Origin of the sequence: Marinobacter sp. EVN1 (genome assembly GCF_000475375.1) — a bacterium.
In the GTDB taxonomy this organism is placed as follows: Bacteria; Pseudomonadota; Gammaproteobacteria; order Pseudomonadales; family Oleiphilaceae; genus Marinobacter; species Marinobacter nauticus.
Map to the genome: position 1 here is coordinate 1 of NZ_AXCB01000070.1, position 111079 is coordinate 111079.

Below are 111079 nucleotides of genomic sequence, written 5' to 3' on the forward strand. Positions count from 1 at the left end.
CCCCAACGATAGTGAGGCGGTCGCTGCCTGATATTTGGTCATCCCACAGGGAATTCCGTTTTCGCGTAACGGAGGCGGGATTTGCGACGGACCGTCAGGGTATAGCCCAGGGTGAGAGGCCCCAGACGGCCGATCAGCATGGTCGCCATAATAATCAGCTGGCCGGCTGTGCCCAGTTCGCCCGTTGTTCCGCGCGAAAGGCCAACCGTACCGAATGCGGAAACCACCTCGAAGGCGATGTCGAGGAACTCATCCTCAACCAGGATGCTCAATGAGAACACACCAAGGAAAACCACTGCCATCCCGATGGTGGCTGTGGCGAGAGCCTTGAGCACTGTTTCGCTACTCAGGGAGCGTTTGAAAAAGCTCACGTCCAGGTTGCCCCTTAAAAACGAGCGGGTTGCAGCGATCATGATAACGAATGAGGAGATTTTAATGCCACTGGCGGTGGAGTTCGGGGCACCACCGATGAACATCAGAAGCAACATCAGCACAATGCTGCCGGCGGTTAAAGAGCCAATATCAAGGGTATTAAAGCCAGCTGTTCTGGGTGTCACACCTTGAAACCAGGCGGCCAAGAGCTTGTCCCAGAAGCTGTTCAGTGCTCCAAGAGTGGCCGGATTGCCAAATTCCAGAATGAGGATGGCGCCGGTGGCGAACAGGTTCAGAAGCAAGGTGGCCAGCAGTATGACTTTGACGTAAACCGACAACCGCGACCAGCAGCGCTTATCCAAGAGCTCCATGATGACGATGTAGCCTAGACCGCCTGTGATAAACAGGGCCGTCACGGACAGACTGATACCAGGATGGTCAACGTAGGCAGAAAGGCTATCTGGTGACAGAGCGAACCCGGCATTGTTAAACGCTGAAATCGTGTAGAACAAGGCCTGGTAGAGACCCTCGGACCACCCCAGCTCCGGGACAAAAAACGCGCCGAGCAATACAATGCCCACAGCTTCTGCCGTCAAGGCAAATACGGCTATCGACCCGCTTGCCCGTCTGGCCGTCTGAAGGGAAATCTCGTTGAAAGCTTCCTGTGCAACCATTTGGTGCTGAAGGCTTAGCTTGAAGCCCAGGGCGAGGGCCGTGAGTACCGCGAAAGTCATCAATCCCAGTCCGCCCAGTTGAATCAAGGTTAGAATCACCAACTGTCCAAACAGGGTGTACTGACTCCCAGTATCGACTACAACCAGACCCGTCACGGTGACTGCCGAGGTCGCCGTGAAGGCCGCTTCCATCCAGGTCACTGGCTCAACGGTCGCAAAGGGCAACTTCAGCAGGCAAGCGCCAAGAGCGATGAGAACCAGAAACGACTCGAGTAGGAGTCTCGGTGGGTTCATGCTTCCTTTTGAGGAAGGCTCGCCTCTAGCACCGTAGGAAACCAGATCCAGAAAATGGATTTTCATAGACGGTTAACCAGGTCCCTCAAGTCTTCGAGTTGGCCACCGAGGATTATCCTGTCGCCTTTTCGGATTTTCCAGGTATGGTCCGGGTGGGGATGCGCTTCCTTCATGCGCTTAACCACCAGAGCTTCAACCGGTTCGCCGTTGATCACCTCTCCGATGGTCTTATCGACGAGGTCTTCTGTGGTGTGAAAATCCACGATGAAATAGTCGTCGTCCAGGCCCAGGTAATCATGCACCATCGGGTAGTTCAGTTCCTGAGAGATCCGGACACCCATTTCGAACTCCGGTGCAATGATTCGGGTCGCTCCCAGCCTTTCCAGAATGCGGTGGTGCTGGTTTGTCAGTGCCTTGGCCCAGACTTTCTTGACTCCCAGTTCCCGCAGTTGCAGCGTGGCGAGCATAGTTGCTTCGACGTTCCTGCCGATGGCCACGACAGCGGCATCGTAGCTGCCGGCGTTCAGTTCAATGAGCGAGTTTTCGTCCGTGACGTCCGCGATCACTGCATGAGTAATTTCATCGGCCAGTCGGTCAACTCGCTGTTCGTCCGAATCAATACCCAGGACTTCGTGGCCGAGGCGTGTTAGTTCGCGCGCAATTGTGGCCCCGAACACGCCAAGGCCAATGATAATGAACTGTTGTTTTCCGATCATGGGTGCGGTTCCACTATCAATGAATACCTTGCTGACGAAATCTTCTCACACACCCTGGTGTCTGTGCTCTCAGCGCCGTAAAAATACCGTAAAAATTCACTTTGTACCGTCCTAATTCCACCCCGGATGTGATTTCCTTACGCCGTCTGAAGCAAACTTGGTCGAGAGCAGGGCTTGTCGGCGATGGGAGTCTATCGATTAAAACCGGGCTTTTGGGGCCATTTGGTGATTGCGCTGGCTTGGCTCGGCTTTCTGGCTGTGGCGAACAGGCAGGCTTCTCAGCCTGTGACGTCCATATTTCCCTATCTGGCACCCGTCGTCTTTTTTGCATGGGTATACAATGCAAAGTGGGGATTCTTCTTTGCAGGCATTGCCACTCTCGCTGCGCTTCCGGGTGATTACGTTGAGACTCACACGAGAGCTCAACTGCTCCACGCGGGGTTTTCAACCTATGCGCAACTGACGGGAGCCGTGATTGGCTGTGTGTTGGCGAAAATCGTAATTGAACGGTCTGGGCGATCCTGATGGTGGCTCTGTTTAATATCCTTCCTGTCATCCAAATACTTGGCTTTTTGCTGATTCTTCTCAGTTTTTTGATGACCTTGCCCGTGAATCTGCTGATGCTCGGCGACACGCCAGATTGGCTCGCGTTTGTAAAGTCCGCAAGTATCTGTTTTGGAGTTGGACTGGTCTGCTTTTTCAGTGCTGGTCGAAAGCGCCATGCGTTGAAACAGAGGCAAATGTTCATCCTCACAGTCTCGGCCTGGGTGTTCATTCCGTTATTTTCCAGCCTGCCGTTACTGCTGAGTGATCTCAAACTGAGCGTCACCGACGCTTTTTTCGAGAGTATCTCCGGCGTTACAACCACCGGCTCCACGGTTATGAGTGGTCTCGATAACCTCCCGGGGGACATATTGCTGTGGCGGTCGATCATGCAATGGATGGGTGGCATTGGAATCATTGGTATGGCAGTGGCGATCCTGCCGTTCCTCAGGATCGGTGGTATGCGTCTGTTTGCCACCGAATCGTCCGAGTGGACGGAGAAGGCTGTACCGCGCACCAACCGTTTAGCCCGTGGACTGGTGTTCAGCTACCTCGCGCTGACGTTTGGTTGCATCCTGACCTACTGGGCATTGGGAATGGACCTTTTCAACGCGGTAAATCATGCCCTCACTACCGTCTCTACGGGAGGCTACTCGACGTCAGACAGCTCCATGGGGCAGTTTGACCAGCTCTCCATACTTTTTGCATCAAGCCTGTTTATGATGCTGGGCGGTATCCCGTTCTTTCTCTTTGTCAGGCTACTGAATGGCCAGGTGCAGCCCCTCCTGAGAGACCAACAGATCCACTTTTTTCTTAAGTTCCTTCTGTTGATTGCATGCCTGATTACCATTTATCGAGTAGTGAATGAGGGGACTTTCCCGGTCGATGCTTTCGTTCATGCCTTATTTAACGTGACATCGGTGGTTACCACGACCGGTTATGCCTCCCAGGATTATTCGCTCTGGGGCCCCTTCGTGGTGGTGCTGTTCTTTTTTCTTACATTTGTGGGAGGGTGTTCTGGCTCAACCAGTGGCGGCATGAAGATCTTCCGTTTTCAGTTATCCATGCTGCTACTTCGGGAGCAGGTACTGAGACTGCTCCACCCGAATGCAGTGATCGCAAGACACTACAACGGACGAATCATCAGCGACGAAATTGTAGCGTCCAGTGTTGCCTTTTCATTCATATTTCTCGCTACACTGGCTGTCGTCGCGGCTATCCTCGCCGCACTGGGGCTTGACCTTGTGACGAGTTTGACTGGAGCTGCTACAGCTTTGGCGAACGTTGGGCCAGGTCTTGGGGACACTATTGGCCCGGCTGGTAATTTTCAGACCCTGCCGGACGCGGCCAAATGGGTTCTGATGATAGCCATGTTGCTCGGAAGATTGGAGCTACTCAGCGTGTTTGTCATGTTCTCGCCTCATTTTTGGCGTAGCTAATGAAAAGGCTGATGAACAAGAAGATACAGCGCACGTGGCTTGAGAAATGTCCAATGTTCTTGTTTTGACGATGCCTGGTGCAGAACGCTCAGCAAATCATCAAAATTCGACCGGCGGACTCGAATCTGAATGTTCGCTTTGCGACCAGGTTGGCCAGGCCTGCGGGTCAGAGCAGGCAAGTCACACTCTCCGAGCTCAACTAAACAAAAGCGAACATTCGCACAGGATTCAATACGTGCCCTTTTTCTCTTCCCAGATTAGAGAAACTCTTTTCCTCTGAGGGTTTTGAAATGTGTTTCGAATCCGGATCTCTAAAGTAAAACTGGTCGTAAGAATTCTTGTGGGAGTATTAGGCATATAAGTGCAAATGCGCTAAAACAGCATGATTTGTGCGTTGTATTTTGCACAGCGCCGCACACTTTTCAGAGAGCACCATCTGTAGTGGTCAACAAATGCCGGACAGTATTGAATGCCAGAGTGAGCGGGTAGGGCTGTGGGCACAACTCTAAGGAAGTGATTCTACCTTCAGCTCAGGCGCCCGGTAAGGGAATGATTCAGTGGTAGAGGCGGTATCCATCCAGAACGGCGGCCATATCATCACCAAGATCTCTTATGGTTTGCGGGTCCAGATTGCGTTCACCCATGGATCTCAGACCCATGATCTGAGCCTGAAGGAGCCGTGCAAGTCGCCGGCTGTCTACGGACTGTACCAGTTCGCCTTTCATCTTTGCCTGCTCAACCAGGCTGGCAATGGATTCCTCAATCGCAGCAAGGATGCTGTTGGCCTGGTGAGCCAGGGCCGAATGGGTGTTGCTGGATTCCAGCAGCGTTTTCACGATCATGCAGGCACGTGAGGGTGCCGCGCTTCCGTCGCCGCAACTGCAGGCGATGCCGCGCAGATAGTCCTGAAGACCGTCAACAATTGAATCAAAACCCTTAAGGTGAACGGCCAACTCCCGGCCGCCCTGTTCCGCATAGGCAGCCAGTGCTTCAAAAAACAGGCCGTCTTTGCTGCCGAAGGTGGCATAAATGCTGCCCGGGCGCATGTCGAGGGCCTGCTCGATCTGTTTCATGGAGCTGCCGTGATAGCCCTTCTCCCAGAACAGGCCTACGGCTTTTTCCAGGGCGGTTTTTCGGTCATAGCGTGCGTGTCTGGCCATAACAACGTTTCACCATTGTCGCGATTTGAATGACCACTCAATTATATCTTGAATGATCACTCAATAACAGTTAGCCTGAACTTGGTATTGAGCAATCGTTCAAGTAAGGAGATCGTTATGACTGACTTTCCAATGCATGATGTCGAATCCGCTCCGGAAAAATCCAAACCGCTTCTTGAGAATTCCCTCAAGGGCTTTGGCATGATTCCTGGCCTTCACGCCGTGATGGCCGAATCGCCAGGAGCGCTTGAGGCCTATCAGAAGCTGCATCAGCTGGTGTTGGACAGCAGCTTTGATAAAGACGAAAAAACCGTCGTCTGGCAGACAATCAACGTGGAAAACGCTTGCCACTACTGTGTTCCGGCGCATACCGGCATTGCCAAGATGATGGAAGTCTCCGATGACATAATCGATGCTTTGCGGAATGAAACACCGTTGCCGAGCGACAAGCTGGAGGCTCTCCGGACCTTCACTCTCGCCGTGATGCGCAAGGACGGCAATGTCAGCAAGGAGGATCTGAACGCGTTCTACAAGGCGGGTTACAACCATCGCCAGGTGCTGGAGGTGATTCTTGTGCTGTCCCAGAAAACCCTGAGCAACTACATCAACCACATTGCCGAAACGCCGGTTGATGAGCCGTTCAAGAAATTTGAGTGGCATAAAAAGTAGTAATTTCAGCTCTCGCTGGCGAGCGGATGCGGCTTAGTCCGCATTCGTGCCAGCCTGTTTGCCTGCCTTGACAGTTTTTTGAGCCTTGTGCCCACGCACCGGGGTCATCGGGGTGTAAAGCTTGGAAGTGTTGTTTGCTTTTGCTTTGGAAGCCTAGAAGCTCGTTAACGTGCCTCTCAAACCGATGAAAATAGGGTCCTCCAGCATCCGGTGTGCGCGGGCAGTTCAGTACCCGCGCGCACTCATCCTCAAAGAGCTTCTTAGTCTGTGCAGGACTCGTCCGTTCAGTTTTGTGGAGCAAGTCAAGCGGCTAGCCAGTTGACCCTCCGTTTCCTTCCTCCAGATTGGGGATGCAGGTCGCATTGTTCCCACATTCGATGTCTTCGGCGCTTACGCCCTCGGCATGTGCTGCCGAACCCATTGCGAAAGCGAACAGTACACCTATCAAAGCAAGAGTTCTCATGATTTATCCTCCGTGTTGCTGATGTCCGTCCACTTATCTTGCCGCTGGGACAGGTATCAGTGAACGGTGCTCGCTACATAGACACCGAGTACCTGGTAGCGTTACAGACGTGCTGATTGAAATTCTTCGGCGTGGAGTTCCCCTGCCGGCGCCGCTCCTTCCTCGTGTTTTTGAATTCATCTCTCTGTGTAACAGAACCGCTCTGGGTTGGTCTGAAGCACGGATCATCAACCCTTTATCAAATCCACCTACTGGAGAGGAATGATGCGTAGTTATCCATTTTTGTCTTTAATTGTTGTGCTTGCCCTACTCCCGGGCAGAGCCATGTCTGATCCCAATCGCGATAATTTCCAGCACTATAAGGAGCTGCTTGATCGGCACCTGATTGAACACACACTGCCGGGAAACGGACTGGTTTCCGCCTTTGATTATCGTTCTGCCCTGGCCAGCGACAGCCTGGAAAAGACACTGACCAAGCAGCGCGAAACCCTGAAGGCGTTTGACCCCGGTGCCCTTGAAGAGAAAGCGGAATCTGTTGCCTTCTGGATTAACGCCTACAACTTTTTCATGCTTGATCAGATTCTTACCGAACGGCCAGACGGCGAACTTGTGTCTTCTGTGTGGGACTATGGCGGCCGGGTTAACCCGTTTGTCGACAGCGTATTTGAGCGGAAGAACTTTGTTATTGGCGGTCGCAATTACAGCCTCAACGATATGGAGAAGGAAATTCTGTTGGGCGAGGAATATGCCAGCAAGGGCTGGAAAGATGCCCGGGTTCATTTTGCCGTGAACTGCGCATCGGTCGGATGCCCACCGCTGCGGAACGCCATTTACACCGCCGATAACCTGGAGCGTCTGCTTGCGGAGAATACCCGGCGGGCATTCAATACGGCGCGTCATCTGCAGGTAAAAGGCGATACCTTGTATGTGACCGAGCTGTTCAAATGGTATGAAGAGGATTTCGAAGAAGCGTCGGGTTCTTCGAAGGCATTCGTTGAGGCGTGGGCTGCTCCCCAGGTAGCTAAAAAGGTGGCTGCCACGTCGTCCCTGGAGTTCATCGATTACAACTGGGCACTTAATACCCCGAACAATTTTCCGCCCCTGAATCAGCCAGTTGATTGAAATTTGGGCACAAAAAAGGCCGCTATTCCGAAGAGTAGCGGCCTTTCTCGTCGCGGGTTATCTCGCGGATACTTTTACATCAGCAACCTGCTCGACGGTCTTGGTCGGGTAGCTCTGCGCCTCATGGTACCTGTCGGCCTGACCATTCATGGCCAGGACAGTAGTCGCAGAGAAGGACAGTGCGATAGCGGCGAAAATCAGTGTCAGTTTCTTCATGGTCTGTACCTCGTTCGGTTCGATGACATGCGGGGTCTGCACCGTATGGGAACAGGCCTCGCTTACGGGGTATAGACACCGCAGTGTTGGGTTGCGTTACAGATTAGCAGTCGCGGTGAGCGGAAAATTCCGGGATTTCGATATAACAAAATACGATCAGGGCGGGCCTATGCATTCCTCTCCCTTGGATTCATAATGATCGTTCAAGAATTCGCAACGAAGGAGAAGCACCATGAGTCGACTTCTGGCCCTTGTATTGATCGTTGCAAGCTCTTTGGCAATGGCGAGCGGGGATAAAACGACTCCGCTTGTGGATGCCGACTGGCTTGATGCAAACCTGAATCGTAGCGACCTCGTTGTACTGGATGTTCGCTCCGGTATTGATAACGGTGGGGATCGCAGTAGCTTTCAGAAAGCACACATCCCCGGGAGCGTCTACAGTAGCTACACCGGTGATGGTTGGCGCGAAAGCCGTAACGGGGTCGCCGGCCTCTTGCCCCCGGCGGCCAGCCTGGAACGGCTCATTGGCAGCCTGGGCATAGGTAATGACGATACCGTAGTTATCGTACCGGCTGGCACCGGCGTGACCGACTTCGGTAGCGCTGCGCGTGTGTACTGGACCTTCCGAGTACTGGGCCACGATGCGGTCACCATACTTAACGGCGGATTTGCCGGCTGGCAGGCAGCCGGATTCGAGGTTGCCAGTGGCGAGGGTGAGCGCCGCGATGCGGTGCAGTTTGACGGCACCCTGCAGCAGGAGCTGATTGCATCGCTTGAGGAAGTCCAGGCCGCTCGAAACAGCCAGGCGCAGCTTGTGGATGCCCGTCCGAGTGACTATTTCACCGGTGAAACCCAGTCGCCGGCCGCCAAGGCGCCGGGCACGATTCCCGGTTCCCGAAGCCTGCCTCACGCCGATTTTCTGGCTCAGCAGGATCAGGCCTGGTACCTGAATGCAGGCGTCATCAGTTCCAAGGTGAACCAGGCCGAGCTGGACCCTTCGGCCCGGACCATTGCCTTCTGCAACACCGGACATTGGGCAGCCACGGACTGGTTCGTGCTCAGCGAATTGGCCGGATTCGAGGAAGTTGCTCTTTACGACGGTTCGATGGCTGAGTGGTCCCAAGACAGTGATCGGCCACTGCAGGTTGCGAAGAGAGGTCTTGGCAAGATTCTGGATTTTTTCAACTGATCTGAAAAAGTGAAAAGTCATGTCTGATTCCGTAGTCCTCCAGCCCGGGCTGCAACAGCCCGGCTGGCAGGTGGACCGATTCATCGTATCGACGGCCCTGGTAGGTCTTGCCCTGCTGGGCGGACTGATCTGGCTGGAAACCGCCCCGTTCATGGTGGCACTGTTTATTGTTGGAACTTTGCTGGGAATGGCGCTTTACCACGGCGCCTTCGGCTTTACGGCCGGTTGGCGCAATTTGGTGACCAAGAAACGCGGCGCTGGTATGCGCGCTCAGCTGCTGCTATTCGGACTTAGTTCCCTGATCATGGTTCCGATGCTGCACAGCGGCCAGGCTGGCCTGGTTGGTGCCGTGGCGCCGGTGGGCACTTCCCTGGTGGTGGGCTCGTTCATTTTTGGTATTGGCATGCAGCTTGGTGGAGGCTGCGGTTCGGGTACCCTGTTCACTGTGGGAGCCGGCAATATCCGCATGGTGGTGACACTGGTGTTCTTTATCGCCGGTGCCGTGCTTGGATCTATACACCTGCCCTGGTGGCTGGGCCAACCGGGTTTTGATCCTGTTCCTTTGGTCAGCAGCTTTGGCGTCAGCGGTGCCATTATGGTGCAGTTCGTGGGTCTCGGTTTGATTGCCTGGTGGGTCAATCGAATTGAGCGTAAGGCCCATGGAACCATCGAGCGCGATGAACTTCTGTGGAGGGGCCAGAGCCACGGTGTACTCAGAACATTGCTCAGTGGTCGCTGGCCTTTTACCTGGGCCATCCTGATCCTCGCGGCCGGCAATGCCCTGACCCTTGCGATCGGCGGCGCGCCCTGGAGCATCACCTTTGCCTTTAACGTCTGGGGCGCCAAGGCCCTGGAGGTGGTGGGCGTTAACATGTCCCAGTTCGAGTTCTGGACCTGGGATTACCCCGCCATGGCCCTGAAGGATTCGGTGCTCACCAATATCCCGTCGGTAATGAATTTCGGGCTCCTGCTGGGCGCCATGCTGGCGGCGGGCCTTGCGAACCGATTCAACGAGGCCAGCCGAAACCGCCCGGAGGGCCGCCAATTCCTGGCTGCCGTGGTCGGTGGTTTGCTGCTCGGCTACGGCGCCCGTCTGGGCTTCGGCTGCAATATCGGTGCGCTGTTCTCCGGCATTGCGTCGGCCAGCCTGCACGCCTGGGTCTGGTTTGCCTGCGCCTTTGCCGGCTCACTGATCGGGATCCGGCTGCGGCCGTGGTTCCGGCTTTCTAACTGAGCGTGGAGTCGGTCTTATGGAAAGAGCCTACAGTCGAACCCGCATTGTCGTTGTGCTCAGCATCATCCTGGTCCTGATCCTTGTGGATCATCTGAACAGCCCTACGTTTGCTTTCAATTCTGGCCAGGGCAACGTAGAAACGGCGCTGTCGCAGCGAGATGAGACCGCCTGTGCGCCGTGCGGGGCGCCGTGTCCCTCGACCAGAGACTGAGCTAATGATGGGATGCTATGGGGCGCGCAGGTCTTGGGACGTTGGTTGAGTGGGCAGGCATGGTCTGATTGTTGGCGAAAAGGAGCCAGCAATAGCTCAGTTTCAGTATCTCGCAGGATCGTTTGTTTGATTGCACGCGGATCGAATCTCGCACAAAGTTGATCCTCCGCTCGCTCTGTTTCCGGGTCATTACAAGCCCGGCATTACGCAGCCCCTCAGGTGCTTTCTGATGTTGTCCTGGCCAGTGCCGGGGCCCTCGCTAAATCGGTGACGTTCACTTCATGGATGAGAAGAACAGCGACAATTCAGATCCGGTGCTGATCCGAGAGAAATTGTATCTTTGGTAACCAGCACTCGTTGGTGTAAGCGGAATTTGATCGCATGAAGTCTGGTTTGCGGGCAAAAGGGGCTCTAAAGCTCTGAGCCACAGCTACCGATGAGCTCTTCCGATTTAAATCACGTACCGGATGTAACAAGGCCTCGATCCATGGGTCTGGTAATCGAGACTTTCGATGCATATCAAGGTCTTTCACCAATGACCTACAGTGTCACCTATTCGACGTACGGGAAATCAAGGAGCTTTACAGCATGAGAAAAGTTTTAAACGGAATGATCGGCGGGCTGGTTGCAACGATCGTATTGTCACTCATCATGGCCATGAAGAGCCAGATGGGCGTAATGCCTGACTTGAATGTTATCAAAATGCTCGCCTCTCAGATGGAGTCTGGTCTTGCCATGGGCTGGGCTGCTCATTTTATGATTGGCGTAGTGGTCTATGGCGTTGGTATGGCAGTTATCAGCAACATAATGCCCGGTAAATCAAGCCTCGTTGGCGGCATCATCCTCGGCATCGCTGGCTGGCTGATCATGATGGTTATGCTAATGCCGATGATGGGCGCCGGCTTTTTTGCGATGGCCATGGGTCCGATGGCAATGGTTGCCACGTTGGTACTGCATCTTATTTTCGGTTCCGTATTGGGATTGGTCTACGGGAAACTGCCGACCTGAATCATTCTCCTGGAAACTCGCAACCCTCACCGCCGTTTGCCTCAAATCTTGTGCAGGGAGTTCGGTGGTGAGTGAACGCAAAGCGAGTCATCATAAACTCATAGAAAGGATTAAACGTGAACTTCTGCAGAGCAATCATATGCTTCTGATCGCTGAGCGCCGGTTTTCCTTTGTCGGCTCAGGGTCTCGCTGATACTTTTAGGATGAACCACCAGATGTCCGCGACGGTGGTTGGCTCTGCAGTAGATCGTTGGTTTGTGAAGGAAGTGGCAGAGCGCACTGACGGCGAGGTGAACGTCGAGATCTTCTGATCCGAAGGCCTCGGCTAGACCACTGAAACTCTGTGATTGCTGAAGAACCAAGCCATTCACATGGCGGGACTGTCGCCGGGATACTTTCCCGGCCAGTTGCCGTTGTCCACGGCGCCCAATTCTTTCCCAATGGCTATCGACAATGTGTCAGGCCAATCGGCTGATCGACCGGCTGGCGGGACCGCCGTTACCCTGGGCCTGTCGGAAATCTATGAGGGCTTCTCACGTGGTGTGATCGATGCGGCGCCCCTCTCGGTGGACCTGGTGGAAACCTATAAGATCCACGAAGTGGCCAGTCATCTGACCGAAGTAACCCTCTGGGACGGTCCAACCTGGGGAGTGTGGATGACCCAGTCAGCCTGGAACAGCTTGACCCCGGAAAATCAGGCCGTGGTGATGGACGTGGCCGAAGAAGCCCAGGCCCGTGACCTGGAAGCGGTTCGAGAAGCGGCGGTGGATGCGCGCGAGACGCTGAAGGAGCAGGGCGTAACCTTCCATCATTTTGATGCTGGGGATCCTCAGACCTGGCAGAGTCGGCTTCCGGATTTCTTCGCCGAATGGATCGAACAGATGGAAGGTAAAGGCAAGGGCGATGCGGCCCGTCAGGCTGTGGATATCTGGCGTGAGGTGGTTAACACCGTTGAATGCCCGGCCTGATCATGCCACGAGCTGATCGGCCAACATTCAGGCAGTGGCACCGCCGATTGAACGGCCTGGGGGTACTGCTGATGGCCCTGGAAAGCCTGGTTCAACTGATGAGCCCGCCGGAACCGCAGGGCGAGTCGTCGTCCGAATCCGGCGGTTCGATCTGATGGAGCCTTTATCCATCGGCCTGTTGGCCATCACCGCGTTCACCTTTGCCGAAGTGGACGACCTTTCAAACCGGATGGCCGCAACGCTTCGCCGGCATGGCGTGAAAAAGGGCGATCGCGTCGCCGTGCATACCGGGCTCGGGCCGGAAACAGCCCTGAGTCATCTGGCCTGCCATAAGCTGGGAGCCATTGTCGTGACGCTGTCCCATTTGTACGGTCCGCGAATGATTGATCATGTGCTGACGGATTCCGGCGCCTCGGTACTGATCACAGACGGCGATGTATGGCAGGGGCTCCGGCCTGCGCTGACCCTGCCGGATTCGCTCAGCCTCACGGTGGTGACGGGGCCGGTCGGCCCGGGCGGCGCTGGTTCTTGGTGTTGAACATGCGGCCAGCCACATGCGCGGCCGGGATGTGGCGGCGTTGTATGGGCTGTCTTTCGACGCTGACCTCGAGGGCTTCGCCGGGTTTCTGCCGATCCATCACTACGCGCTGTCGATGCAGCTGTTCATGGCCGAGTTCGGCGTTACCGGTGCTGACCTGGACCGGGTTGCAGCACGAAATCAATGCAATGCCATGGGCAACCCCTGGGCGCAGCGACCGGCGCCAACCGGGCCGATTTCTGGCCAAGCGGGCGGCTTTTGATCGGGCCTGCGTCATGGCAGGCATCCGGAACGGCGCCGGAAGTATTCAGGCCATTGAAATCTACGATGCCTTTGCCGGGGCTCAGTTGCAGGCGCGCATGATCGCCGGCGAGGCCCCGGGTGCCCGTTACGGACTACCCTGGCCAGACCGGACCCTGGCGGATACACACGGCGGCGTGGGCACTGTGTGCTTCAGCCACATTCTGGAAGGAGAGTAACAATGCGCGGAGCAACACCACTCTCGGTCTGCCATGAATACCGCCATCAGTACGGGTATCTCGCTCCTTTCTTCGCGGCTTTGGCTCACGGGAAGGCCCTGGGCACCGAATGTACCCAATGCAATCTACGCTGGTTTCCGCCGCGACCGGTCTGCGAAGTTTGCGGCTCGGACACCCGCCAGGCGCCTATGCCACCCTCTGGCACAGTTTGGGCTGTTACCTTTACTCCGACGCGTGGTCCAGCGGTCAGTCAGGGCTTCGCACTGGTGCGGTTTGGTGACGCGCAGAATCGACTGATGGTGCATGTTAACGCGGGCCCTGCGCCGGAAATCGGTGGTCAGGTTACGCTCGCTCCGGTGGACAACCGCGATGACCACGCGGCTGTCCAGTTGCGGGTCTCGGCTGAGAACGGATCGCTAGTACAGAGATTTCTCAACTTTTGGCCGTACGTGGTGTAACAGAAAACGACGATGTGTGTCTAAGGCCCCCGGTACACCACTTGCGTGCAGACCACAACGTCCACTCTGAACGGAGACGACAATGCTGAAAAAATTGATTTTGATGCCTTTGCTCCTGATTATCACCGCGGTCCCGGCTTGGGCCAATGAACAGACTGGCTTTACTAATCAGCGATTCCAGCAGTTGCAGGCAAAGGGCGCACTGGTTCTTGTGGACGTTCACGCCACCTGGTGCCCCACCTGCGCGAAACAGAGCGAGATTCTGAATAGCTATTTGGAGCAGCGGCCCGAAGCGGACCTGCACATACTGAAAGTGAATTTCGATGAGCAAAAACAGTGGGTTCGCCATTTCCGGGCGCCGCGACAATCCACTCTGCTGCTGTACCGGGGGAAGGAGCAGATCTGGTTTAGCGTGGCGGAAACTGACCCCAAGGTGATTTTCAACACTCTGGATGACGCTGTCGCCCGCTAATGACTATTGATCTGATGTCGTACCCGCTGGGTTTCCTGGCGGGCCTGCTGAGTATTCTTTCGCCCTGTGTTTGGCCTCTGGTGCCGGTGGTGATGTCCTCTGCTGCAACTGCAGGTCGGCACGGGCCGCTGTTTCTGGCCCTGGGTTTGAGCTTGTCGTTTGCCTTTGCCGGTACGGTTCTGAGTTATCTGCTGCTCAATCTGGGCTTGGGGTTGGATGTAATTCGTCCCTTCGCTGCGTTAATGCTGATTCTTGTGGCCTTGCCCCTGTTGTTTGAGCCGCTCGGCTATCGGGTCAACGCTTGGCTTGCGCGCCTGAATCCGGCCGTGAATGCTGGCCAGGCGTCCGCAACGTCCGGTCTCGGACAGTTTGGCGTTGGTGCGCTTCTGGGCGTGGTATGGCTGCCCTGCGTCGGCCCTACCCTGGGGGCCGCCATTGCTCTGGCATCAATGGGGCAGGACATGGTCGCCGCCTTTGGCGTCATGTTCGTGTTCGGGGTGGGCACGGTCAGCGCCCTGCTGTTTGCAGGGCTGGTATCGGCGAAACTGCTGAAGAGAACCCGCCCAGGAGTCATGAACAATGCCAACCGGGGTAAGAAAATTCTGGGTGCTATGTTGCTAATGCTGGGCATTCTGGTGCTCACTGGTTGGGACAAAGCACTGGAAGCCTGGGCTTTGACCTGGCTGCCGGACTGGGCGGTGACACTCTGAACTACGGGGCTCAGGCAGGAATCGCCATTCCGGTTTTCGTGTCGTTTTGAACCGAAAAGGGTGTGCCGACAGAAACAGATCTCAAAACAGACGACAGGATGCGCTCTTATGGAATCCATCTACTACGTTCTCTGCTGGCACTGCCACCGGCGCTGCAAGCACTGTTATGAAACCCGCTTCCGGCCTTATGTGCGCGACGAGCTCGAAGAGGTGCTGCTGGAAGCCGAGCAGAATATGCCGAGGATCGTGGATCACCTGCCGCCGGTGATGTCCTACGAGGACTGGCGCAACCCCATGCCGGACGGCTCCATCCCACAACGGCGCAGCCGCATCATCCTCTCCGGTGGCGACGTACTCACCGACCCGGTTCGGGAGCGCCTGTTGTATCCGGCGCTGGAACGCATCACTGAGCGATACCGCGACAAGGGCGGGGTGAATATCGTTGTCCAGACCACCGGTGACCTGCTGACACCAACCATAATCGGGGAATTACTGGACCGGGGTGTGTGGATGATTTCCGTGTCCGGCCTGGATGATTACCACGTGGGCATGGCAGGCGACCGCAAGCAAACCCTGCTGGACAAGCTGATTGGTGAATTCGAGGCTGCCGGTATGCACCGTTCGGGCCTGAAAGCCGACCACCGGGAATGGATGGATGAGGAAGGTCCGGTCTACAGTGCCTTTGGGGCCACGGATGACGCCTGGATCGGCAAGCTCTGGCCCCGCGGACGGGCCTGGGAAAACAGCCTTTCCAAAGCCAGTCTCACCGATAACTTCTGCAACGCGTGGTCCGGCGGGCTCAACTTTCTGGAATATGGCCGGTCCGGATCCGAGGTTTCCATTGACCCAACCGGCGATGTCTATCCCTGCTGCCTGAAAACCCAGAGTCCGATCGGCAACCTGGTGGAAGAGCCTCTGTATGAGATTCTTGACAGCCTGAAGGGCCACCCTGCGATGGAAGCGATCAATGCCGGCAAGCCAGAGCGGATGGGTATTACCGAGGGCTGGAGTGTCCGGCAGTTCGAAGAGGCTTCCCGCACGACCATGCCCGACGGCAGTGATTACCAGAATCTCTGCATTGGTTGCGACCGTTATTTTGCCCGGGTACTCGGGCCAATGCTCGACGATCTTCGAAACCAGCGGCGTGCCAGGCGACATGGAATGGTGGCGTCGTCATGATGGAGGGTTCCGAACCCGGTACCGGCGCACTTTTCACAGCGCTCGGGATTTCCCGGGAGGGCCTTGAGCAGGCTCTGGCAAGCACGCCATGGCATAATCAGCCGCTGAATCCGCTGCAGGATACCGGGCTGGCCCATGCCCATATCGGTCTGGGTAGTAGCGGCCAGCTTCTGCGCATTCCCAAGCAAAGCCAGGTTGGCCTCGACCCTGGCAGCCATCTGACCCATGAGGCCGCCTGCTTTGACGCAGCCAGGCCATCACGGGTCACCCCGGTGCTTCACCGGGTGTTGCCTGTCAGTGCGTCCCTTCCCCGCGGAGGCCTGATACTGGACTTTGTGCCAGGGCAATCCCTGCAGCTTCCAGGAGACCTGAACCCGATGATGCGGTCACTGGGGGCTATTCATGGGGTCCGGGTGCCGCACTCCCTGCACCGGCAGCTGCGTTTGCCGGAAGACCCCATGACCAGCATGCTGCAGGAGGTGAAAGCGCAGGCGGAATTTCTTGCCCGGGCAGGCATACCGGAAGATGTCCAGTCCCGCCTACAGTCAGAACTGCAAAAGGCGACGCAGGGCGCAGCCGTTGGCGACCGGCCGGCGGAAGCGCTGATCACCTTCGACGCCCACCCGGGCAACTTTCTGGTCGACAAACAGGAAACTGCCTGGATGGTGGATCTTGAGAAATGCCGGATCAGTTATCCTGGCTTTGATCTTGCCCATGGGACCCTCTACACCTCAACAACCTGGGACCTGAATTCCCAGGCTGTTCTGGAGCTGGATGATATTGTCAGGGCCTATCGCACCTGGGAGCAGGCTTTTGGCCCCGGGGGCGTGGAGCACCGCAAGTGGCATGTGCCGCTGCGCCGGCTGATGTGGCTGTGGTCAACCACCTGGTGTGCGAAATGGCTGGCACTTTCCGGAGGGCCCGGAGCCGGCGGTGGCGGGCAGAACTGGTCGGAATCCAACAATGAGCAGGCGCTTAACGACCACGTGAGAGACCGGGCCCGCCATTACCTGGAGGCCCGTGTTGTCGACGCTATAGTATCCGAATTCCGTGAACTGGAGCAGATCCTGGTTTAACGGCCGTCTGAAAACCCTGAAATCAACCGCTCAATCATGACTATGACAATTGGAGATTGCTCATGAACAAACTCTTTCTGGCGTTGGCGCTGGGCCTTACACTGCCGTTGGGCGCTCAGGCCGAGGTTCCCGACGAATGGTCCGGGGTGCTGGATCAGGCCCGCGGACAGACCGTGTATTTCAATGCCTGGGGTGGGGAGTCCAACATCAACAATTATATTCGCTGGGCCGCAGAGCAGGTTGAGGCGCGTTACGATATTGATCTGGTCCACGTGAAACTGGGGGACACGGCGGAAGCGGTATCTCGAGTCGTTGCCGAAAAACAGGGCGGTAATACCGAAGAAGGGGCGGTAGACCTGATCTGGATCAACGGCGAAAACTTCGCGACTCTCAAGCAGGCGGGCCTGCTGTTTGGCCCCTGGGTGGAGCGGTTACCGAATTTCCCTCTGACCGATCCGGAGAACAACTCGGCCGTCACCACCGACTTCACGGTGCCCGTTGAGGGTCTGGAAGCGCCCTGGGGCAAGGCCCAGGTGGTTTTCTATTACGATCAGTCACTGACCGACAATCCCCCGGGTTCCATGTCGGAGCTTCTGTCCTGGGCAAAGAAAAACCCTGGAGAGTTTTCCTACCCAAAACCCCCACAGTTTCTTGGCACGACCTTTCTCAAGCAGGCTCTGATCGAGCTCACCAATGACCGGAAGGCCCTTTACGGCCCGGTCAGTGATGCCGATTTCGAGACCGTGACTGCACCACTCTGGGCCTTTCTGGATCAGCTCCATCCCCACCTCTGGCGTTCCGGTCGCAACTTTCCGGATAACGGGCCGGCACTGCGTCGTCTGATGGGTGATGGCGCCCTGAGCCTGGCGTTTTCTTTCAGTCCGGCCGAGGTACCAGCCGCCATTGCCAATAACGAGTTACCGCCCACCGTCGAGAGCTATGTTCTGGATGGCGGCACCATAGGCAACGTCAGCTTCCTGGCCATTCCTTTCAATGCCCAGCACAAGGCCGGAGCCATGGTGATGGCCAATTTCCTGCTGTCTCCGGAAGCGCAGGCCCACAAGCAGAACCCGGAAAATTGGGGCAGCCTGACCGTGCTTGACATGGACCAGCTCAGCGCGCAGCAACGGGCGGCCTTTGAGGCTTTACCCAGCCCCAAGGGCGGTGTCACCGCAGCGGAGCTTCAAAGAGTTGTTGAAGAACCCCATGCCAGCTGGGTAGAGGCTCTGGAGTCGGCCTGGTTGAAACGGTATTCCGGAAGCTGATGGGTGTGCATCGCTTTGAAGTACAGAACTGATCCATGCTGAGGCTCGGCCCCTGGCTTATCATCTTCAGTCTGGTGGTCCCTGTGGTTGGCGGGACGTTGCTGACCCTGCCCCCGGCGTTCGGCTACCTGCCGGTACTCGGGGGCGAACACTGGTCGGTCCGACCGTGGCTTGAGCTGGGGTCAACGCCCGGAATCCTGCGCTCGGTGGCAGTGAGCTTCGGCACTGGCCTGCTTGCCACCGGCACGTCGCTGGTGGTGGTCTTTCTGTTCCTGTCCACCGTTGCCAACAGCCGGTTCGACCGCTGGATTCAGCGCCTGATCTCTCCGCTGCTGTCTATTCCCCACGCCGCCGCGGCCTTCGGTTTCGCGTTTCTCGTGGCGCCTTCGGGCCTGCTACTGAGATGGGTCTCGCCCTCTCTCACAGGGCTTGAGCGGCCACCGGACCTGCTCCTGCTCAACGATCCGATGGGGCTGTCCCTGATCAGTGGTCTGGTACTCAAGGAGATCCCCTTTCTGCTGTTGGTCAGCCTGGCCGCGCTGCCCCAGATGAACGCAGGCCAGCGGGTGATGCTGGCGCGCTCCCTGGGGTACCGGCCCCGGATCGCCTGGTTCAAGGTGGTGGCTCCTGCGCTCTACCCGCTGATCCGCCTTCCCGTGTATGCGGTGCTGGCATTTGCCACATCCACCGTCGATGTGGCCATGATCCTGGGACCCAATCTGCCGGCCACGCTCAGCGTCCAGGTGGTGCAGTGGTTCAACGACCCGGATCTGTCCCTGAGGTTCCTGGCCTCGGCGGGAGCACTCCTGCAACTTGTGGTCACGGCGTCTGCGCTCGGGGCATGGTGGTGTCTGGAAAGACTGGTGGGCAAGGCTTTCTGGGCCTGGGTGGGTGGCGGTAACCGGCAAACCGGTGATCGGACGCTCCAGATCACTGGCCGGGGCACCATGATTGTGGCAACGGCCCTGCCGGTTCTGGGCCTGTTCGCCCTGGCGCTGAACTCAGTGGCAGGTTTCTGGCGCTTTCCGGCCAGCTGGCCCCTGTCGCTTACCCTCGATCATTGGTCAGGCGCGCTTCCGGATCTGACTGGCCCCTTCATTACAACGCTTGTTATTGCCTTGGCCGCATCGTTGCTGGCGGTGGTGATGGTGCTTGCTGCGCTGGAAAATGAACAGCGCCGCAACCGGCCGGCAACCCGGGCCTTGTGGCTGCTTTACCTGCCACTTCTGGTACCACAGGTGGGTTTTCTGTCCGGTATTACGGTGCTCAGCCAGATGCTGGGACAGGCACCGACACTTTGGGTGGTCGTCTGGGCACACCTGCTGTTCGTGCTGCCCTATGTCTATCTGACGCTGGTGGAGCCCTACCGGCGTTTTGATTCGCGGTGGGTTGTGCTGGGGCGATCTCTGGGCCTCTCCGTGAACCAGGCTTTCTGGCGTATCCGACTTCCGATGATGCTGCGCCCGGTGCTCACGGCCATGGCACTGGGTGTGGCGATCAGCGTCAGTCAGTACCTGCCGACGCAGATGCTGGGCGGCGGGCGTATTGTCACGGTCACGACCGAAGCGGTTGCGCTGTCTTCAGGCGGGGATCGTCGTCTGATTGGCGTCTGGGCCATGGTGCAGGCGCTGACGCCCTTTATCGGCTTTTTGCTGGCCTTACTGATTCCGAGGTTACTATGGAAAAAACGCCGGGGCATGCAGGCCCTTTAGCGGACGACGGCTGTCTGCACCTGCAGAATGTCTCTCTGGAACTGCACGGACATCACCTTCTGGCACTGAACGAGACCATCAGGCCCGGTGAGGTGCTCACCATCATGGGCCCTTCGGGTTCCGGCAAGTCCACACTGCTGGCCTGGATTGCGGGGTTTATGTCCTCCAGCTTTCGCGCCACCGGCCGCGCCATACTGGACGGTGACGACATTACCGGCAGACCGGCGGAACAGACCGGCGTGGGGCTGCTGTTCCAGGACCCGCTGCTTTTCCCCCATCTGTCGGTGGCGGGCAATGTGCGGTTCGGAGCCCGGGGCGCAAAGGCGGATATGGCCGAGCGCGTCGAGAGCGCCCTGGCCAGCGTGGGCCTGGAAGGGCTGGGTCAGCGTGATCCGGATACGCTCTCCGGAGGCCAGCGGGCGCGGGCGGCGCTGGTACGGCTTATCCTGTCCCGGCCCAGGGCCATTCTACTGGACGAACCCTTCTCAAAACTGGATGCGCCTTTGCGCCGTGAGCTTAGGGCGACGGTGTTCGGGCATCTCCGGCAACAGAATGTGCCTGCTATGCTGGTAACACACGATCAGGAAGATGCCGAAGCAGCCGGTGGACGTACTGTTACAATTGATTGACTGGCTGTTCTTTCATGCAACGAACGAGATTTACAGAGAGGTAGGTAAGTCATGAACAGGGTCTGTGTGGTGATGGGTGTCGGCCCCGGCAACGGCGAGGCATTCGTACGGCGATTCTGCCGCGAGGGATACAAGGTGGCCATGCTGGCCCGCAGCGAGGACTACCTGAAGCAGCTTGAGAGCTCCGTGGACGGCGCCCATGCGTTTACCTGCGACATGATGGAACCGGAGCAGATTGCTGCAGTGCTGTCTGACATCAAGAGCGCGCTGGGGCCGGTGTCGGTGTTACTGTATAACGCTGGTGGAGGCGCCTTCAAAAACGTGGAGGACGCCACACTGGAGGAATTTGAAGCCAACTGGCGCCTCAATGTTGGCGGCCTTGTGGCGGCCACCAAAGCCGCATTGCCGCAATTGCGCCAGCAGGACAGCGCCAGCATCATCGTTACCAGTGCCTCGGCGGCAACCCGGGGCCGGGCAAACACCGCGCCTTTTGCCTCGGCCAAGGCGGCCCAACGCAGTCTGGCCCAGTCCCTGGCCCGGCAATTGGGGCCGGAGAGAATCCATGTGGCCAATGTGGTGATCGACGGCGTAGTGGATCTGCCCCGCACCCGCCAGATGCTGCCAGACAAACCGGATGAGTTTTTCGTGCAGCCCTGCGCGGTGGCAGATGCCGTGTGGAACCTTTGCCAGCAGGATGCCTCCGCCTGGACCCATGAGCTGGATATCCGGCCGTTCGGGGAAACCTGGTGACCTCGTTATAGCACCAGGTGGCCGTCGCCCCTGGTGGCAATAACGGCAAATTGGCGGATTTCCTCTGCCAGGTCGTCGTGGTTTTTCAGCCCGGTTTTCCAGTGTTCCGGCACATCATCCATGGCCGCTGCGAGCAGCAGGCCCAAGACCATGCCCCGGTGCACGCTGTCGCCACCGGCCTCGGCGTTGGCCCGGAGTGTTGCGATCAGACCGGCGTTTTGTTGCTGGCCCAGTGCTGCCATAAGCGGTAAGGCCTGTTCGACATAGCAGGCGGTAGCGAAGTAGTCCGGGTTTCTGGCGGCGGCGTTCCCCTCCAGAAAGCGCATGTGCAGGCGCCAGGTTTCGTCTTTCGGGATATTGCCCGGTCCGTCATGGTCACGGTAGGTCTGGAACAGGGACTGGCCGGACACGGCTGGCACCGGAAGCTGATGTCGCAATTCCCTGAAAATCGGTTCCGGCGCTTCACCGTTCACGAGTCTGAGCAATACCGGCACCAGCAGGCCAAGACCGCTGCTGACCAACTCCGAGCGGTGGGTCAGTTGCTGGTGGCCCAGCGCCATCCCGGTGGCCAGGTAGGGGTTGCCTGGATTTAGCAGTGCCAGCACCAATGGCCGCATCAGCCCGCCAACGCTGCCAATAGACCATACCCGGCGTTGCTGCTCGGCACAGTTTTCCCGTGCAACGCCCCGACTGTAATTTTCGAACCAGCGCCGCAGGTAGATTTCGGTGTAGGGATCGTCGGTGTCACGGGGTTGGGTCATATAGTGAATGAAATCGTCGAGGAATCCGTCCTGGCTGTACCCGTCGCGCGCAATCACCGAGCGCATCAACACCCGGACCAGACTTGCCCCCAGGGTCGACTCGCCGGCCTTCAGGCCATGATGATAATGCATTCGCTCATCCAGGGCGGCGGTGGCGTTGCCGTGCTCTTCGTCCTGCTCGTCGAGGGAAAAGCCGAATTGAGTGTAGCTGGTGCGATAAAAGCGGGCGTTTTGATGGAGGATATCGTAGGGCCGCCCCAGGGACTCGGCCTTTGCCACGTCCGGTTGATAGGTCATGCCCAGCATGAAGGCATCCGGGTGGGGATGCGGCGCGGGGTAATACTGGTCAATGCCTCCTGGAAACTGCTCGCGAATACGCTCGCGGGAATAGAACCAATGTGCCGGCATGGCCAGTGCATCGCCAATGAACGCGCCCCAGAGGGCGTTTTCTATTCGCCGGATAACGGACTTGCTCATAGGTTCAAACCCCCTGTCTCTGGAGCCATCTTAAACCGGGTTGGTAGCCAGGATCTTCTTCAGGAAGTCTTTGGTACGGGGGTCTTGCGGATGGTGGAAAATCTCACTGGGCGGCCCCTGCTCCACAATGCGCCCGCCGTCGATAAAGATCACCCGGTCGGCCACATCCCGGGCGAACGACATTTCATGGGTCACCACCATCATGGTCTGGCGCTCTGCGGCCAGCTGCTTCATCAGACCGAGCACTTCCTCCACCCACTCGGGGTCCAGGGATGAGGTCGGCTCATCAAACAGGATGACTTCAGCACCGGTGGCCATGGCACGGCCAATCCCGACACGCTGCTGCTGCCCCCCGGACATGGCGGCGGGGTACGCATCCGCCTTGTCGGCCAGCCCGATCTGCTGCAGGATCTCGCGGGCTCGCTTATAGGCCTTTTCCTTTGGCCATTTGTCCACCACCAATAGCCGCTCGGCGATGTTCTGCAGCGCGGTCTTGTTGGCAAACAGGGCGTAGTTCTGGAACACGAAGGCCGTGCGCCGCCGCATGGACAGAATCTCCGCGCGGCTGGCGCGGTTCACGTCCACGGTCAGATCACCCACGGTCATTGTGCCGGCGGTGGGCTGTTCCAGGAAATTGATACAACGCAACAGGGTGGATTTTCCGGTGCCCGAGGGCCCGATAATGACCACGATCTCGCCTTTCTCGATCGCCAGATCGATGCCGTCGAGGACGACGGTGTTGCCAAATTGCTTGCTCAGTGACTCCAGTTTGATCATCGGCTATAGGCCTTGTTCAGGCGGATTTCCAGGTAGTGCTGAAGCTTGGACAGCATCTCCACCACGATCCAGTAGATAACCGCGGCCACGATGAAGGCTTCAAAATACAGGAAGCTGCCGGCTGCCTCTTTCTGGGTGGCTCCCATCAGTTCGGTCACCCCCAGGGTAAAAGCAAGGGAGGTGGCCTTGATCATGTCGATGAAGTAGTTCATCAGCGTGGGCAGCGCCACCCGCGTGGCCTGGGGCAGGACGATCCGGCGCATCATCTGGCCGTTGGTCATGCCAATGGACAGGGCCGCTTCGGTCTGGCTTCGGTCGACGCCCACGATGGCGGCGCGGATTGATTCCGCCATGTAGGCCGAAAAATGCATGGTCAGGCCCATGATCGTTGCCGTAATGCCGTCGATAACCGTCAGTGCGCTGACCAGCTGAGGCAGCCCGTAATAAAACAGAAAAAGCTGCACCAGCAGTGGCGTACCCCTGAAAAAGGAGATGAACACGATGGTCAGCTGGTTGAGCACCGGGATGCGCAGCACCCGGACCACGGCAAACAGGCAGGCAAGGATCAGTGCAAGCACCATCCCTGTTCCTGCCAGCTGAAGAGTCAGGGGCAGATATCCGAGCAGCACGGGTACCAGCCCCAGCATATAGTCGACGTTTAATATGCCCATGGGCAATCAGCCTCTGCCTGCGCCCTCAGGGCCGTGTAATGTCGGTTCCGAACCACTTCTCGGAGATGGCTTTAAGCTTGCCTTTCTCTCGCAGGGCGGCCAGCGCCTTGTTCACCTGGTCCCGAAGTGCGCGGCCTGCCTCAGTATCCCGGAACGGGTAGGCATTGGTGATCTGTGAGAAGGGGGGGCCGGCCAGCTCAAGGGGCAAAGGCTTTTCCTTGATAATCTGGCTGGCGCTGACCCGGTCCATCACAAAAGCATCGACGCGGCCCAGGGCGGTGTCACGCTCCAGATTGCTCTCGTAGGTTTTGATGTTGATCTGATCCGAGTAGGGAAGCTCCCGCAGCAGGTCGGCGAAATTGGAACCGAGGTTTACCGCGACGGTTTTACCCTTCAGATCTTCCACGCCCTGTATCTCGGTGTTGCCTTTTTTGGTCACCACCTGGGCGCCGTCATAAACGTAAGGCTCGCTAAAGATATAGGCTTTCTTGCGTTCTTCGGTGATGGTGATCTGGTTGGCCACGGTGTCGATCCGGCCCGATTCGAGCATGCCCATCAGGCCGGAGAAGTTGGCGGTTTCAAATTGAATCTCACGGCCCATCTCCTTGCCGATGGCCTTCATGACATCCACCTCGAAACCCTTGAGCTGGTCCTGCTCCACGAAGGTAAAGGGATAATACTGGCCGGACATTCCGACTTTCAGCGGACCTTCCTGGGCAAGCAGAGATGTACTGGCAACCAGTGAAATCATCAGTAACGTATTGATCAGTAGTGTTTTCATAAACCCTCCTTTCAGACGCATCCTACCTCAAGCATAGACGGTGGTGAAAACCGCGCATTGATTCACATTATCTGCTGTAAATCAGTCTTTCGATATCCAGGAGAATGGAAGACGAATCGGTCACTCGCGCCAGCCAGCTTAGTGGAATCCCGTGTTCACCGCCGACACCGTGGATTGCGGCCATGGCCGGCCCGATGATCCAGGCCCGGCCACAGGAATCGCCACCGCAATGAATATTGGCGCGAACCGCCTCTGTAAAACTCCTGGCGTGGCTCAGTATGTGGAAGATCACCGGCATTGCCTCGTGAAGATAGCAGGTTCGGCCGAAGGTATTGCCGGCGTCCACGGCATCCAGACTGGGAAGGTTCCGTGCCTTGTTGAGGCTGTCAGGGTCGGGTGAGTTAGGGGTGGCGACATCCAGCGCGGCTGACAGACTCTCGCCGCGGAACAAGTGATCCAGCAGTGTTGCTGCGCATTTTGCCCAGGCCACGGCTTCGTCATTGTGATTGGTGACCCGCACGGCGGCTTCCGTCACCACCATCAAGTCATCGTTGCCGCAATAGCAGGCGACCAGTGGCGATAGTTTCGAAACTGCGGGCAGCTGCATATCGTCGGCGCCGCTGGTCGGCCACAGCCCGCGGTCAATGGTTTCGGCCAGATGAACGCCGGCTTCCTGTATTTCCGGTTCCTGCCAGGTAAGACTGATCGCCTTGCGAACCGGTTCCGCCAGTTGATCGCCGCTCAGGCGCCGGGTGTAGGGCAGCACCTTTTGCACCAGTACCCGTTTCTGTTGGTCGGTCAATTCGACGGTGGTGGTCGACTGCGCCTGGGCAATCGCCTCCTGTTCGATGCGGCTCAGGTTGTCCAGGGTCACCCGGGTGGGATTGTCGATATAACCCTGCCATTGGCCACCTGGGCCGAAGAACGCCCGGAATCGGCGCTGGTAATCACGGATGCTCAGGGTTCCGTTATTGGCCAGCAGGCTGTCAATCAGAACGCCCATGGCGGCGCCGTAATGGCTGACATCCCCGGCTTGCTTGTCTTCGTGTGCAAAGTAGCCGAAGCCTCCGGCAAAGTACTCGGCTTTCGGGGCAAGAAATTCTGGAGACTGGCCACCAACCTCAAGAATGCGCTTGCTGTCGTAAAGCCAGTGCAATCCCAGGCTGGCGGCGTCTGCAACCCAGCCTCCGGCAAGGGCAGCGACGATGATGGATCTTTGGTCGCAGGGTATGGTGCTGGTCATCGGGAATCCTCGTTTTTCAGTCTCAGAACTCGAGATTGATGAAATTGCTCCGTGCCCGGCGAAGCAACTCTTTCTCTGTTACTCCGGTCTTCTCAACACTTTTTTCCATTCCTTCCGCCCATCTTGCGCCGGAGAGCGATGGAATAGCAAAAGCTGACCAGTAACGTTTCGGGTGCTTGGGTGTCGTTTAACAGATGCCGGCAACTAATCGAGAAGATTGGTTTGGCCCACCTGAACCGATTGGAGGACGCACTTTTGCTTAACGCCCAGCGGATGATTTTCGTTCTGGTTCTGTCAGTCGGGGTTTTTCCCGCGAGTTCCCTGGCGACCATAAGGCTCGAACTTACCAATGACATTATTCTGAGTTCAGACAACCAGTTCACCAACGGCACTTCGGTTGTGGTTTCCTCGCCCGTGGCTGACTCCTTGAATGAAACGCCGTCTGAAATCGAACGGTCGGAGCTCATCGTGAATGACGTGCCTTACGTCGGTTTTCTTGGTTGGGGAAACAGTTTCTACGGATTCAACGATGACACCTTTTACGGTGCCCATCTGAGTCTCTGGCTGTCTACGGACACAGTGGATGAGGACAATCTTCCTGCCAGTGAGGACCCCCGGAACAGTTTTGGTTCATTCATGGCCGAGTATCGGTTTTAGTCTCCCAGTTGGTTAACTGGGCAACACTGTCAAGGAATTGCTGGTAAGCTTCCGATTGTTCCAAAAGCTCTCCCCCCAGAGCCGTCAGGGCATCAACTTCCTGGCTTTGAAGGGCGGCCGTCGGCAGGGCGTTGTACTTTGCTCGTCTGGCGGAATCATCGACCTGATTGAAGGTCAGGGTTGCAAAGTGAACGCTGACTTCGGGTCGGTCCGGTGGGCGCTTCTGGGTAATATTCGCGCCCCAGGCCAGGAATTCTCTACGTGCCTGGGCAATGTTCTCAGTGGTGAGCGTGTTTAACGCGGCATCAAAAGAGGCTTCAAGGGTTTCGAGATTCCCGGGTTCATCACCAGAAACTGCCCACGGATAGGGTGGGTAGACCTGGGCATTCACCAGAACGACCAACACATGCTCAACCTTGCCCAGAGCCTCCGGGCCAAAGGCTCCTGCCATCTTCTCAACATCGCCCCGGTGGGCGACGGGGCTCATCATTGAGCCGCGAACTCCGATGTTGTCGGTAATGCCGCCGTCTGCGAGATTAAGGAACGGCATCTCTTCATGATCAAGGTACCGGGATAGCCCCTGGGCAACCGCAAACTTCCGAGACAGCAGCTCACGGTCTTGCAGGGCCTGGTTGATCCATGGTTTGGTTTTGTCATGACATTCCGGATAATTTCGAAGCCGCAGAGGCGCAAACGCCGGAGGCACCATGGATGATGCCATGACGGCGCGGCTGACGGGGTAGCTGTTGAGGTCGGAACAGAGCAGGTCAAACTGTTGCTGTATAAAGCTGAAGGTCAGCGAATTATTGATGTCCGTGGCATTGATAATGACGAAAGGAAGGGCCCCAAGGGAGAGCTCTGCAAAGGTTTTACCATCGAAGATCCGATCATCGAGAAACCTGGCCATAAGATCGGAGCGATTGAAGTCGGGTGATGCCAACTTTGCCATATTGACTGGGTTTGCCAGCACCCAGCCGTAGGTGCGAGGCCAGTTGCGGAGCAGAAAGCGTTCGCGGAAATCCTCGAACAGCCGATCGCCGAACAGGCCATAGTAGGCGGCGGTGTAACTGCCGCCGGAAACTGCGGAAATCACATCAACCTGGTCCAGTAACCTGTGGTCCTTGCCATCAATGGTGATCTCTTCCTGACGCAGGGCGTTCAGTACGCCATAGGACAGCGCCGAGGCGCGGGTGCCGCCTCCCGAAAACGCCAGAACGATAAACAACCTGTCATCGTTGTCGGGCAACCGGGATTCAAAGTCGTAGGCGGGTTCCAGGGAAGTCTCGCCCAGTTGAGTATTAAGCGTTGTCATTGAGCAACCGCTGATTGCAAGAGCCATTAGTGCCAGCGCACAGAGGCCTGCTGGTATGCTCCTGGTGTTCGGGTGACTACGATAGGTCATTCTGTTGCCTTCGGTGTAACAATCCCGGCCCTGGATGAGTCAATGAACAATAGATCAATTTCATGGCCAGGGAAAAACGTAATGACAAGATCCAGAGTCGAGTTCACGAATGACCAAGGCGAAAGACTTGCCGGCTTGCTGGAGTTACCAAGTCAGTCGAAGACACGGGCAATGGCGCTATTCGCCCACTGCTTTACCTGCGGAAAGGACATTGCCGCGGCGTCCCGCATTGGCCGGGCTCTGGCAAAACACGGCATTGGCGTATTACGGTTTGACTTTACCGGGCTGGGCAACAGTGACGGCGATTTCGGCAATACCAGTTTTTCATCCAATATCGAGGATTTGCTGGCTGCCGGCCAATTTCTCGAAGAGCACAATGAAGCACCCCGAATGATTATCGGCCATAGCCTTGGAGGTGCCGCAGTATTGGCGGCCGCCCAGCGCATGCCGTTCGTGGAAGCCGTTGCCACTATAGGTGCGCCGGCCACGGCCAATCACGTTCAGCACCTGTTTGACAGCAAGGCCGGTGAGATTCGTGAACGTGGTGAAGCTGAAGTCTCACTGGCTGGCCGCAAGTTCAATGTGAAGTCGCAGATGCTGGATGATCTGGTGAAGTGGAATAGCCCGGACCACATCGGTAACCTGCGAAAAGCACTGATTATTTTCCATTCGCCGGTCGATCAGGTGGTGGAAATCAGTCAAGCTGCCACCATCTATCAGGCCGCGAAACACCCCAAGAGTTTTATCTCTCTGGATAAGGCGGATCATTTGCTGACCAGTGCAGTGGACGCCGAGTATGTGGCGGATACACTGGTGGCCTGGTCGAGTCGGTATCTATAACGGCGCGGCTAGTCAGGTATCTGCCGAGCCAGAGCGCTGGCAAGCTCTTGCAGTGCGCGCGAGCGTTCCAGTCCCCCCAGGAATCGCTGCGGGATGCCGTCAAGGCCCACCTGGGCACCCACCAGCGCTCCGACCAGCATGGCCCTTGACTGGTTCTGGCCACCGCCATTGATGGCATGCAGGACCGCCTGTTCAAAATCATCGTTGAATGTCGCCGCCAGATAATAGGCCGCCGGTAGCTGGTGATAGAAGGCGCAGGGCATGCCAAAGAGGCGGGAGACCTTCCAGGCGGGTTCTATGCGGGTGTCCGGATCGGCGGCCATGCCGGCAATATCGGAGGCAACATACAGGGCGTCTCTCACAATATGGCGCCTGGCTCTCAGCGGCAACTCCGGGTGATCCGGCGCCGGCTTTCGGGTGGTGACCGGCGCAAACGCCAACGCATCGTCTGCAAGCCACTGAAGAGGTTGCTGTGAGATACTCTCATCCAGAGGGTTTCCCTCGACCAGCCTGGCCAGAATGCAACCAAAACCAACGCCCACCGAGAGCATGGTCTCGCTGCTTTGGGTCAGAGCGGTGTTATTGGCTATGGCCTGGGACATCCTGGCAGGCTCTGCTGCGTAGCGTACGGCAATGGCCAGGGTTCGTTCCATGGCTTCGGTGGTATCGGCAGCACCTCCGATATCGTACCAGGGCCGTTTTTCAGCGACACGGCGCTTCCAGGCATGGCGGATGGACTCACTGGTGTAATGGCCCGGTCCGCTGTGGGGCTGTCCGTCCAGCAGGGGGAAAAGCTCCCGATCCATACGCTGGCAGAAATCCGCTTCATCATAACCTTGGCGTTCAACCAGCGAGCGCAGCATAAGCTCCAGTATGAAGCCTGACTGGCTGTTCTGGCCTGCCTCCAGGCCGTGATGGAACCGTCCCGGTTGCGGTGTGGTGTAGTCATCAATCCAGTTGCCGTAGGTGCGGTGAAGCTGTTTCAGGTCGTAATACCAGTGGGGGCCGACGCCGAGGGCTTCGCCAATGAATGCGCCCATGAGGGCGCCCACGGCTCTGTCATTTGGTGTCCCGGTCATTGTCAGACCTCCGTCATCGGTGAGGCAGAATCTCCTTGCAGCGAGCGAATAATCGGGCACTGCTGTCGATCATCACTGCACCGACACCGCTCAACCAAAGTATCGAGAGCGGATTCCATTTGCCTCAAGCTGGCGATTTTTCGGCGCACGTCGTCCAACTTGTGCTCCGCCAGAGCCCGGGCTTCATCGCAACGGGTGCCGTCTTCCAGTTTCAGCAGCTCGGAAATCTCATCCAGGCTGAACCCCAGCCACTGGGCCGAGCGGATAAAGTGTAGCCGGGCCAGCGCGTTCTGATCGTATCGACGAATGCCCCCGTAGGGCTTTTCCGGAACCGCCACTAACCCACGCCGCTGGTAATAGCGAATGGTCTCGACATTCATGTCCGCGGCGCCTGCCAAGCCACCGATGGTCATTGTCTGTTTATCTGCGAGGGTCATGGCTCTTGACTCCGTAGTCGACTACGGAATTAACCTTCTCACAGGTAAGAATGAAATCACAGAGGCCGGGAGGTGAGATCTTGAGGAACCCCAGAATGCTGCTGCGAACCAGCCTGATCGGCACCGTGGTTGTTGCGCTGTGTTGCTTTACACCCATTTTGGTGGTGCTGCTCGGTGCCCTCGGCCTGGCGGCGCTCACCGGTTACCTGGATTACGTGCTTTTGCCGGCTCTGGTGTTCTTTATCGGGCTGACGGTCTACGCCTTCTGGAGAAAAAAGAAATATGAGGCCTGCTGCAAGAGTCCTTCCAATAAGGAGTCAATATTGTGAATCAGCCCAATACTCCGCACATTGCAGTGATCGGGAGCGGTGGCGCGGCTATGGCGGCGGCCCTGAAAGCGGCTGAAAACGGCGCTCGTGTCACCCTGATTGAGCGCGGCACCCTTGGTGGTACCTGCGTGAACATCGGCTGTGTGCCGTCAAAAATCATGATTCGGGCTGCCCACATAGCTCATCAACGCCGCCAGAGCCCGTTTGATGAGGGGTTAAGCGCTCTGGAGCTGGTGGTTGACCGGCCGGCTCTGGTTGTACAACAACAAGCCCGCGTAGCGGAGCTGCGTAACGCCAAATACGAGAGCATTCTGCAGGACAACCCGGCCGTCACCGTGCTGCACGGCGAGGCCCGCTTCGTCGATGCCAACCATCTGACTGTGGTCCTGAACGATGGCGGTGAGCAGACCGTCCACTTTGACCGTGCCTTCATCGGCACGGGTGCCCATCCTTCGCAGCCGCCGATACCGGGGCTGGTAGACACTCCGTACCTCACCTCGACCAGCGCACTGGTTCTGGATAGCGTGCCCGACCGGTTGGTGGTCATCGGGGCGGGTTTCGTCGCACTGGAACTGGCCCAGGCCTTCGCACGGTTCGGCAGCCAAGTCACGATTCTGGCTCGCAGCCGGCTGCTGTCCGGGGAAGACCCGGCCATTGGCGAAGCCTTGGAAGAAGCTTTCAATCGTGAAGGCATTGAGGTGCAGAAAAAGGCACATGTGAGCCGGGTGAATTACAGCCATGAGGAGTTTGTGCTGGAAACCAGTGCAGGAATCCTGCGCGCTGACCAGTTGCTGGTGGCTACAGGGCGCACGCCGAACACGGAGGCGCTGAACCTGGAGGGCATTGGCGTGGAAACCCTCAATGGTGCCGTTCAGGTAGATAAATATCTGCGAACCACGACCCCTGGCATCTACGCGGCCGGTGACTGTACCGATCAGCCCGAATTTGTCTATGTTGCTGCGGCAGGAGGCAACCGCGCCGCCATCAACATGACCGGCGGTGAGGCCACTCTGGATCTCAGCGCCATGCCGGCGGTGATCTTTACCGATCCCCAGGTGGCTACCGTTGGCCTGAGTGAAAGAGAGGCACGGCTTGCAGGTTACGACGTGGATACCCGGTTGTTGGGCCTGGAGAATGTGCCCCGGGCGCTGGTGAATTTCGAAACCCACGGATTCATCAAAATGGTGGCCGAGAAGGAATCAGGCCGGTTGCTCGGCGTGCAGGCGGTCACCGCTGAGGCCGGCGAGCTGATCCAGACTGCGGTGATGGCGATCCGGGCCAGGATGACTGTGCAGGAAATCGGCGACGAGCTGTTTCCGTATCTGACTATGGCGGAAGGGCTAAAGCTTTGCGCTCAAACGTTCACCAAAGACGTAAATCAGTTGTCTTGTTGCGCATCGTGAGGGAGGCATATCGAGCATTCGAGCCCAAAATTACCCACACACTGGTGACATCATGCCCGCCAGGATTGAAAGCTAGCCTGTAACACAGAATGGAAGTTCGGGTCTCTACTATGAGTCATAGGGTACAGAGTTTCCATGATCGAAACCTCGATTGTTTTGACCATTGCAGGGTTCATTGGCTATACCGCGCAGATAACCGGCCTGTGCATGGTTCGCGGCGTATCGGACTGGATGCGGGGCCGGCGCTTGCGCTTGACGGCCATTGTGATGGCGGGGTTCTGGATTTACCTGTTCACGCCGCTGATTGCGTATTACGACCGCCCGTTTCTGAACGTCTATGCGTTTCACTGGACCATCCCCCTGGGTGGGCTGATCTTCGGGGTTGGCGCAGCCATTAATGGCGCCTGCTCGATTTCCACGGCAACCCGGTTGGCCAGTGGCGACCTGCGCATGCTGCTGACCATGATCGGGTGGTTGGCAGGTTGGGTAATGCTCATCCTCCTTCAGGTGGAGCCCGACCTTAATCGTTCGATCTTTCAGCCCGGCCTTATGCCCTGGTTTGCGGCAAGCGCCCTGGTCTTGGCATCTGTTCTGGTTTACTGGCGATTCCGACGGCGTTGGCGAATGTGGAGCGGTATCATGCTGGTGGGCATTTTTGCCGGCGCCCTGTTTCTGTATGAACCGGCCTGGTCACCCAGTGATTTTGTGAGGGACGCAGGGCTCAAAGTGATGGGCGGTGACTCACCAGCGCCTTCCATACTCCGTGCGATGCTCCTGGTTGCTATGCTGGTAGGCATGGGGGCAGGTGCCTGGCGGTTCAACCGTTTTCGCTGGCGATTGCCCGTGGCCGGTGATATGAGCAAATACCTGGGCTGCGGTGTATTGATGGGGTTGGGTTCGGCCCTGGCCCTAGGCGGCAATGATTACCAGTTGCTGCTGGCTTTGCCGGCGTTGTCGATGGCCGGGGTGTCAGCCCTTTCCGGCATGCTGGCGGGCATCTGGCTGGGCGTAAAGCTGCTGGCGAAGTTGACCAACGCCCCTGGAGTCGCACAGTAACCGGTATCGTTCATGGTTCGGGGACTGTAACAATCGCGGGTTTTGTGTGTTTACCTCAATTACTGCGTTGACTCTGTGTGACCTCTGCATCGTTGGTCGGGTCACTGACCCCTTGGGTGGAGCTGGACTCCACCCTTTTTTTGATCTCTTCCTCGATAACCCATAGCCGGTCCTGGCCCCAACAGCTTGTCTCGCCGTAGCGGAAACTGGGAACCCCCCAAAGACCGCACTCATACATGGCCTGACGGTTGTCTTCCGCCCAGTCGCGCCAGCTTTCATCGTTCAAAAGGGCTGTGGCCTTCTGCCAGTCCAGACCTGCGCGCTCCACAATCCGTTTCAGGCCGACGTCGGTCTCCGAACGGATCCCCTCGGCATTGACTGCCCGGGCGTAGCTGCGCATGTAGTCGATCTCCCGACCCTGCGAGCGGGCGTAGTCAAACAGCGCATAACAACGCTCGACACCGGGGCCCAGGGGATCGGCGACAAAGCCGTAGGGAATGCCGAGCTTGTTGGCTTCCCTCTTGGTGTCATGAAAGATGTACCATTTTTTCGCATCGGGCACGGACTGCGCGCGCATCAGCATCGGCAGAACCGGCCGAAGCCGGAGCGGCATATTCCAGGCGTTGGCGAGTTGGACGGCACGTTCCAGACCAAGATAGGAATAGGGGCTGCGGATCGAGAAAAACACCTCCAGAGGAGTCGCGGCGGCCGGGTGGTTGGCAGGGAGAACGGTGGCGTTACTGGCCAGATCCGCCCAGGTGCGGGTGAAGAGGATGGCATTGGCAGTATTTCGTTTTAGCCCCTGCCTGATGAGGCTTTGCTCCAGGTGGTCCAGCCGATCCACGCCCCAGAACCAGTCACCCAGGTACCAGACCATACTGCCCTGGTAATGCCCGAGCCGGCGGAGTATCGCTTCATTTTCCGATAAAGTCTCTTCATCTGGCCGGTCATCTGTTGCTGCACCGGTGGTTGAACCCCAGAGCTTCTCGAACACGCTCAGGGCGGCCGACAGCGCATCCGGAGTCTTTTCGGCAACCAGCAGGCGCGCGGACGCCGAGATCAGTTCGGTCTCTGAGGGTGGCGTTGCCCGGTCGGGCGGCGTAAAGCCATAGAGGTTTGCGAGTCTTGTGGCGTCCTGCTGGGCCCAGGTGGGCCAGAGTGCCGGTTCCGGAAACATGTCAGCGTCCAGCCGCCACACCGTGTGAAGGCGGAAACGCACCCGGTAGTGGTCCTGGAGCTGGGTAAGTGCCTGCAACAGCGGCAGGCCGAAAGGATCACGGGGATTTATAAACACCAGCGCCAGGTCCTGCTCGCCCCGGATTTTTGCACGCGCGCTGTGGGTGGCATATTGCAGGGAATATCTGCCTGAACTGGACAGGGCGCGGGCGAACCAGGGCATGAGGTCCGCTTTTTCGGGACGGCGCATGGCAATTCCTTGTTGTTATTGGTGAAGATGGAGCCAGCGGGCAAGCCGTGAATCCGGATGGCGGCTGAGGGACCAGGGTAGCCATACCATCACGGCCAGGATAGCCAGTGCAGCGACTACCGTCAGCACCGGATTCAGTTTGAACGTGTTGCCCAGCCCGGCAAATACCAGCGTCATTGGCAACATGCCGATTGCCGTTGCAACGGCAAAACGCCAGGTACGGATTGCGGTGACCCCCGCGGCATAACTGATCAGGGCAAAAGAAAAAAGTGGTATCAGACGGGTCAACAGGATGGCAATGGTCAGAAAGCGCTGTGAGCCATCCCGGGCCAGCACGGGGTTGTCCGGAAAGCGTCTGCAGATTGCTTCCCGGCCCAGGAACCGGGCAATCCAGAAGGCCACGAGGGCGCCGATAACGGCACCCGTGGCGGCAATGGCGGTTCCCGGCAGAACGCCAAAGGCAAGTCCGGCCGTCGCGCTGACCGGGAGGGTGGGAATCGGGCCTACCACGACTGCGATCAGCATCAGCAGCATTAACAGTACCGGGCCGGCCGCGCCCTGGCTCTGCAGCCAGGTCGCGAGGGCATCCGGTGAAAGGTTCGGCGGCATTCCCAGAATCTGCAGCAGCCACCAGGCACCTGCCAGTGCGGCGACTACCACAAGGACAACGGCAATTCTTGATGTCATCAAACAGCCTTCGTTATTGCCAGCGATCGGCCCTTGCCAGCCGCCATTCTTCCGCCCAGTTTGCGGGCGCGCAGTCTTTGTGCAACAGACAACCGGATTCGATACCGGGGTAGAGCTGTGCATAGTTCATCACCAGGCTTGGATTAACACGCCGGTTCAGATGGCGTGGTTGCAGGTCTTCGAGGCGGTCAATGCCGAGAATGCCGAGCAGTTCTGCCAGCGCCTCGACCGAGGAGTGCTGATAGTTTGCCACCCGAACGCCTTTATCGGTTACGTCCAGCTGTTTATAGCGGGCCGGATTGGTGGTTGCGACGCCAGTCGGACATTTATCGGTGTTACAGCTGCGGGATTGTATGCAACCCAGAGCCATCATCATACCTCTTGCCGAATTGACGGTATCGGCACCCAGCACCATCAGGCGCAGCATATGGAATGCTGAAAACGACTTGCCCGAGGCGATGAGGCGCACCTGATCACGAACGCCAATGCCTTTGAGGGCATTATGCACAAACTGCAGCCCGTCCCTGAGCGGCATGCCGACCGAATTGGTCAGCTCCACCGGCGCGGCCCCGGTGCCACCCTCGCCGCCATCGACAGTGATGAAGTCAGGGAGCCGGCCGGTTTCCAGCATCGCCTTGCAGACGCCGAGGAATTCCTGACGGTTGCCGGGACAGAGTTTGAAGCCCACCGGCTTGCCACCGGACAGAGCTCTCAGTTTGGCCACGAAAGTTACCAGCTCGGTCGGGCTTGAGAATGCCGAGTGGCCTGGGGGCGACAGAACATCCTGGCCCATGGGCACTTTCCGGATGTCAGCGATTTCCCGGGTCAGTTTGGACGCTGGTAACACACCGCCATGCCCGGGCTTGGCGCCCTGGGAAAGCTTGATTTCGATCATCTTTACCGAATCCCGTGCGGCCTCCCTGGCAAATAACTCCGGGTCGAAATTGCCTTGCTCATCGCGGCACCCGAAATAGCCAGTACCAATTTGCCACACCAGATCGCCGCCGTATTTCAGGTGCCACTCACTGATGCCGCCTTCACCGGTGTTGTGGAAAAAGTTGCCGAGTCTGGCGCCCCGGTTCAGGGCCATGATGGCATTGCGGCTGAGCGCACCATAGCTCATGGCGGAAATGTTCAGTGGAGCCGCATCGTAGGGCTGGGCGCAACGGGCTCCGCCGAAACGGATCCGCAGGTCGGTCGGCAGGCAGTGTTTCGGTGCTACGGAATGATTGACCCACTCGTAGCCATCCCGGTAGACGTCAAAGATCGTCCCGAATGCGCGGGTGTCGTTGTCTTTCTTGGCTCGCTGGTAGATCAGGCTGCGGAACTCACGGTTCACCGGGGCGCCATCGAGGTCGGACTCCACAAAATACTGCTGCAGCTCTCTGCGTACCGACTCAAAAAGATACCGGAAGTGCCCGATCACCGGATAAATGCGCAGAAGCGTGTGTTTGTTTTGTAGAAGATCATAGGTGCCAAGAGCCAAAAGGGGCCCTGCGATGAGCCAGAGCCATCGGGTGGATGGCCACTGGAGGGACGCCAGAGAGATTGCAATGATGGCTACCAGGCCTGAAAGGATGAAGGCATGTCGAAAAACCATGGTTGTATTCCTGACTTGTTGGGAGGTTATTCGTTGTTTGATCCGGTGAGCCAAGGACACCTTCGAGGCCGCGTTGTTACAGAAGCAACCACCCCCCCCACTGCCCATAGGTGAAACAGATCGGGCGAAAGAATTTCGAAACGTGATGTAACAGTTGTAAATCTCATGTGTCGGTATCCGTGAAACGCGAGAAATCAATGCCCTGACGACGACGGGCAACGGACAACCGGAACGGAGAGCGCGACAAGATGACTCGGCAGGATCGTCAGTATTGGATGGGTGGCAACAGGTCCTATGAACAGGATCGTTTTTTCGAGGAATCTCTCGATAAATCCCTGTGGCAAAAGGCAGAAGGCCCTGAAAACTGGGATGCCTGCTGGTACACCGGTATGCCGGACCCGGAATTCTTCAGCCAGGTGGGCCCGGAGCGGAAAATCAACCACATCCCCGGCAACAATGCCCTCACGGTGAAAAGCCGCCTTTACCGCAGCCTGATGGATTTGCGCGACCGCGTTGAGCGGCAGGAAAAGAATGGCAACCATCTCACTGACCGCCTGGCATTCGTGCCCAAAGTGTTCTCGATGCCCGAGGATTACCACGCGTTCCAGCAGGCGGCGCTGGACAATCCGGACAAGCGCTGGTTGCTGAAGCCGAAGAATGCCGCCCGCGGCAAGGGGATTCAGCTGGTGGGTGATCCGGCCGACGTGCCCATGGAATCCTCCTGGATGGTTCAGGAGTACCTGGAAAATCCCCACACCATGCACGGTCGCAAATACGTTCTGCGGCTGTATGTGCTGGTTTCTTCCGTCTCTCCCTTTCGCGTTTACCTGTATCACCAGGGTTTTGCCAAGCTGGCATCCATGCCTTACGACGAGGAAAACGCGAATAACCCCTACAGCTATCTCACCAATCCGGATGTGAACGCGCTGAATCTGGATGCCGACGTGCCCGTGGAATTCGTGGATTTCGAACGTTACCGGGCCTGGCTCCGGGAACAGGGCCACGATGATGAAGCCCTGTTTGCCAAAATCGAGGACATGGTTGCCCTCACCTGTCTGGCTGCCCTGGAGCCCATGCGAGAGCGTTCCCGGGTGATCGGTGCCGATACCCGTGGCTGCTATGAACTGATGGGCATTGATTGCCTGATAGATGCTGACATCAAGCCCTGGATCCTCGAGTGCAACCTCAGCCCTTCCCTGGAGGTCTGTGCCGGCCCGGAAAGTGGCGGTGATATCGAGGAACGTATCAAAGGATCCATTGTTGCTGACATGGTCGAAATGCTCGGCCTGAACCGGTCACCGAACAATGAGCAGCGTGGTTCCGTTGTCGAGCAACTGGTTCGTGAGACCCAGACGGAACTGGCCAACAGTGGCGGGTTCCGGAATCTGATACCGGGGGCGAACCCGTCGGAATACCTGCCATTCATGGCCTTGCCGAGGTTGTCGGATTGGGTCGTCGCCCAGGCTCTCTCTGACCGGCCCCTCAAGCAACCCCGCCTCGAACGCTGGGTGGCAGAGGAAACCTTCAGCGAAGACCAGGTTTACCTCTACGACACCCGCCTGGGCCACCTGAGCAGCCTGAACGAGACCGCGTCGCTGATCTGGTTGATGGCCACCGAGGGCGCCGGGCCGGATGACATTGCCTCGGCGCTGGTGGAGTCTGCCTTGAAAAGCATGCCCTCTGCCCCGGATGCCTGGGCTATCCGGAACGATGTCTGGAATACCCTGGCGGACTGGGTCAATAACCGTTTCCTGATTCAGTCCGAGGGGCAGCCGGGTGATCAGAAGGTTTCAGAGTCTGGCCAGCCTCCGTTCCCGGAAACCTCCACCATGATGTCGATGGCCCTGTCCTGCGGTCGTTTCCGGGCACGCTTCTTTACCGATAGCGCGCCTCTGGTCAACCGGATTGAAAGCCTGCTTGAGCCCATGGCGATTTCAGATGAGGCGGGTAAGGACTCATTGCCAAGACTTGAGATTGTTCGGGATATCCCGGGCTTTACATTGATTCTTGATGGCCAGGTGATCCGCTCTCGTCTGTCACTGGCGGCGGTCGTTCCGGCGCTTGCCAGCTGTCTGGCCACCCATGCCGCCAGACACGATGACATCGCCATAGACGCCGGTCTTGTTGCCGGCCCCGATGGCGAAGTGTTCCTGGTCAACCATTCTGAGCCGTCGCTGCGGGACGCGCTGACATTGGCGTTGTCCACTCAATGGCGGGTGGATTATGGCCGTGGCGCACTGCTCACAAGTACCAATGGCTCTAGCGTCACCGGGCTGGGTTTGCCCCTGCACAACCCCGATGGAAAAAGTGTGTTCACGCCAGCGAAAACAGGCATTGCAGGCTTTGCCGGGCGCGTCAACGCCCTGCTCGTGCCGAGTGCGGAGCCACTGGGAGACGACAGCGGTGTGCAGACCCTGACCGTGAACGAGAGTCTCAGACACCTGATTTCCAGCTGTTGCGGCGAAGACGGCCGGCCGTTGGATACCGAGGGTTTCGCCAAGCTGGCCGGTTGGCTGGAAGGTCGTGAGCGCTATCTGGTGGATATGAATAATCTGGAGGCCGCCGCGGCGGCACTGTCCGGGCGGTGTTTTGAGAAGGCACCGCAAAAGGCATCCGGGGGCCGTTGAGCGCAAAAGCTCTCTGGCTCCGGATACGGAGAGGCCGGGTGTAAGCCTGGCAGTTGTTACGTCAAATCAAGGGGGACACATCATGTCCAGAGAAACACAGAAACAGAGATTGCTCGGCAAGCTTGCCCGGGGCATGGCCTATACCGGCCCCGTGTTTGCGGTGGTTATGGGCGCTTCGGCGTTCAACGTATCGGCCGCCGACGCCACGGCTGAACCCGGCTACCTGATGCTCGCCGCCGGAGAGGCGGAGGCCGAAGGCGAAGCGAAAGGCAAGGCTGAAGGCGAAGCGGAAGGCAAGGCCGAGGGCGAAGGTGAAGCTGAGGGAGAAGGCGAAGCGGAAGGTGAAGCCGAAGGAGAGGCCGAAGCCTGAACCGTTGATCGGGTGGGCACGAGCCAGACTTGTGTCCACGCGGTCGTTCTCACTGCTCCAGTTTCAAAGGCGACAGAACCCGGGACCACAAGAAGCGGACGAAGACCATGACTCAATCAGGCTCTGAGCGAGACGACACCATTAACGACATTGTTGAAGAAAACGCCCATGCAATCGGGCAGCTCATTGAAATGCTGGAAAACTTGCCCGGTAATCTTTACCGGCGAAGCTTCGGCCAGCGTAAACAGCATGTGATTGGCAAGCACGTCCGTCACATTATCGACCATTACAGTGCCCTGCTGTCGGCAACAAGGTCACCGGGAGCGTTGCTTGACTATGAAAACCGCGAGCGGGAGCTGTCACTGGAAACGGATCGGCGCGCTGGTGCCAACCGATTATCAGAGATTCTGCAGACGTTGCGTAGCCGATTCAGCGCGGACCATTCCGACGGGCTTGCCATGTTGCACACCAGCGACGAACAGGGGCAGGTAGTCACGACCAGCGTGGATCGGGAACTGGTGTTCCTGGCCAGCCATACCATTCACCACATGGCGATTATCGGCATGCTGGCCGAGCAGGCGGGCGTGGAAGTCGGTGCCGGGTTCGGGGTTCATCCCTCAACCTTGCGATACCTGCAACGGCAGGCCCGGGGTATGGCCGAAAGCGCCTGACCTAATGTGTACCCTGAGCTGGCAATACTCACCGGCAGGACTTGACCTGTTTTTCAACAGGGACGAGTCGTTGCAGCGCCCCGAAGCGGGCCCGCCCGTTGTTGAGTGTCGCGATGGGGTCAGCACGGTGATGCCCAAAGATCCGTTGGGTGGTGGCACCTGGATCGCAGCCAACAGCCAGGGCCTCATTGTCGCCCTTTTGAACAACTATCGTTACCCATCCCGGGTGCCTGCAGTAAAGGCGACAAGCCGCGGGTTGCTGGTCAGACATCTGAGCTCAGCGCGCACCGTTGCCGAAGTCCGGGAACTTCTCTGGGGTGAGACCCTGTCCCGGTATCCGCCTTTTATTCTCCTGGCATTCAACACCCAGCCCTGTGGTCCTATCAAGTGGGAATGGACCGGCGAGTTGTTGAAAGAAACCCGTGATCTGGCAGGCACGACCATCAGTTCTTCGTCTCTTATGCCGCGCGTCGTTCCCGCTCTTCGTCGTTATCTGGTTCGCCTTGCAATGAAGCACTGTGAGCCAGGCCGGGCTGTCGGGCGTCTCATGGACCTGCATCAGAACAAACATGGCTGGCCTGAGAGCGTGGCCATCGCCATGAAGCGAAAAGGTCGCGCCACGGTAAGCATGAGTCATATCCGGGTAACTGATACCGATGTCACATTCAGATACTGGCCCGGTTTTCCGGGCAGTAACAATTGCGCGGCCGGGGTGTCCGTGCTTCAAAGGCCTGGATAACAGGCTCGCACCCTGAACAAGGAAAAATACGACCGGAGGTTGCACATATGTCCACAGACAAAAATCGAAAGGAACTTCTACGAAAACTGTCCCGGAATCTCATGGTATCGGTTCCCATGATGACGGTGGTGGCCGTGGCCGGCTTCAATGCGAGCAGCGGTCCCGGGCTTGGGTTGATCCCTTCGGCTGAGGCCGCTCAAGGGGAGGCTGAAGGCGAGGCCCGCGGCGAAGCAGAGGGCGAGGCCAAGGGCGAAGCGGAAGCTCGTGCCGAAGGCGAGGCGGAAGGCCGCGCAGAAGGTGAAGGCGAAGCTGAGGGTGAGGCTGAGGGTGAAGGCGCGTCTGCCAAGCTGAAAAAAGCGGTTCGCCGCCCCGACGGCTATACCCCTTACCAGGGCAATGTGGCTGATCTGCGGGCCCAGGGAGAAAAGCTGTTCAACGACACCAGCCTTTCTTCCAACGGCCTTTCCTGCGCCACCTGTCATGCCAATGGCGCTGGCTACAACGCCACGTTCAAGAATGAATACCCCCATGTCGTGGCCATGGGGCAGCGTGACTTCGGCATGGATATGGTGCACCTGGATGAAATGGTCCAGATCTGCATGGTGGCACCGATGGCTGCAGAACCGCTTGAATGGGGCTCCGAGGAGCTGGCGGCGCTAACGGAGTATTCCCGGGTGGAACAGAAAAAGTTTATCGACAAGCAATAGCATCGCTTTATATCAGTGAGTCTGCTGTCGGACTTGGGTGGGGATAAAACCCCACCCTTTTTTGTAATTTACCTTTGGCTGGCGTGTCTCTCTAAAAAGCTCTTGCAAACGGCGAGGTAGTATGAAATCGGTGGCGGAACCAGAGTTGGACATGGCCAACGGGGAGCTGGGCGGGGAGGATCAATCCCTTGCCAGGCGTTCTTTCAGGGAGTGGGCCAGACAACTCATTGATTGCCGGTTGTGCCGCAATCTCACCCTTACGGCCTTTACGGCCATTCTTGCCATTGAGGTCGCCATCCTTATTCCGTCGTACCGCAATTACGAAGAAGACCTCCTGAACGACCGGGTTGATATAGCCAGCCAGGCAATCATTACTTTCATCAATCACTCCCGCGGACGGGATATAACCGGGGCTGCGCTGGAGGAGTTGATCACCAGCAGTCCGTTGGTTGGTGTCTCCCTGAGCAGAGCCGGAACCGAGTATCGAGCGGGTGAAACCATCACAACGCCACACCCCGCCAATGGCTTGCTTCGTTCTGCGCCCAGGACACCGCAGGGAATGATCGACCTCTCCTGGGCCGCTGACCCGATTCTCTCGGATTACGCGGTCCTGGCCCGGGTGGATGTCAGTGACGTGCCATCGGAGCTGGTTGCCTTTGTGTTCCGGATACTGGGTCTGTCGCTGCTGATCGCCGTTTTTGTGACCGCCGTGACCATGTTCGTGGTTGATCGGATGATGCTGTCTCCGCTCCTCAAACTACGTGATCGCATATCCCGCGCTGGCGAGGACGCCGAACACCCCCTGAAATACCTCACGCCCGCCGGCCGCTGCGATGAGTTCGGTGAAGTGGAAGGGGTGTTCAACAGCATGCTGAAGCAGAATGCGGCCTACCTTTCACGGCTGAAGCTCCTGAATCGGGAACTTGACCAATTGCTCGCAGAGCGGACCCGCACACTGCGCAGAACCGAGCAGGAACTGGAAATCCGGACCCTCTATGATCAACTTACCGGCCTTGCCAATCGAAGCCTGTTCGAAGAGCAGTTGGACCGCCATTTCAGCGATCCAGACCATGGCGGAGGGGAAGAGGCTGTTCTGGTGCTCGGTATCAACGATTTCCAGACTCTCAACGGTCTGGCAGGCCACGAGACAGGCGACAGGGTCTTGCAGGAGGTTGCCCGCCGTATCGCTGGTTTCAGTAGCCATCATGGCCGGGTTGCCCGCCTGGGAGGCGATGTTTTCGGGCTGCTCATTGGTGAGACAGGGCGAGCTTCGACAGACATTGAGGTCCGAATTTCTGCCGTTATCGAAGCCTGTCAGCGGCCGGTTCATGTGGGTCGTAAAACGTTTGAGTGTGAAGTCAGTGCCGGCGTTGCTGTCTCAGGTCTGGACGTTGATGAGGCCAGGACGCTGCTGAGTCAGGCTGAAATTGCCATGCATCGTGCAAAAAAATCGCCGAATCAGAGGGTGCAGTTTTTTGCCTCGGAATTCGGGGATCAGGTCCTTCACAGGCAGGAATTGATCCAAAGTCTCAAAACGGCTGTCGAGAACCGGCAGTTGCAGCTGTATTTCCAGCCGCAGTTTGATCGCCTCCGGCGGAACACCGGCTATGAAGCGCTTCTTCGCTGGCATCATCCCCTGCTTGGTCCGATTTCTCCCGCGGAATTCATTCCGTTGGCGGAAGAAACCGGGCTTATCACAAAAATCGGTGACTGGGTCCTGGAACGGGCGGTTGCCACTTTGAAGGAATGGTCGGAACAGGGGTTTTCAGGGCGAATTGCGGTGAATGTCTCTGCGCTTCAGCTTCACGATCCGGGTTTTGCCGACCGACTTTCGGCTTTGCTTGAAAGCCGTGGCGTTTCCGCTCGTCTGTTGGAGCTGGAAATTACCGAAACGGCCCTGATGCACGATATTGAACTGGCAATGACAACCCTCAATCGCTTTCGTGAGCTGGATCTGACCCTTGCGGTCGACGATTTTGGCACCGGCTATTCCTCCCTGGCTTATCTCAAGGCAATGCCTGTGTCCCGTATCAAGATTGACCGGACCTTTGTAACGGGCCTTCCGGATAACGAGCAGGACCAGGCTCTGTGCAGAACCATAATCACCATGGCCCATGCCATGGGCTGCGAGGTTATTGCCGAGGGTGTTGAAACCGAAGCACAGGCTAGCTGGCTGGCATCGGCGGGTTGCGACGAGCTGCAGGGGTATCTGTTGGGCAAGCCCTCGCAAACGGGATTCCGGGCCGCGAAAGATAAGGGCGATGATTAAACAGGAGGCTCAATCTGCCCACTGAAACTGCCGGTAATCAAACCCCTGCTCCAGCGTTGGTTTGATTACATCAAAATAGGGCGATGCATCAAAATCCCGAGGCGCGAACAGGGAGTGATGCCGAATCCGGAAGTATTCGCGTTGCTGGGCTTGCCAATCTGCGTCATCGTCTGATTTGGCCAGGCGTTCAGGCAGTATCGGATAGCGGATCGACTGGAAGCCCTGGGCAATAAATGTCGAACAGATGGCCCGGGTAGGGTCGCCACTGCCCAATGCCAGCATGGAACGACGGTAACGGGTTGGTACCGGTGGTGTGGGGCAAAGGTAGCGTGCCAGGTCCCAGACGTTTTTCAGGTCGTACTGGTGCCCGATCCGGCTTTTCGAGTAGTCGATCAGCTTGCTGATATCCTGGTCACTGAGCCCGACAGGCCGGCAGATTCGGGTGTGAAAGTTGCGGTAAAAAGACAGCGGCAGGCATCGAATACCGTCCTCAAGATCCGCCTCGACCAGAACATGTTCCTCTCCGTCCTCATCAATACCCAGGTTCGCCTCGGGGCCGAGATACAGCGCCGCATGGGACCAGGTGGACTGGGTCAGATACTTGATAGCCGTGCTGATTCTGGTATTTCCCTCCACCAGAAGCACGTCCCCGGGTTTGATCGACGCCTGTATAGCTGCCCAGGTGGAGGTTCGGACCGAGTAGCATTTGATCTGTTTGGACAGATAGGCAGCCAGTCGCCTCGACAGCCAGTTCAGCAGCATGGTTAACCCCCGATTGCATGTCTGTTTTTGTTAATAACAATGACATGCAGTCGGGGTTAATGTTACAGCCTTTCGCGGACTGATCAGGCGGTTGCGGGAACCGGTTGGCGGGAGAGTGTCAGGGTATCGTAGTCCCGCAAAAGGAACAGGGCAGCGCAGGCAGCAAGCATTGGCCAGGCAGCAAAGAAGAGGAGATTATCAAAAGGCTGGAGGTATTTGCCGAATGCCGACAGGGTAGAAACGCCGTGGAATACAAGAATGGCGCCATAGGTCCAGGTTTTCATTACCCCTGCCACAAACGCCAGTATAAGCGCGAGTTGGGCTGCTCCCATGATGTAAAACGCGGTCTCACTGAGCCCTCCGAGGCCGTAAAATGCACCGAAGACTTTAGCGGCATGATCCGGCTGTACCAGCTTGTCCAGGGTCCAGAACAGGAACACGGTAAAGACACCGAGACGAAGTAGCAGTAGGGCGAGGGGTAACTGTTTGGGCATTCTTTTCTCCTTCTGTGGTTTTTGAGCGATCGTTCCAAGGACATGGAGGGCGCGGGGAAGTTCCGGGAATATTGGAGGAACTGTGTAACAAACGATAGAAGGGGGTGTCTTGACGATGTGAGTCAATTGAATCAGCAAGTCAGGAGTCTGCTATGTCCAGAGAAGTTGTTCTCGCCCGTCCTCATCCTTTCATTCGTAAACCGATGACCGAACTGCTTTCGAAACTTGGCTTTACGCCTGTCACCGGCGGCAACTCCACGAAGCCTGCTGGTGTGATTGTTTCCAGCAGTGTCACCTCGGAGGCAGGCAGTTTCGCGGATGTGCTCAAGATGGTTAAGCAAACTTGGAAAGACGTGCCACTAGTGGTGGCGACACTGTTAAAACCGGATATGGCCATCAAGTCTCTGGGTAAAGAGCTCGAGACGGTCTTTCCCGGTAAGAAAATCGGCTTTCCATCGGAAGGCCAGAAAGCTGATATTCTTATTGTCCGCCCTGATGACCTCAAAGTTCTGCAAACCGAACGAGTTATTCAGGGATTTTTCAGATAACAACATGCTCGTCCTGAGGTTTAGATGTCCTTTCTCCAGAATCTGCGCACCCCGGCTCGTCGCTGCAAGGAGGCCTGCGAGCTTGCGGTAGGCCACGGTACGCCCCGGCGTGCCGCAAAGCTGGCGGCAGTTGTTGGCACGCTTCTGGTGCTCATCAATCAATGGGAAGCGGTCAACGGGGCGGCCTCCATGGACTGGCTGAAAGTTTTGCTGACGTACTGCGTGCCCTACCTGGTATCAACCTACACTAGCGTGACCAAGGACCTGACGCTGCTTCGGGAGGCCGAAGCAGCTGAGCAGGCGGTTCATGAAGAGGCCCGAAACGTCCATATGCAATCGGATTCGGTGTAACAAACCGGCTGGTGCAGTGTCTCCCCCGTAACAGCAAGCAGGGTCCTGTCTCCTGCCTGGGAGGTGAGCATGAAAATGCCAATCGCAAGGGCGTTTGCAGTAACCGCCGCAGTGGCCGTTTTATTGAGCTGGAACAGTGCGTTGTTGTCCGGTGAGGTCATTGAAAAAAGCATGGGCACACCGGATTCCCGTGTCGTTCTCTTCTCACAGCCATTCTGTCCAGGCTGTGAGGCGGCCAAGTATTATTTCCACGACAACCAGGTCTCCTACCTGGAATTCGATATAACCGCCTCCAGGGCCGCGCGGGACACATTTGAACGACTCGGCGGCAGGGGGACACCGTTTTTCCTGATTGGTGGCGAGCGGTTGCATGGGTTTTCCGTACCGAGAATCGAGCAGCGACTCAGAGAGGTGGGCATCCCCGGGAGGAGTCATGAATAGATTCAACAATCTCGTGATTCTGGCAATGGCATCGCTGCTATTCGCCCAGCCGGCTTTCAGTCAAACAAAGAATGGGTTCGAGCTTGGCAATGCGCTTGTGCCGGTGGAGGAGATTCTCCGCGGAGGACCGCCCCGGGACGGCATTCCATCGATTAATGAACCGCTGTTCCAGGACCCTGAAGACGCATCCCTCTGGCGGTCCGATGACCTGATGCTGACCTATGACAAAGGAGAGGTCAGTTTTGCCTATCCTATTGGAATCCTGAACTGGCACGAGATCGTGAATCATGATCTTGGCGGCACGCCGTTGCTGATCACCTTCTGCCCGCTGTGCGGCACGGGCATGGCCTTTGATCCAAGGGTAGACGGGCGGACTCTTACGTTCGGAGTCTCGGGTCTGCTGTATAACAGTGATCTGCTCATGTACGACCATCAGACCGAATCCCTGTGGTCGCAGATTGAAGGGCGGGCGGTTTCGGGGCCGTTGGCGGGAACTGAGCTGGAACCCGTCGCCATTCGCCACGAGCTCTGGCACCGCTGGCGGGACCGCGTTGAAGAAAGCGGAACAGTGCTTTCCACCGATACCGGCCACCACCGTAATTATCGAATGTCGCCCTATGGCGATTACGATCACTCGGAGCGACTCTATTTTCCGGTCACCCACACCAGCCGGAAATATCATCCAAAAACCTGGGTGTTAGGCTGGTCACACAATGGTGAAAGCAAGGCCTGGCCGTTCCCGGAGCTGGCTGATCACGGTGCCGTACTTGAAGACCGTATTGGTGGGAAGTCTGTGCAGGTGCATTATGACCCGGAAGTGCCATCGGCGGAATTGCGCGACGATTCAGGCAATCTTCTTCCGGCGACCCGGGCTTTCTGGTTTGCCTGGTATACCTTCCATCCGGATACCAATGTATTCGAGGCCGAATAGAAATCCCGAAAGCGTTACTCTGAATCACTTCCCTTGTTTTGTCGGTCATTCAGCGCTTCAGCCACCCTTTCGTCAATCCTGCGCAGAAACTCCTCGTCGGCCTTCCCCGAGGAGTGAGCACTCAGCAGACTACTGCTTGCACGCAGGTTGCCGATAAACGTGCGGCAGTCCTTGCACATCATCAGATGCATTTTTACTGACAGGTTCTGCCGGCCGCTGAGTTCACCATCGATGTAGTCACTGGCAATCTCGGCCAGATCCCTGCACATTAACATTCGCCCGTCTCCTGGAAGGTCTCCACCATGAGAAAGATCTTTTGCCTCGCACGGTGTAAAAGTACACGAAGGTTAGAGGCACTGACATCCAGAATGTTACAGACATCATCGGATTTATGTTGATGGGCTTCGTAAAGCATCAGGGCTGAACGCTGGGTTTCCGGCAGTGCAGAGAGATGCTTGTCCAGGCAATCGCTAAGGGCGCCATTTTCCAACAGGGTGTCGGCGGACTCATGGAATTGCAGCTTGGGGGGCAGATCCCATCGCCCTGTGGAATTGAAACGATTAGCCAGTTCAGGCTCCAGGGTCTCGGAGAAGTCCGTTGCGACTTCCCGATTGGCCGCACGAAGCCGGTTCTTGCAGCGATTGGCGACGATACGGTGCAGCCAGGTTTTCAGACCGGATCGGCCCTCGAACTTCTGGACAGCATCAATAACCGTTACCCAGCAGTCCTGGACTACTTCCTCGGCGCTTGAGTGGTCCAGGTAAAATCGGGCGACGGCCAACATGCCGGGTGAGTAGTCGCGTACCGCTTTCTGATAGGCGGTTGAGTCTCTCCGTTTTAGGTCTTCGATTAATGATGCTTCGGACTCTGATTGCACTTCAGTTTCCATCGGGTTCCGTTCCTTGTGAGATCGCTACCTCGGTACTGTCATTGAGAGTAGAAAAAAGTTCCAGAATTTTATAGTGAATGCTCAAAAAAGTTTTACTTTAGGAACAGAGCGCCGGGGTCAAAAAATGGCGAACTTGAGTAGTTGCTTAGGACTCTGATTCATTGCTCCAAAACTATAGGTGATCCTGGCCTTGTTTTAAGTCGGCTCATTGCCAGGAAATCCAGCTCGCACTTGTATTAAGAAACCCATTTAGAGCCTGACCGGTCTAGTGGTTAAACGATTTTGGACAGGTCAGCAGTTTGATTAAACGCTTGAGGCCGGTCAGAGAGTGAAAATGGTTAGAGAATCACTAACAAGTGACTATGGTTTTGCGCTCCGATTGAATGTTCGCTTTGCGACTATCCCGCATCCCGGACAGCACCTGAACAAAAGCGAACATTCGCATCGAGGCTCGTCAAAACCAAATTCCACACCGACGCACTCACGTCGACAGAAGCCGGCCATAGCTGACGAGATGCAATGGCCAGACGCTTACATCTTGCTGCCTGCGGGTGAACCCCTGACCAATGGGCTGCTAATTTCAGAATAGATTCCCTACCCTTATTCTTCTGCTTCATAAAGATTTCAGTTTTTCGTGTTTCTGTTTCTAACCTGCCATCAGTAACCTCGTGTTCATGTTGACACAGTCAATGGAGATAAAGATGAGCGACAGCAATCCGAGGCTGGTGCAGGAGCTGTCCAGCCTCATTGAGAGCCTGATTGGCAAGATGGACTTCGGCACCGTCGAACTGACGTTTCACCAGGGCCAGCTTGTGCAACTTGAGAAGCGGGAGAAGGTGCGGTTCGAGAAATCCACCGGCGCCCGCTGAACAGCCAAAACCCGATGAACAACCTGTTGGCCGACCGGACCGCCGGAGGCAGTCAACGTTTTAAATCCCGAGGAGCTTGATATGTCTTTCCGAAAACCACTGCTGGCGTTTTCCGCCAGTGTCCTGTTGGCCACTTCCGTGGCCGGCCCGGCGCAGGCTGAGGATATCTCCCTGCTGAACGTCTCCTACGATCCCACCCGGGAGTTCTACCAGGAGTACAACAAGGAATTTTCCGACTGGTACCAGGCCAGGTCTGGTGATTCGGTCACCATCGAGCAAAGCCATGGCGGTGCAGGCAAGCAGGCCCGTTCGGTGATTGATGGCCTGCCGGCCGATGTCGTCACCCTGGCCCTGGCCTATGATATCAGCGCCATCGGCGAGCGCACCGGCAAGTTGCCGGCCGACTGGCAGACTCGATTGCCCAACAATAGCGCCCCGTATAGTTCGACCATCGTGTTTCTGGTGCGCAAGGGTAACCCCAAGAACATTCAGGACTGGGATGATCTGACCAAACCGGGCGTCGAGGTGATCACCCCGAACCCGAAAACCTCCGGCGGCGCCCGCTGGAATTACCTGGCGGCCTGGTCCTATGTGCTGAAAAAGGAGCTGGGCGACCTGAGCAAGCTTGATAACCCAGAGTTCGCCGATGAAGTGAAGGCAGCCGAGCAGAAGGCCACAGAATACGTTACCGCTCTGTATAAAAATGTGCCGATTCTCGATTCCGGCGCACGTGGCTCCACCACCACCTTTGTGAAGCGTGGTCTGGGTGATGTCCTGCTGGCCTGGGAGAACGAGGCGCTGCTGGCGGTGAACAAACTGAGCCAGGGTGAGTTCGACATTGTCGTGCCGTCCATCAGTATCCTGGCCGAACCACCGGTCACCGTGGTGAATGGCAATGTCGAGAAAAAAGGTGAGGGCGCGGTCGAGGCGGCCGAGGCCTATCTGGAGTATCTGTATTCGCCGGTGGCCCAGCAACTGGCGGCCAAACACTACTACCGTCCGGTCTTCGAGCACTTTGCCGACAAGGAAGACCTGAAACGCTTCCCGAACGTGACCCGGGTCACCGTGCAGGACGTGTTCGGCGGCTGGCAGAACGCCCAGAAAACCCACTTCAACGACGGCGGTGTCTTCGACGCAATCTACCTCCCACAATGAGGCGATTATGAAGCGATCCTTCTCCATCTTGCCAGGCTTTCGCCTGGCAAGTGGTATTACCCTGTTTTACCTCTCCCTGCTGGTTCTGATACCGCTTTGCGCACTGGTCTGGAAGACCACCGAGCTGAGCCTTGAGGAGCTGGTGGCCACGCTGACCAATAGCCGGGTGCTGGCGTCTTTCCGGGTGAGCATTCTCACAGCGCTGGCGGCGGCCTTTATCAACCTGTTTCTGGGGTTTGTGATTGCCTGGGTGCTGGTGCGCTACCCCATGCCTTTCAAGCGTATGTTCGATGCGGTGATTGATCTGCCCTTTGCCCTGCCCACGGCCGTGGCCGGCATTGTGCTGGCGGCCCTGTACGCGCCGGACGGCTGGATTGGCAGTTTCTTCACCGAGCTGGGCATCCGCATCGCCTATACGCCTCTGGGTATTGTCGTGGCACTGATGTTCATCGGCCTGCCCTTTGTGGTGCGCACGGTGGAGCCGGTTCTGCAGGACCTGGACAGCCAGTTGGAAGAAGCGGCCCAGAGCCTGGGGGCCTCACCCTGGACCATCTTCCGGCGGGTGCTGTTTCCGCCGCTGATTCCGGCATTGCTTACGGGCTTCGCCCTGGCGTTTGCCAGGGGGCTGGGTGAATACGGTTCGGTGATCTTCATCGCCGGCAACATGCCCATGGTCTCGGAAATCGTACCGCTGCTGATCATCACCAAGCTGGAGCAGTACGACTACGCCGGCGCAACCGCTATCGGCCTGATGATGCTCGTGGTGGCGTTCATCATGCTTCTGGTTATTAACCTCTTGCAGGCCTGGACCCGCAAGCGCACCGGTAAACTCTAGGAGAGCCCCCATGCACACACAGACTCTGGCGCTGGATCGCCTGGACCAGCCTGGTGCCCGGCAGTGGCCCCGCTACGTGCTCACCGGTCTGGCCATTTTCATTATTGGTCTGTTCCTGCTGCTGCCGCTGGCGGCGGTATTGATTGAGGCCTTCAGCGAAGGCTGGGATCTCTATGTTCAGGCTATCAATGACCGCTATACCTGGGAGGCCATCAAACTGACCCTGCTGGTGGCGGCGGTTGTGGTTCCTTTGAACACGGTGTTCGGCATTGCCGCCGCCTGGATGATCGCCCGGTTCCAGTTTACCGGTCGGGGAACGCTGACCACGCTGATTGACCTGCCGTTTTCCATCTCACCGGTCATCGCCGGCCTGATCTTCGTGCTGGTGTTCGGGGCCCACGGCTGGTTCGGCAGCTGGTTCGCCGAGCAGGGCTTTCCGATCATCTTCGCGGTGCCGGGGATCATTCTGGCCACCCTGTTCGTGACCGTGCCCTTTGTGGCCCGGGAACTGATCCCGTTGATGCAGGAGCAGGGCTCGGAAGAAGAAGAGGCCGCCATCGCCCTCGGTGCAGGTAGCTGGACCATGTTCTGGAAAATCACCCTGCCGAAAATCAAATGGGGCCTGCTTTACGGGATCATCCTGTGTAACGCCCGGGCCATGGGTGAGTTCGGGGCGGTGTCGGTGGTGTCCGGCCATATCCGGGGCCAGACCAACACCTTGCCGCTGCACGTGGAGATTCTCTACAACGAATACAATTTTACCGCCGCCTTCGCCGTTGCCTCGCTGCTGGCCGGGCTGGCGATCCTGACACTGGTATTGAAAAGCCTGGTTGAGTGGCAACAGGCGCGGTCACTGGAGAGAGCAACACAATGAGCATCGAAGTCCGCAACATCACCAAGGCCTTTGACGATTTCAAGGCCCTGGATAATGTCTCACTCAATGTCGACGACGGCGAACTGGTGGCCCTGCTGGGCCCTTCCGGCTGCGGCAAGACCACGCTGCTGCGGATGATCGCCGGGCTGGATTTTGTCGATGAAGGCGAAGTCTGGCTCAACGGCGAGAACGTCACCGGCAAGCACATCAAGCAGCGGGGCGTGGGATTTGTTTTCCAGCACTACGCACTGTTCGGACACATGACCGTCTTCGAGAACGTGGCCTTTGGCCTGCGGGTTCTCAAGCGCAGCGAGCGCCCCAGTGAGGAGCAGATCCGTAAACGGGTACATGAGCTGCTGGATCTGGTGCAACTGGACTGGCTGAGCAAACGCTTTCCGGCCCAGCTCTCCGGCGGACAGCGTCAGCGGGTGGCCCTGGCGAGAGCGCTGGCGGTAGAGCCCAAGTTCCTGCTGCTCGACGAGCCCTTCGGCGCCCTGGATGCCAATGTCCGCAAGGAACTGCGCCGCTGGCTGCGACGGCTGCATGACGAACTGCACGTGACCAGCATCTTCGTCACCCACGACCAGGAAGAGGCGATGGAGGTCGCGAGCCGCATTGTGGTGATGGACAAGGGGCGGATCGAACAGGTGGGCACTCCGGAAGCGGTTTATGACAACCCCGCCAGTCCCTTTGTGTCGTCTTTTATCGGCAATGTGAACGTCTTCCACGGTCGCCTTCAGGGCGAGACTCTGGATACCGGTGCTTGGCAACTGCCGATTCGCCCGCCGGGCAGTGCTGACGTGAGCGATGACACGCCCTACGCGGCCTACATCCGCCCCCACGATTTTGAGCTGCTGAAATCCACCGAGGAAAAACTGCCGGAATGCCGGGTGAAGTTCATTCAGCCCATGGGCAGTGTCTACCGCCTGGAAGTAGTGCCCGAGCACGCGGCCAGTGACGGCCTGCCGGAGGTGATCGATGTGGAACTGCCTCGCCGGGACTTCCGGGCCCTGAATCTTTCCGTAGGCGAGCGGGTTTACCTGCGAGCCACCGAAACCCACTGGTTTGAACCGGGGCAGCCAGCGGTCACGGGCCCCCGATAACGCAACAGGAGAATCCAATGCATATTGTCGCCCTGCTGGGCAGTCCCAACGTAAAATCCCGCTCCAGCGCGCTCGCCGAGTACCTGCTTGGCGAACTGGCTGGCCGGGATGTGGAAGTGCGCACATACAGCGTGGAAAGCTTCGATGCGAACAGCCTGCTGCGCGCAGATTTCAAGAGCGAACAGGTGCAGGCCTACCTGAGTGATGTGGCCGGGGCAGCGGGATTGATTGTGTCCAGCCCGGTCTACAAGGCCTCTATCTCGGGCGTTTTGAAAACCCTGCTGGATCTGATCCCGGAGGGTGGGTTGCAAAATAAAAGCGTGTTGCCGGTGGCCTCCGGTGGCTCTCCCGCCCACATGCTGGCGGTAGACCACGCCCTGCAGCCGATTTTCATTAACCTGAAAGCGGAGAAGGCGCTGCCGGTGGTGTTTTCCCCGGATAACCAGTTCCAGAAGACGGAGGAGGGAGACTACCTGATCGGTGACGAGATTCTGCAGCGCCTGGACGTGGCTCTTGACCGCTTCATCGACGGATTTGAATCCCACCCGGATCACCCGGTGAGCAAAGACCGGACTCACATCCGGCTTGGCGAGACCCTGGCGGTATAAAGCCCACGCTGAAACAAAAAGACCGGAGGCACGAACCTCCGGTCTTTTGCAATGTGGCGGTTTGTCCCGCGTGGTCAGGCGGTTTGCTTTGAGGGGTCCTCGGTCAGACGTAGATAAGGCCGGACTGCGCGATAACCAGACGGAAACCGACGGTTAATTTCCTCCTCATCCTGCAGGGCCGGCACAATGACAACGTCCTCACCCTGCTGCCAGTTACCCGGTGTTGCGACCTTGTGGTGCTCGGTCAGCTGCAGGGAGTCAATGACCCTGAGCAACTCGTTGAAGTTGCGGCCGGTGCTGGCGGGGTAAGTCAGCGTCAGCCGTACCTTTTTCGCCGGGTCGATCACAAATACCGATCTCACCGTTGCGCTGTTGTCTGCGTTGGGGTGAATCATGTCGTACAGTTCCGACACTTTGCGATCGCTGTCCGCCAGGATCGGGAAGTTCACCCGGGTATCCTGGGTGTCGTTGATGTCCTCAATCCACCGTCCGTGAGAATCGACATCGTCGACGCTCAGCGCCAGCACCTTGACGTTGCGTTTGGCAAATTCGTCCTTGAGCTTGGCGGTCAGGCCCAGTTCCGTGGTGCATACGGGGGTGAAGTCCGCAGGGTGCGAGAACAGGACCCCCCAGCTGTCGCCGAGATAATCGTAAAAGTGGATCTTGCCTTCGCTGGATTGCTGTTCGAAATCAGGGGCGGTATCGCCCAGTCTGAGTGTCATGGGTTACTCCTTGTTCGATGTCATGAAGTTTCAGGTTAGCGCGGTTAAAAACAATGGAGTACCAAGAAAACTTCAGTTGGTTTTCAGTTTTCCTGCAATGGCCAGTATCCCCCTTCTTACTAGGGGAAAGCGCTTCGCTGAGGCGAGCTTTGTGCCGGTCTTTATCGTTTTTTTTCATAAGCAGTTCGGGAATTCTTGGTTTGGTCAGGGGAAGGGGGGCGTCATCATTTCCGTTTTACCGAAGCCCAGCCCGCCGGGCTGAGCAAGCAGGTCATACCAGTTCGAGGAGTCAACCGTGATTAGACGCTCAGAGTTTGTGAAGTCCGCTGCGATGGCTGTCGCTGTAATCGCGGCCGCACCGTTTGCCCACGCGCAACAGACCGATATCCGGGTTTCAGGCGGCTGGGGCCCTTATCCCCTGATGGTGATCTGGGCCAACGAGTACCAGAAAAGCCATGACAACGTCGATATTACGGTGTCGGGTGGTGGCACCGGCAAGGGTGTGTCGGACGTGCTCAACGGCCAGTCGGATATTGGCATGATGGGCCGTGATCCCGCGCAGAAAGAGATAGATCAGGGCCTGTTTCCGATCGCTATTATCAAGGATTCGGTCGTGGGAACGGTGAACAAGTCGAATCCGGCCTATAAGGAAATTGTTGAGCAGGGGCTCTCTAGAGAGGACCTCAAGGCAATTTTCAGCGGCGAAGTCACCACCTGGGGTGAAGTGATCGGCAAGGATCTGAGTGACGACACCATCGAGGTGTACGGTCGCTCAGACGCCTCCGGTGCCGCCAAGACCTGGTTCAAGTTCTTCAGCGACGAATCCCAGTCACACTTCCAGAACCTGGCCGATGCCAACTTCAATGGCGATCAACCCGTGGCCGCTGCCGTGGCAAAAGAGCCAAACGCGATTGGTTTCAACAACCTGAATTTTGCCTTTAACGTGGAAACCGGTGAGTACGTGGGTGACATTCGCCCATTGCCGCTGGATCTCAATGGTGATAATAGGATCAGCGATGATGAAGCTTTCTACCAGAATCGTGATGTCTTTTTGACTGCGGTAGCCGATGGCCGTTATCCGTCGCCCCCGGCACGTCTTATGTATGTCGCCGGTAAAGGCCCGTTCAAGGGGGAGGTCAAGCAATTTGTGGACTGGATCCTGACGGAGGGGCAGCAGTACGTTGCGGAAAACGGTTACGTCAAGCTGCCTGATGCGGCCCTGGAAAGCCAGCGCCGGTATCTGAACGACGGTGTGACCGCTGACAACCGGCAGCAGTAGGGGCGATACGTGGCTGTAACGTCCCTGCGCTCCGGGCGCAGATTGCTTCTGGACAGCGCCACCAAGGCGCTATTCCAGCTTCTGACCTGGGTAGGCATTGCCATATTTGTCGGGCTGGCACTGGTGCTGACTCAGCAGTCCTTACCGGTATTAGCCGAAAATAACGTGGCGGACATCCTATTCAGTGGTACCTGGGATCCGGAAGCCGGTCAGTTTGGTTTTCTGCCCGCCATCGTAGGCACCCTCATCACCATGTCCGTGTCCATGATACTGGTCGTGCCGATCGCCGTTCTTGCATCTGTGTATATCGCTGAATACGCGCGCGGTTCCGTCCGCACACTGTTGTCCTCCTCCGTGGATATCCTGGCTGCTGTGCCCTCGGTTATTTTCGGTCTGTTCGGGTTGCTGATTGTTGCGCCCCTTGTGGATGATGTGATTGCGCCGTTGTTCGGGGCCAGCAGCACAGGCCTGGGCTTGCTCACGGCCAGCCTTGTGATTGCGGTAATGACACTGCCGATCATCATGTCGTTGTCAGTGGAATCTCTGGTCGCACTGCCGGATTCCCTTCGGGAGACTGCGCTTTCCCTTGGAGAAACCCGGAGTGGCATGGCTATCCGGATCCTTCTGAGGGCTGCAGGCCCCGGTATACTGTCGGCCATTTTGCTAGGGTTGGGGCGGGCGTTCGAGGCCTCGATCGCCGTTGCCATGGTCATTGGTGGTAAAAACCTGATTCCGGACTCTCTCTTCGATGCCGGGCAGACGCTGCCCACACTGATCGTGAACACCTTCGGTGAAATGATGTCTCTGCCGGAAACCCGTTCGGCCCTGCTTTTTGCAGCGTTGGTGCTGTTTCTCGTGGTAACGGCTTTCAATCTGTTGGCGAGCTTTGCGCGTAACCGGCTTGAACGCCACTGGAGGTACCAATGAAGCGCCGCTACGTTGAGCAGTATCTGGTTGAGACGCTGATCCGGCTGAGTACGGCTCTGGTGGTGGGCGTGCTGGTGCTGATCATCGGCATGACCCTTTACAAGGGCGGGCAGGTGCTGATCAATCAGCCTTCCGTTGCCTTCACTGCGCCAGGACCACTCTATTTGCTTGGGGGTGCCGGCGGGTTCCTGCACGCCATTCTCGGTAGTTTTGCGATTGTTTTGCCAGCGACTGTTATCGCCACGGTGCTGGCCGTTGCCACGGGTCTCTACCTGCAAAGCGACTACTGCGGCGAGCGGTTTGCGCGTGCTGTAAACGTGCTTCTGTACGTGTTGTGGGGAACGCCGGCTATTGTCTACGGAGTGTTCGTGTTAACTCTGCTGATCATGCTGGAAAGCCGTTCCAGCCTGATCGCGGCTACCTTTGCGGTATCCCTGTTGCAGTTCCCGATCATCGCCCGGTTTGTCGATGAAGCCTTGAAATCGGTGTCGGCGGATCTGAAGGAAACGGTTTACGCTCTGGGGACGACGCGCTTTGAAACCCTCCGCCTGCTGTTGCGTGCGGCGCTGCCGGGCGTGGTAGCCGGTGTCATCATGGGCTTCGCCCGCGGGTTGGGGGATGGCGCGGCGGTGCTCTTTACCGCCGGTGGCGGCATTGAGATGCCCTCGGGCCTGAATGACCCAGCCACCACTTTGCCCATCCTGATTTTCCAGCAGGCGTCGTCTGCCTACCCGAGCGTGCGCGAGGATGCCTATGCTGCAGCCTTTGTGCTGATGATGCTGGTACTGGTTCTGGTGGCCTTTTCGAAATTCATTGCCCGTCGCTTTTCCCGTTTTGCCCAGGAGGATCACTGACACATGTCCGACACTTCGGCCATTCGAACCGAGAATCTCAACCTCTATTACGGCCGGGATAAAACCAATCAGGCCCTTAAACAGGTGAGTGTGCGCTTCCCGGCGAACCAACTCACCACTATTATCGGGCCTTCCGGCTGTGGCAAGTCGTCATTGCTCAAGTCCCTGAACCGTCTGCACGATCTCAAGCTTCACGCCCGGGTGGAAGGAGAAGTTTACGTCGGGCAGGACCCGATTTACCGGTCCCGCGAGCCGGTGCCGGATCTGCGCAAACGGATTGGCTATGTCTCCCAGAAGCCGACAGCGCTGCCCATGTCGATCTATCGAAACGTGGCTTATGGGCCGAAGATTCATGGCCGCCCGTCCCGACAGGAACTGGATGAGCTTGTCGAACGGTCGCTGAGGAAGGTGAACCTGTGGGACGAGGTGAAAGACCGACTCAACGCGCCCGCCGCGGATCTGTCGGTGGGCCAGATCCAGCGCCTGAGCCTGGCCCGCTCGCTGGCCGTGGAGCCAGAGGTGGTACTTTGCGATGAGGTAACCTCCGCCCTTGATCCGATTTCGTCGGAGCGGGTGGAGGAAACCCTGCTGGCCCTGAAACAGGATTACACCATTATCATGGTGACCCACCTGATGCCGCAGGTCCAACGCCTCGCCGACCACGTCGTTTTCATGTACCTGGGCGAAGCACTGGAGCAGGGGCCGGCCAGCGAGGTACTGGATGCCCCCTCATCGGAACGGGCGCGAGATTTTATCCATGGCCATGGTGGCGGGGCGAAATCGCCCTCCGGCTCGGTCAGGCTTGCCAGCTCCGGCTGAGGGCGGTTTTGTTGAGCAAGAGGGCGGGGCGTTATTTACCTCTGCCGATCGCCCATTGATACACGGGCTCGGTGCCGTTGACCTCCCAGTCTCCGATCACCTTTTCCTTGTATATGAGCGGGTTATGAGAGGCGGCCGTGCGCGCGTTTCGCCAGTGGCGATCAAGGGAATGTTTGGTGCTGGTGGCGGATGCGCCCAGTGCGTTGAACAGATCGCTGGTGGCGGAGAGGATCAGGTCAGCGACGACCACCTGAGCTTTGGCGGATTCTATTTCGGCGTCGATGTTCAGAGCCCGGAGAGCCTCCAGGTCTTTCGTTGCGTGTTGCTCGTAGGCCAGTTGGCTGGCTTCCGCAGCTTTCAGTGTAATAGCCTCGGCGGCGTACACGCGCGCCGCCACGGAACCCACCACTTGCTGTATCTGGGGATCGTTTCGGACCGCATCGGCGTTGCCATGGCTGTATACCCGGGTTCTTGCCCGCACCAGTGATTTCAGATCGCCCAGGGCGGCCCGACCGATGCCCGTCAGCGTGGCCAGCAGAACCAACTGGTAGAATGCCGTTTGATACCGGAAGCGTTCCCCGAACGGATAGACGTTTTCAGGGTTCACTGTGGCGTTGTTGAACCGGGTAACGCCGCTTCCGGTTGTCCGCTGGCCGAACCCGTCCCAGTTGTCCTCAATCTCAACACCCTCCTGATGGGCAGAAACGCTCACGGTTGAGAGGGTCTCAGGGTCGTCCGATAGCTGGGCTGTCACATCCAGCCAGTCCGCAAAAATACTACCCGTGGTGTAGTACTTCTCACCGTTGATCAGCCACTGCCCGTCAACCTCGCTGACGCGGGTGTTGAGGTGGCCGATTTTTACCTCGCCCACTTCGGTCCATGCATTACCTGCGATATCGCCATTGGCAAATCGCGTCAACCATTCATCTCGGTGCGCTGAGGGGCGGGCGTTCAGGCGGTCTTCCACCAGCGCAAAGTGGCCCCGCAGGGCCTGTGTAATATTGGAATCGGCCTCTGCAAGTTCGGTCAGTAGCCGAAATAACTGGGGCAGAGAGGCGCCAAAGCCACCATAGGCGACCGGCACCCTCAACGCGCCGAATCGTGCTTCCTTGAGTTTACGGATCTGGTCGTAGGGCAGTTCCCGGGTATTTTCACGGTGCTTTACGGTTTCTGCAATGTCTCGAAACAGGGGGCGAAACCGCTGGTTCAGTTCAGAGTCGCTGGCGCCTCTGGAGAGATCTGAGTCGTTACTGGCATTTTTGGCAGCGATGGGCCGGGTTTCTGGCGTTGGTTTGGCTTTGAGTTCTGGCATGGCTATCTCCGATGTGTGCTCGAAAAGTTGGTGATGAAGATTGAATTCCCCTGCCTTTGCTCTCAAAGCCTGTGCCAGGTCAGCCCAATACCTTTCAAAGCCCCTGCCACAGAGGCGCCGCACGTTCAGGGCGGCTTCTCCGTCTGCTGATATATCAGCACTCTTCAGGCGCGGGTGTGGATATATCCGCACGGCGCCACCGCCAGTTGCTTCTGTATCACCATTTGTAGGATTAATTTCCCAATAAAAATAATAAAAACAATGAGATAAAAATCTGGCATTGACTGTGCAATATCAGGGGTATGCGCAGGTTTCTCACGGTGAGGAGCCTTTTCGCCCCGGCCAGTCGAGCTCACTGCTTGTGGCCCCATACAGAGTAGAAGAGGAGACGGTTCATGCCTGCAAAGCCCAGCGTTGTCATTGTCAATGGCAGCCCAAGACCGAGATCAAGAACCGGAGCACTGTTGAACGTGCTGGCGAATGAGATCGCGCGGGTCAGAGATGTTGAGGTGCAGAGCGTCAATATTGCGGAGATCGGCAACCATTTCGGCACCGAGTTCAATCCCGCCTCACTGGCTCCCGAACTGCAGCGAGCCATTCATGCCATCGAGAACGCAGACCTGATCCTGGCTGGCAGTCCCATCTATCGGGCGTCCTACTCCGGTCTGTTCAAGCATTTGTTCGACCTGGTTGACCGGGACGCCTTGAAAGGTACACCGGTTTTGCTGGCCGCCACCGGTGGCACACCCCTTCACGGGCTCGCCCTGGATACCCAGTTCCGGGCTTTGTTCGCGTTCTTCCAGGCCCTCACCCTGCCGCAGTCTGTCTACGCGCTGGACGTCGATTTCAACGACGGGCGACTGATCAATGACGAGCTTGCGCATCGGGTAAGTTCAGCGGCCGAGCTGGCCGCAGCCCATCTGGAAAGCAACCGGGGACACCGGGAAGCATCCAAAAACGTCTCACAAGCACCGGTTGCAACGGCGCCTGTTCTTTGAGTCACAACCACAGGAGAGCATTCATGAGTACCGATCCAATTAAATTCGCCTACTGGGTTCCCAATGTCAGTGGCGGGCTGGTCATCAGCAAGGTCAAACAGCGAACCAGTTGGGATATCGATTACAACCGCGAACTGGCACGGATCGCTGAAAAGGCAGGCTTTGAGTATGCCCTGTCACAGATTCGTTTTACGGCCGGCTACGGCGCAGAGTTTCAGCACGAGTCGGTGTCGTTCAGCCATGCACTTCTCGAGTCCACCAACACCCTCAAGGTGATTGCAGCGGTGCTGCCCGGCCCCTGGAAGCCGGCCGTCCTGGCCAAGCAGATTGCAACCATTGACCAGCTGACCGGTGGCCGGGTGGCGGTTAACGTGGTTTCCGGTTGGTTCAGTGGCGAGTTCCACGCCATTGGTGAGCACTGGCTGGACCATGACGAGCGTTACCGCCGGTCCGAAGAGTTTATCCGTGCGATCAAGGGCATCTGGACCCAGGACAATTTCAGCTTTGACGGGGCTTTTTACCGCTTCAGTGATTACACCCTCAAGCCCAAGCCGCTGCAAAAGCCCCATCCGGAGATTTTCCAGGGTGGTAGCTCCCGAGCTGCAAGGGATATGGCTGCACGTGTCTCGGACTGGTATTTCACCAATGGCAATACCGTGGAGGGCATCCGCAAGCAAGTGGAGGATGTTAAAGGCAAGGCGAAGGAGAACGGCCATTCCGTGAAGGTTGGCGTGAACGCTTTCATTATCGCCCGGGATACCGAGGAGGAGGCGCGCCAGGTTCTGGACGACATCATTGGCCAGGCTGATCCTGAGGCTGTCAATGCGTTCGCCGGCGAAGTCAAGAATGCCGGCAAAGCCAGCCCGGAAGGCGAAGGCAACTGGGCCAAGTCCAGTTTTGAAGATCTGGTCCAGTACAACGACGGATTCCGGACCAACCTGATTGGTACACCCGAGCAAATCGCTGAACGCATTGTGGAAATCAAGGCGACTGGTGTCGATCTCATTCTCGGCGGGTTCCTGCATTTCCAGGAAGAGGTCGAGTATTTCGGCAAAAGAGTTCTGCCTCTGGTGCGTGAACTCGAAGCGCAACGCAGTGAACAATCCGAAAGCGTACCAGCCTGATGGGGCTGCGCGGGGCAGGGCTTTACTGCTCCGCGCTCAACTTTGGAAATACGGAATGTCCGGCAACATCACAACGCCCGGGGCCAGCGAGGCGCTCGCTGCCGTCGGGGTAACACTCAAGTTCCAGGGCGTACGGGCCCTGGACGATGTCAGCTTCTCGATCCGTGAGGGCGAGATCTGTGCCCTGATCGGTCCCAACGGCGCGGGCAAGAGCTCGCTGCTGAATGTGCTCAACGGAATCTATCAGCCCAGTGAGGGCTTTCTGCGGGCCCATGGCCGGGTCCTGCGTGGCGCCCGTCCGCAGTTGACAGCCTCGCTGGGTATCGCCCGCACCTTTCAGCATCTCGGACTGTTTCCGGGGATGACAGTACTGGAAAACGTCCTGACCGGCCGAACCCTCAGGCATCGGTCGCACTGGCTTGCCCAGGCGCTGGGCCTGCCCGCCGCTCGCCGTGACGAAGTCAGGCAAATCCGGTCGGCAGAGGCGGTGATTCACTTCCTCGGTATTGATGCCTGGCGCGATGTGCAGGTGGGCGAGTTGTCCTACGGAGTCCAGAAAAAAGTGGATCTTGCCCGCGCGCTTGCCTCAGAGCCCTCCATCCTGCTGCTGGATGAGCCCATGGCGGGTCTCAACAAGCTGGATAAAGCGGATATGGCTCAGCTGATCAGGAAGATCAATCAGGAACACCAGGTCACCGTCGTGATCATCGAGCACGACATCGGCGTGGTCATGGGGCTGAGCGACCACATCATCGTGCTGGATCACGGCCAGAAAATCGGTGACGGCCCGCCGGCGCAGGTACGGGCCAACCCGGCAGTCATCGAGGCCTACCTTGGCGCGGGTGGAACAGAAAGCGACGTTGATACTCACGAATCCAGGCCCGAACCCGCGGTGGCGCTGTAGCAAAGGACTTCGTTTATGGAATTTTTTCTGGAAGTGTTGATCGGCGGGCTGCTGGCTGGCGTCATGTATTCGCTGGTCGCCATTGGCTTTGTGCTGATCTACAAGGCCTCCGGCGTCTTTAATTTCGCCCAGGGCGCCATGGTGCTGTTTGCCGCGCTTACCTATGTGAGCCTTATCGACCAGGGGCTCTCGCCCTGGCTGTCACTGTTGGTCACCGCCGTGCTGATGGTTCTGCTGGCCCTGGCGGTTGAGGCAGCGGTTCTGCGCCCTCTGGTCAATCGCCCACCAATTGTTCTGTTCATGGCCACGCTTGGGCTGGCCTACGTGATTGAGGGCGCGGCCCAGGCCCTGTGGGGTACCCAGGTGCACGGCCTTGAGCTTGGCATCAGTGATGCCCCAATGTTCCTGGGTGGCTTGCTGATCTCCTCCTTTGACCTGGTTGCGGCGGGTATTGCCGGCCTGCTGGTGATCGTGCTGTCCCTGTTTTTCTCGTACACCCAGACCGGGCTGGCCTTGCGGGCAGTGGCGGATGACCCGTTGGCGGCACAATCCGTTGGTATACGCATTCGCCGGATCTGGGTGATTGTCTGGTCCGCGGCCGGCCTGGTGGCGTTAGTGGCAGGCTTGCTTTGGGGGGCTCGCCTTGGTGTTCAGTTCTCGCTTTCCCTCATTGTGTTGAAAGCCCTGCCGGTGCTGATTATTGGCGGATTCACCTCGATAACAGGGGCCATTGTGGGCGGCCTTCTTATCGGTGCCGGCGAAAAACTGGCAGAGGTATACCTCGGCCAGCTTATCGGTAACGGGATCGAGAACTGGTTTCCCTATGTGATTGCGCTCCTGTTTCTGTTGGTCCGGCCCGCAGGCCTGTTCGGGCAGAGAACCATAGAACGTGTCTAAAAGGAAAGTTTCATGAGTTTCAGTACCGCTCAAATTCTTGTGCCTGACAGGCCGGTTGCCTCCGGGCTTGCCCAGCACAAACGCAGCCGATGGATCGGCTGGGTCATCAGCGTTGCGTTGTTCGCTCTGGTTCTGCCGCTCACGGTGAGCGATTACTGGTTCAGTGCGATTCTGATACCGCTTTTGATTCTGTCTCTGGCGGGCCTTGGCCTGAACCTGCTCACCGGCTACACCGGCCAGCTTTCATTGGGTTCGGCAGCCTTCATGGCGGTCGGGGTTTACACCGCTTACAACCTGGATTTGCGGGTTCCGGAACTTCCGTTACTGGTTTCCATTCTGGGCGGTGGCGTGATGGCGGCACTTGTCGCCCTGGTATTTGGCCTGCCAAGCCTCAGAATCAAAGGGTTCTACCTGCTGGTATCAACCCTGGCTGCCCAGTTTCTGATTCAGTGGGTGCTGGTCAAGTTCGGGTGGTTTTCGAACTACAACCCTTCCGGCGTCATTTCCGCACCCGATCTGTCGGTGTTGGGCGTCGAGGTCGAGACACCCAGGGCCCGATACCTGCTGACCCTGGCCATTGTTGCCGCACTGTTCTGGGTTGCCCGCAATCTGGTGAGGGGAGAAACCGGGCGGCGCTGGATGGCGGTGCGGGACAAAGACGTTGCGGCCGCCACCCTGGGTATCGCCCTGTTGCGCACCAAGTTGCTGGCCTTTGCCATCAGCGGCTTCTTTCTGGGTGTGGCAGGCTGCCTCTGGGGGTTTCTCTACCTGGGAACCGTTGAGCCGCACGGGTTCGATCTGAACCGGTCTTTTCAGATTCTCTTCATCATTATCATCGGCGGCCTGGGCAGCCTGACCGGCAGCATACTCGGGGCGGCGTTCTTTGTTTTCCTGCCCATCGCGCTATCCAATCTCGCCGGTTTTCTTCCCGTGGGCACCGTTGATAACGGGTTGCTGGAGAACCTGCAACAGGTTCTGTTCGGGGCACTGATCATATTTTTCCTGATCCGGGAACCCGGAGGCCTCGTGCGCTATGTGGAGCGAGCCATCCAATACGTTCAACACAGACGCGGTATTGCCAGAAACGCCGGTTAATACCGTCCATTTCCTTAAAACCGTTAAACATCAAGAGGGTTAGTAAAGTGCGTCATCTCTTCAGAAAAGTCATCATTGCGGGCCTGCTCAGCTCATCGCTGACAACGGCTTATGCCGAAGGGGAGCAGTATTTCCCGCTGCAAAGCTATCGGGTCGGTCCCTATGCCGCCGGTGGAACCGGGTTCTTCGGAGGTTTCATTGACTACATGCAGCACGTCAATCAGCAGGGCGGCGTGAATGGCGTCAAGCTCGTGTGGAGCGAGTGTGAGACCGAGTACGAGACCGAGAAAGGGGTCGAGTGCTATGAGCGCCTGAAAGGCGGACTCAATGGAGCGCCCGCCGCGGCCACCAATCCGCTGTCGGTGGGCATCGCCTACGCGACCCTGGAGCGCTCCCGCAAGGACGAACTGCCGCTGATCACCATTAACCATGGCGCAACGGCGTCCACGGATGGCCGGGTTTTCCCCTACGTTTTTCCATTGCAGCTGAACCCTTACTCCGAAGTGTCGGCGATCGTTAATTACATCGCCGAGAAGGCCGGAGGCAAGGATAAGCTGGCCGATGTGAAAATTGCGACGCTTTACCATGGCTCGCCCTACGGTACCGAGACCAATAGCGTGCTGGAGTTGCTGTCGAAGGAGTACGGATTCGAGCTCAAGCTGCTGGAAGTGCCGCATCCGGGCAACGAACAGCAGGCACAGTGGTTACAGATCCGCCGCTTCCAGCCTGACTGGGTGATCCTGCGGGGCTGGGGCGTGATGAATCCGGTGGCCATCAAGACTGCCAAGCGTTATGGCTTCCCGGTTGACCGTATTATCGGAAATATCTGGAGCAATTCAGAAGAGGACGTCCGGCCTGCCGGGGATACAGCCAAGGGCTTTGTTTCCATCACCACCCACCCGGCGGGCACCGATTTTCCGGTCCTGCAGGGCATCAAGGCATCCGTGGTTGATGCCGGCAAAACCGATCTGCAGGATCCGTCCCGATTCGGCACTGTCTACTACAACCTGGGGGTTGTGAATGGCATTCTGAATGTGGAAGCCGTGCGGCTTGCCCAGGAGAAATACGGCCACAAGCCACTCACCGGGGAGCAGGTACGCTGGGGCTTTGAAAACCTGAATCTGGACAACGAGCGCCTCGAGGAACTGGGCGCGCTGGGCCTGGTGCAGCCGCTGGAGCTGTCCTGCTACGACCACGAGGGCGGCGGCGCTGTTCGCTTCCAGCAGTGGGATGGCCAGGCCTGGCAGGTGATCAGTGACTGGGTCCAGGCCGACCGACAACTGCTGCGTCCGTTGATCGACAAGGCCTCCGCCCAGTACGCGCAGGAAAACGGAATTGCCCCCCGTGACTGTGCCCCCATCTGATCCGGTAAACAGGAGTTCTGTCATGACGCAGCCCCAGCTTGAAGTGCATCAAGTCTCCACTCGCTATGGCGGGGGCATTGTGGAAGCTCTGAACACGGTCTCCCTGTCCATTCAGCCCGGCTCTATGGTGGCATTGTTCGGTGCCAACGGGGCCGGAAAGAGCACCTGTCTCAAGTCCATTTCCGGGCTGATCCGGTCCACGGGCGGCCTGATTACCGAAGGTGAGATCCGTTACGAAGGTCGCACCGTTACCCGCATGGCACCGGAGAGCGTCAGCCGGCTTGGGGTTGCCCACGTTCTGGAGGGGAGGCACTGCTTCCCCCACCTGACCGTTGAAGAGAATCTGAGGACCGGCGCCATTGGTTTGCGGCGCAAACAGGTGGGTGCTGCACTGGAGGAGATCTACGAGCGATTCCCGAGGCTGAAACGAAAACGGCATCTGCAGGCTGGAAACACCTCCGGTGGTGAGCAGCAGATGACCGCGATCGGAAGAGCACTGCTGACCCGGCCCCGGCTGCTGATTCTCGATGAGCCATCCATGGGGCTGGCACCCAATCTCTATGCCGAGATCTTCGAGAGCATCCGGCAGCTCAACCGGGATTCAGGAATCAGCGTTCTGATTGCCGAACAGAACGTTGCAGTGACGCTGCCGGCGGTAGACAGCGTTTATCTGCTGGACGGAGGGCGGGTGACCAAGGCCGGGCCTGCATCCGAGTTTTCTGTTTCGGCCATAGCGGATGTTTATCTGGGTAACCAAACGACAATACAGTAGGACCTGCTCCGGTGATGGCAAGAGCCGCTTTGGCTCCTCCATCACCAGATCAGCGACTAGATGCCCAGCAACCTTGCCGCATTCTTATAAAGAACTCTGTCCACCACCGCTTCCCGGAAACCCAGCTCAAGCACATCGTCGATGGACTGACGAATGGGCCTGAAGGTATAGGATGAGCCGAACAGGAGCTGTCCCGACAGAAAACCGTTGGCGGCCTCCACATACAGCTGACTGCCGGGCTGGAACAGGTACATGTCGGGCACCAGGAACACGTTCTCATACCGGAACGCCACCCCGATGGCCTGGGCAACGTTCGGCCAGTAACCGTGGTAGACAATGAGCGGTAACGTGGGGAATGATCTTGCGACCACCGCCAGCCCTGCCGGGTCATTGAATCTCGGGTCTGGTGTGGTGGGGCCACTCATCAGTGATACAGACACGCCAAGGCGCGCGCAATGCTCGTAGATCGGGAAGTAGATCTCATCGTCCGGATGGCGGGCGGGTTCGGCAAACCCGGGCTCAAGGTTGATCGCGGCCAGGCCAAGCTCATTCACGGCCCGGTCGATTTCTGCAATGGCTCCGTCCACGCCCTGAAGCACCGGATCCACCGATCCCACGCCCAGAAGCAGCTCCTGGCCCGTCACGATCTGGTGGATGCGGTCGTTGGGCAGGTGCTGGGCCGGCGTGTGCCGGCCAACCACCACGGCCCGGGTCAGGCCTGCTTCGCGGACTTCGTCCAGAAATCCCTGTTCGGTCAGGGAGCGGGTAAAGTGCTGGTCGTCGCCCCGGGTACCCACCCGTCGGTTCAGCCAGCGGGCGGTTTCAAAGGCCTCGGTGCCCGGCGTGGCACCGAAAAAGTCGTGCAGGTAGGCCGGGCGGCAGCGCATGTCGATAATGTTCATTAAGCACAATCCCTGGTCAAAAGGGAGCAGCTTAAGGCTCCTCGGGCTCCCCCGTAACCAAGTATTTGTGCAAAGTATTTGCTTGATTTTGATAAGGTTTTATAGGCGTTTTCCTGAAAAGCATTGCAGTTATTCTTGTTTGTCGAGCGAGGGAACTTCTCGGATCATGTCGGTTTGAACCTTAATCCAAAGGAGATAGCCCTATGTCTGCGACTGCCGCTGTGACCAGCCTGGAGGAAAGACCTCATTCCGCGGTTGGAGGGCACGGCCATGACCAGCTGGACGAGGATGCCTGGCTGGCGAAGGCTGATGAGATTACCGTTTACCTGGCCCAGTCTGCTGTTGAGCGGGACCGGCTTGGAGGCCATGCCGCAGAACAGAGGGAACGGATTCGACAGAGTGGACTGCTATCGCTTTCTATCCCGAGAGCTCAGGGCGGTGCCGGCCAGAACTGGGGGTTGATTTACCAGGTAGTCAGGAAGCTGGCCTGTGCCGACTCTGCACTGGCTCATATATTTGCTTTTCACCATCTTCAGGTCAGTTCGGTACTGCTTTTCGGCCAGGCGGAGCAGGTTTCAAAACTGCTCCGCCAGACCTCAGAGAATAACTGGTTCTGGGGTAACACCCTTAACCCGAAGGACAAACGAACCGTCGCGACCGAGTATGCCGGCGGCGGCTTTGAGCTGAACGGCATTAAAGGGTTCTGCTCGGGTGCTCTTGGATCGGATTACCTCACTACGTCGGCCTGGCACGAACCCTCACAGAGCCTTTTGGTCGCAGCGATTCCGACCGTGCGGGAAGGCATAACCGTGCATGATGACTGGGATGCCATGGGTCAGCGCCAGACCGACAGTGGTACGGTCAGCTTTGACAGAGTGATTGTCGCACCGGATGAAGTCCTGCTCTGGCCCGGACAACCGTGGAGCCCGGCCGCGCATTTTCGTTCCTGTCTGGCACAACTGGTGCTGGTCAATCTTTATACCGGTATCGCCGAGGGTGCCTTTGAGGAAGCGCGCCAGTTCACGTTGACTCTGGCGAATCCCTGGCTTACGTCCGGTGTTGACGCTTCCTCTGAAGACCCCTTCATCCAGAGGCATTACGGTGAGCTTAGAGTAAAGCTGAGAAGTGCGCAGGCGCTGGCAGACGAGGCGGGTCGCCTGGTCGACCACTTTCTGGAAAACCCCGATGCGATTACCCTGAAGGACAGGGGCGAGACGGCCATCGCCATTGCCGATGCCAAAGTCGCGGCTCACCATGCGGCGTTGGATATCAGCTCGCGCCTGTTTGATATTGCCGGTGCCCGCGCCACCAGCCGCCGGTTTGGGTATGACCGGTTCTGGCGCAACGCCCGCACACATACTCTGCATGACCCGATTGATTACAAGCTGAGGGATCTTGGGCGTTGGGAGCTGTTCGGCGATTACCCGACGCCGACATCCTATTCATGATCGGGCCAGGAGTAAGGGCGCAGTGATTGCGCCCTATCAATGCGTGTACCCGGCGATCAGATGCCGGGAGCGCCCCCTGTTAGCCAGTGCAACAGCATGCCCAGCAGGGCGCTGGTAAAGAGCACCGGCAGCATGCCGATTTTGAACCTGAAAATGGCGATGAACGCGCCCAGTGCCAGTACCACACTGGCCAGTTGGACGCTATCCCATTGGGGCGACAACCACTGGATGCCCCAGGCCTGCGATGTATCCACCCTGGCGAAGGCCACGTGCACCGCAAACCAGATTGCCAGGTTCAGCATCACGCCGACCACGGCGGCAGTAACAGCAGAAAGCGCTGCGCTGACGGCCTGGTTTCCCCGCAGTTTCTCCACATAAGGTGCGCCCAGGAAAATCCAGAGGAAGCAGGGCACAAAGGTCACCCAGGTTGCCAGTACCGAGGCCAGAACCCCGGCGGTAAAGGGGTCCAGAGTGCCTGGATCCCGGAAGGCGCCCATGAATCCGACAAACTGCACAACCTGAATCAGTGGGCCGGGGGTGGATTCCGCCATGCCCAGGCCATCGAGCATTTCACCCGGTGCCAGCCAACCGTGATTCTGCACGGCTTCCTGGGCCATGTACGCGAGGACCGAGTAAGCGCCCCCGAAGGTCACCACGGCCAGTTTGCTGAAGAACAGGCCGATCTGGGTGAACACATCGTCCATTCCGAGGGAAACGGCCAGTACGATCAGGGGAATAAACCACAGGGGCAGCCAGATCCCGAGCACCTTCAGTGTGCGCCCCCGGCTCGCCTGGGTATGGTGCCCGGTGCCATTGGTCATCATTGCATCAATGGCTCGCTCACCCTCCTCCCGGGTTGTGTGGCCCTTGATGACCACGAATCGCTCCGGGTCCAGCTGGCGGCCGATCAGACCCACCAGAGCGGCAGCCGCAATAACAAGGGGAAAAGGCGCTGCAAAAAAGAAAATGGCAATAAAAGCCAGCGCTGCCAGCGTGACCATGATGCGGTTTTTCAGCGCCCGCTGGGCGATGCGAACCACGGCCTGGATGACCACCGCCAGCACCGCAGCCTTGATGCCAAAGAATATTGCCTGAACAACCGAGGTTTCCTGAAAACCCGCATACACCAGGCTCAGCCCCAGAATGGCTATAAAGGCGAGCAGAATGAACAGCGTACCGGCTACGAGCCCTCCTTTGACGCCATGCAACAGCCACCCCAGATAAGTGGCAAGCTGCTGTGCCTCTGGCCCCGGCAACACCATGCAGTAATTGAGAGCGTGAAGGAACCGGCTCTCGCTGACCCAGCGTTTCTCATCCACCAGAATCCGGTGCATCACGGCAACCTGTCCCGCCGGACCACCAAAACTCAACAGGGCTACACGTAGCCATACATTGACGGCTTCGGCAAAGGTGACGTTGTGACCGAGGGGGTGCCTCGTTGAATCTTTAGTCGCCACCGGCATACGCTGAGGAGTGTTTTCAGGAGGGGGTGAGGACATGGGGGTGTCTCCAAGTGTTATAACGCTGCAGATTGATGGGTCAGCAATCTACCGAAGAAGCTTTCTGGCGTGTCGCTCACATTGGCAGGTTACACAGACAGAGCGCCCAGCGACGTCCAGCAGTAGGTCGCTGCATCGTGGCCGTCTGAAAACCGGATTCGCAGCCCGATCAGTCCAAATGCCCGGATATCGGCAATGGTCGTCGGATTGGAATGGTACGGGTAATCACCTTTATTGGCCCTACAGGTTTCGCACTGGCAATTCACGCGCAAGACCTGCGCCGGAACCTGAACCGCCGATTCTCCCAGCCATCGGAGTACCAGAGTTGCTCCCATATTGATGACCGAGACCTCCAGAAAAGGATTCCCTGTGTTCACGGGCTTGCCTCTGGAAAGGCGCTCAACCACAGCGCTCATTTCGTCTCCTTTCACTCTCACCGGCTATCCGACACCGGAACTCGGCGAACTGCCTGGTGCTGACTTTGCAGGGGCTGTCGGGTCTTTTGGGGATCATGAAGTAATTCATCGTCAAGTTGGCGTTCGTATCCGGACAACCCTAACAACCAGCCTTCAATCGCCAAACCAAGAAAACCTGTAAAGCTTTGCGCAAAAAAGGAAAAGCAGTCTCCGCGGGCGCGGAGCATCTGTATCCACAAAAAGGAATGTTGATCGAAGATAATCGGATTTGTGGAAAGGGCCGGGAGCGTTAATCTGCGCTCAGTCAATGACAACGACCTTCAAGGAGAGTGGCATGTCCCTCGATGTATTCTGGTTTCTTCCTACCTCCGGCGACACCCGTTATTTTGGCAAGCCCGGCAGTGGGCGGCCGGCGACCAACCGATATATGCAGCGCATCGCAACGACCGCTGAAGACCTGGGTTATGACGGCCTGCTGATTCCCACCGGCGCCAGTTGCCAGGACCCCTGGGTGGTGGCTTCCAGCCTTGCTCCGGTGACCAGTCGCATCAAACTGCTGGTGGCGCTTCGCACCTCCATCTCCGGGCCAACCGTTTCCGCCAGGCAGGCGGCAACGCTGGATGAGGCCCTGGGTGGCCGCCTGCTGCTGAACGTTGTGCCAGGGGGAGATGCTGCAGAACTGGCTGCGGAAGGTGTCTATTACAGCCACGACGAGCGCTACGAATCTGCCGATGAGTTTTTGAACGTTTGGCGCCGTCTGCTGCAGGGCGAAACGGTGGATTTCGACGGCAAGCACCACAAGATCAAGGGGGCTAAAAACTACTTTCCGCCGGTCCAGAAACCCTATCCCCCGTTGTATTTTGGCGGCTCCTCGGAGGCCGCTATCAAGCTGGCCGGGGAGCAGGTGGATGCCTACCTGACCTGGGGTGAGCCGCCGGAAGCCGTGGCTGAAAAAATTGATCGTGTGCGTGCCGAGGCTGCCAAACACGGGCGTACCGTGCGTTTTGGTGTTCGCCTGCACGTGATTGTTCGGGAAACCCGTGAAGAGGCCTGGGCGGAAGCGGACAAGCTGATTGAGAACCTGGACGACGAAACCATTGCCAAGTCCCAGCAGAACCTGGCCAAAATGGATTCGGTGGGCCAGAAGCGGATGCTGGAGCTGCACGGCGGTCGACGGGACATGCTGGAAATCAGCCCGGATCTCTGGGCCGGAGTGGGATTGGTTCGCGGTGGTGCTGGCACCGCGCTGGTGGGCGACCCGGAAACCGTCGCCAAACGCCTGCTGGAGTACCGGGACGCCGGCGTGGATACGTTTGTGCTGTCAGGCTATCCCCACCTGGAGGAAGCCATCCGGTTTGCCGAGCTGGTTTTTCCATTGTTGCCGGGCAAACAGGCGGTCACCGATTCGGCCTTTCATACCGGCGGTGCCTTTGATATCCGGGCTGCAAAAGCCTCTGCATCCTGAAACCTTGCATCTAAGTGTTGTGCGTGCTCATCGTGGCACCTCTCCGTTTGGCCGGATACTTCGTTGTCCGGCCTTTTTTGTATGGCTCAGCCGGAGCCGGATCCTCGCAGCGCCATATGAAAAAAAACGCTTAGTAATGCAGTAAATATTATTCGGTTTATTTTGGGGTCTGTCTTAGACTTCGATGGTATTGATTTCAGGATTTTTATTACTTTCTGGTTATTCATGACCGGGGTTTACCATTGAATAGGGAAGGCCATCCGTGAACTTTCAGCAGCTGAGAATCGTGCGGGAAACTGCCCGGCAGAACTTCAATCTGACGGAAGTGGCCAATGCACTGTTTACCTCCCAGTCCGGTGTTTCGAAACACATCAAGGATCTGGAGGAGGAACTGGGTGTGGAGCTCTATGTCAGAAAAGGCAAACGCTTATTGGGGCTGACCGAGCCTGGTCAGCAGATGCTGGTCTATGTGGAGCGCATGCTGATGGATGCCCGTAATATCAAAAACCTGGCCGAGCATTACCAGGAACAGGATTCCGGCGAGCTGACCATTGCCACCACCCATACCCAGGCGCGGTATGCGTTGCCTGAGGTGGTGAGCCAGTTCAAGCAACAGTTTCCAAAGGTGCGGTTGCGCCTGCATCAGGGCAGTCCGGACGAAATCGTCAGCATGTTGCTCAGTGGCGAGGCGGACATCGGCGTCGCCACGGAGGCCCTGGGTGATATCCCACAGCTGGTGTCTTTCCCGTATCACCGCTGGCACCACGGTGTGGTAGTACCCAAACTGCATCCGCTGACAGAGATAGAGCGGCTGACACTGGAGGACATCCAGCATTACCCCATCATCACGTACCACGAGGGTTTCACGGGCCGGGCTTCTATCGAGAAGGCGTTTGCCACCGAGAACCTGCGGCCTGAAATCATCATGACCGCCCTGGACGCGGATGTGATCAAGTCCTACGTGGAATTGCGCCTGGGCATAGGCATTATTGCGTCGGTAGCGTTCAACCCTGCCCGGGATTCGGGGTTACAACTGCTCAATACCGATCACCTGTTCGAAGAAAAGCAGACACGAATCGGTATCCGTCGCGGCAATCTGTTGCGTAACTATGCGTTCCAGTTTATTCAGTTGTGCGCTCCGGAGCTTACCGAGGACGTTGTAGCCGGCCAGCTGGCGCTGCCATCCGGCCGCTGAGCGGGGAGCAGGCACTCCCGTCTGCTCCCCCGGCATTCTGATAAAGATATGAGTTTTTATTGGTTAATTGCCCTGCTTTACCCCTCTAGTATTGATGGCACCATTCATGACTTCAGAGTGAACCATGTGCCAGATCTTCGGTTTGAACAGCGCCCGTCCGGTTGCCCCGCAGGAGCCCTTGCGTGGGTTCCTGTGCCGTGGGGGTGGCACCGGTGATCACAAGGATGGCTGGGGCATTGCCTATTACGCCGACGGCACCCACCACCTGAATGTCCAGAAAACCAGCGCTTTCAATTGCCGGATGGCGCAGGATTTCCTGGGCCGGGATATCCGGACACGTAACCTGATTGCCCATGTCCGCAAGGCAACCTTTGGGCCGGTGGAGCTCGTCAACAGCCACCCCTTCAGTCGAAAACTCTGGGGCTATGACTGGGTGTTTGCGCACAACGGTGACCTTCACGACTTCCGGCCTGTGGTTGATCCTCGTTTCGAGCCCAACGGCGAAACCGACAGTGAGGCGGCCTTTGGCCTGTTGCTGACAGAGCTGGCTAACACCTTTGGTGACACCCGACCCGGAATTGACGATCTGGCGGACGAAATTCGCCGAGTTGCTGCCGATATTTCCGCCCACGGTACCTTCAACTTTCTGCTCACCGTGGGCGATGTGATGTTCGCTCATGGCAGCACCGATCTCCACTGGACCCGGCAGACCGATGAGCCAAGGCGCGCCCGGCTGGTGGATTGCGATCAGTGGCTGGACGATACCGTCTACGCCGGCGCGCCGCTGGTGATGGTGGCAACGCAGCCGATTACCGATGGCCACGACTGGCACCGATTCGGCAAGAACGAGCTGGCTATCTTTGTAGGCGGATCACCGCATGTTGAAGAATCTGATGTGGCGTTGATGGACGGGTACGACCTGCTCCAGACAGCGCCACGTCTGACCCAGCCTGGGTCAACGGGCTCGGATGCCCGAATACACCCGAACTGACGAGACCGCTCGAAGTGACCGGGGCTACCCATTAAAACCTGATCCTTTTGAGGAAAACCCATGCGTAAAAATTGGTTTGTAGGTCTCGCCGTAGGCCTTTCCGCTTTGTTCAGCCTGTCTGCTCAGGCGGAAGCACCGACGACTTTGAACGTGGACTATGCCTATTACTCACCCACCAGCCTGGTGGTCAAGAAATTCGGATGGCTTGAGGAGGAGTTCAAATCCGATGGAACCGAAATTAACTGGGTTCTCAGTCTCGGCAGTAACCGGGCCCTGGAATACCTGAACAGTAGCAGTGTTCACTTTGGCTCCACTGCGGGTCTTTCGGCCGTGCTGGCAAAAGCCAACGGCGCACCGATCAAAACGGTGTATGTCTACTCGCAACCAGAGTGGACTGCGCTTGTGGTGCCGGAGGGCTCATCCATTGGTTCCATCGAAGACCTGAAGGGCAAGAAAGTGGCCGCCACCAAAGGCACCGACCCCTACTTGTTCCTTTTGCGCGCGCTGCAAAGCAAAGGGCTGACCAAGCGCGACGTTGACATCATCAATCTGCAGCACCCGGATGGCAGAACGGCTCTGGTCAGAGGCGATGTGGACGCCTGGGCCGGTCTGGATCCGCACATGGCGGCGGCCCAACTGCAGGATAACGCCCGGCTGATCTACCGGAACATCAGTTTCAACACCTACGGGTTTCTGAATGTGAACGAGGCGTTTCTTGAGGAGCATCCGGAAACTGTACGGCGAGTGATCAGTGTGTACGAGCAGGCCCGGGAATGGGTGCTGAACAACCCGGATCAAGCCGCCGAAATCCTGGCTGAGGCGGCAAATCTGCCAGTGGATGTTGCCAAAGTGCAACTGACCGAGCGAACCATTCTGAACCAGCCGCTGCCGTCACAGCAGCACATTGATGATCTGACAGGCGCCGCACCTATTCTCGCGGCCGAGGGTCTGGTTCGCCCCGGTACTGATGTCACATCTGCCATTACCCGTCTGATCGACACCAACTTTGCGGCCAGCGTGATTCGCAAAGACACGACCGTCGCTGAGAGGTAATAAGCATGTCTGGTGCTGAATCTGTTCAGGGCGCAGCACTGGCAACGGCCGGTTCCCGGAACGAGGCACCTGCCTCGCCGGGTAACCGGGTCAGGCTCTGGAAGTGGGCAGGGTTGTTGTTGCCGGTGCCGTTCTTTGCGTTATTGGAGCTGGCAGTAAGCCTGGGCTGGCTGTCAGCTTTTCTTTTTCCGCCCCCCAGTGATATCGCTCAAACGCTGTGGTATCTGGCCCAGGGACCACTCTGGGAGCATCTGGGCGCGAGTATTGCCCGGGTTGCCGCCGGTTTCTCCATTGGCGCCGTACTGGCCATCATCCTCGGCTCGCTGGTTGGCCTAAGCAAGCGAACCGAATGGCTGCTGGAGCCCACATTTCAGGGGTTGCGGGCCATTCCTTCTCTGGCCTGGGTTCCCCTCTTGCTCTTGTGGCTGGGTATTGACGAAACCCCAAAGATTCTTCTGATTGCCATCGGGGCTTTCTTCCCGGTGTACCTCAATCTGGTGTCCGGTATTCACAACGTGGACAGAAAACTGATTGAACTGGGTTCGGTTTACCGGTTGTCCCGGTTGGCGCTGATTCGCCGTATCATTATTCCGTCTGCATTGCCTGAGCTGTTCTCCGGGTTGCGCACCGGGCTCAGTCTGGCCTGGATGTTTCTGGTCGCCGCAGAGCTGATTGCCGCCAGTGAGGGGCTCGGGTTTCTGCTGACAGATGGCCGGGAAACCAGCCGCCCGGATCTGGTGATTACCGCGATTCTGTTGCTGGCGGTCCTGGGCAAGATCACCGATACCCTGATTACGCGTGCGGAAACCCGCTATCTGGGGTGGCGCGACACCCTGGCCACACAGGGAGGAAACACCCGATGAGCCGTGAGCCGATCGTGCAGCTAACCGTTCATAACAAACGCTTTGGCAGTCACCTGGTGCTGGATAAGGTGTCGTTCGAGATCGGCAAGGGCGAGATTGTCTCCCTGGTCGGGCCCAGCGGCTGTGGTAAAAGTACGCTGCTAAGGATAGTTGCGGGCCTTGATGATGACTACCGGGGCACGCTCCGGTTCCTGAGGCAGGGCAAAGCTGGCGCCGGAAACGTTGGTTTCGTGTTCCAGGAGCCGAGGCTGCTGCCCTGGCTGACCGTTGCCGAGAATGTCGGATTTGGTAGCCCTGACCTGGAGGCTGACCTGCCACGGATACAGGCTCTGCTTGAGGAAGTCGGGCTGGGCGACGTGGCGGACAAGCTGCCCAAGGAACTTTCGGGCGGCATGGCGCAGCGGGCTGCCATTGCAAGGGGCCTGTTTGCGCCGGCCCAGGGTGAGGGTTCCGGGGCCGACGAGGAGAGCCGCCAGCGCATCCTGCTACTGGATGAGCCATTCAGCGCCGTGGACGCTTTCACCAGAATCAAACTTCAGGACTTGCTGATTCACCTTGCGCAGGTGCATCATCTGACGCTTCTGGTCGTCACCCACGACGTGGATGAAGCGGCCTATCTGAGTGATCGGGTCCTGGTTCTGGGAAGCAACCCGGGGCGTCTGTTGCATGTGAGCCACGTGGCCACAGCCCGGCCCCGGGACCGTCGCGATCCGGCCCTGACACGGGTCCGTAATGACCTGCTTGAGGTGCTCAGCCAAAACCACGCCATCTGAGGAGAGAGTCTTTGCCACCCGGTAAGCGTCTTATCGATAAAATCACGGGCGAACTGCGCCAAGTACGCCATGACTGGCGCGAGCGCCAGGGCCGGGAGCTGGATCTTGGTAGCCGTGAGTTGCCCTCTCGTCAGGCCGTTCATCAAACGGTGGATACCCTCTGTGCCATCCTGTTTCCCATGCGCCTGGGCCCGCCGGATCTGACCAAAGAGCGGGAAGACCAGTTCGTAGCCTACATGCTGGGCAACGTGGAGAGGGAACTGATCAGTCAGGTGGCGCTGGAACTTCAGTACCTAGACCGGGGTCAGCAGGATCTGGTCGCACTGAGGGCCCAGGCCAGCGGCCAGGTCAGCCAGTTGCTGTCAAATCTGCCAGCACTGCGGCGGCAACTGGATGAGGATGTGCTTGCAGCCTACCATGGCGACCCGGCAGCCACTTGCGTGGATGAAGTGTTGATTTCCTATCCCGGTGTCGAGGCCATTATCCACCACCGAATCGCCCATGGCTTCTATCGGGCCGGCCTGCCGATGATTGCGCGAATCATCGCCGAGAAAGCCCATTCGGCTACCGGTATCGACATCCATCCCGGTGCCACCATCGGGCGCTCGTTTTTCATTGACCACGGCACCGGCGTGGTGGTAGGCGAAACCGCCATTCTGGGTGACCGGGTGCGGATTTACCAAAACGTGACGCTGGGCGCAGTGCGGTTCAATGAAGACGAGACCGGCGCACTGACCAAAGGCGAGCCCCGCCATCCGATTGTCGAAGACGACGTGGTGATCTACGCCGGCGCCACCATTCTCGGGCGCATTACCATCGGCCGGGGGTCGGTGATTGGCGGCAATGTCTGGCTGACTCGAAGCGTGCCGCCGGAAAGCCGGGTATCTCAGGCCTCCGTCAAGCAGGCGGGACCAGAACTCTGAGGTATGGCGGTTGCTGAATCTGATGCCAGGCTGTTTACAGACCAGCAGCCTGGTGTTGAAATATCAACAACCACGATGAAATAAGTAATGAAAACAACAGGGTAAATCTGGCACTCACTGTGCAGAGTCCAGGCAGGTGTAAACACCTTTCTGGAACTCACTTATCAGGATGCCAAAACCATGTTGTTGAACCTTGCAATTCCCGCGGCCACCCGCAGATTCTCACGACGTTTTTCCCGCAACGCTCTGGCCGTTGCTGTGACCCTGACGGCCTTTCCGGCCGTGACTCTGGCCCAGGCCAATGAGGGGGACCGGATTGTGCTCTCCGGCTCCGACATTCTGAACCTGACTGTATCCGGCCAGATCAACCGGGGTCTTCTGGCGGTGGACGATGGTGAGGACACCACCCTGCTCAATGTTGATAACAATAACAGTTCTTCCCGTCTCCGTTTTATTGCAGAAACCAATCCCGTGAACGGCTGGGTGGCAGGGGCTGCTTATGAGACCGAGTTCCGCCTGAATAACAGTGCCTCACTCAGCCAGTTGGACGAGGATGTGAATGATACCTCGGCATTCCGTAACCGGCGGGTGGAAGTCTATTTCAGCCATGGTGATCTGGGTAAACTCTGGCTGGGCCAGGGCTGGACAGCAACCGAGGGCGTCTCGGAAAACGATCTTTCCGGAACCAGCGTGGCCGGTTATTCCGATGTGACGGTTCTTGGCGGTGGCATTCTGTTTCGCGATAAAGCCACCAATACACTGAGCGGCACGGATCTGGGCGACGTCGCTGCCAACCTCGACGGTTTCAGCCGAAACACACGTTTGCGCTATGACACACCCACCTATAACGGCTTACAGTTCCGCACCTCGGTCATCAATGATGGCGACCTGGATGCCGCGCTCTGGTACAACGGCCAGCATGATCGCCTGAAAATCGCAGCCGCGCTGGGTTGGGGCAATACCAGCGAGCTCAGCACTACTCCCACCTATGATGACCAAATTTCGGGATCGGTATCGGTACTCGATGCCTCCGGCGTCAGCGTCACACTGGCGGCCGGACAGGCGGATGCCATCGACTCGGCCAAAGATGATCTGACGTTTACTTACATCAAGCTTGGCTACCAGCAATCCTGGTTCCCGAACGTGGGTAAAACCGCGCTGTCCGTGGACTGGCAGAAAACCGATGACAAGGATCAGAACGGTGATACCGTTGATGTGATCGGCGCCCAGGCGGTGCAGAAAATTGATGTGATTGGCACCGAGGTTTACGGGAGCGTTCGGTCAGTGTCGCTGGATCGCAACGGGGTTGATTACGAGGATAATCTTCTGGCGCTTGTCGGGGCTCGAATCCGGTTCTGACGTATTTCCTGAGGCGGGCACTGTGTCCCGCCTCAGGGCAACAGACCGTATCGCTTCAAACGGTGGCGGAGTACGTTTCGGGACACGCCCAGTAACTTGGCCGCCATCACCTGGTTGCCGTCGGCATGGGTCATGGCGAGAACAACGGCGTTCTGGTCCACAGTCTCGAGAACGCTTTCACCTCCAGACTCGAACAAGCCGTTCAGGGCGTTTTTCAGGTCAGTGATGGCGGCATCGCGATTCGCTACCTCGGTGGACGGGCGGGCGGATGCTTGCGGTTGTGTTGAGGCAATGTCAGTGACCACGGATAAACCCGGATTGCCTGCCAGATGCAGGTTTTCCGGTTGCACTTCGCGGCCCCGAATGATCAGCAGGGCATGGTGGATCACGTTTTCCAGCTCACGAATATTGCCGGGCCAGTGATAGCGTTCCAGTTTGCTTATAGCCTGAGGCGACAGGGTAATGTGGCCAAGCTCCAGTCGGCGGCTGTATTTGTCCAGAAAATAGTCGCTAAGGGGGAGAATGTCGCCTGGCCGGTCCCGCAGCGGGGGCAGGGAGACCGGGGCCACATTGAGTCGGTAGAACAGATCTTCCCGGAAGCGCCCGGCACGGACAGCCTCGGCAAGTGGCACGTTGGTGGCGGCAATCAGCCGCACATTGACCGGAATCGTTTTACGGCCGCCTACCCGCGTTACCTCCTGTTCCTGTAGCACCCGCAGAAGTTTGACCTGGGCGCTGAGGGGCAGGTCGCCGACTTCGTCCAGAAAAAGGGTGCCACCGTCTGCGGCCTCAAACCATCCAGGCTTCTGGCTGACAGCCCCGGTGAATGCGCCTTTCTCATGGCCAAAAAGTTCACTTTCCAACAGGCTTTCGGAAAGTGCGCCGCAGTTAATCGCCAGAAAGGGCTGCTTTGCTCGGTGACTCAGGCGGTGAACTTCCCTGGCCACCAATTCTTTACCGGTGCCGGTGGCACCGATGATCAGCACCGTGGCGTCGCTGGGGGCGATTTGCCGCAGCCTTCCGTGAAGCGCCCGTGACCTGGGATCGTGCAATACCAGGGCAGAAGCCCGGATGCTCAGGGTATAGTCATCGGGGTTGTCGAAGGTTAGCACCCCCGTCCTGTGACTGCTCTCAGCACTGCCTCGCCGAATAGGATTTACCGAAGACTCCCGGACCGGGATTTCCATATACATAGCCCTTACCTCAATTAGTAACTGAGCAGGTGCGGCGACAGGCTCTGACTTTGGGCCACCAGGACCCTTGGCGCCGGCTCGCGGGAAGCTCTGGCAAGGTATCGCAATCCCTCAATCCAGCGCTGATGTCCGGATTCGGTATTGATATGGCCAGCATCCTTCAGCAGTTCGAATTCGCTACCCCAATGCAGCGCCAGGTCCCGTGCCCGGATTGCCGATGCGGCCCGGTCGTTGGTAGAACCCACAACCAGGGAAGAAAACGGTAAATAGTCGTCGGGAATGGGCGCGAAGGGGCGCAGCGCATCGGGGGCTGACTCCCGTTCGGTATCTGCCGGGGCGACGAGCAGCGCACTTTTAATCTGGTCGGCGCGCTCCGCACCATACCGACGTGACCAGTGCGCCACTGCGACACAACCCAGGCTGTGTGCGATCAACACGACCTTGTCCGTCGGGGCATTGCGAACATCCCGGTCGATGGCCTCAATCCAGTCTTCCAGATCCGGCTGTGACCAGCTCTCTACGTGAATCCGTTTGCTGTTGGGTAGCAATAGCTGCCAGTGGCTTTGCCAGTGGTTGGCGCCCGAGCCGTTCCAGCCGGGAATGATCAGATAACCGATTTCCTCGGACATGGGGTTTCCTCCAATTCTGCCTGCTTATCAATGCATCGACCTTACCGGCACTGAGAGCGCAGGCGAACCAACCATTTCTGAATTCATTATTCTGGAAATGCATAAAACCCTGGAAAAGGCGCGATTTCAGTAATAGATGAATTATTCAGAAGCTCTGCACGATAAGTTGGTTTGGGCCGACCGGAGGCGCTGATAGCTTTGTCTCCACGAAACGGGACGGATTCCGGTCCTGGAATCATTCAACGAATGGAGATCACGGTTGTGACTGAAAAAAACGCTATTAGACACAGACTACGAACCACCCGTCGGGCATTTATCGGCCTTCTAGCATCGAGCGCTTTGCTGCTGACACCGCTGGCGGCCAACGCAGAGGTGGAGGAAAACACCCTGCGTATCGGGTATCAGAAATACGGCACCCTGATCCTGCTCAAGGCCCGGGGCACCCTGGAGCCGCAGCTTGCGGAGCAGGGTTTCGATGTGAAGTGGATCGAGTTTCCCGCCGGCCCGCAGCTGCTGGAAGGGCTGAACGTCGGCAGTGTGGATTTCGGCACCACGGGTGAAACCCCACCCATCTTTGCCCAGGCCGCCGGTGCGGATCTCGTCTATGTGGCAAATGAGCCGCCGGCGCCCAAGGGCGAGGCAATACTTGTGAAAGCTGATTCACCGATTCAGTCCGTGGCGGATCTGAGAGGCAAGCGAGTGGCGCTGAACAAGGGCTCGAACGTGCATTATTTGTTGGTACGCGCACTGGAAGAGGCCAATTTGTCGATTCGCGACATCAAGCCGGTCTACATCAAGCCCGGCGATGCCCGCACCGCATTTGATCGTGGCGACGTAGACGCCTGGGTGATCTGGGACCCGTACCAGGCGGACGCAGAGATTGCCGGTGCCCGTTCACTGCGGGATGGAGAAGGCTTGGTGGATAACCACCAGATCTATCTCGCGTCCCGGCCTTTTGCTGAGCGATATCCCGGCATCGTTAATGAGGTGATCGACTCATTGGCCGAGCTGGATGCCTGGGCCAAGGATCATCCGCAGGAAGTGGTGGACATTCTTCACAAGGAAACCGGTATTTCCAAAGACTCGCTTCGGCTGGCGGTTGATCGTTACGCCTATGGCGCGACCCGGATCACTCCACGGATTGGTGCAGCCCAGCAGACCATTGCCGATGTGTTTTACGAGCTGAACCTGATTCCCCGTGAAATCAACATCGACTCGGTACTCTGGCAAAGTCCTGCGTCGGTTGCCCGTAACGCACAGTAAGCCGATCAGGAGGCAGAGGCGATGTCGCTTTCCATTCGTAATCGGGCATTAACAGGCGTTCTGCCGTGGATCGTGCCGGTAGTACTGTTGCTGGCCTGGCAAATTGCGGCGCAGTTGGGCTGGATTACCGCCAGAGTGCTGCCGGCACCGACGGATGTCGTAGCCGCCGGCTGGCGACTGACGGCATCGGGAGAGCTCTGGTTTCATCTGAAAAGCAGTTTTGAACGGGCCGCCATTGGTTTTCTGATCGGTGGCGGCATTGGCCTGGCCCTGGGGTTTGCCACCGGGTTGTCCCGCTGGCTTTCCCTGCTGCTGGACAGCACGCTGCAGATGGTGCGGAACATTCCGCACCTGGCCCTGATTCCACTGGTGATTCTGTGGTTCGGGATTGATGAAACCGCAAAGATTTTCCTGGTGGCGCTGGGCAGTGTGTTCCCGATCTACCTGAATACCTATCACGGCATTCGCAACGTCGATCCGCAACTGCTGGAAATGGCCCGCTCCTACGGCGTCAAAGGGTTTTCCCTATTCTGGCATGTGGTATTGCCGGGTGCCTTGCCATCGATTTTAGTGGGTGTGCGTTTTGCGCTGGGTTTCATGTGGCTGACGCTGATTGTCTCGGAAACCATCTCGGCCACCGACGGCATTGGCTACCTGGCGATGGATGCCCGTGAATTCATGCAGACCGACGTGGTTCTGGTCGCCATCCTGCTCTACGCCGTGCTTGGCAAGCTGGCAGATCTCAGCGCCAAAGGTCTCGAGCTCTGGTGGCTGCGCTGGCATCCGGCTTATCAACGCGGTGAGGGAGTGTAACCGATATGACAGACCTGTCTTCGACAAAATGGGGGGTAGGGATTACCACCCGCAACCTTAAGCGGTATTTCGGGGACCTGACGGTCCTCAAAGGGCTGGATCTGGATATCCGGGCAGGGGAGAGTCTGGTCATTATCGGCCGAAGCGGCTGTGGGAAAAGCACGCTTCTGAGGCTGCTGGCTGGACTTGATAAGCCCGACGGCGGACAACTTGAGGTCGCCGGTGAGGCGGCCGGAACCGGCAACCACAGCGTGCGGATGATGTACCAGGAGCCGCGCCTGTTGCCTTGGAAAACTGTGATCGAGAACGTCGAGATCGGCAACGTGGAATCCGCCCGGGCGAAATTCTCTTTGCACGAGGTGGAGCTCGACAGCAAGGCACAGGACTGGCCAGCAAGTCTGTCCGGAGGGCAGAAACAGCGCGTCGCGCTGGCCCGGGCACTGGCGCATCAGCCGGAACTGCTGTTGCTGGACGAACCCCTGGGCGCTCTGGATGCGCTGACCCGGTCTACCATGCACCGGCTCATCGAAAACCTGTGGCAGGAGCATGGCTTCACCCTGGTGATGGTGACCCATGATGTCAGTGAAGCTGTGATGCTGGCGGACCGGGTAATTGTGCTCGACGACGGCGCCATCGGCCTGGATGTCAGCATCCAGCTGCCCCGCCCCAGGGTGGCCACCGATCCGGCCTTCGTGGGGTATGAGGCGCGCTTGCTGGAGTACCTCACCGGCGTGCCGGCAGAGGCGCCAGGCGAGGCGGTGCCTAAAAACAAACGGGCCACGTTACAAACGGCCGCCGGGTATCTGACGATTTCGAATTAATGGATCTGCAACGGATTATCAATAACGAGAGGAAACCGATATGAGCATTCAACAACTGAACCCACGCAATCAGTTTCGCGGCCAGGTGGTGGCCATCAATGAGGGGCCGGTACTGTCCGAAGTCGATGTGGAAACCCCGGGCGGCATTGTTACCTCGGTGATCACCACACGCTCTGTCAAAGAGCTTGGCCTGAAGAAGGGCTCGGATGTTCTGGCTTTCGTTAAGGCGACTGAGGTGGCTTTGGCAAGGTTATGAGAGGTTTGGTTAATCAAGGTTAACGGTTATCTGGCGCCCGATGGCTGAAGGGAGAAAGTTGGGCAGCCTCCCACCGGCCGCCCTTCTCTCCACTTCGCTGCAAAAAGCTCGCCGCTGAAGAAAAACTTCATCGTCGAGCCCTGAACGGTCGCTTTGCGACCAGCGCAGCCTCCCCTGGTAAACAAAAGCGGACATTCGCCTTTTAGTCATTTATCTGTGAGGAGTGGACCGAGGTAAACACCAGGAGGTTCACAATGGCAATCGAATAACTGAAGATTACAGCCCCGCCTGACGCGGGGCTGAAGGGAGTTGTGTTTAAGAATTGCTTTCATCATCAAGCGTAACAACGGTATCCGCCATTAGCTCAGCGTCATCGAAGGTATCAATGTCCACGTCGCCGGTCACGGTGACCAAATCACCTTCTTCAATCTGTTGATAGCCTTCATCATCAGTCGGGTTGTACGTCATCAGAGCCGTATCGATCGTCGTCTTTTGTGCGCCTGTGTCGATGGTAAACTCTGTGCCGTCAACACCTGTTACTGTGCCGGTGAGCACCATCTGGCCGAGATCGATGGTAGGCGCTACATCGAAATCGGTGGCGCTTTCCTCATCTGCGGCACTGGCATAAAAGTAAGTGCCCAGGCTGTCCACAAAGACACTACTGGCTTCGATCTTTGCAGTTTCGAAGGTATCGTCGTCAATCTCACCGTAAACCGTGACGTTGTCGCCCGGAAGAAGTTCGCCACTTTCCTCGAACCAGGCCCAGTCGTCCATTTCAACGGTGACCAGGCCTTCGCCATAGTCCAGTTTGAACGTGTCTGCTGTCGTGCTGGTCACTGTTCCGCTCAGGGTGATCCAGGAACCATCCGATTTGAGGTATGGGCTTTCCGCGGCCAGCCCGGCAGCCGGTGCAAGTGCGAAAGTTGAAGCAATAGCGATAGAGAGTGCTGTGCGCTTCATAGTCTGATCTCCTTACCGTTTGTGGTATGTGATCTTAAGTCAGATGATCCGGGTGAGCAGGTTACTCACTCACCCTTTATCATCTACTACCAGTCTCGTGGCAGACCGCGCAGATACAAGGTTTATTAACGTTCTCTAACGCTCGGGAAATCTCTTTGTCCAGGATGCTGATTGCCTAAAAATTTATGTCGAATGAAGTTTTACAGGATTTCGATGCCCTCGCATTTATAGTTGCCTATTAATGTATCGTCTTGAAGAACGTTCCCCTCCAGATCAAAACAGAACAGATACGTTTCCGTCCTATCCCCGATTTCGACACTTTTCAGCCCGATACACTCGTCGGTACGACCAGGCATTAGCTTGAATGAAGAGACTCCGCGTTCTGGTATTCTTTTGCCAACCTCAAGTGTTTTGATATCAGTGAAGTCTGAGCTTGCAACAACCAGCGTATTACCGCCTCTTTCTGTCTCGTCAATGCCTTCATCGAACGGTGTGTGAGAAATTTTTCGTGGGAAGAAAAGCCAGCAGCCGTGATAGGGGTGCCATTCCGCCGCCTCGTGGGTGACGTACCCCTGTTTGCCAACGTTCAAGGCATCCCGAATGCGTTGATAGTTTTCGCGCCAATCCTGGCTCTCCAGGCTGTAGTTGCGGTTCAGAATTTTGACCCACTCTTCCTGGGCGTTCTTCCCATGACTGCCGACGATCATCTGATCCCCTTTGAGCGTGGCCCACTCGCTCTTGAAGCCTTTGAACTTTTCATCGCCGCTGCCCGTCATCAGGATGTGACGTGGTACAAGCTGGTTCCGGTTGCGTATTTCACAGACCAGGCCAGTTCGGTCGTCAAAGGTGACCAACCGTTCGCCAAACTGAACAAGCTCGGAGAATTCCGCGCCGCGGCCGCCTTCGGCGATTAAGCTGATTAACTGATGTTCACCCCCCGCATTCTTGGGAATCTCTTCCAGGCAGTAGCGGACATTCCCGGTCACAGGATCAGTGTCGCGGTGGAGTCTGTCGAAACGAAGAGTTGACTGCCAAGCGATTTGACCATCATCCAGTGTTACCTGGGACGCGTGGTCTTCGTCCGTAATAATGGCGAGGGTGTACTGAGTCTGTTCGCTGTTGTAGCGTTCAAGACGCTGGATATCCAAAGACTTCTGGCTCATGCCGAACTCCCTATCCCGGGTAAACGGGATGTATTGAGCATTTGTTGGAGGGTAAAGGATCTCGCAATCATTTTGGAAATTTCTGCCAGGGCTGCGTACGTGACTGTTGGCATGAATCATCACTGACTGCTGAGGTCATCCGGCACCTGTAATCGGCGATCAGGAGGATATATTTTACAACTACTTATATGGTCTTTAGTCGCTGTCATTGGAACCGGAATTGTCTGGAAAGGCAGCGGTCTGCTCGAATCCGCCAGCGAACGTCTCTCGTTGTTTTACAGATTGCCCGAGATTGTCCAGGGCGCGATCGTTGTTGCCATTGGTTCCAGCTTTCCAGAATTGGCGACCGTCGTCGTGTCCACGCTGGTGCACGGAGAATTCGAGTTGGGCGTCGCCGCCATCGTAGGTTCCGCTCTGTTCAACATCATGGTGATACCGGCATTAAGCGGGTTGGTTGCCAAGCGTCAGTTAATGACCAATCGCGACCTGGTCTACAAAGAAGCACAGTTCTATATGATAGCGGTCGCAGCGCTTCTTCTGACTTTTTCATTCGCCGTTATCTACAACCCGATGGAGTCCGGCAACGACACTCTGATGGGCGAGCTCACCCGCGGCCTCGCCGTCTTGCCCCTGGCCCTCTACGCCATTTATGTTTTCGTCCAGTACCAGGACACAATGGACTACCAATCCGACGAAGACGTTTCACACGTTCAGCCCGCAAAAGAGTGGGCAAGACTTGCGGCGGGGCTGATTCTGATTCTGATCGGTGTCGAAGGGCTGGTTCGGGCCGCCATAAACTTTGGCACTCTCCTGGATACGCCAAGCTTCCTCTGGGGCATAACCATCGTCGCCGCTGGCACGTCAATTCCGGATGCCTTTGTTTCAGTTCGGGCTGCCCGTCGTGGTAAAGGTATCACCAGTACGGCCAATGTACTGGGAAGCAATATTTTTGATTTGCTCTGCTGCATTCCTATTGGGGTATTGATCGCCGGAAGTGCTGTCATCAACTATTCGGTCGCAGCGCCGATGATGGCCATTTTGACGGTCGCAACATTGGCCCTTTTTCTGATGATGCGCACTGACCTGATCTTAAGCCGTAAGGAATCCTGGAGCCTCCTGATCATGTACGGCATTTTTGTCGTTTGTATGGGGCTGGAGTCGTTTAATTTGACCAATTTCATTGTCAATTTCCCGCCGAGTCAGTGATGGTTCGCAAGGGGAAGGTCGGTCCGGGATTGAAATGAAAAATACCTGCTGCGTGACTTTCGTCAGGTCTCGACAATCTTTTCACACACAACAGCAAGTGACCCGGGAAGGCAAGTCACGTTTATCGGCGTTTTCGCGAACACCTCCCCATCGGCAGTGACTGTTTTTGGGTTACTGGTCTGGATATGACAATGGCTGCTTTTGAGATGAACCACGGTTGAGTGTTTTCGTGGGGCGCGGCGGAGTAATCGCATGATTGCAAACGTAGTCACCAGCGAGAGCAACGAACGGGGTCGAACGGCGACAATGTCGAGCTGCCCGTCGTTGGCACTGGCCTGAGGAATCTGCTGTCCACCTCCGTAAAATGCACCGGTGGCGACAGAGATTGAGAGCCAGCGACCTTTCAGGTAGCCGGTGTCACACTGAATGCTGGCATGAAACCCGCGCTGTGCTCCCAGGCGCTTGAGCAGGGTGGCTGCGTAGCTGAATCGTCCCAGCCATTGCTTGCTGCTTGGTGCAACGTATCGAGCGGGCAGCGTGGCCAGGCCGATATGCGCCACGTTAAGGAAGATCAAGCCATTGAGCTCTGCCACATCTACCCATCGCCATTGCATGCTCGCAATGAGACGGGCGATTTGATCTGGGTCAGAGGGCAACCCCAGATTGCGCGCAAAATCATTGGCGGTTCCAGTGGGTAAAATCGCAAGAATGGCATCGCGTTCTCGGCAGATGGCCGCCGCCCGATTGACCGAGCCATCGCCACCAGCAGCGATAATGCAATCGCCCACCGTCACGGATTGAGTCCAACCAAGATCATCGAAACCGCAAGGGATGATTGGATCAACGCCTGCCGCGGTTAACTTTTCGCACCAATAGACGTCGCCATCATTATTTTCTTTCCCGGCTTTCTTGTTAACGGCCAGCCAATACTGCATTGGGTGATTGAACTCCGATTTGTCACGACTACCTTGTCCTGCAACCATCCCATAGATTCGGCGGACTCGTAAAAAGATTTATGGAAATTGGAGTCTGATCCGAATGTTCGCTTTGCGACCTCAGCGTGCTCTACTCATTAGAGTCACGGAGTCCGATTAGTCCCGCTTTTGAGGAGCGTCCAAAGCACGGTTAGAAAATCCGGACAGACTTTGTTGCTGACACCACGTTTTAGCTGCAGGAAACAAGAGCGAGACTTTCAAAAAGATTGGCGCTGAAGATTTTGGTCGGCTGATGGAGGCCTTCCTGCCAAAGGGAATGGTGACGAAGCACGCAAAGCGGTGACCGAGTGGTGACGAGATTTTTAAGGGTTTGAGAAACGGTGACCAAACGGTGACGAGAAAGGCTGTTTTCAAAAAAAACTAAGCCCGGCTCTTTCGAGGCCGGGCTAAGTGTTTGATAAATCTGGTCGGGACGGTAGGATTTGAACCTACGACCCCTTGCACCCCATGCAAGTGCGCTACCAAGCTGCGCTACGCCCCGTAAACTGCAAGCCGCCGAGAAACAAGGTTTATCTCAGTGGCTTAGCGGGAGCGAAGTCTACACCAGCCCAGGCTAAAAATAAACACCGGGCTGGCGAATTTCTCTCGAAATCAACGTAACTTGGTCTCCCGCAGTGCCAGGATGAATTCCGGCGGCTCGAAGGTATCCGGTTGGGCGCTTTCCCAGTACTTGTCGAACACCCTAAGGCCGGTTTTGCCCTCCAGTAGTGCTCCCGGTTCGAGGAACGGAAACAGGTCCAGATAGCTATGCACTTCGGTTTTGGAGACGCGACGGACGATGTGCTCCGGGCCAAGCTCAGAGGGATGCCGGAGCCCCGAGGCCTCAAGCAGATTCTGGAGGGCATCCAGGGTGTTCTTATGAAAGTTGAATACCCGCTCGCTTTTCAAGGGGACGTCCAGTTTATTGCCACGACGGGGATCTTGCGTTGCGACCCCGCTGGGACAGCGGCCGGTATGACAATTCAATGCCTGGATGCAGCCCAGGGAAAACATGTAGCCCCTGGCGGAATTACACCAGTCCGCTCCCAGAGCAAGGGTACGGGCAATATTGAAAGCGGACGTAATCTTGCCTGCGGCGCCAATGGCGATGTCTTCGCGCAGGTGGGTACCCACCAGTGTGTTATGAACCAGAAGCAGGGCTTCAGTCATCGGCATGCCAAGGCGATTGATGAACTCCAGTGGCGCCGCACCGGTGCCGCCTTCGCCGCCATCAACCACGATGAAATCGGGCTTTTTGCCTGTCTTCAGCATGGCCTTAACGATGGCGAACCATTCCCAGGGGTGGCCAATGGCGAGCTTGAAGCCGACCGGTTTGCCGCCGGAGAGGCTTCGCAGCTGTTCGAGGAATTCCAGCAGTTCAATGGGGGTGGAAAAGGCGGAATGGCTGGCGGGTGAAATACAATCTTCGCCAACCTGAACGCCTCGGGCTTCAGCGATTTCGGAGGTCACTTTTGCACCAGGTAAAATGCCACCGTGGCCTGGTTTTGCCCCTTGAGATAGTTTGACCTCTATCATTTTGACCTGGTCCAGGGTGGCATTCCTTTCGAACATCTCGGCATTGAAGGAGCCGTCGGGATGCCGGCAACCGAAATAGCCGGAACCGATTTCCCAGACCAGATCTCCACCGGGTTCCCGATGGTAGCGGGAGATCGATCCTTCCCCCGTATCGTGGTAGAAGCCGCCCTTCTTTGCACCGGTGTTCAGGCTGAGAATGGCGTTGGCGGAGAGTGAGCCAAAGCTCATGGCGGAGATATTGAAAACGCTGGCACTGTATGGTTTCTCGCAGTTTTTGCCGATCAGAATCCGGAAGTCACTGCTGTCGAGTCGGGTTGGGGTGAGCGAGTGGTTCATCCATTCAAAGCCCTCCTCGTACATGCCTAACTGTGAGCCGAATGGTCGCTTGTCGAGCACGTTCTTCGCCCGCTGGTAGATAATAGTGCGCTGTTCCCGCGAGAATGGCCGCTCCTCCGTATCGGACTGGATAAAGTACTGCCTGATCTCCGGGCCGATGGACTCAAACAGATACCGGAAGTTGGCCATAATGGGATAGTTTCGGCTAACAGTATGCTTTCGCTGCAGTAAATCCCAGGTGCCGAGGGCTGTGAGCGCACCAAAAATCACCGGAAACAGATAGCCTGCTCCAAGCCAAAGCGTTACCGGTAACGACACCAGCAGCCCGGCGATGCTGAGGACATAAGCAGAATAGCGCAAAGGGAAGGTGGTGGTTTTTTCCATGAATACCTCTGATTGCTGTCGGGCGGGTGCCGGAGAAACCTTGCAGTATAACTACGTCACCTGTCCGGGTAGTAGACCTGTTTCAGGGAACAATCTTTGCCTCTGCAAAATCTGGGCTATGCTGATGTAGATAAAAAAGGCATTTTTCTTGCTTTTGATGTTTTGAGTTCAAAGTAATAAAATGACCGGCTTGTAACGTATGAATGATTGTTCATTGCGTTATCCATTCACTCAGCATATTCAGTGATCACACCAGACCAGGAGGCGCCAACGTGGGCGAGGTAGTGAAAGACGAATATCAGACGGATTACGTCGCAGGCCAGGATAATATCAATCCGTTCGGCCTGGATCTTCATAACTGGGTTTTCCCGGTAGCGGCCATCATTGTGGTTCTGTTCGTTATCGGAACCCTGATGTTTCCGGCAGCGGCGAAGGAGACTCTTGATGGGGCCAAGTGGGACATTATTGCCAGTTTTGACTGGTTCTTCCTGCTCAGCGCCAACATTTTCGTGGTTGTCAGCCTTGCGCTGATCTTCATGCCGGTGGGCAAGATCCGGCTGGGCGGACAGGATGCAACGCCCGAATTCTCAACCATGTCCTGGTTTGCCATGCTGTTCGCAGCCGGAATGGGGATCGGCCTGATGTTCTGGGCCGTGGCCGAGCCCGTAGCCTACTACACAGGCTGGTATGAAACTCCCTTCAATGTGGCTGCCAACTCTCCCGAAGCGCGTGATCTGGCGATGGGGGCGACCCTTTATCACTGGGGGCTGCACCCCTGGGCAATCTACGCCATCGTGGCCCTGTCTCTGGCGTTCTTTGCGTTCAACAAGAACATGCCACTGACCATCCGTTCCGCGTTTTTCCCACTGCTGAAAGACAAGGTGTGGGGCTGGCCGGGGCACATCATTGATGTCCTCGCGGTTGTGGCCACCATCTTTGGTCTGGCCACGTCACTTGGCTTTGGTGCCCAGCAGGCTGCCTCCGGCCTGGATTACCTGTTTCAGGTAGGTTCTGGCACCAATGTGCAGATGGCTATCATTGTTGGCGTTACGGCCTTGGCGCTCATTTCCGTGCTGCGTGGCCTGGACGGCGGCGTGAAGGTGCTCAGTAACATCAACATGGCGACTGCGGGCATCGTGTTGTTCTTCGTGATCTTCGCCGGTCCGACCATGACCATTCTGGAGACCATCTGGGTAACCTCTTCCACCTACGTGGCCAACATTGTGCCGCTGAGTAATCCGTTTGGTCGTGAAGACGAGGCGTGGTTCCAGGGCTGGACTGTATTCTACTGGGCCTGGTGGATTTCCTGGTCACCGTTCGTAGGTATGTTTATCGCGCGGGTTTCAAAAGGCCGGACAGTACGTGAGTTTGTCACTGCGGTTCTGATTATCCCGACCTTGATCACCACCGTATGGATGAGTGGTTTCGGTGGCACGGCACTGGAACAGATCCAGCAAGGCGTTGGTGTGCTCGCAGACAAAGGGCTGACCGAGGTTTCTCTGGCGACCTTCCAGATGTTTGAGCAGCTGCCCTGGACCGGCATTGTCTCGTTCGTCGGTATTATCCTGGTGCTGGTGTTCTTCGTAACCTCGTCGGATTCCGGCTCGCTGGTGATCGACAGCATCACCGCTGGCGGCAAAACCGATGCCCCGACGGCTCAGCGTGTATTCTGGGTGGTCATGGAAGGTGCCATTGCGGCGGCGTTGATCTTCGGCGGTGGCGAAGACGCTCTGGGTGCGATCCAGGCGGTTGCCATCAGTGCCGGGTTGCCCTTTACTGTAATACTTCTGCTGATGACCTGGGGCTTGTTGAAAGGCCTGACCCATGAGAGGAAGTTGCTTCTGCAAAGGGGAGAGCTGACCTCCTGATCAGCGGGTCTGAATAAAAAAAACCGGAGCCACACCAGCTCCGGTTTTTTTATGCCCAAATACTGATCGTCAGCGCCGGGAAAAGCTTTCCATGGCAAACAGCGCTCGCTCTCTGGGGCTGAAGTGCGGGCGCTTGAGGCTCTCGATCGCGTTGAGTCTGGGCAGCAGGCCGCAGCCGTTGGCCATCTGAATGGCCAGTCCGGGCCGGGCGTTCAGTTCGAGCAGAAGAGGACCTTCGTTGGCGTCCACCACCAGGTCTACCCCCATATATCCCAGGCCGGTGGCCTCATAGCATCGGGCTGCCATTTCCAGCATGTTTTCCCAGTCTTCAATCCGGATATTCTCCAGAGCCAGCCCGGTGTCCGGGTGCAGGGTAATCGGCCGATTGAACTGAACTGCGTTCAGACTCTGGCCAGAGCCGATATCCAGCCCGACGCCAACAGCCCCCTGGTGCAGGTTGGCTTTACCGTCGGACGCGGTGGTTGCCAGACGGAGCATAGCCATGACGGGATATCCCTGAAACACCACGATCCGGATGTCGGGAACACCCTGGAAGGAGTACTTGGCGAGTGCCGGGGAGGACTGAACCAGGTTTTCAACAATGGCAACATCCGGGGTACCGGCCAGGGAATACAGGCCAGCCAGAATATTGGTAAGGTGACGCTCCAGCATGGCGACGGAAATGCGGGCGCTGGAGGCCTTGATAAAGTCGTCGCCGTCTCGCCCGGTAATCACGGTAATGCCCTTGCCGCCAGAGCCTTTTGCTGGCTTGATGGCGAAACCGGCCAGATCCTCTGCCATTTCCCGAAAATGGGAGATTTCGTGTTGCTGGCGAACCACCTGCAGCAGCTTGGGGGTTTTTACGCCGTATTCGCTGACCGCAAGCTTGGTTTTCAACTTGTTGTCCACCAGCGGGTAGGAGGTGCGATCATTGTACCGGGCAATGTAATCTACATTGCGCCGGTTCATGTTCAGCATCCCGAGATTTTTCAGCCTGCGTGGAGAGATCCAGTCCATATCAGTCGTAGGCCTTCATCGGGGTAAACCGCTTGAGCTCGCTGAGCTTGTAGCCGGTGTACTGACCCATCAGCAGGATCAGCCCGAGAATAACCAGATGTAACTCCGGGAAGTTGAAGGTGAGGTGGCCCGCCAGCGGAGTGCTCATGGCCAGGTAGGCACAGATGGCCACAAACAGGCTGCCTGAACCCTGAACCAGCACTTCGCGGGCGCCTTCCTCTTCCCAGAGAATGGACATACGTTCGATGGTCCAGGCGATGATCACCATGGGGAAGAAGGTGACGGTCATGCCAGTGTTAAAGCCCATCTGGTAGCCAATGATGCTGAGCCCTGCGGTTATGAAGATCACCAGAATGATCAATGCCGATATACGTGATACCAGTAACAGGTTCAGGCTGGAAAGATAGCCGCGCAACAGCAGGCCAATGGCTACGACGGACAGAAATGCGATCAGACCCGGCACCAGGGTGGTCTGTACAAAGGCCACGGCGATCAGGACCGGCATGAAGGTGCCCGATGTCCGGATGCCAATGACAATCCGCATGAAGGCGACAATGAGAGCGCCGATGGGGAGCAACAGCAGCATTCGGAACATGCTCTGTTCTTCGATGGGTAGCTGGTAGAAACCGAGCACACTCAGCCCATTGGCGTTGGACTCCAGCGTTGCCAGTTGCAGCGCCGGTACGGTCTGCCGCAGCATGGAAAAACTCACCTGGGAGTCATCGCCACCCACCACGTCGAGGAGGGAATCAGCCCCCTGTCTCCAGAGCAACAGGTTTTCCGGTACACCTTGTTCTGCGGTGCGCGGGTCGAAGGTAAGCCAGCGCTTGCCGTTGTATATCTGTAGAAATGGCACCAGTTGTTGGCGACGGCGGGCATCCTCAAGCTTCAGGGCATCTGCGGTGCGCGCAGCGATGCCAGCGTGGTTCAGCATCTTTACCAGAAGTTGCAGATAGTTGTCGTCGGATACCAGTAATGTTGTGTTCTGGGTGCGGTTGTCTGGCTGCATCAGGCGGATCAGTTCGCGGGTCATGCTCTCCGGTGAACTGGATCGCTCCGAAGCTTGGGTCAGGAGCTCTCTTACGGCGGTGGCCTGGGGCTCCTCCCAGAAAACCGTCAACGCCCGGGGTTTACGCACTGGTGGAGTATGAATTGCGTCTTCATCCGGTACAAACTGTGCCTTGAAATAGAGAGTCTGAGGACCGGCGACGTCTCGTTTTGTCCACTGTGCCCTGCGCCCGCTGTTGCTATCCAGAATTGAGAAGCCGTAGCCGGGCGAGGCGGCCTGCTCCGTCAGGATGCGGAAGCCGGGCGGTTGCTCCGGGATGTGCAGGCTCACTTCAGCCGGGCTGTTCTGGCCCTCGAAATCGACTCGCGCCTCAATCATCCAGACCGGACGTTGTTCACCGGTCATCCACGGAATACCCAGTTCCAGATGGCGCCAGGTGGCGATCGCTATCCCTGCCGCAATCAACAGGAAGACAAACACGTAAAACGGGACCCGGGAGCGTACCGTCATTCTTCCTCTCCGTTTGCCGCTTGTTCAAGGTAGGATTCGGGCAGCTCTGTTGCGAATTCCTTGCCGACATCGATCAACATGACGTCTCGCAATACGTTGCGGCCAATCAGGACTTCGTAAGTCAGATTTGTCCGGTCTGCCAGGGTAAACTCAGCCACCTGCTGGTGGTCGCCAATGGCAAACTGAAGCTCCACCACCACCCGTCGCTCTGACTCATCGGCACTGGACTGGATAATCTTCACGCGCCTGGAGATTTCTTTCTCCATGGCTACCCACTCGGCATCCTCAGTACCAGGAACGGGCACTTCAAAGCGCACCCAGTTGCTGCCATCCCGTTCAAAACGCTGAACGTTACGGGCGTGTATGGAAGAGGTTTCCGCGCCACTGTCGATTCGGGCGGTATAGACATGGTCGGGGCCTGCCAGGAAAAACTTTTCGACCTCACCGACAACGACTTTGCCTTTGAGGCGATCCGCCCGGCCTTTATCTTCGCGGGAAGCGGGGCAGGTAGGTGCCGCCTTTGGTGGTGGGCACGATGGCTTTTCAACCTGAGTGGCAATGGCCTGGAGAATGGTCTGGGTAGAATCCTGATTCTGCTGCAGGAGCTTTTCGTGCCTTACACCGGCATTCTGCTCCATGGTAACAAGGGTCGCACGCTGGCTTTGGACCGAGGCTCGCACCTCTTCAATATTCTCTTTCGGTACCATGAAATAACGATCGGAAGCGCAACCAGAAAGTGCGACTGCCAGCCCTGTTAAGGCAACTGCGAACAATGAGCGGGTTTGCGAAACACTGGACCCCATGAATATCCCCTGAACCGGCCGTGAGAATTATTGGCACTGGATGCCTCAGCCATTGGATGTGTTGTCAATCAGGCGGGAGAGTATACTACAACGTACCTGTGTGGTGACTTTACAGATGGTTAAGGCGCATCTTTACCGGCCCAGGAAAGGCCCCTGGCCCAGTGGCGTCTCGGATCTCAGGTACTCCTGGATGACCGGGGAACAATTCAGGTAGAACAGTAGCAGCTCCCGCTGAATATCCTGGTCCTGAATGCGCGCAGCAAAGGAAATGACTTCCTTGAGCGCACGGTCGCTGGAGGTGGTGTCTGTCGGCACCGTGAAGCTCTTTCCATAACGGCTTTTCAGCAACTGTGTCAGTCGCTCAAGGTGAAACTCGCCCGTATGGGTGATGTGAGGCAAAACCCGCACATGCTTTTCCGCCGAGCGCTGATTTTCCGAAGACAATGTCTGTTCGTCTTCCACACAGGTAGCCTGCAGGAAATCGGACCCGAATTTTCTCCACAATTCCTTGAACATGCTCCGACCTGCCAGTCAGCTTTCCGTTTACGGCTTTAGCACTCCGGTTGGGTGCTTTTTAACCGTTGTAGAGCAATTTACGCTCTGCGTCTATAGGTGGATTGACGCAATGTTGATAAATGCCAAACAGTCGAGGCCGGCCTGGTGGCACCGTTCCGCCAACAAGAAAAAAGGGTGAGCATTGCGGTAGACTGTCAGGCTTTGATCCCGGGGCCATGCCCTGAACTGACCAACGAAGACCAAGGAGAACATGCTGGTGCTAGATGCGCTTACCCTCACCATGGCTGAACGTCCGGAATGGCTGGCAGGCTGGTTCCTTGCTCTGGTGGCGAGTGCCGCCTTGTGTCTGGCGGGCATGATCTGGCTGCTGTGGCGTCGGCGTCAGGATAGAGCCACCGAGTCTGCCTTGCGCGAGGAACTGGACGCCCGGGACAGGCAGCTGAGAGATAGCGAGCAGGTGCGGGCGTTGCATGAACAGGAAGTTGAACATCTGCAGACCGCACTCGAGGAGCAGAAAGCCCGCTCCGGGCAGCTGGAGCAGAGCATCGAACACTGGCGACAACAGTCTGCGGCCCTGGAAAACCGATTGGCGGCTCTGGCCTCGGAGTTGACAGCAAAACAGGATCGGGTTGCGCAACTGGCAAGTGAGAGCAGTCAATACCAGCAGCGGGCTGAAACGCTCTCAGAAGAGCTAGGCCAGTTGAAGGTCGAGTTACGCGAGCAGCAGGTCACTCTGGATAAAGAGCGCCGTAGTGCCTCGGAAAAACTGGAGTTGCTGGAAAAGAATCGAGATGCACTGAAACAGGAATTCGAGAACCTGGCGAACCGGATTTTCGACCAGAAAAGTGAGCGCTTCAGCCAGCAATCTAAAACCAGCCTGGACTCCTTGCTCAACCCCTTCCGTGACCAGTTGCAGGACTTCCGTAAACGCGTAGAGGATGTCTACACCACGGAAACCCGGGATCGCCAGGCACTTCGCAGCGAAATAAAATCGTTGCAGGAGCTGAACCGGCAAATTACCGAAGAAGCCGCCAATCTGACCCGTGCTCTCAAAGGCGACAAGAAAATTCAGGGCAACTGGGGTGAGTTGATCCTGGAGCGGGTGCTGGAACGGTCGGGCCTGCGCAAAGGGGTCGAGTACGAAACCCAGGGGAGTTACCGGGACGAAGATAATCAGTTGTTGAGGCCCGATGTCATCGTGCATTTGCCGGATCAGCGAAATCTGGTGATTGATTCCAAAGTATCGTTGGTGGCCTATCAGCAGTGGGTGACCGCAGATCAGGAGGAAGAGCGCGCTGCGGCGCTGAAGCAGCATGTTGAGGCGGTTCGCAATCACATCCGTACATTGAGCGAGAAAGATTACAGTCAGCTCAACGGGCTGCATTCTCCCGATTTCGTGCTGCTGTTCATGCCCATTGAGCCGGCATTTGTGGCAGCATTCCAGCAGGACGAGAATCTCTTCGCAGAAGCATTTGAGCGAAAGATTATTGTGGTGACGCCTACCACCCTGCTGGCGACACTGAGAACCATTGAGAATATCTGGCGTTATGAACGCCAGAGCCAGAATGCCCGCCGCATTGCCGATCGCGCCGGCGCGGTCTACGACAAGCTGCGGGTGTTTGTCGAGGCTATGGAAAAGCTGGGAAGTCAGTTACACACGGCCCAGGGCACCTACGATAATGCCATGAATACCCTGACCCGGGGCCGTGGTAATCTGATTTCCCAGGCCAATCGGTTTGTGGAGCTGGGGGTCAGGGTTAAAAAAGAGTTGCCCAAGTCGATTGTGGATCAGGCCGAGGTCGATTCTGAAGACGCCGATGAGCCGGGAGATACGCCTGCCATCGAAAGGGAGCCTACGGACGCCGGGGAAGCCCGTGCAGAGGACCAACAGGAGTAGCGGTATGTTGTCATCCATGAAAAAAAGGCGTTTGCCTGGTCACAAGGCATTTGCGGGCCTGGTGTTGTCTTCTGTTCTTGCCCTGCAGGCGGGGTTCGCCCAGGCATTGGCTCCGGAACACGAGATTCGCCGCTTGATGCTGGCGACGGAAGAAGCCGTTACAGCAGAGAACTGGAGTGAGGCAGGGGAGTACCTGAACCGCCTTCAGGCCATGGAGGGAGAGAAGCCCGCCGAGTATTACTACTATCGCGGCCGGGCCATGTTGCAGGCCAATCATCTGAATGAGGCACGTTCAGCACTGGAGCAATACATTACCCGGGCCGGGGCAGAGGGCACGCATTACCAGCAAAGCCTGAAGCTGATTACCGACATAGAGAAGGCCAGCCGTGCCAGTGTTCGCGCTCTGGCCGAAGGGCAGGCCAATGCCAACGAGCCCGTGGCCGTGATTGAGCCGGCGAATGAACAGGATATGAAGACGCTGCGCCAGCTGTATCTGGCAGGCTCGGACAGGGAGGCTCTGGTCATCCATCTGAATACTCTGCTTGAGACCGCTGGCTGGCGGCGTGACAAAACGGTGGTGCGCCTGGACAGGCCAGCAGATCGCCAGTACCAGGTGGCTCTGGATGATGGCAATATCAGTATTCAGGACATCGAGCGCAATCCCGATGGCACCACCGTTCGCAGAACCCTGTCTCTGTCGGTATTCGGTGTGAATCCTCAGTTGCGTTGGGATTGTGAACCGGTGGTCGGAGCCTGCTGGGTTTATGATCCGCGGGACGGCTCCCGGCTTTTCCAGTTGGCGGAGAATCGCGATCAGGCCCGGGACATTGCCCGAACTCTGGGGCGCTTGATCCGGAACCTGCAGCAGGGAAGTTCGTAAGGCCGGGTGTTCAGACCAGATCGCCCCGTTCGCCTTCCCGCCAGGCGCCCGGGGTGACCCCCGTCCACTTCTTGAAGGCCCGATGGAAAGTGGATGGTTCGGTAAAGCCTACCCGTTCGGCAATATCGTTGATGGGCATCTCCGGATGGGCCAGATAGTAGATGGCCATATCCCGCCGCAATAGATCCTTGATCTCCTGAAACGACGTGTTCTCCTGCTTCAGGCGGCGCCTGAGGGTTTGCGGGCTGGTGTGCAGCTCTTGTGCTATCCAGTCGAAATCCGGCATGGGTTTGGAGAAGTCACGGCCAATCAGGCCCCGAATACGACCGGTCCAGGTGTTGCTCTCATCCGGTCGTGACAGCAGGTCTGCCGGGGAGGTTTTCAGGAATTGTCGCATTTCCGGCTTGTCCCGGATCACCGGGGCAGAGAGAAAGCGTTTGCTGAAGGTTAACGCCGTACAGTCGGATTCGAACGCCAGTGGGCAATGAAAAATGTGCCGGTATTCGTCGCCATGGTCTGGCCTTGGGTAATCGAACTCGGCTTTCTCCAGTTCCACTGGCTGGCCAATGAGCCAGCTGCCCAGCCGGTGCCAGATGACCAGGATGCTCTCTCGCAGAAAATAGTCCGGGTCGTGGATGATGCCTTCAATTCGCGTGACCAGGCGCGCACGGTCACCGAAGATTTCAAGCTCCATGGAAACCATCGGTTCGAACAGCCGAGAGAACCGGAAGGCCTGTTGATATACCTCTTCCAGCGTCTGGCAACCGACCACCAACGCACACATGGTGGCGAACGTTCCGGAGCGGGCACGGCGTGGCCCCATGCCCATAAACTCATCGCCGGTGCGCTGCCAGATTACCTGCATCAGCTTGCTGAACTGATCACTGCTCACCCTTGCCATTTCAATGCGAAGAAGATCTGGCGAGATCCCGGCCTCCTGGAGCAAAGCACGGCTGTCCAGGCCCAGGCGTTCGGAGCCTGACAGGGAAGCTTCAACAAAATGTCGTGAGACTGTCAGTGTTGACATAGAGGCAGCCAGAAGAAAGAACGAACTTCATCATAAGTACCCGGCTCAACATTGCAAGCCCATGATTTGCCAACAGATGGAAGAAACGGTCAATAGGAATGAAGGAACCGGTAGTTGGCCCGGCCTGCAAAACCCGTCAGCATGAGCCAGAGTCATTGCCGCCGATCAAAAACAAGGAGACGCTTTATGGCAGCCCCGCTCGCTAACCTGAAAATTCTGGATTTCAGTACCTTGCTGCCCGGACCCTACGCCACCATGATGCTCGCCGATATGGGCGCGGAAGTGCTCAGAATTGAAGCTCCGGATCGCGTGGATCTGGCCAAGGTAATGCCACCTTTTGATGGTAAATTCAGCACGACTTTTTCCTACCTCGGTCGCGGCAAGCAAACCTTGCAACTGAACCTGAAGCAGCCCGAGAGTGTTGAGAGGGTCAAGCAGCTGGTTCAGGACTACGACATCGTGGTGGAGCAGTTTCGCCCGGGCGTCATGGACCGCCTCGGGATAGGCTATGAGGTACTCAAAGCCATCAATCCCAAGCTGATTTACTGTGCCATTACGGGCTATGGCCAGACCGGTCCTTACAAGGACAGGGCAGGCCACGATATCAACTATCTTGCTATTTCCGGTGTTGCCAGCCACTGCGGTCGTGCCGACAGCGGCCCACCACCCATGGGCATTCAGATTGCCGACGTGGCCGGAGGCTCCCATCACGCCGTGATGGGCATCCTCGCTGCCGTCATCAAACGCCAGGAAACCGGTGAGGGCGACTTTATCGACATCAGCATGACCGATGCCGCCTTCGCCCTGAATGCCATGGCGGGTGCTGCTGCCCTGGCAGGCGGACAGCCTCAGAAGCCTGAAAGCGGCATGCTCAATGGTGGCACCTTCTACGACTATTACCAGGCCAGAGATGGCCGCTGGTTGTCTGTCGGGAGCCTGGAGCCGCAGTTCTCTTCGCGCCTGTGTGACACCCTTGGGTTGGGCGAACTGAAAAGCTATGCCCTGAGCCAGAAGCCCGAACATCAGCAGGAATTGAAAGCCGCTATCAAGCAGAAGATCGCGGAGCGTTCACTGGCTGAGTGGCGGCAGGTGTTTGCCGATGTGGATGCCTGTGTAGAGCCGGTATTGACGATTGAGGAGGCGGCAGAGCATCCGCAGTTGAAGGCCAGGGGGATGGTTGTTGAAAGGGATCGAGGAGATGGAAATCTGCAGAAGCAGATTGGTTCCGTTTTCAGCTAGAGGCACAGACAAAAAAGGGCTCCCGTTGAGGGAGCCCTTTGTCATTCTGCCTGCCTGAGTTTATCAGGGCGCGGTGCAGAATGCGGGCAGTTCCGCCAAAGTAACACCGAAGGTCACCAGTGTCTCACAGACCATCCCGCCAAATACGGCATCATTATTAGCCGATACCGGGGTTCCATGATCACCTGCCTGATAAGTTGTCAACAGATCATCGCCGAGTCCAATGGTCAGTGGTTTCGTGCCGGCCAGTGGTGCACTGAAGCTGTTCACGGTGACTGGTACAGGCAGACCTGTAACTTCTGGTCCGAATGTACCGGACAGTGCGTCAATACCCCACTGTTCCTGGTCAGCAGCATTCGGGATAACGGTATCTCCAGCAACCTCTGACAGCAGGATAGGCGTTCCACCCGCTGCAAGGGAGGCGGTGAAGTTCACGGGATCTGCTGAGTCGATCGCAGCCTGGAAAATATTAAAGAACGTCTCGAGATTGGCGTCGCCTTGTTCCAGTCCAGCAGCTTGCTGCAGGCCAAACAGAATGCGAGGCGCGAACGACGGTGAGTTCTCCAGCAGTCGAACCACGCCACCGCCCGGCGTCAGCAGGCTGGCAGACTGGATATTGTTGAACGCTGATGGCAATGAGCTGCTGCCGTCAGGTGCGGTGAAGATGGTATCCGCGATCTGATCCTCGTTGGCGGCAGCCAGGAACGGCATACCGGTGATGGTGCCGAGCGAGTGGCCAACAAAGTAGACCGGATCGTTGATGTCGATGGTCAGCGTGCCGTCATCTCCGCCCGCTGCCGCCGGTTTCTGAAGCGTCATGCCTGCACGACCTGCCGCCGGACTGCCGGCCAGGGTGGCGCGAAGGTTCAACTGGTCAACAACGCTCTGACGGATATTGTCCCTGCCAGCCAGGAAATTCTGGAGGTTGATGAAGAAGCTGCCGGAGCCATCGGTACCGGCGGCGTTAGCTGGATCGAAAACCATTGGCGCCGGTGTGCCTGCGGGGGTGGCGTACAGGCCGTAATGGCGTTCAAACGTATCCGGCGCGAGGCCGGGGATGGTACTGCCAGCATTCGCTACGGTGTTGACGAGCGACTGAGCGGTTGCTGCAGACAAGCCCAGCTCGTTAACGAGACGTGTAGTATCGCCCGCTACAACGACCGGGGCATATACGGGAATTGCCGCTTCCGGAGCTCCGCCGGCTGCCAGCAGGTCACCTGCCAGCTCGAGCTGAGCCTCCTCGGAGAATGGCGTGATGCCATGCAGTGGCTGGTCGATAGCGACGACAACGTAACCCTGAGCCGCCAACGCCGTGCCAAAGGTCAGGGCTGCGCTACGATCCGTGGTGATGCCGTGCTGGTACATGACCACACCGCGTTCGTTGCCGCTGTTCGGGTATAGAACGAGCATCGGGACTTCCTGAGTGCTCTGTTCCAGCGGGAAAGGGAAGATGTAGTTGACCGCTGTCGATACGGAAGCATCGGCCTGCGGCAGGCTCAGGCCAAGCGCCGAGAAGGTGGTATTCAGAGATTCGGCCAGGGGTTGGTCTGCAACCCAGTTCACTGCGTTGCCGCCTGCGATGCCCGCGGGAGTATTGCCCAGATAGTAGGGGAGCGAGATGCTGCCCTGAACGGCCAGCACACCGGAAGCTCCGGGAATGCTTCCAGCAACTGCTGATACCAGGCCAACAGGCTGAATGGTGCCGTTGTCGATGGTGATCGCATCCGTAAAGCCGGCGCCATCGAATACGTTACGGTTAACACCAGGCAACGGTGTTGGGAGCTCCTCCCGGAACTGCGATGCGAGGGAGGTTGCCAGGCAGTCGATGGCTCCTGAGCCCAGATCCCCGGCGCCTGCGATCGGGCAGGGCCCAGTGGGCGCGAATACGGCGTTCAGAGGCGAGGCCGGATTCTCGGGAAGCGATTGTGGGAACTGTGCGACGGCAGCGTCCGCAGCGGCTGCAAGATCCGCGTATGCGGAGGCGCCCCCTTGACGAGCGGCCGTCACCGCACTGGTGCGTACGAACGTAGTGATCTGATCCGCGAACCAGGCCGCCGGCTCAGCAATGTATTGCAGTACTTTCGCATCATTTGACGTTGTGAAGCTGTAGGTCAGAGCTATCTCGCTTTCATTCAGCGAGCCACCCAGCGCCTTGATGTAGTTGGTAGCGATTGGCTCCCAAAGGTTGTTAACGAGAGTTCTGACAGGCAGAAGAGCCCCGTTGACGAGCCCTTTGCCGGGGTCATCCTCTGTTCCCTCGCCGGTGATGTTCGTATACAGCGGATCCTGAATGATCGAATCGCCATTGATGTCCTTGACCCCTGTCGTGACAAGAACCACGTAGCGCTTCTGCGGGTTCAGGGGTTCGAGCGGCAGGATTCGAATGGCCGAATTGCCGTCGAGAGATTCAACGTCTGCGCGAATCTTCGGCATGTTCTGGGGGCCGCTGATTGCGAGTTCGAGAGTTGGTGGCTCGCCAGCAGACAGCGCCCGTACCGGGTCGCCGCTGGCGTAAGCCAATTCAATGAGGTGAACTGTTTTTCCGGCAATAACGGTTGAGGCATCAAGCTGCCCGCTGGTCTGAATTACAGCAGGGGCAATGGTAGAAGCACCGGACAGCTCATTTAGCGCTGTGGTAACCGGCGGAGTAGTGTCATCAACACCAAAGGTTCCGTCTTTCTGCGTGGAGTCAAAAATCAAATCGTTGGGCAGAGGCAACTGGCCCTTCGCAGGGTTAAAGATGGGGTAGGTTTTTCCCAGTGAATCAGCAGAATACTGCGGCTTGGGATTATCATTACCCCCACTGTTAGAGCCACTGAAACAGCCCGTCAACCCAAGGGAAGAAGCCACGGCAAGACTTATTAGAGTTTTCTTGAACATGGGTGGAACCTTTTCCTGTTGTTGTGTCGTTATATCCGGCGTTGACGGAACCGGTCGGCCCCAGGATTCCGCGCACAGCCTTTTCTGATTTGTTGGTTGTCTGAAATTGTAGCCAGCACTTAAAAGCCAATTTCTGTAGCTTCGACTATAGCGACAGAGTAGCAAGTGTTGATCAGCCAAAAGTGTGATTCTGCGTCTGGAAACCCTCCTCGCACCCTTGGAGTGGCCCTCAATCAAAAATAGTGGCCGCTCCGCGGTTTGTCGAGTTCCAGTGGCCGGGTAATGCCTGTTTTAACAAATTGTTGCGAATTGGTTTTGCCGTCATAGCTATTTTCGCTGGCGTACATAGCATTTGCGCCTTCTGTCGCATCAACCGCTGTGTCGAATTTCTGGTAAACTCTCGCTTCCTTATATAAGCAGGGGGCTGCTTTGGTGGCTCCGCATACTTCCGATAATCAGAAAGCTGATGAGGCCACTATGACCACCGTGATCCGCCAGGACGACCTGATCGAAAGCGTAGCCGATGCGCTGCAGTTCATTTCCTATTATCACCCGAAGGATTTCATTCAGGCCGTGTACGAGGCCTACCAGAAGGAAGAGTCCCAGGCGGCCAAGGATGCCATGGCCCAGATTCTGATCAACTCCCGCATGTGTGCCCAGGGCCATCGCCCGATCTGTCAGGACACCGGTATCGTCACCGTGTTCGTGAACATCGGTATGGACGTGAAGTTCGAGTGCGACATGGCGCTGGACGATGTGATCAACGAAGGTGTACGCCGCGCCTACACCCATCCGGACAACGTGCTGCGCGCCTCTGTGCTGGCTGATCCTGACGGCAAGCGCCAGAATACCAAGGACAACACCCCGGCCATCATTCACTACAAGATGGTGCCCGGTAACACCGTAGACGTGCACGTGGCGGCCAAGGGCGGTGGCTCTGAAGCCAAGTCCAAGTTTGCCATGCTGAACCCGTCCGACTCGGTTGTGGACTGGGTGTTGAAGATGGTGCCGCAGATGGGTGCCGGCTGGTGTCCGCCTGGCATGCTGGGTATTGGTATTGGTGGTACCGCTGAGAAGGCGATGGAGCTGGCGAAAGAGGCTCTGTTGGATCCGATCGATATTCACGATCTGCAGGCCCGCGGTGCCTCCAATCGTGCCGAGGAATTGCGCCTGGAGCTGTTCGAGAAGGTGAACGAGCTGGGCATCGGCGCTCAGGGGCTGGGTGGCCTGACCACCGTTCTGGATGTAAAAGTCAAGGATTACCCCACCCACGCGGCCAACAAGCCGGTGGCGATCATCCCGAACTGCGCAGCAACCCGCCACGCACACTTTGTGCTGGATGGTACGGGCCCGTCCCTGCAGACCCCGCCGAGCCTGGACGACTGGCCGGAAATCACCTGGGAAGTAGGCGAGAATGTTCGCCGTGTGAATCTGGACACTGTAACTCCGGAAGACGTGAAAGACTGGCAACCGGGTGAAACCGTTCTGCTGTCCGGCAAGATGCTGACCGGCCGTGATGCGGCCCACAAGAAGATGGTGGATATGATCGAGCGCGGTGAAGAGCTGCCGGTGGATCTGAAAGGCCGCTTCATCTATTACGTGGGCCCGGTTGATCCCGTACGCGAAGAAGTGGTTGGCCCCGCCGGCCCTACGACTGCAACCCGCATGGACAAGTTCACTGACACCATGCTGGAAAAAACCGGCCTGACTGGCATGATCGGCAAAGCCGAGCGTGGCCAGGTTGCCATCGACGCCATCAAGAAGCACGGCGCAGTGTATCTGATGGCGGTGGGTGGTGCTGCATACCTGGTCTCCAAGGCCATCAAGGGTGCCAAGGTGGTGGCCTTCGAAGAGCTGGGTATGGAAGCCATCTATGAGTTTGAGGTGGAAGAAATGCCGGTAACCGTAGCCGTGGACTCCCGTGGCAGTTCCGTGCACCAGACCGGCCCGGTTGAGTGGCACGACAAGATCATTGCCGCCAAGGCGGTTTGATCTGAGTCTTTGTTAGTCCGGTGGCAGCCTTGGGTGTTCGGCTCAAGGCTGCCACTGAAAGTCCTTCATCTTTACCTTTCCTTTATACACTTCCACCCCTTCCAGCCTCAGTTTCTCTGTTTGAAGCTGGCAGGTTTCCGTGCCTTCAGGAAAGGCGATCTGGCCGTTGCTCCGGATAACCCGATACCAGGGAATGCAGTGGCCGGCGGGCAGTTTGCCCAGGGCCCGGCCAACGAAACGCGCCTGGCGTCCGAGGCCGGCCATGGCGGCTACCTGACCGTAGCTGGCCACTTTCCCTTTCGGAATCGCGGCCACTACCTGCCAGATTTTCTGCTCCTTTGTCGGTTCCTTTTCGGACTCGTTCATTCAGAGCTCCGGTATTGGCCGGGTTACAGGCGCAGGGCGCCGTCCACCTCGATCATGCGGCCAGAAACGTAGTCGTTCTCGAAGATAAACGCTACCGCTGAGGCGATTTCCTCTGGCTTGCCCATGCGTTTCAGGGGGATGCCGGCGGTCATTTTCTCCAGGGCTTCGGGCTTCATGGAGGCCGTCATTTCGGTTTCGATAAACCCTGGGGCGATGCCCATGCAGCGGATGCCGTAGCGGGCGAGTTCTTTGGCCCACACTGGCACCAGGGCAGATACGCCGGCTTTGGCGGCGGAGTAGTTGCTCTGGCCCATGTTTCCGGCGCGGGAGATGGAGGCGATGTTGATGATCGCGCCCTGGTCGCCGTTCTCGATCATGCGGGTGGCCGCTTCCCGGCCGCACAGGAAAACGCCGGTGAGGTTAACGTCGATCACGGACTGCCACTGGGCCAGTTCCATGCGCTTCTCGAGCTTGCCGTCCTTGAATTTCACCATCAGGCCGTCGCGCAGGATGCCGGCGTTGTTCACCAGGCCGTTGAGGTGGCCGAAGTCATTGATGATTGCCTGAAAGGTTGCCTCAACGTCTTCTTCTTTGGCGACGTTACAGACATAGGTTTTGGCGTCGCCACCGGCCAGTTTGCAGGCCTCAGCGGCTTCAGCCAGCTTGTCTTCCATCAGGTCGATGAGTGCCAGCCTGGCGCCTTTGGCTGCCAGGTATTCAGCCATTGCGCGGCCGAGGCCCTGGCCGCCACCAGTGATTGCGATAACAGAATCTTGAAGTTTCATGGTTTGCCCTAATTAAGTTCAGAGGTGTTTTACGTTCTCTGTGTGTCTGCATCGTTTTTATGGGGAGGCATTTTGCCCGTTTTCTTTTTTCTTTTCATCGTTATGCCCATTGCCGAACTGGCGGTATTGATTCAGGTCGGTAGCGTTATCGGCGTGTTGAATACGGTAGGGCTGGTGTTTCTGACGGCTGTAATCGGGGCCTGGTTGCTGCGCCAGCAGGGGCTGGCGACCTTGTTGCGGGCGAATGAACGGCTCAACAGCGGTGAGTTGCCGGCAAAAGAAGTGGCCGAGGGGCTGATTCTTGCGGTCGGTGGCGCCATGTTGCTCACGCCGGGGTTTATCACCGACACCTTCGGCTTTCTGTGTTTGTTGCCGGGCTCGCGACATTGGCTGGCATCGCAGGCGCTGAAGCGGATGACGGTGTCGGGGCAGAATCACGGCCGGAGTTTCTTTTTCAGCGCCGGAGGCGGTGCAGGGCCCTTCGGGCAAGGCCCATTTGGCCAGCAGCGACCATTCGATCGTGATGCCAACGGCAACATCATTGAAGGCGAGTACCAGGATCAGACCCGGACTGATAGAGGTCAGCTCCAGCAGGGGCAGTCTGATCAGGATGAGCAGGAAAAAAAGTAAATTTTTTTTCGTTGCGGGTGTTGAAAACCTTTCGCTCAACCCCATTAACACAGCACAGATTCGCTTCAGGCTGAAAACCGCTGTCTATCAGTGGCTTGGATGCCGGGGCAATTTGTCGGGTCCGGGTCTCCGGCCAGACATTTTTAACATGCAATTGTCATTGCCACATTAATCTGACTATTGGAGAAACAGAGCAATGAAAATTCGTCCGCTACACGATCGTGTTGTCGTACGCCGTAAGGAAGAAGAAGAGAAAACTGCGGGTGGCATCGTGCTGCCGGGTAATGCCAAAGAAAAGCCTTCCCAGGGCGAAGTGATCGCTGTGGGTAATGGCCGCATTCTGGATAACGGCGAAACCCGTGCACTGGCGGTCAAGGTGGGTGACACCGTGGTCTTCGGTCAGTATGCCGGTAACACCGTGAAGGTTGACGGTGAAGAGCTGCTCATCATGAGTGAGAACGATATTTACGGCGTGCTTGAGTGATCGCAACAGCGATAGGCACGAACGCTCATTAATCCGATTGGTTCAATTTTCGGTTTAACGAACAGGAATAGAAGACATGGCAGCAAAAGACGTTAAATTCGGTGATAGCGCCCGTAAGCGCATGGTAGCAGGTGTTAACATCCTGGCGGACGCGGTCAAGGTAACACTGGGCCCCAAAGGTCGTAACGTGGTTCTGGAGAAGTCTTTCGGCGCTCCGACTGTGACCAAGGACGGCGTGTCTGTGGCCAAGGAAATCGAGCTGAAAGACAAGTTCGAGAACATGGGCGCGCAGATGGTGAAGGAAGTCGCTTCCCAGGCCAACGAAACTGCTGGTGACGGTACCACGACTGCGACCGTACTGGCCCAGTCCATCGTAAATGAGGGTATCAAGGCCGTGACTGCCGGCATGAACCCGATGGACCTGAAGCGTGGTATCGACAAAGGTACCGCCGAAGCTGTTAAAGCCATCCGTGAAATGGCCAAGCCCTGCGACGACAGCCGCATGATCGCCCAGGTCGGTACTATCTCCGCCAACGGTGACGAAACCATCGGCAAGATCATCGCAGACGCGATGGAAAAAGTGGGTAAAGAAGGCGTCATTACCGTTGAGGAAGGCCGTGGCCTGGAAGACGAGCTGGACGTGGTTGAAGGCATGCAGTTTGACCGCGGTTTCCTGAGCCCGTACTTCATCAACAACCAGGACAACATGTCTGCCGAGCTGGAAGACCCGTACATCCTGCTGGTCGACAAGAAGATCTCCAACATCCGCGAACTGCTGCCGGTGCTGGAAGCAGTTGCCAAGGCTGGCAAGCCGCTCCAGATCATCGCTGAAGACATCGAAGGCGAAGCCCTGGCTACTCTGGTGGTCAACAACATGCGCGGCATTGTGAAAGTCAACGCTGTGAAGGCGCCTGGCTTTGGTGACCGTCGCAAGGAAATGCTGCAGGATATCGCCATTCTGACTGGCGGTACGGTGATTTCCGAAGAAGTCGGCCTGACCCTGGAAAACACCACTCTGGATGACCTGGGTACTGCCAAGCGTGTCAACGTGACCAAGGAAAACACCACGATCATCGGTGGCGCTGGTGCCGAGGCTGATATCAGCGCTCGCGTTGAGCAGATTCGCAAGCAGATCGAAGACAGCAGCTCTGATTACGACAAAGAGAAGCTGCAAGAGCGCGTCGCCAAGCTGGCTGGCGGTGTCGCCGTCATCAAAGTGGGCGCCGGCTCTGAAGTTGAAATGAAAGAGAAGAAGGCCCGCGTTGAAGACGCT

At 57.4% G+C, this 111079-nt stretch carries 113 protein-coding genes and 1 tRNA gene (1 of these 114 cut by a window edge); 75 read left to right on the forward strand and 39 right to left on the reverse strand.

The window, feature by feature from the left end:
* Positions 1–38: 38 nt before the first annotated feature.
* Positions 39–1406, reverse strand: coding sequence for a TrkH family potassium uptake protein (locus Q674_RS37175; RefSeq protein ID WP_031210417.1), 1368 nt, complete (start codon positions 1404–1406; stop codon positions 39–41).
* Complete coding sequence (locus Q674_RS37180; RefSeq protein WP_023009732.1) at positions 1403–2056, reverse strand: potassium channel family protein; 654 nt, start codon at positions 2054–2056, stop codon at positions 1403–1405. The genes Q674_RS37175 and Q674_RS37180 overlap by 4 nt, the downstream gene beginning before the upstream one ends.
* Before the next feature lie 524 nt (positions 2057–2580).
* Between Q674_RS37180 and Q674_RS37190 the strand changes: the two genes are divergently transcribed.
* Positions 2581–4038 (forward strand): TrkH family potassium uptake protein, encoded by a 1458-nt coding sequence (locus Q674_RS37190; RefSeq protein ID WP_023009734.1) that lies wholly within the window; start codon positions 2581–2583, stop codon positions 4036–4038.
* 554 nt (positions 4039–4592) lie between these two features.
* Here Q674_RS37190 and Q674_RS37195 read toward each other — a convergent pair.
* Positions 4593–5198 carry a TetR/AcrR family transcriptional regulator gene (locus Q674_RS37195; protein WP_023009735.1) on the reverse strand — a complete coding sequence of 202 codons (606 nt, stop codon included), beginning with the start codon at positions 5196–5198 and terminating at the stop codon, positions 4593–4595.
* Between the two features lie 117 nt (positions 5199–5315).
* Between Q674_RS37195 and Q674_RS37200 the strand changes: the two genes are divergently transcribed.
* A complete protein-coding gene (locus Q674_RS37200) occupies positions 5316–5867 on the forward strand; it encodes a carboxymuconolactone decarboxylase family protein (RefSeq protein ID WP_023009736.1) in 552 nt (183 codons plus the stop codon).
* Between the two features lie 787 nt (positions 5868–6654).
* Entirely contained in the window at positions 6655–7452 is a 798-nt protein-coding gene (locus Q674_RS37205) for a DUF547 domain-containing protein (RefSeq protein ID WP_023009738.1), read from the forward strand.
* A gap of 57 nt (positions 7453–7509) precedes the next feature.
* Here Q674_RS37205 and Q674_RS41235 read toward each other — a convergent pair whose 3' ends face one another.
* The gene (locus Q674_RS41235; RefSeq protein WP_023009739.1) at positions 7510–7668 is read right to left on the reverse strand and encodes a hypothetical protein; all 159 of its coding nucleotides are present in this window, start codon (positions 7666–7668) and stop codon (positions 7510–7512) included.
* A 232-nt stretch (positions 7669–7900) separates the two neighbouring features.
* Here Q674_RS41235 and Q674_RS37210 point away from each other — a divergent pair, with 232 nt between their 5' ends.
* The 18 genes from Q674_RS37210 to Q674_RS37290 all read left to right on the forward strand — a co-directional run bounded on the left by Q674_RS37210 (position 7901) and on the right by Q674_RS37290 (position 21546).
* On the forward strand, positions 7901–8857 hold the full coding sequence (locus Q674_RS37210; RefSeq protein ID WP_023009740.1) for a sulfurtransferase: 957 nt from the start codon (positions 7901–7903) through the stop codon (positions 8855–8857).
* A gap of 19 nt (positions 8858–8876) precedes the next feature.
* Positions 8877–10091 carry a YeeE/YedE family protein gene (locus Q674_RS37215; protein ID WP_023009741.1) on the forward strand — a complete coding sequence of 405 codons (1215 nt, stop codon included), beginning with the start codon at positions 8877–8879 and terminating at the stop codon, positions 10089–10091.
* 16 nt (positions 10092–10107) lie between these two features.
* Positions 10108–10302: a hypothetical protein gene (locus Q674_RS37220; RefSeq protein WP_023009742.1), complete on the forward strand. Its 195-nt coding sequence runs from the start codon at positions 10108–10110 to the stop codon at positions 10300–10302.
* Between the two features lie 588 nt (positions 10303–10890).
* On the forward strand, positions 10891–11310 hold the full coding sequence (locus Q674_RS37225; RefSeq protein WP_023009743.1) for a DUF6789 family protein: 420 nt from the start codon (positions 10891–10893) through the stop codon (positions 11308–11310).
* 347 nt (positions 11311–11657) lie between these two features.
* On the forward strand, positions 11658–12278 hold the full coding sequence (gene dctP, locus Q674_RS37230) for a TRAP transporter substrate-binding protein DctP (protein ID WP_023009745.1): 621 nt from the start codon (positions 11658–11660) through the stop codon (positions 12276–12278).
* Positions 12279–12280: 2 nt separating this feature from the next.
* Positions 12281–12433 carry a hypothetical protein gene (locus Q674_RS41240; RefSeq protein WP_161629375.1) on the forward strand — a complete coding sequence of 51 codons (153 nt, stop codon included), beginning with the start codon at positions 12281–12283 and terminating at the stop codon, positions 12431–12433.
* The gene (locus Q674_RS37235; RefSeq protein ID WP_023009747.1) at positions 12433–12816 is read left to right on the forward strand and encodes an AMP-binding protein; all 384 of its coding nucleotides are present in this window, start codon (positions 12433–12435) and stop codon (positions 12814–12816) included. The genes Q674_RS41240 and Q674_RS37235 overlap by 1 nt, the downstream gene beginning before the upstream one ends.
* Positions 12817–12832: 16 nt before the next feature.
* Complete coding sequence (locus tag Q674_RS37240; RefSeq protein ID WP_023009748.1) at positions 12833–13078, forward strand: hypothetical protein; 246 nt, start codon at positions 12833–12835, stop codon at positions 13076–13078.
* Between the two features lie 13 nt (positions 13079–13091).
* A complete protein-coding gene (locus Q674_RS37245) occupies positions 13092–13295 on the forward strand; it encodes a hypothetical protein (RefSeq protein WP_023009749.1) in 204 nt (67 codons plus the stop codon).
* Positions 13296–13297: 2 nt separating this feature from the next.
* Positions 13298–13753, forward strand: coding sequence for a Zn-ribbon domain-containing OB-fold protein (locus Q674_RS41710; RefSeq protein WP_023009750.1), 456 nt, complete (start codon positions 13298–13300; stop codon positions 13751–13753).
* A gap of 82 nt (positions 13754–13835) precedes the next feature.
* Positions 13836–14225: a thioredoxin family protein gene (locus Q674_RS37255; protein WP_023009751.1), complete on the forward strand. Its 390-nt coding sequence runs from the start codon at positions 13836–13838 to the stop codon at positions 14223–14225.
* Positions 14225–14935 (forward strand): cytochrome c biogenesis CcdA family protein, encoded by a 711-nt coding sequence (locus Q674_RS37260; RefSeq protein ID WP_023009752.1) that lies wholly within the window; start codon positions 14225–14227, stop codon positions 14933–14935. Before Q674_RS37255 ends, Q674_RS37260 begins: the two co-directional genes overlap by 1 nt.
* 108 nt (positions 14936–15043) lie before the next feature.
* On the forward strand, positions 15044–16114 hold the full coding sequence (locus Q674_RS37265) for a radical SAM/SPASM domain-containing protein (RefSeq protein ID WP_023009753.1): 1071 nt from the start codon (positions 15044–15046) through the stop codon (positions 16112–16114).
* Positions 16111–17190, forward strand: a complete 1080-nt coding sequence (locus Q674_RS37270) for a phosphotransferase (protein WP_023009754.1) — start codon at positions 16111–16113, stop codon at positions 17188–17190. Before Q674_RS37265 ends, Q674_RS37270 begins: the two co-directional genes overlap by 4 nt.
* A gap of 62 nt (positions 17191–17252) precedes the next feature.
* Positions 17253–18455 (forward strand): ABC transporter substrate-binding protein, encoded by a 1203-nt coding sequence (locus Q674_RS37275; RefSeq protein WP_023009755.1) that lies wholly within the window; start codon positions 17253–17255, stop codon positions 18453–18455.
* Positions 18456–18490: 35 nt separating this feature from the next.
* Positions 18491–20167 carry an ABC transporter permease gene (locus Q674_RS37280; protein WP_023009756.1) on the forward strand — a complete coding sequence of 559 codons (1677 nt, stop codon included), beginning with the start codon at positions 18491–18493 and terminating at the stop codon, positions 20165–20167.
* On the forward strand, positions 20134–20796 hold the full coding sequence (locus tag Q674_RS37285; RefSeq protein WP_023009757.1) for an ATP-binding cassette domain-containing protein: 663 nt from the start codon (positions 20134–20136) through the stop codon (positions 20794–20796). Before Q674_RS37280 ends, Q674_RS37285 begins: the two co-directional genes overlap by 34 nt.
* Positions 20797–20847: 51 nt before the next feature.
* Positions 20848–21546 (forward strand): SDR family NAD(P)-dependent oxidoreductase, encoded by a 699-nt coding sequence (locus Q674_RS37290; RefSeq protein WP_023009758.1) that lies wholly within the window; start codon positions 20848–20850, stop codon positions 21544–21546.
* A 5-nt stretch (positions 21547–21551) separates the two neighbouring features.
* Here Q674_RS37290 and Q674_RS37295 read toward each other — a convergent pair whose 3' ends face one another.
* The 5 genes from Q674_RS37295 to Q674_RS37315 all read right to left on the reverse strand — a co-directional run bounded on the left by Q674_RS37295 (position 21552) and on the right by Q674_RS37315 (position 26256).
* On the reverse strand, positions 21552–22784 hold the full coding sequence (locus Q674_RS37295; RefSeq protein ID WP_023009759.1) for an ADP-ribosylglycohydrolase family protein: 1233 nt from the start codon (positions 22782–22784) through the stop codon (positions 21552–21554).
* A 30-nt stretch (positions 22785–22814) separates the two neighbouring features.
* The gene (locus Q674_RS37300; protein ID WP_023009760.1) at positions 22815–23561 is read right to left on the reverse strand and encodes an amino acid ABC transporter ATP-binding protein; all 747 of its coding nucleotides are present in this window, start codon (positions 23559–23561) and stop codon (positions 22815–22817) included.
* Positions 23558–24232, reverse strand: a complete 675-nt coding sequence (locus tag Q674_RS37305; RefSeq protein ID WP_023009761.1) for an amino acid ABC transporter permease — start codon at positions 24230–24232, stop codon at positions 23558–23560. The genes Q674_RS37300 and Q674_RS37305 overlap by 4 nt, the downstream gene beginning before the upstream one ends.
* Positions 24233–24257: 25 nt before the next feature.
* Positions 24258–25013 carry an amino acid ABC transporter substrate-binding protein gene (locus tag Q674_RS37310; protein ID WP_023009762.1) on the reverse strand — a complete coding sequence of 252 codons (756 nt, stop codon included), beginning with the start codon at positions 25011–25013 and terminating at the stop codon, positions 24258–24260.
* Positions 25014–25080: 67 nt separating this feature from the next.
* Positions 25081–26256: an ADP-ribosylglycohydrolase family protein gene (locus Q674_RS37315; protein ID WP_023009763.1), complete on the reverse strand. Its 1176-nt coding sequence runs from the start codon at positions 26254–26256 to the stop codon at positions 25081–25083.
* A 222-nt stretch (positions 26257–26478) separates the two neighbouring features.
* On the opposite strand from Q674_RS37315, the gene Q674_RS37320 reads away from it, so the two are divergent.
* Positions 26479–26913: a hypothetical protein gene (locus tag Q674_RS37320; protein WP_023009764.1), complete on the forward strand. Its 435-nt coding sequence runs from the start codon at positions 26479–26481 to the stop codon at positions 26911–26913.
* Here Q674_RS37320 and Q674_RS37325 read toward each other — a convergent pair.
* Entirely contained in the window at positions 26891–28225 is a 1335-nt protein-coding gene (locus Q674_RS37325; protein ID WP_227501255.1) for a patatin-like phospholipase family protein, read from the reverse strand. The two genes, Q674_RS37320 and Q674_RS37325, sit on opposite strands and share 23 nt — an antisense overlap.
* 171 nt (positions 28226–28396) lie before the next feature.
* Here Q674_RS37325 and Q674_RS37330 point away from each other — a divergent pair, with 171 nt between their 5' ends.
* Positions 28397–29155: an alpha/beta hydrolase family protein gene (locus Q674_RS37330; protein WP_031210422.1), complete on the forward strand. Its 759-nt coding sequence runs from the start codon at positions 28397–28399 to the stop codon at positions 29153–29155.
* An 8-nt stretch (positions 29156–29163) separates the two neighbouring features.
* Here Q674_RS37330 and Q674_RS37335 read toward each other — a convergent pair whose 3' ends face one another.
* Positions 29164–30234 (reverse strand): ADP-ribosylglycohydrolase family protein, encoded by a 1071-nt coding sequence (locus Q674_RS37335; RefSeq protein ID WP_023009767.1) that lies wholly within the window; start codon positions 30232–30234, stop codon positions 29164–29166.
* Positions 30235–30236: 2 nt separating this feature from the next.
* Positions 30237–30671 carry an Hg(II)-responsive transcriptional regulator gene (gene merR, locus Q674_RS37340; RefSeq protein ID WP_023009768.1) on the reverse strand — a complete coding sequence of 145 codons (435 nt, stop codon included), beginning with the start codon at positions 30669–30671 and terminating at the stop codon, positions 30237–30239.
* Between the two features lie 80 nt (positions 30672–30751).
* Between merR and merF the strand changes: the two genes are divergently transcribed.
* The 3 genes from merF (at position 30752) to Q674_RS37355 (ending at position 33459) form a co-directional block, all read left to right on the forward strand.
* Positions 30752–31000 (forward strand): mercury resistance system transport protein MerF, encoded by a 249-nt coding sequence (gene merF / locus Q674_RS37345; RefSeq protein WP_031210424.1) that lies wholly within the window; start codon positions 30752–30754, stop codon positions 30998–31000.
* Positions 31001–31050: 50 nt separating this feature from the next.
* Positions 31051–32403 (forward strand): mercury(II) reductase, encoded by a 1353-nt coding sequence (merA, locus tag Q674_RS37350; RefSeq protein WP_051993067.1) that lies wholly within the window; start codon positions 31051–31053, stop codon positions 32401–32403.
* A 135-nt stretch (positions 32404–32538) separates the two neighbouring features.
* Positions 32539–33459 (forward strand): YeeE/YedE thiosulfate transporter family protein, encoded by a 921-nt coding sequence (locus Q674_RS37355; protein WP_023009771.1) that lies wholly within the window; start codon positions 32539–32541, stop codon positions 33457–33459.
* Positions 33460–33514: 55 nt separating this feature from the next.
* Here the strand turns inward: Q674_RS37355 and Q674_RS37360 are convergent, their stop codons facing one another.
* The 3 genes from Q674_RS37360 to Q674_RS37370 are packed head-to-tail and all read right to left on the reverse strand — an operon-like array spanning position 33515 to position 37172.
* Complete coding sequence (locus tag Q674_RS37360) at positions 33515–34885, reverse strand: DsbA family protein (RefSeq protein WP_023009772.1); 1371 nt, start codon at positions 34883–34885, stop codon at positions 33515–33517.
* A gap of 15 nt (positions 34886–34900) precedes the next feature.
* Entirely contained in the window at positions 34901–35572 is a 672-nt protein-coding gene (locus Q674_RS37365; protein ID WP_023009773.1) for a TVP38/TMEM64 family protein, read from the reverse strand.
* Positions 35573–35585: 13 nt separating this feature from the next.
* Complete coding sequence (locus Q674_RS37370) at positions 35586–37172, reverse strand: FMN-binding glutamate synthase family protein (RefSeq protein WP_023009774.1); 1587 nt, start codon at positions 37170–37172, stop codon at positions 35586–35588.
* A gap of 248 nt (positions 37173–37420) precedes the next feature.
* Between Q674_RS37370 and Q674_RS37375 the strand changes: the two genes are divergently transcribed.
* From Q674_RS37375 to Q674_RS37400, 6 genes are all read left to right on the forward strand, one after another.
* Positions 37421–39799, forward strand: a complete 2379-nt coding sequence (locus Q674_RS37375; RefSeq protein ID WP_031210427.1) for an amylase — start codon at positions 37421–37423, stop codon at positions 39797–39799.
* 82 nt (positions 39800–39881) lie between these two features.
* Positions 39882–40169: a hypothetical protein gene (locus tag Q674_RS41245; RefSeq protein WP_023009776.1), complete on the forward strand. Its 288-nt coding sequence runs from the start codon at positions 39882–39884 to the stop codon at positions 40167–40169.
* Between the two features lie 107 nt (positions 40170–40276).
* Positions 40277–40840 carry a DinB family protein gene (locus Q674_RS37385; RefSeq protein WP_022992312.1) on the forward strand — a complete coding sequence of 188 codons (564 nt, stop codon included), beginning with the start codon at positions 40277–40279 and terminating at the stop codon, positions 40838–40840.
* A 4-nt stretch (positions 40841–40844) separates the two neighbouring features.
* Positions 40845–41579 carry an NRDE family protein gene (locus Q674_RS37390; protein WP_022992311.1) on the forward strand — a complete coding sequence of 245 codons (735 nt, stop codon included), beginning with the start codon at positions 40845–40847 and terminating at the stop codon, positions 41577–41579.
* 47 nt (positions 41580–41626) lie between these two features.
* A complete protein-coding gene (locus Q674_RS41365; protein WP_023009777.1) occupies positions 41627–42286 on the forward strand; it encodes a cytochrome c peroxidase in 660 nt (219 codons plus the stop codon).
* 121 nt (positions 42287–42407) lie between these two features.
* A complete protein-coding gene (locus Q674_RS37400) occupies positions 42408–44555 on the forward strand; it encodes a putative bifunctional diguanylate cyclase/phosphodiesterase (RefSeq protein WP_023009778.1) in 2148 nt (715 codons plus the stop codon).
* A gap of 9 nt (positions 44556–44564) precedes the next feature.
* Here the strand turns inward: Q674_RS37400 and Q674_RS37405 are convergent, their stop codons facing one another.
* Complete coding sequence (locus Q674_RS37405) at positions 44565–45317, reverse strand: YiiX/YebB-like N1pC/P60 family cysteine hydrolase (RefSeq protein ID WP_023009779.1); 753 nt, start codon at positions 45315–45317, stop codon at positions 44565–44567.
* Between the two features lie 83 nt (positions 45318–45400).
* Entirely contained in the window at positions 45401–45811 is a 411-nt protein-coding gene (locus Q674_RS37410) for a hypothetical protein (RefSeq protein ID WP_023009780.1), read from the reverse strand.
* A gap of 152 nt (positions 45812–45963) precedes the next feature.
* Between Q674_RS37410 and Q674_RS37415 the strand changes: the two genes are divergently transcribed.
* From Q674_RS37415 to Q674_RS37425, 4 genes are all read left to right on the forward strand, one after another.
* Positions 45964–46359 (forward strand): hypothetical protein, encoded by a 396-nt coding sequence (locus Q674_RS37415; protein ID WP_023009781.1) that lies wholly within the window; start codon positions 45964–45966, stop codon positions 46357–46359.
* Between the two features lie 24 nt (positions 46360–46383).
* The gene (gene nrtS / locus Q674_RS37420; RefSeq protein WP_023009782.1) at positions 46384–46710 is read left to right on the forward strand and encodes a nitrate/nitrite transporter NrtS; all 327 of its coding nucleotides are present in this window, start codon (positions 46384–46386) and stop codon (positions 46708–46710) included.
* A gap of 69 nt (positions 46711–46779) precedes the next feature.
* Complete coding sequence (locus tag Q674_RS40710) at positions 46780–47151, forward strand: glutaredoxin family protein (RefSeq protein ID WP_023009783.1); 372 nt, start codon at positions 46780–46782, stop codon at positions 47149–47151.
* Positions 47144–48082 carry a DUF3179 domain-containing protein gene (locus Q674_RS37425; RefSeq protein ID WP_023009784.1) on the forward strand — a complete coding sequence of 313 codons (939 nt, stop codon included), beginning with the start codon at positions 47144–47146 and terminating at the stop codon, positions 48080–48082. The genes Q674_RS40710 and Q674_RS37425 overlap by 8 nt, the downstream gene beginning before the upstream one ends.
* A 14-nt stretch (positions 48083–48096) precedes the next feature.
* Here the strand turns inward: Q674_RS37425 and Q674_RS37430 are convergent, their stop codons facing one another.
* Together Q674_RS37430 and Q674_RS37435 are read right to left on the reverse strand one after the other, a co-directional pair.
* Positions 48097–48357 carry a zf-HC2 domain-containing protein gene (locus Q674_RS37430; RefSeq protein ID WP_031210432.1) on the reverse strand — a complete coding sequence of 87 codons (261 nt, stop codon included), beginning with the start codon at positions 48355–48357 and terminating at the stop codon, positions 48097–48099.
* Positions 48351–48971, reverse strand: a complete 621-nt coding sequence (locus Q674_RS37435) for an RNA polymerase sigma factor (RefSeq protein WP_023009786.1) — start codon at positions 48969–48971, stop codon at positions 48351–48353. The genes Q674_RS37430 and Q674_RS37435 overlap by 7 nt, the downstream gene beginning before the upstream one ends.
* A gap of 701 nt (positions 48972–49672) precedes the next feature.
* On the opposite strand from Q674_RS37435, the gene Q674_RS37440 reads away from it, so the two are divergent.
* The 6 genes from Q674_RS37440 (at position 49673) to ssuE (ending at position 54415) form a co-directional block, all read left to right on the forward strand.
* On the forward strand, positions 49673–49840 hold the full coding sequence (locus tag Q674_RS37440; protein ID WP_023009787.1) for a YezD family protein: 168 nt from the start codon (positions 49673–49675) through the stop codon (positions 49838–49840).
* An 81-nt stretch (positions 49841–49921) separates the two neighbouring features.
* On the forward strand, positions 49922–50995 hold the full coding sequence (locus Q674_RS37445) for a sulfate ABC transporter substrate-binding protein (protein ID WP_023009788.1): 1074 nt from the start codon (positions 49922–49924) through the stop codon (positions 50993–50995).
* A gap of 4 nt (positions 50996–50999) precedes the next feature.
* Entirely contained in the window at positions 51000–51830 is an 831-nt protein-coding gene (gene cysT, locus Q674_RS37450; RefSeq protein ID WP_413540201.1) for a sulfate ABC transporter permease subunit CysT, read from the forward strand.
* A 10-nt stretch (positions 51831–51840) separates the two neighbouring features.
* Complete coding sequence (gene cysW / locus Q674_RS37455; RefSeq protein ID WP_023009790.1) at positions 51841–52704, forward strand: sulfate ABC transporter permease subunit CysW; 864 nt, start codon at positions 51841–51843, stop codon at positions 52702–52704.
* Positions 52701–53807 (forward strand): sulfate/molybdate ABC transporter ATP-binding protein, encoded by a 1107-nt coding sequence (locus tag Q674_RS37460; RefSeq protein WP_023009791.1) that lies wholly within the window; start codon positions 52701–52703, stop codon positions 53805–53807. Before cysW ends, Q674_RS37460 begins: the two co-directional genes overlap by 4 nt.
* 17 nt (positions 53808–53824) lie before the next feature.
* Positions 53825–54415 carry an NADPH-dependent FMN reductase gene (ssuE, locus tag Q674_RS37465; RefSeq protein ID WP_023009792.1) on the forward strand — a complete coding sequence of 197 codons (591 nt, stop codon included), beginning with the start codon at positions 53825–53827 and terminating at the stop codon, positions 54413–54415.
* A gap of 74 nt (positions 54416–54489) precedes the next feature.
* Here the strand turns inward: ssuE and Q674_RS37470 are convergent, their stop codons facing one another.
* Positions 54490–55137: a peroxiredoxin gene (locus tag Q674_RS37470; protein ID WP_023009793.1), complete on the reverse strand. Its 648-nt coding sequence runs from the start codon at positions 55135–55137 to the stop codon at positions 54490–54492.
* A gap of 295 nt (positions 55138–55432) precedes the next feature.
* Here Q674_RS37470 and Q674_RS37480 point away from each other — a divergent pair, with 295 nt between their 5' ends.
* Genes Q674_RS37480 through Q674_RS37495 form a run of 4 tightly spaced genes read left to right on the forward strand, consistent with a single transcriptional unit; the run spans position 55433 to position 59016 of the window.
* Entirely contained in the window at positions 55433–56416 is a 984-nt protein-coding gene (locus Q674_RS37480) for a PstS family phosphate ABC transporter substrate-binding protein (RefSeq protein WP_023009795.1), read from the forward strand.
* 9 nt (positions 56417–56425) lie between these two features.
* Entirely contained in the window at positions 56426–57343 is a 918-nt protein-coding gene (gene pstC / locus Q674_RS37485; RefSeq protein WP_031210438.1) for a phosphate ABC transporter permease subunit PstC, read from the forward strand.
* The gene (locus tag Q674_RS37490) at positions 57340–58197 is read left to right on the forward strand and encodes a PstA family ABC transporter permease (RefSeq protein ID WP_023009797.1); all 858 of its coding nucleotides are present in this window, start codon (positions 57340–57342) and stop codon (positions 58195–58197) included. The genes pstC and Q674_RS37490 overlap by 4 nt, the downstream gene beginning before the upstream one ends.
* A 3-nt stretch (positions 58198–58200) precedes the next feature.
* Positions 58201–59016 (forward strand): phosphate ABC transporter ATP-binding protein, encoded by an 816-nt coding sequence (locus Q674_RS37495; RefSeq protein ID WP_023009798.1) that lies wholly within the window; start codon positions 58201–58203, stop codon positions 59014–59016.
* A gap of 31 nt (positions 59017–59047) precedes the next feature.
* Here the strand turns inward: Q674_RS37495 and Q674_RS37500 are convergent, their stop codons facing one another.
* Complete coding sequence (locus tag Q674_RS37500; RefSeq protein ID WP_023009799.1) at positions 59048–60328, reverse strand: acyl-CoA dehydrogenase family protein; 1281 nt, start codon at positions 60326–60328, stop codon at positions 59048–59050.
* Positions 60329–60723: 395 nt separating this feature from the next.
* On the opposite strand from Q674_RS37500, the gene Q674_RS37510 reads away from it, so the two are divergent.
* The 7 genes from Q674_RS37510 to Q674_RS37540 all read left to right on the forward strand — a co-directional run bounded on the left by Q674_RS37510 (position 60724) and on the right by Q674_RS37540 (position 67482).
* Positions 60724–61326 (forward strand): NADPH-dependent FMN reductase, encoded by a 603-nt coding sequence (locus Q674_RS37510; protein ID WP_031210441.1) that lies wholly within the window; start codon positions 60724–60726, stop codon positions 61324–61326.
* Between the two features lie 23 nt (positions 61327–61349).
* Positions 61350–62450: a dimethylsulfone monooxygenase SfnG gene (gene sfnG / locus Q674_RS37515; RefSeq protein WP_023009802.1), complete on the forward strand. Its 1101-nt coding sequence runs from the start codon at positions 61350–61352 to the stop codon at positions 62448–62450.
* Positions 62451–62505: 55 nt separating this feature from the next.
* On the forward strand, positions 62506–63354 hold the full coding sequence (locus tag Q674_RS37520; RefSeq protein WP_023009803.1) for an ABC transporter ATP-binding protein: 849 nt from the start codon (positions 62506–62508) through the stop codon (positions 63352–63354).
* A 15-nt stretch (positions 63355–63369) separates the two neighbouring features.
* On the forward strand, positions 63370–64251 hold the full coding sequence (locus Q674_RS37525; protein ID WP_023009804.1) for a branched-chain amino acid ABC transporter permease: 882 nt from the start codon (positions 63370–63372) through the stop codon (positions 64249–64251).
* A 12-nt stretch (positions 64252–64263) separates the two neighbouring features.
* Positions 64264–65346 (forward strand): branched-chain amino acid ABC transporter permease, encoded by a 1083-nt coding sequence (locus tag Q674_RS37530; protein WP_023009805.1) that lies wholly within the window; start codon positions 64264–64266, stop codon positions 65344–65346.
* 71 nt (positions 65347–65417) lie between these two features.
* Positions 65418–66710, forward strand: coding sequence for an ABC transporter substrate-binding protein (locus tag Q674_RS37535; protein WP_031210444.1), 1293 nt, complete (start codon positions 65418–65420; stop codon positions 66708–66710).
* A 22-nt stretch (positions 66711–66732) separates the two neighbouring features.
* Positions 66733–67482: an ABC transporter ATP-binding protein gene (locus Q674_RS37540; protein ID WP_023009807.1), complete on the forward strand. Its 750-nt coding sequence runs from the start codon at positions 66733–66735 to the stop codon at positions 67480–67482.
* Between the two features lie 56 nt (positions 67483–67538).
* Here the strand turns inward: Q674_RS37540 and Q674_RS37545 are convergent, their stop codons facing one another.
* Positions 67539–68384: an amidohydrolase family protein gene (locus tag Q674_RS37545; protein WP_023009808.1), complete on the reverse strand. Its 846-nt coding sequence runs from the start codon at positions 68382–68384 to the stop codon at positions 67539–67541.
* A 203-nt stretch (positions 68385–68587) separates the two neighbouring features.
* On the opposite strand from Q674_RS37545, the gene Q674_RS37550 reads away from it, so the two are divergent.
* A complete protein-coding gene (locus tag Q674_RS37550; protein WP_023009809.1) occupies positions 68588–69832 on the forward strand; it encodes an acyl-CoA dehydrogenase family protein in 1245 nt (414 codons plus the stop codon).
* A gap of 56 nt (positions 69833–69888) precedes the next feature.
* Here the strand turns inward: Q674_RS37550 and chrA are convergent, their stop codons facing one another.
* Positions 69889–71331, reverse strand: a complete 1443-nt coding sequence (chrA, locus tag Q674_RS37555) for a chromate efflux transporter (RefSeq protein WP_081698957.1) — start codon at positions 71329–71331, stop codon at positions 69889–69891.
* 89 nt (positions 71332–71420) lie between these two features.
* Positions 71421–71747, reverse strand: a complete 327-nt coding sequence (locus Q674_RS37560; protein ID WP_023009811.1) for a gamma-butyrobetaine hydroxylase-like domain-containing protein — start codon at positions 71745–71747, stop codon at positions 71421–71423.
* A gap of 334 nt (positions 71748–72081) precedes the next feature.
* On the opposite strand from Q674_RS37560, the gene ssuD reads away from it, so the two are divergent.
* The 8 genes from ssuD (at position 72082) to Q674_RS37600 (ending at position 80369) form a co-directional block, all read left to right on the forward strand.
* On the forward strand, positions 72082–73212 hold the full coding sequence (gene ssuD / locus Q674_RS37565; RefSeq protein WP_023009812.1) for an FMNH2-dependent alkanesulfonate monooxygenase: 1131 nt from the start codon (positions 72082–72084) through the stop codon (positions 73210–73212).
* A 262-nt stretch (positions 73213–73474) separates the two neighbouring features.
* Positions 73475–74407, forward strand: a complete 933-nt coding sequence (locus Q674_RS37570; protein ID WP_023009813.1) for a CysB family HTH-type transcriptional regulator — start codon at positions 73475–73477, stop codon at positions 74405–74407.
* Between the two features lie 124 nt (positions 74408–74531).
* Positions 74532–75398 (forward strand): class II glutamine amidotransferase, encoded by an 867-nt coding sequence (locus Q674_RS37575; RefSeq protein WP_023009814.1) that lies wholly within the window; start codon positions 74532–74534, stop codon positions 75396–75398.
* Positions 75399–75458: 60 nt separating this feature from the next.
* Entirely contained in the window at positions 75459–76451 is a 993-nt protein-coding gene (locus Q674_RS37580) for an aliphatic sulfonate ABC transporter substrate-binding protein (RefSeq protein WP_023009815.1), read from the forward strand.
* A gap of 5 nt (positions 76452–76456) precedes the next feature.
* Complete coding sequence (locus tag Q674_RS37585) at positions 76457–77314, forward strand: ABC transporter permease (protein WP_023009816.1); 858 nt, start codon at positions 76457–76459, stop codon at positions 77312–77314.
* The gene (locus Q674_RS37590) at positions 77311–78087 is read left to right on the forward strand and encodes an ABC transporter ATP-binding protein (protein ID WP_023009817.1); all 777 of its coding nucleotides are present in this window, start codon (positions 77311–77313) and stop codon (positions 78085–78087) included. The genes Q674_RS37585 and Q674_RS37590 overlap by 4 nt, the downstream gene beginning before the upstream one ends.
* Positions 78088–78098: 11 nt before the next feature.
* Positions 78099–79010 (forward strand): serine O-acetyltransferase EpsC, encoded by a 912-nt coding sequence (gene epsC, locus Q674_RS37595; RefSeq protein ID WP_023009818.1) that lies wholly within the window; start codon positions 78099–78101, stop codon positions 79008–79010.
* 180 nt (positions 79011–79190) lie between these two features.
* Positions 79191–80369: a porin gene (locus Q674_RS37600; RefSeq protein ID WP_023009819.1), complete on the forward strand. Its 1179-nt coding sequence runs from the start codon at positions 79191–79193 to the stop codon at positions 80367–80369.
* Positions 80370–80401: 32 nt separating this feature from the next.
* Here Q674_RS37600 and Q674_RS37605 read toward each other — a convergent pair whose 3' ends face one another.
* Complete coding sequence (locus tag Q674_RS37605; RefSeq protein WP_200865921.1) at positions 80402–81562, reverse strand: sigma-54 interaction domain-containing protein; 1161 nt, start codon at positions 81560–81562, stop codon at positions 80402–80404.
* A 14-nt stretch (positions 81563–81576) separates the two neighbouring features.
* On the reverse strand, positions 81577–82191 hold the full coding sequence (locus Q674_RS37610; RefSeq protein ID WP_023009821.1) for an RBBP9/YdeN family alpha/beta hydrolase: 615 nt from the start codon (positions 82189–82191) through the stop codon (positions 81577–81579).
* Between the two features lie 339 nt (positions 82192–82530).
* Here Q674_RS37610 and Q674_RS37615 point away from each other — a divergent pair, with 339 nt between their 5' ends.
* The 4 genes from Q674_RS37615 to Q674_RS37630 are packed head-to-tail and all read left to right on the forward strand — an operon-like array spanning position 82531 to position 85344.
* The gene (locus Q674_RS37615) at positions 82531–83454 is read left to right on the forward strand and encodes a sulfonate ABC transporter substrate-binding protein (RefSeq protein ID WP_413540202.1); all 924 of its coding nucleotides are present in this window, start codon (positions 82531–82533) and stop codon (positions 83452–83454) included.
* A 21-nt stretch (positions 83455–83475) separates the two neighbouring features.
* The gene (gene ssuC, locus Q674_RS37620; RefSeq protein ID WP_023009824.1) at positions 83476–84267 is read left to right on the forward strand and encodes an aliphatic sulfonate ABC transporter permease SsuC; all 792 of its coding nucleotides are present in this window, start codon (positions 83476–83478) and stop codon (positions 84265–84267) included.
* A gap of 5 nt (positions 84268–84272) precedes the next feature.
* The gene (locus tag Q674_RS37625) at positions 84273–85088 is read left to right on the forward strand and encodes an ATP-binding cassette domain-containing protein (protein WP_023009825.1); all 816 of its coding nucleotides are present in this window, start codon (positions 84273–84275) and stop codon (positions 85086–85088) included.
* A 40-nt stretch (positions 85089–85128) separates the two neighbouring features.
* Entirely contained in the window at positions 85129–85344 is a 216-nt protein-coding gene (locus Q674_RS37630; protein ID WP_023009826.1) for a TOBE domain-containing protein, read from the forward strand.
* Positions 85345–85659: 315 nt separating this feature from the next.
* Here the strand turns inward: Q674_RS37630 and Q674_RS37635 are convergent, their stop codons facing one another.
* Positions 85660–86304, reverse strand: a complete 645-nt coding sequence (locus Q674_RS37635; protein ID WP_023009827.1) for a DUF5666 domain-containing protein — start codon at positions 86302–86304, stop codon at positions 85660–85662.
* Positions 86305–86504: 200 nt separating this feature from the next.
* A complete protein-coding gene (locus tag Q674_RS37640; RefSeq protein WP_023009828.1) occupies positions 86505–87467 on the reverse strand; it encodes a hypothetical protein in 963 nt (320 codons plus the stop codon).
* A gap of 207 nt (positions 87468–87674) precedes the next feature.
* On the opposite strand from Q674_RS37640, the gene Q674_RS37645 reads away from it, so the two are divergent.
* Positions 87675–88673: a sodium:calcium antiporter gene (locus tag Q674_RS37645; protein WP_264650094.1), complete on the forward strand. Its 999-nt coding sequence runs from the start codon at positions 87675–87677 to the stop codon at positions 88671–88673.
* A gap of 62 nt (positions 88674–88735) precedes the next feature.
* Here the strand turns inward: Q674_RS37645 and Q674_RS37650 are convergent, their stop codons facing one another.
* The 3 genes from Q674_RS37650 to Q674_RS37660 all read right to left on the reverse strand — a co-directional run bounded on the left by Q674_RS37650 (position 88736) and on the right by Q674_RS37660 (position 91903).
* Positions 88736–89608 (reverse strand): diacylglycerol/lipid kinase family protein, encoded by an 873-nt coding sequence (locus Q674_RS37650; protein WP_023009830.1) that lies wholly within the window; start codon positions 89606–89608, stop codon positions 88736–88738.
* 464 nt (positions 89609–90072) lie between these two features.
* Positions 90073–90149 (reverse strand) — tRNA-Pro (locus tag Q674_RS37655).
* A gap of 110 nt (positions 90150–90259) precedes the next feature.
* On the reverse strand, positions 90260–91903 hold the full coding sequence (locus tag Q674_RS37660) for an FMN-binding glutamate synthase family protein (RefSeq protein WP_023009831.1): 1644 nt from the start codon (positions 91901–91903) through the stop codon (positions 90260–90262).
* A 272-nt stretch (positions 91904–92175) separates the two neighbouring features.
* Here Q674_RS37660 and Q674_RS37665 point away from each other — a divergent pair, with 272 nt between their 5' ends.
* Positions 92176–93771, forward strand: a complete 1596-nt coding sequence (locus tag Q674_RS37665; protein WP_023009832.1) for a BCCT family transporter — start codon at positions 92176–92178, stop codon at positions 93769–93771.
* A 69-nt stretch (positions 93772–93840) separates the two neighbouring features.
* Here Q674_RS37665 and Q674_RS37670 read toward each other — a convergent pair whose 3' ends face one another.
* The 4 genes from Q674_RS37670 to Q674_RS37685 form a co-directional block, all read right to left on the reverse strand.
* The gene (locus Q674_RS37670) at positions 93841–94788 is read right to left on the reverse strand and encodes an alpha-L-glutamate ligase-like protein (protein WP_031210452.1); all 948 of its coding nucleotides are present in this window, start codon (positions 94786–94788) and stop codon (positions 93841–93843) included.
* Between the two features lies 1 nt (position 94789).
* Positions 94790–96307 carry an inactive transglutaminase family protein gene (locus tag Q674_RS37675; protein ID WP_014420997.1) on the reverse strand — a complete coding sequence of 506 codons (1518 nt, stop codon included), beginning with the start codon at positions 96305–96307 and terminating at the stop codon, positions 94790–94792.
* Positions 96304–97110 carry an ATP-dependent zinc protease gene (locus Q674_RS37680; protein WP_022991663.1) on the reverse strand — a complete coding sequence of 269 codons (807 nt, stop codon included), beginning with the start codon at positions 97108–97110 and terminating at the stop codon, positions 96304–96306. Before Q674_RS37680 ends, Q674_RS37675 begins: the two co-directional genes overlap by 4 nt.
* 132 nt (positions 97111–97242) lie before the next feature.
* Positions 97243–97626, reverse strand: coding sequence for a hypothetical protein (locus Q674_RS37685; RefSeq protein WP_011785515.1), 384 nt, complete (start codon positions 97624–97626; stop codon positions 97243–97245).
* Between the two features lie 250 nt (positions 97627–97876).
* Here Q674_RS37685 and rmuC point away from each other — a divergent pair, with 250 nt between their 5' ends.
* Both rmuC and Q674_RS37695 read left to right on the forward strand, forming a co-directional pair.
* A complete protein-coding gene (rmuC, locus tag Q674_RS37690; RefSeq protein WP_023009834.1) occupies positions 97877–99523 on the forward strand; it encodes a DNA recombination protein RmuC in 1647 nt (548 codons plus the stop codon).
* Positions 99524–99527: 4 nt separating this feature from the next.
* Positions 99528–100403 (forward strand): hypothetical protein, encoded by an 876-nt coding sequence (locus tag Q674_RS37695; RefSeq protein WP_023009835.1) that lies wholly within the window; start codon positions 99528–99530, stop codon positions 100401–100403.
* Between the two features lie 10 nt (positions 100404–100413).
* Here Q674_RS37695 and Q674_RS37700 read toward each other — a convergent pair whose 3' ends face one another.
* Positions 100414–101430, reverse strand: a complete 1017-nt coding sequence (locus Q674_RS37700; protein ID WP_023009836.1) for an AraC family transcriptional regulator — start codon at positions 101428–101430, stop codon at positions 100414–100416.
* A gap of 186 nt (positions 101431–101616) precedes the next feature.
* Here Q674_RS37700 and Q674_RS37705 point away from each other — a divergent pair, with 186 nt between their 5' ends.
* Positions 101617–102669: a CaiB/BaiF CoA transferase family protein gene (locus Q674_RS37705; protein ID WP_023009837.1), complete on the forward strand. Its 1053-nt coding sequence runs from the start codon at positions 101617–101619 to the stop codon at positions 102667–102669.
* 63 nt (positions 102670–102732) lie between these two features.
* Here the strand turns inward: Q674_RS37705 and Q674_RS37710 are convergent, their stop codons facing one another.
* A complete protein-coding gene (locus Q674_RS37710) occupies positions 102733–105549 on the reverse strand; it encodes a hypothetical protein (RefSeq protein WP_014421004.1) in 2817 nt (938 codons plus the stop codon).
* Between the two features lie 477 nt (positions 105550–106026).
* Between Q674_RS37710 and Q674_RS37715 the strand changes: the two genes are divergently transcribed.
* Entirely contained in the window at positions 106027–107541 is a 1515-nt protein-coding gene (locus Q674_RS37715) for a fumarate hydratase (RefSeq protein ID WP_011785509.1), read from the forward strand.
* 42 nt (positions 107542–107583) lie between these two features.
* On the opposite strand, the gene Q674_RS37720 is transcribed toward Q674_RS37715, so the two are convergent.
* Positions 107584–107907, reverse strand: a complete 324-nt coding sequence (locus Q674_RS37720; RefSeq protein ID WP_011785508.1) for an MGMT family protein — start codon at positions 107905–107907, stop codon at positions 107584–107586.
* A gap of 23 nt (positions 107908–107930) precedes the next feature.
* Positions 107931–108692, reverse strand: coding sequence for an SDR family oxidoreductase (locus Q674_RS37725; RefSeq protein WP_011785507.1), 762 nt, complete (start codon positions 108690–108692; stop codon positions 107931–107933).
* A 72-nt stretch (positions 108693–108764) separates the two neighbouring features.
* Here Q674_RS37725 and Q674_RS37730 point away from each other — a divergent pair, with 72 nt between their 5' ends.
* From Q674_RS37730 to groL, 3 genes are all read left to right on the forward strand, one after another.
* Complete coding sequence (locus Q674_RS37730; protein WP_023009840.1) at positions 108765–109322, forward strand: FxsA family protein; 558 nt, start codon at positions 108765–108767, stop codon at positions 109320–109322.
* A gap of 196 nt (positions 109323–109518) precedes the next feature.
* The gene (gene groES, locus Q674_RS37735) at positions 109519–109806 is read left to right on the forward strand and encodes a co-chaperone GroES (protein WP_011785505.1); all 288 of its coding nucleotides are present in this window, start codon (positions 109519–109521) and stop codon (positions 109804–109806) included.
* 76 nt (positions 109807–109882) lie between these two features.
* On the forward strand, positions 109883–111079 hold the 5' portion of the coding sequence (gene groL, locus Q674_RS37740; protein WP_014421008.1) for a chaperonin GroEL. The gene runs 456 nt beyond the window's last position; only the first 1197 of its 1653 coding nucleotides appear in the window; its start codon is at positions 109883–109885; the stop codon falls past the right edge of the window.

Excerpts from the sequence above, each read along its gene's own strand:
- Q674_RS37175 (WP_031210417.1), bottom strand. The coding sequence starts at position 1,406 with ATGAAAATCCATTTTCTGGATCTGGTTTCCTACGGTGCTAGAGGCGAG.
- Q674_RS37180 (WP_023009732.1), bottom strand. The coding sequence starts at position 2,056 with ATGATCGGAAAACAACAGTTCATTATCATTGGCCTTGGCGTGTTCGGG.
- Q674_RS37190 (WP_023009734.1), top strand. The coding sequence starts at position 2,581 with ATGGTGGCTCTGTTTAATATCCTTCCTGTCATCCAAATACTTGGCTTT.
- Q674_RS37195 (WP_023009735.1), bottom strand. The coding sequence starts at position 5,198 with ATGGCCAGACACGCACGCTATGACCGAAAAACCGCCCTGGAAAAAGCC.
- Q674_RS37200 (WP_023009736.1), top strand. The coding sequence starts at position 5,316 with ATGACTGACTTTCCAATGCATGATGTCGAATCCGCTCCGGAAAAATCC.
- Q674_RS37205 (WP_023009738.1), top strand. The coding sequence starts at position 6,655 with ATGTCTGATCCCAATCGCGATAATTTCCAGCACTATAAGGAGCTGCTT.
- Q674_RS41235 (WP_023009739.1), bottom strand. The coding sequence starts at position 7,668 with ATGAAGAAACTGACACTGATTTTCGCCGCTATCGCACTGTCCTTCTCT.
- Q674_RS37210 (WP_023009740.1), top strand. The coding sequence starts at position 7,901 with ATGAGTCGACTTCTGGCCCTTGTATTGATCGTTGCAAGCTCTTTGGCA.
- Q674_RS37215 (WP_023009741.1), top strand. The coding sequence starts at position 8,877 with ATGTCTGATTCCGTAGTCCTCCAGCCCGGGCTGCAACAGCCCGGCTGG.
- Q674_RS37220 (WP_023009742.1), top strand. The coding sequence starts at position 10,108 with ATGGAAAGAGCCTACAGTCGAACCCGCATTGTCGTTGTGCTCAGCATC.
- Q674_RS37225 (WP_023009743.1), top strand. The coding sequence starts at position 10,891 with ATGAGAAAAGTTTTAAACGGAATGATCGGCGGGCTGGTTGCAACGATC.
- Q674_RS41240 (WP_161629375.1), top strand. The coding sequence starts at position 12,281 with ATGCCACGAGCTGATCGGCCAACATTCAGGCAGTGGCACCGCCGATTG.
- Q674_RS37235 (WP_023009747.1), top strand. The coding sequence starts at position 12,433 with ATGGAGCCTTTATCCATCGGCCTGTTGGCCATCACCGCGTTCACCTTT.
- Q674_RS37240 (WP_023009748.1), top strand. The coding sequence starts at position 12,833 with ATGCGCGGCCGGGATGTGGCGGCGTTGTATGGGCTGTCTTTCGACGCT.
- Q674_RS37245 (WP_023009749.1), top strand. The coding sequence starts at position 13,092 with ATGGCAGGCATCCGGAACGGCGCCGGAAGTATTCAGGCCATTGAAATC.
- Q674_RS41710 (WP_023009750.1), top strand. The coding sequence starts at position 13,298 with ATGCGCGGAGCAACACCACTCTCGGTCTGCCATGAATACCGCCATCAG.
- Q674_RS37255 (WP_023009751.1), top strand. The coding sequence starts at position 13,836 with ATGCTGAAAAAATTGATTTTGATGCCTTTGCTCCTGATTATCACCGCG.
- Q674_RS37260 (WP_023009752.1), top strand. The coding sequence starts at position 14,225 with ATGACTATTGATCTGATGTCGTACCCGCTGGGTTTCCTGGCGGGCCTG.
- Q674_RS37265 (WP_023009753.1), top strand. The coding sequence starts at position 15,044 with ATGGAATCCATCTACTACGTTCTCTGCTGGCACTGCCACCGGCGCTGC.
- Q674_RS37270 (WP_023009754.1), top strand. The coding sequence starts at position 16,111 with ATGATGGAGGGTTCCGAACCCGGTACCGGCGCACTTTTCACAGCGCTC.
- Q674_RS37275 (WP_023009755.1), top strand. The coding sequence starts at position 17,253 with ATGAACAAACTCTTTCTGGCGTTGGCGCTGGGCCTTACACTGCCGTTG.
- Q674_RS37280 (WP_023009756.1), top strand. The coding sequence starts at position 18,491 with ATGCTGAGGCTCGGCCCCTGGCTTATCATCTTCAGTCTGGTGGTCCCT.
- Q674_RS37285 (WP_023009757.1), top strand. The coding sequence starts at position 20,134 with ATGGAAAAAACGCCGGGGCATGCAGGCCCTTTAGCGGACGACGGCTGT.
- Q674_RS37290 (WP_023009758.1), top strand. The coding sequence starts at position 20,848 with ATGAACAGGGTCTGTGTGGTGATGGGTGTCGGCCCCGGCAACGGCGAG.
- Q674_RS37295 (WP_023009759.1), bottom strand. The coding sequence starts at position 22,784 with ATGAGCAAGTCCGTTATCCGGCGAATAGAAAACGCCCTCTGGGGCGCG.
- Q674_RS37300 (WP_023009760.1), bottom strand. The coding sequence starts at position 23,561 with ATGATCAAACTGGAGTCACTGAGCAAGCAATTTGGCAACACCGTCGTC.
- Q674_RS37305 (WP_023009761.1), bottom strand. The coding sequence starts at position 24,232 with ATGGGCATATTAAACGTCGACTATATGCTGGGGCTGGTACCCGTGCTG.
- Q674_RS37310 (WP_023009762.1), bottom strand. The coding sequence starts at position 25,013 with ATGAAAACACTACTGATCAATACGTTACTGATGATTTCACTGGTTGCC.
- Q674_RS37315 (WP_023009763.1), bottom strand. The coding sequence starts at position 26,256 with ATGACCAGCACCATACCCTGCGACCAAAGATCCATCATCGTCGCTGCC.
- Q674_RS37325 (WP_227501255.1), bottom strand. The coding sequence starts at position 28,225 with ATGACAACGCTTAATACTCAACTGGGCGAGACTTCCCTGGAACCCGCC.
- Q674_RS37330 (WP_031210422.1), top strand. The coding sequence starts at position 28,397 with ATGACAAGATCCAGAGTCGAGTTCACGAATGACCAAGGCGAAAGACTT.
- Q674_RS37335 (WP_023009767.1), bottom strand. The coding sequence starts at position 30,234 with ATGACCGGGACACCAAATGACAGAGCCGTGGGCGCCCTCATGGGCGCA.
- merR (WP_023009768.1), bottom strand. The coding sequence starts at position 30,671 with ATGACCCTCGCAGATAAACAGACAATGACCATCGGTGGCTTGGCAGGC.
- merA (WP_051993067.1), top strand. The coding sequence starts at position 31,051 with ATGGCGGCGGCCCTGAAAGCGGCTGAAAACGGCGCTCGTGTCACCCTG.
- Q674_RS37355 (WP_023009771.1), top strand. The coding sequence starts at position 32,539 with ATGATCGAAACCTCGATTGTTTTGACCATTGCAGGGTTCATTGGCTAT.
- Q674_RS37360 (WP_023009772.1), bottom strand. The coding sequence starts at position 34,885 with ATGCGCCGTCCCGAAAAAGCGGACCTCATGCCCTGGTTCGCCCGCGCC.
- Q674_RS37365 (WP_023009773.1), bottom strand. The coding sequence starts at position 35,572 with ATGACATCAAGAATTGCCGTTGTCCTTGTGGTAGTCGCCGCACTGGCA.
- Q674_RS37370 (WP_023009774.1), bottom strand. The coding sequence starts at position 37,172 with ATGGTTTTTCGACATGCCTTCATCCTTTCAGGCCTGGTAGCCATCATT.
- Q674_RS37375 (WP_031210427.1), top strand. The coding sequence starts at position 37,421 with ATGACTCGGCAGGATCGTCAGTATTGGATGGGTGGCAACAGGTCCTAT.
- Q674_RS41245 (WP_023009776.1), top strand. The coding sequence starts at position 39,882 with ATGTCCAGAGAAACACAGAAACAGAGATTGCTCGGCAAGCTTGCCCGG.
- Q674_RS37385 (WP_022992312.1), top strand. The coding sequence starts at position 40,277 with ATGACTCAATCAGGCTCTGAGCGAGACGACACCATTAACGACATTGTT.
- Q674_RS37390 (WP_022992311.1), top strand. The coding sequence starts at position 40,845 with ATGTGTACCCTGAGCTGGCAATACTCACCGGCAGGACTTGACCTGTTT.
- Q674_RS41365 (WP_023009777.1), top strand. The coding sequence starts at position 41,627 with ATGTCCACAGACAAAAATCGAAAGGAACTTCTACGAAAACTGTCCCGG.
- Q674_RS37400 (WP_023009778.1), top strand. The coding sequence starts at position 42,408 with ATGAAATCGGTGGCGGAACCAGAGTTGGACATGGCCAACGGGGAGCTG.
- Q674_RS37405 (WP_023009779.1), bottom strand. The coding sequence starts at position 45,317 with ATGCTGCTGAACTGGCTGTCGAGGCGACTGGCTGCCTATCTGTCCAAA.
- Q674_RS37410 (WP_023009780.1), bottom strand. The coding sequence starts at position 45,811 with ATGCCCAAACAGTTACCCCTCGCCCTACTGCTACTTCGTCTCGGTGTC.
- Q674_RS37415 (WP_023009781.1), top strand. The coding sequence starts at position 45,964 with ATGTCCAGAGAAGTTGTTCTCGCCCGTCCTCATCCTTTCATTCGTAAA.
- nrtS (WP_023009782.1), top strand. The coding sequence starts at position 46,384 with ATGTCCTTTCTCCAGAATCTGCGCACCCCGGCTCGTCGCTGCAAGGAG.
- Q674_RS40710 (WP_023009783.1), top strand. The coding sequence starts at position 46,780 with ATGAAAATGCCAATCGCAAGGGCGTTTGCAGTAACCGCCGCAGTGGCC.
- Q674_RS37425 (WP_023009784.1), top strand. The coding sequence starts at position 47,144 with ATGAATAGATTCAACAATCTCGTGATTCTGGCAATGGCATCGCTGCTA.
- Q674_RS37430 (WP_031210432.1), bottom strand. The coding sequence starts at position 48,357 with ATGTTAATGTGCAGGGATCTGGCCGAGATTGCCAGTGACTACATCGAT.
- Q674_RS37435 (WP_023009786.1), bottom strand. The coding sequence starts at position 48,971 with ATGGAAACTGAAGTGCAATCAGAGTCCGAAGCATCATTAATCGAAGAC.
- Q674_RS37440 (WP_023009787.1), top strand. The coding sequence starts at position 49,673 with ATGAGCGACAGCAATCCGAGGCTGGTGCAGGAGCTGTCCAGCCTCATT.
- Q674_RS37445 (WP_023009788.1), top strand. The coding sequence starts at position 49,922 with ATGTCTTTCCGAAAACCACTGCTGGCGTTTTCCGCCAGTGTCCTGTTG.
- cysW (WP_023009790.1), top strand. The coding sequence starts at position 51,841 with ATGCACACACAGACTCTGGCGCTGGATCGCCTGGACCAGCCTGGTGCC.
- Q674_RS37460 (WP_023009791.1), top strand. The coding sequence starts at position 52,701 with ATGAGCATCGAAGTCCGCAACATCACCAAGGCCTTTGACGATTTCAAG.
- ssuE (WP_023009792.1), top strand. The coding sequence starts at position 53,825 with ATGCATATTGTCGCCCTGCTGGGCAGTCCCAACGTAAAATCCCGCTCC.
- Q674_RS37470 (WP_023009793.1), bottom strand. The coding sequence starts at position 55,137 with ATGACACTCAGACTGGGCGATACCGCCCCTGATTTCGAACAGCAATCC.
- Q674_RS37490 (WP_023009797.1), top strand. The coding sequence starts at position 57,340 with ATGAAGCGCCGCTACGTTGAGCAGTATCTGGTTGAGACGCTGATCCGG.
- Q674_RS37495 (WP_023009798.1), top strand. The coding sequence starts at position 58,201 with ATGTCCGACACTTCGGCCATTCGAACCGAGAATCTCAACCTCTATTAC.
- Q674_RS37500 (WP_023009799.1), bottom strand. The coding sequence starts at position 60,328 with ATGCCAGAACTCAAAGCCAAACCAACGCCAGAAACCCGGCCCATCGCT.
- Q674_RS37510 (WP_031210441.1), top strand. The coding sequence starts at position 60,724 with ATGCCTGCAAAGCCCAGCGTTGTCATTGTCAATGGCAGCCCAAGACCG.
- sfnG (WP_023009802.1), top strand. The coding sequence starts at position 61,350 with ATGAGTACCGATCCAATTAAATTCGCCTACTGGGTTCCCAATGTCAGT.
- Q674_RS37520 (WP_023009803.1), top strand. The coding sequence starts at position 62,506 with ATGTCCGGCAACATCACAACGCCCGGGGCCAGCGAGGCGCTCGCTGCC.
- Q674_RS37525 (WP_023009804.1), top strand. The coding sequence starts at position 63,370 with ATGGAATTTTTTCTGGAAGTGTTGATCGGCGGGCTGCTGGCTGGCGTC.
- Q674_RS37530 (WP_023009805.1), top strand. The coding sequence starts at position 64,264 with ATGAGTTTCAGTACCGCTCAAATTCTTGTGCCTGACAGGCCGGTTGCC.
- Q674_RS37540 (WP_023009807.1), top strand. The coding sequence starts at position 66,733 with ATGACGCAGCCCCAGCTTGAAGTGCATCAAGTCTCCACTCGCTATGGC.
- Q674_RS37545 (WP_023009808.1), bottom strand. The coding sequence starts at position 68,384 with ATGAACATTATCGACATGCGCTGCCGCCCGGCCTACCTGCACGACTTT.
- Q674_RS37550 (WP_023009809.1), top strand. The coding sequence starts at position 68,588 with ATGTCTGCGACTGCCGCTGTGACCAGCCTGGAGGAAAGACCTCATTCC.
- chrA (WP_081698957.1), bottom strand. The coding sequence starts at position 71,331 with ATGTCCTCACCCCCTCCTGAAAACACTCCTCAGCGTATGCCGGTGGCG.
- Q674_RS37560 (WP_023009811.1), bottom strand. The coding sequence starts at position 71,747 with ATGAGCGCTGTGGTTGAGCGCCTTTCCAGAGGCAAGCCCGTGAACACA.
- ssuD (WP_023009812.1), top strand. The coding sequence starts at position 72,082 with ATGTCCCTCGATGTATTCTGGTTTCTTCCTACCTCCGGCGACACCCGT.
- Q674_RS37575 (WP_023009814.1), top strand. The coding sequence starts at position 74,532 with ATGTGCCAGATCTTCGGTTTGAACAGCGCCCGTCCGGTTGCCCCGCAG.
- Q674_RS37580 (WP_023009815.1), top strand. The coding sequence starts at position 75,459 with ATGCGTAAAAATTGGTTTGTAGGTCTCGCCGTAGGCCTTTCCGCTTTG.
- Q674_RS37585 (WP_023009816.1), top strand. The coding sequence starts at position 76,457 with ATGTCTGGTGCTGAATCTGTTCAGGGCGCAGCACTGGCAACGGCCGGT.
- Q674_RS37590 (WP_023009817.1), top strand. The coding sequence starts at position 77,311 with ATGAGCCGTGAGCCGATCGTGCAGCTAACCGTTCATAACAAACGCTTT.
- Q674_RS37600 (WP_023009819.1), top strand. The coding sequence starts at position 79,191 with ATGTTGTTGAACCTTGCAATTCCCGCGGCCACCCGCAGATTCTCACGA.
- Q674_RS37605 (WP_200865921.1), bottom strand. The coding sequence starts at position 81,562 with ATGTATATGGAAATCCCGGTCCGGGAGTCTTCGGTAAATCCTATTCGG.
- Q674_RS37610 (WP_023009821.1), bottom strand. The coding sequence starts at position 82,191 with ATGTCCGAGGAAATCGGTTATCTGATCATTCCCGGCTGGAACGGCTCG.
- ssuC (WP_023009824.1), top strand. The coding sequence starts at position 83,476 with ATGTCGCTTTCCATTCGTAATCGGGCATTAACAGGCGTTCTGCCGTGG.
- Q674_RS37625 (WP_023009825.1), top strand. The coding sequence starts at position 84,273 with ATGACAGACCTGTCTTCGACAAAATGGGGGGTAGGGATTACCACCCGC.
- Q674_RS37630 (WP_023009826.1), top strand. The coding sequence starts at position 85,129 with ATGAGCATTCAACAACTGAACCCACGCAATCAGTTTCGCGGCCAGGTG.
- Q674_RS37635 (WP_023009827.1), bottom strand. The coding sequence starts at position 86,304 with ATGAAGCGCACAGCACTCTCTATCGCTATTGCTTCAACTTTCGCACTT.
- Q674_RS37640 (WP_023009828.1), bottom strand. The coding sequence starts at position 87,467 with ATGAGCCAGAAGTCTTTGGATATCCAGCGTCTTGAACGCTACAACAGC.
- Q674_RS37650 (WP_023009830.1), bottom strand. The coding sequence starts at position 89,608 with ATGCAGTATTGGCTGGCCGTTAACAAGAAAGCCGGGAAAGAAAATAAT.
- Q674_RS37660 (WP_023009831.1), bottom strand. The coding sequence starts at position 91,903 with ATGGAAAAAACCACCACCTTCCCTTTGCGCTATTCTGCTTATGTCCTC.
- Q674_RS37670 (WP_031210452.1), bottom strand. The coding sequence starts at position 94,788 with ATGGACTGGATCTCTCCACGCAGGCTGAAAAATCTCGGGATGCTGAAC.
- Q674_RS37675 (WP_014420997.1), bottom strand. The coding sequence starts at position 96,307 with ATGACGGTACGCTCCCGGGTCCCGTTTTACGTGTTTGTCTTCCTGTTG.
- Q674_RS37680 (WP_022991663.1), bottom strand. The coding sequence starts at position 97,110 with ATGGGGTCCAGTGTTTCGCAAACCCGCTCATTGTTCGCAGTTGCCTTA.
- Q674_RS37685 (WP_011785515.1), bottom strand. The coding sequence starts at position 97,626 with ATGTTCAAGGAATTGTGGAGAAAATTCGGGTCCGATTTCCTGCAGGCT.
- rmuC (WP_023009834.1), top strand. The coding sequence starts at position 97,877 with ATGCTGGTGCTAGATGCGCTTACCCTCACCATGGCTGAACGTCCGGAA.
- Q674_RS37695 (WP_023009835.1), top strand. The coding sequence starts at position 99,528 with ATGTTGTCATCCATGAAAAAAAGGCGTTTGCCTGGTCACAAGGCATTT.
- Q674_RS37700 (WP_023009836.1), bottom strand. The coding sequence starts at position 101,430 with ATGTCAACACTGACAGTCTCACGACATTTTGTTGAAGCTTCCCTGTCA.
- Q674_RS37705 (WP_023009837.1), top strand. The coding sequence starts at position 101,617 with ATGGCAGCCCCGCTCGCTAACCTGAAAATTCTGGATTTCAGTACCTTG.
- Q674_RS37710 (WP_014421004.1), bottom strand. The coding sequence starts at position 105,549 with ATGTTCAAGAAAACTCTAATAAGTCTTGCCGTGGCTTCTTCCCTTGGG.
- Q674_RS37715 (WP_011785509.1), top strand. The coding sequence starts at position 106,027 with ATGACCACCGTGATCCGCCAGGACGACCTGATCGAAAGCGTAGCCGAT.
- Q674_RS37720 (WP_011785508.1), bottom strand. The coding sequence starts at position 107,907 with ATGAACGAGTCCGAAAAGGAACCGACAAAGGAGCAGAAAATCTGGCAG.
- Q674_RS37725 (WP_011785507.1), bottom strand. The coding sequence starts at position 108,692 with ATGAAACTTCAAGATTCTGTTATCGCAATCACTGGTGGCGGCCAGGGC.
- groES (WP_011785505.1), top strand. The coding sequence starts at position 109,519 with ATGAAAATTCGTCCGCTACACGATCGTGTTGTCGTACGCCGTAAGGAA.